This is a genomic window from Sporanaerobacter acetigenes DSM 13106 (assembly GCF_900130025.1).
GTDB classification, from domain to species: domain Bacteria; phylum Bacillota; class Clostridia; order Tissierellales; family Sporanaerobacteraceae; genus Sporanaerobacter; species Sporanaerobacter acetigenes.
The window spans coordinates 1-113,998 of the sequence record NZ_FQXR01000003.1 but is presented as its reverse complement, the minus strand read 5'-3'; the positions used below and the strand labels follow the sequence as shown (position 1 = coordinate 113,998).

The following is a 113,998-nucleotide window of genomic DNA, read 5'->3' as shown; positions in this document are numbered from 1 at the left end:
AGAGAGCAAGATATTAACAGAAGGAACTATAGATCAATCACCAATATATCCAAGAGAAATTTTAAAACAAGCACTAGGGTGCGATTGCAGCGCAATTATATTTGCTCACAATCATCCATCAGGAGTGACGAAGGCTTCTAGAGAAGATAATAGGATAACTCAAAAATTAGTTAATATATTTAAGCCTTTAGGTATTAAAGTTTTAGATCATATAATAGTCGGAAACAGAAACTATTATTCAATGGCTGAACACGGAACCATACCAGAGATAACAGGGATAGCCAATTATGATGAGATAAGACTAGATAGTATAGGTAAGGAGAATAAGTATGAGGAAGAGTTTGAATTGGAAATATGATTTCAATAATGATGGTATTTTAATTTTCTTTTCAATACCCAGCGGTACTTCCTCCTAAAAGGAGGAGGGCAGGATTCCTATTTGTCGGACTTCATCCTCCAAATAGATTAGAAATGGGGCTTTTATGGCCCCATTTCATTGTTAATACTCGGGAAGTATCCCGAGACCCTCTAAAAGAAAGGAGGTTATAAATATGTATGATAGAAAAGAATTGAATATAATTAAAACTTTAATCAAGAAGGAAATAAAAGAGCAGTACTTTAATCTAGGAATGGCAAAAACAGAATTATCGTTTTCTATAAATAATATTGAAGAAAATGGAGAAGGTCATAAACCATTTAAAAACAATATAACAACAGGAGAGTTTAAAAAAATGGCAGAGGATAAAGTTACGAAAATCAAGAATGAACTTAAGGAGCTTAGTTCATTATGTTTTAAAACCAATGAAATGCTAGGAAAAATAAATGATAGTGAAAAAACATTACAAACAGACACTAATAAGGAAGAATGGGATATGGAAATCTAGGTTAGGGATTATTCCTTACCCTTTTCCTCAATTATAAGAAGGTGAGCATTATGGAGAACAGAACTGAGAAGATAACTTTTAGAGTAACTCCAAGTGAATTAAAAATCATAGAAAATAAAGCAAAAGAATCTAATATAAAAGTAAGTGAGTATGTAAGGCAATCTTCTTTGGGTAAAGATATTATAGTAATAAGAGATCTTGAAGAACTAGTCAAAGAGGTAAATGCAATAGGACGAAATTTGAATCAACTAGCTATCTTATGTCATCAAGGTAAAATAACTTGTCTGAAATTAGATTATGTAGAAAATAAGCTTGATAAGGTATGGCAGTCGTTAAATCTATTAGTAATAAAGACAAAAAGGAAAAGGAACTAAACTATGGCATTAATTAAATTCATAAATGGAAAGAATAGAAAAATGGCAGGATTGGCAAGGGCTATAGACTATGTTGTAGATGAAAATAAAACAGAAAAATTCTTCTTTGAAGGTATAGATGAAAAAGATATTCCTAAAAATCAAACAGACAATGAAATGCTGTTTGTTGAAAAATTACTAGGAGATGAATCAAACAAAGGAGATAGAGCTATTAAATATATTACAAAAAATAGTAAAACTAATTCTAACTTAATATCAGGTGTGAATTGCAGACCATCATCTGCTTTTGATGAAATGATGGTAGTAAAAAATATGTATAATAAAACTGATGGAAGACAATTCATACATTTTGTTCAATCTTTTCACCCGAAAGAAAATATAACACCAGAACTAGCTCACAAGATTGGATTAGAATTACTAGAAGATGAAAGATTTAAAGATTTTCAAATAGTGGTAGCCACTCACATAGACAAGGAACATATTCATAATCATTTCATAATAAATACAGTAAATATAGAAACAGGAAGAAAATGGCAACAAAGCAATATAGAACTAGAACAATTAAAAGGATATTCAAATAAACTTTGTTATGAACATGGGTTAAAATATAGTTTTGTAGACACTGGGTCTGATAAATTTATAAATAGAGAAAGTTATTCTTCAGGTGAATACAGGGCGAAAAAGGAAGGTAGGTCATGGAAACATGAACTTTGGCTAACCATAAATGAATGTATGAAGATTTCTACTAGCAAAGAGGAATTTATAAAAATAATGAATGCTTTAGGATATCAAATTAGATGGGAAGATAGCCGGAAAGATATTACTTTTACACTGCAGAATGGCAGAAAGTGCAACAATGATAAATTGTATCCACCTGAAAAATATACAAAAGAAGCATTTATTAGACGTTTTGAGCTAAATAGACAGTATGAAGCTAATGTAGAAAATAGAGATTTGCAAAAAATAATTTCAGATATTTCAAGAAACATAAAAGATGATTCTAATAAAGAAAAATCATGGAAAACAGAAGCTTTTTATATAATAAATGAGTGTAAAAATATTTCTACATCCAAGGAAGAATTTATAAAAAACTTAAATGCTTTAGGTTATCAAGTTAGATGGGAAGATAATGAAGAAGATGTAGAATTTATACTTCCTGATGGACGAGAATGTAATAGCGATAAGTTTTATCCACCTAGAATTTTTTCAAAAGAATCTTTAACTAAAAGTTTTAAGCTAAATAGAGAATTTCGACAAAAAAGCAAAGAATTCAAGACAGAAAGAAAAGCTAGAAATTTACAAAATCTAATTCTAGAAACTATGAAAATGCTATCAGATAATCCAAATGAAGGAGACAAAAATTATCCTTTAACTTACCTTGAAGGACAAGCACTAAAAGAAAAAATGATAGAAAAAGCAAAAGGTGAAGGATTAGATTGGGAAAAAGAGAGATAGTTAAACGATTTCCTTTGTCCGACAAAATATAGTATAATGGAGGTGAATATATGGATTGGAGGGGATTTTGGATGGAGGTAATAGTAGCTTCGTTGATAACAGGAGTTTTTGGGGTATTAGTAGTTTTAATTACTAATATGTTTGTAGATAAAAGGGGATACGATAAGATTGATAGAAAAATTGGATATATAAACAATGAAACATTAACTAAGCAACACGAGAATATAAGTAATGATATTAGTTATAATACTAAGAAATTAGAAAAATCGCAAGATAAAGAATTCAATAGAATTTACACTAAAGTAGATAATATAGATAAAGAAATATATAGCAATAAAGAAAAATATCAAAATCTTAATCTTGACCAAAGAGAGATTAGGAATAATTTAGATAAACTTTTATTTCAATGGCAGAATCTTATTACAGAAAATAAAGAATTGAAGAAAGAAGTTGAAGTTTTAAAAGAGCAGAATAACACCTTAACTATTCAAAATACTAAAACTCAGGAAATCAATGAAAAAATGTATAAACAGCTACTAGATTTAAGTGAAGAATCTAGAAAACAGAAACAAAATCTAGATTTAGAAGTTGAAGATGATTGGGAATTAGAAATATAGAATAATTCCCTTTAGTATTATTGCAAGGACTTGGTGATAAAAATGAATGAAAATATAATTTTAAGGATAAAGAAGCTGCTGGCGTTAAGTGAAAGCTCAAATGAACATGAGGCAAAGGTAGCTATGCTAAAAGCTCAAGAATTACTTGTAAAACATAAATTATCTATTAAAGAAATAAAAGAATACAAAGAGATAAACGTGATAGAAGAAAAGACAGATATAACATTTAGACAAGCTAGGTGGAAGGGAAGATTAGCAAGTCTTATAACTGAGAATTTTGGTTGTTGTCACTATTATAAGACTAGATATAACCATACTATAGTATTTATAGGGAAGGATGAAGACGTAGAAGTATGCAAGATAGTGCTTGAATATGCAATAGATTCTATAGAGAGTGCTGTAAATAGATTGAGGTATCAATATAGAAAGGAAGGTTATTCTACTAAAGGTTTAGAAAATGATTATGCTTTAGGATTTATAGAGGGATTAGATACTGCTTTTGAAAGACAAAATGAAGAAAATCAGGAATGGGGGTTAGTATTAAAAAAAGATAAAGAAGTAGTAGATTATTATAATAATATAAACTTTACAGGAACTGTTTATACTAATACTAATTTTCAAGGATTCAATGAAGTATATTTTAAAGGTGTAGAAGATGGTGAAAATTTTAGCATATCAGATAAAATTGCAGGAGGAGAAGATGAATATTCGGAGTTAAAGGAAATATTTAGCGGTTAAAGATTCAGATATATTTAAATGTTTTTTAGGTAAGATAATAGTTTGCAGATTAAAAAAGTTAGTTGATATATTGAAATTAAATGTATTTGATGATAAACTTAGGACAAGGTAATCGGAAAAAGCAGGGTGTGGTTACCACCTCATTTCACAAAAGAAAGGAGGTGGTGCGATATGAATACATATGAAGCTATATCATTAATGATTATGTTTTCTATGTTGGTAATATCGCTAATCTCCTTAATTATCAATATTTTGAGAGATAATAAAGGGAAAAAATAATCACCCTGCCGGCCTGCAGAGTGATTAAACTTATTTAATCAGCTGTGGCAACCGCACCATTGCGGTACCGATTACCTTTAATAGTATTATACCACAATATTAACTAAAGTAAACATATATGTTGTGCGATTTTATAGTCAATAAATCTAAAAAGTAGGATAAAGCTAAGGGTTATTGAAAAAGAAATCTTTCAAAGTTTTCAGAAAATTAGACGTAAAAAGCTTTAAAAACTATTGTTATTAAGCTATTTTTAGGGTATAATGTAAGTAAGAAGATGGATGGAAGAATTGTTAAATTTACACATAAACACTATAAAGGAGGTCATGCTATGTTGACTAAAAAGCAGGAAAGAATGGTCTTGATTGTAGGTATTGCTTTAATCATAGTTTTAAGTGTAGGATTAGTTAAATTGAATCTTAAATATGCACAAGAAAATGAAGTGGCAGATAATGAAGATATAGAAGATGAATCCATTGACATAGAGGAAGAGAAAAAGGAAATTAAGGTACCACCAATTGAACCATCTAAAAAAGATAAAGATGTAGAGCCTAAATACAAAGAAGAAGTTAAAGAAATAGATGGAAACAAAGTTTTAGTTAAACCTACCCCAACACCTAAAGAAGATGAAAAACTTCCTGAAGGTATGGAAAAGCCAAAGACAGAACCAAAACCAACCAATCCACCAAAACCAGTCAATACAGAAACCGCTGATAAAAAAGACAATAAAACAACTAAAGATAAAAATAGTGACAAACCACCTACTTATAAAGAAGAAGAAAAGCCTAAAGTTGTAAACGGTGGTACAGGTGAAGATGGTGTTCTTAGAGATTTAAAGGGAAATCCTACTGGACTGAAACCTGCTACCAATGTTGAAGAAGTTAATGGTTCTGACTTAGGAGAACCAGGAGATCCAGAAATGGGCCAAGGTGATAAATTTTAATATATCTATTAAATAAATTGAAACACAAAGAACTCTTTAAACAAGGGTTCTTTTTATTTTGTCAAAAAGGAGGTTTTAAATTTGAAAAGGGCAGTTAAAGTTCTAGTTGCATTGCTTTTGTGTATAGCTCTCCTTCCCATTTCTGTTTTGGCAGATGGTGGAGGGGATGACAATGCAGGGAGTGGTGATGGTGGGACAAGTGGAAAAGTAGATGGCAAAGGTTTTTATAGAAGTGGAGAATGGATGTACAAGGTCTCTTTGTATGTAGGACTGTCAGATACAGCGTTAACCAGTACATCCTTTTATTGTGGCTACAAAGCAGTAGGAGATCCTGTGTTTGTAAAACCTAAAAGTTTTTCTTTGCCTAGTGGTGTAATCTTTGGAAAATACAATAAGGTAGAATATCTAAGAGGCAAACCATTGGTTTCTGATAACAATCCTAAAATAATAACTGATAATCCTCCTGCAATACCAATCACTAATGGAGGTAGATTATCAGCTGTTAAAAATTATTTTGGAGATTCAGGAACTTTAATTAGACTTATAAATAATGTAGCTAAACAACAAGGCACAACAAGAGAAGGATTAGTTAAGAACACTGAATTTACTATAGGTGGCAAGAAGGGAAAGCAGAATCCTAATGATATTCTTCCCTTGAAGGGATCAGATGGAAAGTATAAGAACAAAGTACCTTGGGTAATTATTTATGAACCTATTTGTATAGCTCATCTTAAAGATGGCAATACAAAATTAGCTTTTACAGCTACAGAATATGCAATGGCTCAAGAACAAGGCCTATTCAATTTCTTTTATTCTGGCAAGGATGCTCAATATATTGCAGGTATGACTCACTGCAATCTTCCTAATAGTGTTGTTCTTGAAAAAGGGTGGTTTGATTATAAGGCTTTTCCTCCTACTCAGAACAATCAAAAGTGGGACAATAGAAGAATAATGCGTGGTGGTGGCTGGGGTATGAGAATTATGTATCCTAATGGTAGCGATGTTAAGAAACCTATTGAACCACCAGAAGAAAATGGTGATTATAGAGTAGATACTGATGTAATTACATCTTTTTGGATCTATACTGATAGTAGAATAACTCCTGAAAGTCCTACTACAGTTACTTTCTATGTTGATGGAAGTATGGTTGAAATTATGGATGTAGTTCTTCCAGAGGGAGGAAGTCAGCTTGTATGGGCAAAATGGCATACACCAAAAGAACCAACAACTGTAAATGTTACTGCTGAAATAGCTGGTGGAGGATATTTTAGCAATGAGGAAAAAAGGACAAGTAAATCTTTTAAAATAGTAGACATGAATGAAAATGTTCCACCAGATCCAAGAGCAAAAGATTACAATACTGGAAAACCGGTTCAAAGACCAAATGGATGGATGGTTCCCAGAGTTCCAATAAGGGTTAACAATACTACTGCAACATGGGGAGACTGGTCGGCTTTTTGGAAGTCTAATTGGGTATGGCATGAGAATTGGGAGAAAGTAGGGACGGGAATTTTTGATGAAAAAGGTAAAGAAACATATGAATGGGTAGACAATGGAGAATGGGTAGATGAAGGCGATTGGGAATATTTCTGGAATAGCTATAGTGCCTTTTTATCTGCAAACTATAAAATTAAACCTGATGATAAGGTTCCAACAGCAAAGCAGTTCTATGATAGGTGGGAGATGAAGTCTGGGTATGGGTTAAATATAGAAGTTGATGTTGCAACTTCAACTGATGCACCAAGTTCGGCTGTTACATCAGCACAAAATGTAATAAGCTATTTCCCTGAATTTAATTATAATACGTATTGGAGATTGTCAGAGAAAACATCCAATAGGAAATTTGAACTACAAAAAAATAAGTATTCACCTAATGAGCGAAGGGTGCACTACACTCCTTTATGGTTTCCTGATGATGAAAAGTATACACCTTATTCAGAAGTAATTGACCTATGGACTCCAGCTGGTATGCTATCAGTTGGATTGGATGATTATATTGATATAAAAGGCAATGTATTTGATGATTGGAGAGTAGTACCAGCAGAACCTTAATAAAGATATGTATTAGATGTCTTTATTGATTGTGTTTTTGGAATGTTATATAATGGGAGTGAATAAAAGAATGGATGAAAAAGAAATTATGAATATTATTAGGCAGCCTTCACTGTTAGAATTAAATAATCAAAACAATCTATTAGCAAAGGAAGCTTTAATAAGGTTTACGAAAGAATTATCAAAATGTAAGCCATCTAAAAAGTATAGTTCTCCCACCTTCATTCATACATCTTACTATATTTTTTTATATCTTTTAAAAAAGGAATTAGATAATAATAATTATATACGTGCTTGTAGCGAAATAGGTAGTCTTGCTTATAGAGATGATATTTTTCAAGGGAGAGTTTTATATAATCTATCAGATGTATTAAAAAAACATTTTAGGATGTGATTCTATTGCTTTTTAAAAAGAAAAATAAAAGCAAAACTGGAAATTCTGATATTGCTTTTGGATTTAAATTTGCAATGGATTATATTGAAACAGTACTAGAATATGAAAAAACTTTAGAAGACAAAATAAATATGATTGATTTTTTTATGGAAGTTACCAGAAGAGATATTCAATATGATTTATTATCCAAATTTTTATATAGTGAAATGGACGATATTAAAATTGATTTTCCATTTGCAATGGATTATTTTATTTCAAACTCAGATTTTCCAAATAAGGCAGTATTAATAAGGAAAGATAAAACAGTAGATTTATCTCAAGATACAATAATATTATTACCTTGGGATAGATATGCATTTTCTTATACAGTGAAATCAATATTACAAAATGGTTTTAAATATATAAAATCCAATCATAGGGGTTATTATTTTTCAGATATAGATTTGTGTTATGTTTATAATGGAAATCATTCAATTGCAACAGGGATTATTAAGAAAACTGGACAAATTAGAGTAAAAGAATATGATATAAAAAACTTATTTAAAGATTTAACAACAGATGGCTTAAATTGGTATATAAATGGAGAGAAACAATTAATTAAAGTATTTGATTTTCGCATATCAATTTTATATGAATTGGCAAAAACTAAATATAATCTTACAAACAACAGCTTATAACAGGCTGTTGTTTTGTATATTTTAAATTTTTAGCAATGCTATTTTATATGTGAGAGGAGGAGTTTTTTGAAACTTATATATGTAAGTTTTCCTTTAAGTGATAACTCAAAATATAATAAGGAAAATGTAGATAAATATTGTAAATATGCATTAGAACAAAGATGTTTGCCTGTTACACCCATTGCTATTATTGAACAGCTTGAAAGAGTTTCTGATGGGAAAGATCAAATTTTTAATAAAAGGTTAGAATTGATTAAAAGATGTGATGAATTATGGTTTTTTGAGAAAGAGTACACTTCAAATATGATTAATGAAATACAAGTAGCTAAGTCTTTAAATATTGCAGTTAGGTATATAGACTTTGAAGGAAAATCAGATAAGAGTAACGTTTTAGAAAACTATCAATCTAAATATGAAAAGGCGAAAAGGGTGTATAATTATCAAAAATATCTAAAAGGTGTAAATGATCTTCTATACTCTGGTGATTTATATAAAATTGATTATAGCTTTAAGTCATATTTAGAAGGTAGAATAGAAGATGATGATATTTTATCAGAAACGCAAAAAAAATATTTAAGTAATAAATTGCACTCTTATCCATTTACGTTTGACTATTTGGATAAAGGGTATAGATATATATGGAATTTAAATAATGATATAAGAAACGATACTCTTTATGTCAGAACCATGTATTTCATTAAATTTTTAGAGTGGGGAGACAAAAAAGTTAGCTTAATGAAAAAGATGTTTAATTTTATAAGGAATGACAAAGCTATTTCAGAACACAGAAAGAGGAAAATTGTTGAAGATTTATATTATGAGATTGTAAAACAATCTGAATTAGAAAAGCATCCTAAAAATTTTATGCTGAAGGAGATATATAAATACGAAGATATACACGATTTGCTTGAAGCGTTTTTAGAGGATTAAGATAATTAGTTTATGGGGGAAATATATTATGTTATTTAAGTGGAAGAAACTATATATTCTTGCAGAAGAAAGATTAGAAAAACAAAGAGAGTATATAAGGAAAATTAAAAAAGACAAAATATCATATGATAATATAATGGATAATCTTAATTTTATTTTAGATAAATATGATGATTATAATATCAATATGTATTTATATAATGACCAGCCATATTATATTGTGGAAACGTGGGTACCAGATATATGGGAAAATGATTATACTATAGAGCTTCATACTTATAAACTTGAACAAGTTCCAGTAAGAACATCGCCTATAACTGAATTAAGTGCTAAATTGAGGTTAAATGATTTCTATGAAGAAAAAACTGCATATATAGAGTCAATTGATACAATGAAAGAATTGCGTCAGGGGCATGGAAGTCAAATATTGAAGAGGTTTATTTATATAGCTAAAAATATAGGAGTAAGTAAGATAAAAGGTAAATTATATATTGATACTCCTATAGGGATAGACAATTTAAAAAAGTTTTATATTAAGAATGGATTTACTGTTAGAAAAGAGAGCTTTTTTATAGTTCTTAAAGAACATATTTAAATTTAATATTTACAATGTATTTTTAAAAGGACAGCCAATAATAGGCTGTTTTTTTGATGCCTAAAACTTGATAATACTATAGGGTATGCCTAGCCTTCTAAAGATCCTCAAAATCCATTTTAGAAGGCTGTTTTTAGGAGGTGAAATCTAAAAATGAAAAATAGGAGGTAAATATGATTACAGTAGATGAACTTAAGGAGAATATTTTAGGACTAGAAATAGGTAGCGAATATGCAATTTTTAAAAAAGGGAAATCAAGAAATAAAAAAACAAATATTTTTAAGGGAATTTTTATAGGGGAGTCAGGAATGGATAATGATTTCTATATATTTAAATCTATCAATGGGTATTTAGAATGTTTCCTTAAAATTGATTTTCTCATTAATGAATATGGAATTAGAAAGATATAAAGAGGAGTGAAGAAATGGGTAAAAAAAGCTTTTTAAATAGGCTAAAAAGAATTTTTCTATATTTGAATCATAAGTATGATCAATTACAAAAGAGTGAAATAATATTAGGCGAGAACAAAGACTTACCAGTATATTTCTATAGAAAGCCCGATTTTGGCTGGATGCAGATGCGAGAGATTCGTTTAGGATTAGAGAAAGGGCTTGATGTCAGTCATTATGCAAAAGAAGATATAAGTGTTGAACAGATGGAGGAAATAAGATTAGGATTAGAAAAAGGTTTGGATGTATCACTTTTTAATAATACCGATTTTGATTGGATGCAGATGCGAGAGATTCGCTTAGGATTAGAGAAGGAGCTTGATGTTAGCCATTATGCAAAGAAAAATATGAGTGTTGAACAAATGGAAGAAATAAGACTAGGATTAGAAAAAGGTTTAGATGTATCACTCTTTAATAATGCTGATTTTGATTGGATGCAAATGAGAGAGATTCGTCTGGGATTAGAAAAAGATTTGGATACATCTTTTTATGATAGTCTTGAATACAATTGGCAACAGATGAGGGAAATAAGGCTTGGAATGGAACGAGGAATAAATGTTTATGAGTATATAACTCCAGAAAATAGTTGGGAAGAAATGAAAAAAAGTCGATTAGAGCAATTGAGAGAAAAATTCATGGAAACTAATTCATTAAGTTCTTATACAAATTTTTATGCAAATAAAGAGGTAGAAAAATCAAATGAACTTAAAGAAAAATCTCAAAATATAAGCAGAGTATCAGTTGAAAAAGATAAAACTAGGGATATAAAAAAGGAAGACAATCTAAAAAATAAAAGGGATATTGAAGATGAATTTAATTTATCAAAATTTGACGTTAATATGATATTTCCACAAATAAAAAAATACAATACAGAACAATTGCTTAAAGAAAATATAATGAGAAAGTATTCATCTCCTAAAGAAGCTAAAAAGACATTTAATATACAGAAAAAAAGAATTGAAAAGTTGATTGACGAAGGATATATAGAAGTAGTTGATAATAAATATTCTATTACTCAAAAAGCAATAGAAGAATCAAAAGAAATAAATGAGGAGTTTGAATTTACTTCATATGATTCTAATAAAGTTTTTGGTTATATATTAAAGGCAGGTGGAAGTTTAACTTTAAAGGAACTTAAAAATCAAATTAAAAAAGAATATACTGATGAAATATATGCTAATAAACAGTATGAATATTTGAAAAAACGTTTAGAAAATAATTTTAAAGAGGGGTATGTTATAAAAAATGAAGATGATTCTTATTCTATTTCTAAGTTAGGGATGGAAAAAGCGAAAGAGATAAAACAAAAAGAACCAAAATTAAATGAAAAACAATTGGAATTTGAGACAGAAGAAGAAATTGAAATTTAAAATAATTTTAGGAGGCTATAAAATGACTTGGAAAGTATCATATGCTTTACTATTATTGATAATACCATCATTGGGATTATTTATTTATAAAAAAATAGCAGAACCTATATCTTCATATATTGTCAATGGGAATATAAGGATTGTAGAGGATGAGTATGACTACATTTGTAGTGAAAATGAAAGATTAATAAATGAAATAAGAAAACTTCAAAAAATAAAAGAAAAGAAGGGAGATATGAAATGATTTTTTTAATGACAATAGTGCTTATTATTTTTTCACTTCTTTTCACATCTATAACAATAGAACTGATGAAAAAATATAATAATGACTATAAAACGCTAAATATAGATGAGTGGAAGAAACTAAAAGTTATTAATATGGCATTGAAAAAGAAAAAAGCAATATTAGAAAGGGAGGTTATACAGATTATTTTGCAAGAAGATGAACAAGAAGGGAGGGAAATGTTTGAGCAAACAGAAGAAATTTAAAATTGGAGTATCAATTTTAATTCTTATATTAGGAACTATTGGCAGTATATATTTTTCTGTGTATTTAGATACTTTGTTGTCTAAAGGCAAAATTGATATTCATATTTTCAAGATTCAAAAATCATTTGAGATAATAAAGAACAGTAGAAATGCTTTAAAGCTACTTGGATGTTTTGAACTGTTGCTAATAATAATGAATTTTATTTACTTTTTTTCAAATGACAGAGCTTATGAGAGTGACTTGATACAAATTACTCCAGCAATAAGTATTCCTGTACCAGCAGGTCAGAAACAACATGGCTCCGCAAGATTTATGACGGAAAAAGAGAAGGAAAAAGCTTTTACTATATTAGAAATTAAACAAGATAAAGAGATTAAGAATTTATTGAAATATGGATATGATGATTTAAAAAATATGAAGGGAGGTGATGAAAATAGAATTAGTTCAAGAAATTGTTGAGAAAACTCCATATTTTAACGAAGCAGGTATTGTACTAGGAATGTCAAAAGAAAAAGGGACAGAGAAAATATATGCTATAGGAGATGATGTTCATACTATTTGTATAGGTTCCACTAGATCAGGAAAATCTAGACATGTAGTTATACCAACTATTTGTACTCTTGGATTAGCTGGAGAAAGTATGGTTATGTCAGATCCAAAAGGAGAACTATATAATTATACAACTCCATTTCTAAAAAGATTAGGTTATGAAGTTATAGCAATAGATTTTAAAAATCCATTAAAAAGTGATAGATATAATTTTCTGCAGCCTACAATAGATGCAGTTAAAATAAATGATATTCCGGGAGCAATAGAATGTGCATGGGATATTACATCAGCTTTAGTGGGAGAAGCTAAAGGTGAAAAAATATGGACAAATGGAGAGGCTTCAACTATAGCTGGATCTATTATGAATGTGGTGTATGATAACAGAGGTAAATATAATACAAAGTATCAAAATATGACTAACACATATTTTTTTATTGCCAATATGTACAAGACTATTGATAAATCAATGCCTATTACAGATTACATGAAAGAATTAGATGCTGCTCATCCTTCTAGGGGACTTATAGCTATATCAGAAATAGCTCCTTCAAAAACACGAGGGAGTTTTTTTACTGCTGCTTTGACAACTCTTAGGTTATTTACTAATCCTAAGATATATTCTATGACTAACAAAAGTGATTTTGATCCTAAAGATTTAGGTAGAAAAAAGATGGCTCTATTTATTATTTTGCCTGATGAAACAACGACTTATTATAGTTTAGCAAGTCTCTTAGTATCACAAGTTTATGAACAGCTAGTAAAGGTTGCAGATGAAAGAGGAGGAAGACTAGAAAGGAGGGTTAATTTTATACTGGATGAATTTGGAAACTTTACACAAATTCCCGATTTTGCGACCAAACTTACAGTAGGAGGAGGAAGGGGGATTCGATTTAATTTATTTTTACAAGATTTTGCACAGCTAGATAAAAAATATGGAAAAGAAGAATCAAAGATAATTAGAGGAAACTGTCAAAATTGGATTTACCTTCAGACTAATGATACAGAAACTTTAGAGGAAATATCAAAAAGACTTGGAAATTATACAGTTTCAACATATTCTTTAAGTTCTTCTCATGGAAAATATTCAGCAGGTTCATCTTCTCAAAGTATCAATTTAACTGGTAGACCGCTTTTGACAACCAATGAAATAAAGCTTATTGAAAGACCTTATAGCTTGGTTATGTCAAGAGGAAATCCAGCTATAATGTTTGCTCCTGATTTAAGTAAATGGGAGTTTAATAATATGTTAGGACTTGGGAATGAAGAACATAACAGATTAGTTAGGGAAGCAAGAGAAAATAGACGACCTGCAAGAAAAGGAGATGAAAAAATTGCCTTATGGGAAATTTGGAAGATGTACGAATAATAGAAAAAGGTATACTAGTAAAAGTAAAATTTTTATATTTTTAATAATGTTTTCAACAATTCAAGCAAATGTTGCATTTGCAGAAAGCATTCAAAACTCTAAAATAGCAAAAGGCCTTGAGAAGATGCTCAATGACCTTGGTTCTTATCTTCCTGTTGTTGCAATTCCAGTTGGTATTGTATTTACTGCATATTTTTTCATCAGAAAAGGTGCAGCAGATGAGATGGATCAGAAAAAATGGGCTACAAGAATAAAGGTTGCAATAGGATGTACAATAGGTGCAGTTGTTTCAGGAGCCATTATAACTGTAGTTAGTGGTTATTTTAAATAAACTAAAAAGGAGGAAAATTTTATGGAAAGAGTAAAGAAATCAATAGGTAAAAGATTCATGGGGTTTCAAACAAAGATGTATAGAAAGATTAAGTGCAAACAAGGAGGAGAAGGTTATGTAGATTCAGGAATCAAAATTTTAATGGCAGTAGTGATAGGTGCTTTAGTATTGGCCGGTATATATGCCCTTTGGGGTGATACAATAATGCCAACGTTGAAGACACGAATACAAGATATGTTCAATTATAAAGGATAAAACGAGCAAGACCTTTAGCTCGTTTTTCTTGAAAAGAAAGGAGTTAGTAAATGTCTAAATTAATAATACTCCTTATTACTGAATTTCTTGAAGGATACTTAGATACTTTTGGTGATAAGCTTTTAAATGTTGTTTCTATTGCATTGTATCCTGAAAAAGTCATGTTCAGTATGAATGTAGGAGGATTTGATGATGTTTCTAAGATATTTCTGGAATTTGGAATTTCAATGATAGTATTAAAATTTTTGAAGAAGGGCTTTGAAACTTATATACTTTGGACAGATGGGGATCCTGATGCTGAACCAGTTGGGCTGCTTATTAATTTTTTTAGAGCAATGGCCATAGCTTTATGTTTTGGTGTAATGTATGGATGGTTAGCAAATATAATAATAGATGGAACAGATAGGGTATTAAATGCAATAGGGTTAAGCACTGATATTGATTTTTCTTCTTTGTTAGCTAGGATAGTTAATGGAAGAATATTCTATGCGGTGTTTACACTTGTATTTTTTATTGTCTATCTAATTCTTTACATTCAGTTTATAGGTAAAGGAATACAGATGTTGATGTTGAGAATAGGTCTTCCACTTGCTTGTGTGGGGCTAATGGATGCAGATAAAGGGGTATTTAAAACCTATATTCAAAAACTTTTGCAGGTTTCATTAACACTTTTAGTCCAAGTTGTATTAACAAAACTTGCATTTACATTTATGATGGGTGGAGATTCTTTATGGGGGCTTGCTGCTCTTATAATGGGAATTAGAACTCCGCGATTTTTGCAAGAGTTCCTAGTATTACCTGAAGGAAATGGAATAAGCAATATTTATTCAGGAGCAAGAATATTTCAGATGCTTAAATTTGCAGCGAGATAGGTGAAAAACATGGATACACTTGTAGAATTATCTAATGTTCTAATTTGGCTTGTACGGGCAGGAGTAGGTGCCCGTATAGCATATTGCTTTGTGAAGGCTACTCACAATGAAGAAATAGAAGTATATAAAAGAAGGATGAGGAATACACTTATTTTTTATATACTTGCTGAAAGTGTATGGCAGTTAAAAGATATTGCTATATACTATTTTGGGTAGGGGGAGGTTTGATTATGGAAGAAGATAAATATGATTTATATATACCTATGGGATTAAAGGAAAAAAATGAATATTGGGATGGATTTGGAAAAGATGAAGCTATAAAAACATTGATTACTGTTGGGATATCAACACTGATTGATGTTTTTATTTATTTTATTACTAAAAATATAGTGCTTTGCTCTGTTGTTTTTTTAACTTCTATTGGAGGTAGCATTATGTTTTTTGTAAAAGATACTACAAATTTATCGGCTTATAATCAAATTTGCAATATGATAAATTTTGCAAAATCCCAAAAAAAGTATGAATATAAATCTTTAGATGAATTAAAGTAGTATGTTAGCATTAAAAAACTTGATTTTTACGATAACTTTGGTATATGCAGGATATGAAGATTTAAAAAAAAGGATTATTCCTGATAAAGTTCATGTGATAATCATGATATCTTCTTTGCTTTATGATTTCAGTTTATTTCAATCTCTCATAGGTTTTTTTGTTCTTCCAATACCGTTTATAATGGCAGTTTTGTTTGATGAAAATAGTATAGGAGGAGGTGATATTAAATTAGTAGCTGCTATAGGCTTTTTTCTAGGACTGATGAAGGGAACCATAGCTTTAATCGTAGGACAGTTTCTAGCTATATTTGTAACTGTTGTTTTTAAAAGAAATAGAAAAGATACAATCCCTATGGCCCCATATTTGACCATAGGGTGTTTTATATCACTTTTGATTTGATAGGAGGATGATATTTTGGCAAAAAAATTTCTAAAAAATAGAACTGTTTTAGGAATAGCAAGTATTGTATTAGCTCTTGTAATAAGCTTTGGTATTACTCCTTTGCTGAGTAATGCTATGAAAAGTCAAGTTGAGATAGTACGAGCTGGTAAAGATATAAAGAAAGGTGAAAAGATAACTTCGGATAAAGTTATCAAGATAAAAGTAGGAGGATATAATTTACCTGGAAGTGTAATAAAAAAGTCAGATGATGTTGTTGGGAAATATGCAAAAGAGAATATATATAAAGATGATTATTTTCTATCTTCTAAAATTTCAAATGTAAAATCCAATATAGATTCATATTTATACGATCTAGGTGAAGATAAAATGGCTGTATCAATTACAATTAAAAACTTTGCAGCTGGTCTATCGGGAAAATTGAAACCAGGAGATATTGTATCTGTAATATCTACCAATGAGGATAAGAGTACTTCTATTGTTCCTGAATTAAGATATGTTGAAGTATTGGCAGTAACTACCAAAGAAGGAGCAGATAAGGAAGAAAGGGATATTGAAAAAGAAGAAGAGGAAGAACTTCCAGCTACGGTAACTCTTATCGTAGGAGATGTACAAGCTGAAAAACTTATTATGTGTGAACAAAGTGGAAATATTCACCTTGCATTAGTTTACAGGGGATTAGAAAAAGAAAAATATTTACAAATTCAAGATGAATATATTCAATCTATAAAACAGGGAGGGGAGAATAGTGGAGAAGTTGAAGAAGATGCAGATACCAAAGTTGAATTTACCCAAAATACTAATGCCGAAATTGAAGGAGAAAGGCAAGATTCAGAAGAATAGTCAATATAAAAAGGAAAATCAAATTATAGCAGTATGGGGTAGTCCTAGTAGTGGAAAGACTGTGACAAGTGTGAAAATAGCAAAGGAACTTGCAGCAAGAAAAAAGAATGTTATAGTTGTTTTTGATGATGTTTTTTGTCCTTCAATACCTGTTTTTTTCCCTACTTTAGAGAAAAAAGAACAATCTATAGGAAAGGTACTGACTTCTCCAAATATAGATCAAGAAGTTATATTGGAGAATTGCATTACGCCAATCAAGAATAATTCATATATAGCTTTTTTAGGTTATATGAAAGGAGAAAATTCTTTGACTTATGCTGAGTATACAAAAGAAAGGGTTGTAGATCTATTGATTTTAATGAGACATTTGGCAGATTATATTGTAATAGATTGTTCCAGTATAATAACAGAGAGTATATTAACAATTTGTAGCCTTGAAATAGCCGATAAGGTTATAAGGCTATCAACAGCAGATTTCAAAGGAATTTCATATTTTCAATCGGTACTACCTTTATTAATAGATCAACGATTTCAGCTTGATAATCATTTAAAGGTAGTTTCTAATGTTAAAGACTATCAAGCTCAAGATACTATAAACAGTGCAATAAAAGGAAATGGAATATATCTTCAGCATATAGATGAGATTGAGAGACAATATACTGAAGGATGCTTATTTAATGATTTGAATTCGAAGGAAGGAAAAGATTATGAAAGAATAATAAAAGAAATAATACAGGAGGTAATAAGTATTGAATAAAGCTGAATTGTTTTTTAAGTCAAATGAAAAATCTTTTCAGGAAGTACTCAAAGATGTACAAGAATATATTTCTTCAAAATATGCAGTAGTTATTTCAAAAAATAAGAAAACTCAAGAAAAGCAATTAAAAATGTACATTTCAAAGTATTTGATGGATTATAATATTTCAGTTGAAGAATATACAACAGAGCAATTGATAGAAAAACTTTATGCTGAAATGGCAGAATTCTCATTTTTAACACCATATTTATTCTCTAAAGATATTGAAGAAATTAATATAAATTCATGGGAGGATATAAAAATAACTTTTTCTAATGGAGATGAAGTTTCTCCAGAAGAGAAGTTTTTATCTCCTGGTCATGCTCTTGATGTTGTTAGGAGATTATTGCAAAATTCAGGTATGGTACTTGATTATGCAAATCCTGTTGTAAGGGGACATATTGCAGGAAATATAAGGATTACTGCTTTTTGTCCTCCTGTAATTGATGATGAGATAGGAGTCGTTGCATCCATAAGGTTAGTTAATCCTAAAAAATTAAAGATAGACGATTTTGTAAGACTTGGAACTGCTACGGAAGAAATGTTTAATATATTAGCTGATTTATCAAGATATGGTATCAGTATATGTGTTGCAGGAGCTACTACTTCTGGCAAGACAACATTGCTTGATGCTATTCTTTCTACCATCCCTGACGATAAAAGGATATATACAATAGAAAACAATGTTAGAGAGTTTAATTTAATTAGACGAGATAAATATGGGAAAATTACTAATTCTGTAGTTCATACAGTAACAAAAGAAAGTGAAAACCCAAAGGAAGTTGTTGATCAGGAAAAACTTTTAGAGTATGCGCTTACATCAAACCCAGATATAATAGTTGTAGGGGAAATGAAGTCTGCTGAAGCTTTTGCAGCTCAAGAAGCAGCTAGAACTGGTCATGGAGTGCTTTCAACAGTTCATTCAAATTCATGTGAAGCTACTTACAGAAGATTTATAACTTTATGTAAGCAAAAATATGACATGAAAGATGAAACACTTTATACATTAGTGACTGAAGCTTTTCCTATAATAGTATTCACAAGGAGACTAGAAGATAAGTCAAGAAAAATTATGGAGATAACAGAATGTGAAATATTGTCTAATGGAGATAGAAAAATTAATACATTATATAAGTATAATGTAGAAGATGTAATAGAAGTTGATGGAAAAAAGAAAGTTATTGGACAGTTTGAGAAAGTAAACAATATTTCTCTAGGGCTTCAGAAAAGGCTATTGGAAAATGGTATGCAAAAAAGTGTTTTACAAAAAATTGTATCATAGGAGGGAAGAGATTGAGTACTTTCTTGAGTATAATATCTTTTATAGCTTTCACGACAGGTGGCTTTATTCTTCTTAACCTGTCTTTTTTTGATTTTACAGATGATTTGGCTAGCTTTTTAAATAAGGAAAAGAAATTAACTATAAAAGAAAAAATAAACCAGATAAATAGTACTGAAGATAGAGGGATTAGAAAAGTTGTAAACGAAGCTAAAACAATATTAGAAATAACAGGTAGGAGTGAAAAGATGAATGTATTATGGATAGCTTCAATAATATTTTTTATTATAGGAGTAGTTTTTTCACTTTCTGTTGGGAACATATTTCTAGTCCCTGTATTAGCTATAGGACTAGCACTTTTACCTTTTTGGTATATTATTTATACTTCTCATTCTTACCAGAAGGAAACAAATGAGGAGTTGGAATCAGCACTATCTACTATAACTACTTCGTATTTGAGAAGTGAGAATATTATACAAGCTGTAGAAGAAAATATAGATTATTTAAATCCTCCGGTATCAGAAGTTTTTAGCTTTTTTCTTTCACAAACCAAGTTAATTACTTCGAATACTAAACTTGCTATAAAAAATATAAAACCTAAAATTCATAATGAAGTTTTTCAAGAATGGTGTGATGTCTTAATTTCATGTATGGATAATAAGAATTTAAAATATACATTAGTTCCTATAGTTCAGAAACTTTCTGATGAAAGAGTTGTATCAGCAGAACTTGATACTATGTTGTATGAACCTATGAAAGAATATATTACTATGGCGATTCTTCTTTTTTCAAATATTCCTATAATTAAAATGCTAAATAAAGATTGGTATAAAATACTTGTTACTACTATCTGGGGAAAGGCAGCTTTAGCTGTATGTGTTTTGGTAGTGTTTATATCTCTAGGAGGTGTTATAAAACATACAAGACCAATAGAGTATAAAGCATAGTAAAAGGAGGATTAAAATGTATACAATAATGCTTTTATCGTCTATATTTTTTGCTTTTGGATTGTACCTTTTAATTTCAGAAATTGTTAAAGTTCCAACTATACAAACATCTAAAGGAATACTTTCTTTAGGAAAAGGATCAGCCAAAGCAAAAAATATAGATATATATTTAGATGGTGTGGCTGAAAGACTATCGAAGTATATAAAATTAAATGAGTACAAAAGAAAAAAGTTACAATCTCAACTTAAAACAGCAGGTATAAATAAAACACCTGAAAAACATATTGCTTCTACTATAATAAAAGCAGGAATTCCAGTATTATTTGGGATTCCCTTTTTATTTGTTTTTCCAGTCATGTTTCCAATATTACTTGTAGTAGGATTAAGAATATATTTTAAAGAAGTACGTTTTCCAGAGGAGAAGATAAAAATAAAAAGGGAAAAGATAGAGAATGAACTGCCTAAATTTACAAGAGACATAGAGCAAAATTTGAAATCTACGAGAGACATACTTTTCATATTAGAAAATTATAAACAAAATGCAGGACAAATGCTTAAAGACGAATTGGATATAACTACTGCTGACATGAAGACAGGAAATTATGAAACAGCTTTAACGCGATTTGAAACAAGGATTCAAAGTCCTATGCTTTCTGATGTAATAAAAGGTCTTATTGCTGTGATAAGAGGGGACAATGCTGTAGTATATTTTCAGATGCTTTCTCATGATTTTAAACAATTAGAATTACAAAAACTTAAGCAAGAAGCTGCTAAAAGACCTGGGAAGATTAGAAAATATTCTCTATTGATGCTTGGATGTATGATATTGATTTATGTTGTTGTCTTTGTAGTAGCAATTTCTCAAGGAGCTAAGGGGTTGTTTTCATGAAAAGGATAATAAGAAAGATGAGAGAAAAGAGAGGAGACGGTTACATAGATGTTGCCGTTTTTGTTTTAGTTATGGTACTTGTTCTTGCCACAATAACAAAGGTAGTTCCAGCTTTTATTCTTAAAAATCAATTAAATCAATTTGCAAGTGAAGCATTAAGGCAAGCACAAATAAAAGGTGAAATTGATATAGATTGCAGTGAAATATCAAAAAATTTAGGAATTACTCCTGAAGAGGTTATATGGGAAGCAGATACTTTTTCAGAGAAAAAAATACAGTTAGATGGTGACATATTAGTGATAGCAAAGGTAAATTATGATATTGGTTTATTTGGGGATTTTGGTTCTTTTTCAATACCTCTTGTAGGTAAAGCTTCTGGAAAGTCGGAGGTGTATTGGAAATGACGAAAATATTTAAAAACAAGCTAAGAGAAAAGGAGGGAGGGATGTTTATACTAATAGTATCAATATTGTTAATAGCTTTAATTGTATTAGCTGGAGTTTCTGAATATATGAGATTACAAATTATTGCAAAAGGGGTTAGAGATGCAGTTCAATCAGCAGTAATATCTGTTAGTACGGAAAACTACGAGAATGTATATAGCTCATCAAGAGAAGCATATTCAGCAGGATATAAATATGATGAAAATGAAGAAGAATGGAAAGAGAATATTGATACAGGAGATGTATATAAGAAGCTTGATGATTTATTAGGACTAGAAAAAGATGGGGGTTATCATGTAAAAAAAATAGATTCAGAGTATGAGTATAAATTATCAAATCTTAAAGTTGAAATAATCAACTCACCTTTAAAATCTAATGATAAATTTTCAGCGGAAACATTTATCAATCTTGAAGTTCCGCTATCGTTTGGCTGGGAACACTTACCGCCAATGAAAATAAGATTAAAAGTGAAATCAGAATACATGGCAAAATTTTAAATACTTTGCAAAGAATGAGGAGGTAGTGAAATGAAAATACCGTTTGGTAAGGTGATTTTAACCTTGGTAATGGTTAGTATGATGGTCTTTGGTAGTATAGGTACTGCACAGGCTAGTGAACCTTTGTATTATTATGAAAAGTACAATCTAATAAGATATGATAATGATAGATCTGTTAATGACGGAGATTTATTAAAGAAAAATAGCAGTAATTATTCTATCTATCTTTATAGAGATTACTATTTTTCAAGTACCGAAGGCTATCAAGGCACAAATGGTGAACGGGTATTTTGGGCAGACATTAGTGGTAATTATTATTATGTGACTTCAACTAAAGTTCAAAAATATTCTTTTGCAACTAGACATAGTGATGGAGATTTTGATTATTATTACGAGACAATAAGGAAATGCGATATAATTACTCCTCGAAAAGGCTCTTTTGTTGGTACTGTTACAGGTACAATAAATCAATATCCTTCAGATGGTCTACAAGGAGACTACTGGTATGTAAGGAAAGGCTTAGTAAATAATAATCCAACTTTAACTTTAAGTAATCCAGGAGAAAATGATTATTTTGGTAAGGAAAAAGCAATAAACGTATCTGGTTCCGTAAAAGATGTTGATAATGGTGATACTTTAAGTGTAAAATATACAATTAATGGGATATCAACACATACTAATAAAACTTTACAAACAATAACAGCAAATGGAAGCAGTCAAAGTTTTTCAAATAGTATACCCATTGATAGTAGTATACCACAAGGTATATATACTTTAAAAATATGGGTTGAAGATGACAAGGGTGGAAAGTCTAATGAGATTTCAAGGACTATAAAAATAGATAAAACTTCTCCAACTATGAAAATAATAGTTGGAAAATAAACTTAACTTAACTATTGGGCGGAATTTTCCCGTCTTTTTTATATTAATAAAATTAAAGTTTAGGGAGGAATTTAAAAATGAAAAAGCTAAAAATGGCTAAAGTATTGGGATTAGCTTTAATATTAAGTATTGTGGTAATGCCCTATAATTCTATAATGGCATTAGCAGATAATGATGATGTAACTATTATAGTAAATACTGATGAACCTACAAATCAGGACATTGTTATAACGGTAGAAACAAGTGATGATTTAAGTGGCATAAAGGAAATAGTGTTGCCAGACGGGACTAAGGTAGAGAAAGAATCAACTGAATTTATAGTAAGTGAAAATGGAAACTATCAATTTAAAGTATACGATAATGCATTGAATGAAACAGTAGGTTATGTAGAGATTAAGAACATTGATAAACAAAAACCTATTTTAGAACTCGTGCCAAGCACAATTAATCCAACAAATCAAGACGTAACTATAACTATTAAAGCTACTGATGAAGGTAGCGGAATCAAAGAAATAATTTTGCCAGATGAAACTAAGATAGAAGAGGAATCAGCTGAATTTATAGTAAGTGAGAATGGTAGTTATACTTTTATAGCAAGAGATAATGCAGGAAATGAAACAGAGGAAGTAATAGAAATAACAAATATAGACAAGGTACCACCAGTGATTACGGTAGATGATTACACAAAAGAATGGACTAATAAAGATATAACAGTTAAAGTAAGTACAGATAAAGGAACATTAAATGAGACAGAATATATATTCACGGAAAATGGTAGTTTTACTTTTATCGCAACAGATGAAGCAGGAAACATAACAGAGGAAATAGTAGAGATAACTAATATAGATAAAGTAAGACCAATACTCAAGATAATTGTAGGAGAATAATTTAAAGAGAGTTGGGGCATATGCCCCAACTTATTAATTATTAAATTAGGAAAGGAGAATTATATGTCTAAACGAAAAGTAAGTATTTTATTAGTTTGTATAATATTAATAAGTATTTTAACTCCAGTATTTAGTTTTGGAGAAGGTACTATGCTAGAAAAAGATAAGAAATTTGATATAAGTATTACCCAGTCAACCCTTGTTCCTACAAATAAAGATATAATACTAACAATAATAGCCACAGATGAGGGGAGTGGAATAAAGGAAATAGTATTACCAGATGGGACTAAAGTTACAGAGGAAAGAACAACTTATATAGTAACTGAAAATGGTAGTTATAATTTTATAGCAAGAGATAATGCAGGAAATGAAACAGAAGAAACGATAGAGATAACTAATATAGATAAAGTCCCACCAGTAATTACTATAGAACCCTATGAAACTGAACCAACTAATGAAGATATAACGGTTTATGCAACAGTAGATAAAGGAACATTAAATAAGACAGAGTATACATTTACAGAGAATGGGTCATTTACTTTTATAGCCGAAGATGAAGCTGGGAATAGGGTAGAAAAGACAGTAACGATTACCAATATAGATAAAACTTTACCTACCGAAGGAGAAATTATAATAATTGCAGTTGATGAAAAAGGAAAATCTATTAAAACTATTCAAAAGAAAAATTTAGGATTAGGGGTGCAGGTTATTACAGCACCAGAAATATCAGGATGCAAATTAATAAGTACCCCAGTAGTAACAATATGGTTAAAACCTGCTGATAGTGTGAAAAAGGTTACTTTCACATACAAATTAGATATGAATTGGGGAGGATGGAAAGAAGCAGAAAAGGCGGTACAAGAAGCAGAGAAAAAGGTAAAAGTAGCTGAAGAACATCCTACTAAAGAAAATAAAGAAAAAGCACAAGCAAAAATAGACGAAGCAAGAGATTTGGTAGAAAAACTTCCAGGAAGTGAAAAAAAGGATGAACTTAATAAAAAAATTAAAGAACTACAAGATCGACTAAATAAAGTAATTATACCAAATGAAGAAAATATTAGAATAAAAGACGATATAGATAATAATAAGGAAGAAGACGAAAACAAATCTGAAACAAGTAAACCTGAATTAAAAAACATATCCTTAAATGAATTTGTGGCAAGATGGAAAGGGCACGAAGTATTATCACCCGAGCCCATATTAATCGAAAATTCTAAAGCAACATATGAACTACAAGAAGATAAAGTTTATATTATGAACGAAAAGGGACTATCTCCAAGATTTTATGAATGGAATAAAGAAAAAGAAAAATGGGTTGCATTAGCAACTAAAATAGATAAAGATAAAATAGAAACATACAAAGATGTTGAAGGATATGTAGCAGCTTTTGCTGTAAAACAGCCTAACTTTAGTGATATAAAAGGTAGTGAATGGTATGCATCGACAACAGATAGAGCAAATGGTTTAGCTATGGTTGAAGGCTATACAGATAAAGAAGGTAATACAACATTAAAGCCTAACAATACTATTTCACGTGCTGAATTATATACTATGGTAGGAAGATTATTTGGAGCAGTCCCAACAGGTCAAACCTCATTATATAAAGAACTGGACAATATAGTTGAAAATGAAGGAGCAGATTGGTACAAACCTTATCTAAAAGAATACGAAAATAAAAAAATAATAGATAAAATGTTTAATAAAGGAGAAACTAGGGAAGAAATAAATAGATTTGAAGTTGCGGAACTTCTAACTACTATGTTAGAAAGAGTTGAAGAAGTAGATTATATCAATTTAAAAGAATATAAAGATACTGCAAATTTAGATAATGTTAAAATAGCAAATATAATAGATGGATATGGAGATAAAACATTAAGGTTAAATAATAAGATAACTAGAGCTGAGGCAATAACATTAATAATAAATGCTCTAGAAAAGTTAGGTTGGTAAAAAACAATATCAATAAAAAGAGAAACTATACAAATAGTTTCTCTTTTTATTTTCCATATTCGGTAAAAGAGGGAGGAAAATAATGATATGAAAGAGCTTATTAGGCCAATTATTACTTTAATATTAACTTTATTGGGAGGAGGAAGTGTTCTTTATTTTTTAAATCATAATGCTAACTTAAAAACAAAAAAAGATAAACAAGAAAATGAAATAGTTCAGGACTTTGTGAATGTAAAGGATATAAAAGATAAATTTCTATATACAAGAGATAACAAGACAATCCTATATATTAAAGTTAGTCCAATTGATATTAATTTGCTTTCTAAAAAAGAACAGAAATCCCTTGCCAAGATACTTACATCACAAACTTCAGGAATACAGAAAGAATTAAAGTTCCTTGCAGTGTCAAGGCCTGTTGATATTTCTCCTCTTATTAGTGAGTATCAAGAGATTTTAGCAACAACAACAAATCAAAAGCAAAAAGAGTTATTGAGAAAGGAAATTTTATCAGTAAGTGATTATTCATTAAATGGTGAAGCTGTGGAGAGACAATTCTATTTTATTTTATGGGAAGATTATGAAGAGGATTCAGAAAAGGAATTGTTAAAACGAGGGAATGACCTTGTTTCAGCATTTAATACATGTGAAATAGCAGCTGAAATTTTAAGAGAAAAAGGAATCTATAGACTTTGTAATTTAGTCAATAATCCTGCTTATATAAATAGTGAGGATGAGACTTTTAATACTACGGTTCCTTTCCTTTATTAAATTAAAAATAAAAGGAGAAAAAAGATGAAGAAAAAAAGTAAAGAAACTATTTCAATTAATAATACACTTTTAAACATCATATCTCCTATAGGAATGAATTTTACGAGAAATACTTTGACTATAGGAGAGAATACAGGAAAGATGTACGGGATAGTAAAGTACCCGCAAAGTGTAAGATATGGATGGCTATCTAGAATAACTAATATTCCCAATACAATATGTTCTATTAGTTTTAAACCAATAGATAGTGGGGTTTTTTTGGAGAATTTATCAAGGAGTATAAGTAGAAATAAAGGATTAGCAAATACTACAAAAGATTCTTTAACACGTACAAGAGCAGAAAAAGCAGCTGAAGATGCAGAAAAAACATTGATTAGAATTGATCAAGAAGATGAAAGTGTTGGACTTATGGGAGTGACAATAATGCCAATTGCTACTGATGATGAAGTGTTTGAAAAGACAGACAAGAAAGTTAAAGGTACTGCTTCTGTAGCAAAATGTAGAATTAGAAATCTTGCTAATTTGCAAAAAGAAGGATTTAAACAATTGTCACCATTTTATACAACTGAGGAAAGAGTTGAAACAATAATTAATAAGGTAGTTCCTTTGTCAACTTTTATCGGCGGTTTTCCTTTTGCTAGAGTAGGATATACCGATAAAACAGGATATTATTTTGCAAAAGACAGTTTAGGAGGACTAATTATATTAGATCTTTGGAAGAGAGAAGGAGATAGGACAAATTCCAATATTACATTTATGGGCGTTCCTGGAGTAGGAAAATCTACAGCCTTAAAGCATATAGCATTATCGGAATATATGAAGGGGACTAAAGTTATTTTTATTGATCCACATAGAGAATTTAAAGAATTAACACACAAGTTAGAAGGAGACTGGATCAATTGTGGAGGTGGAAGCAAAGGAATGTTAAATCCTCTTCAAATTAGAACTTCTCCAAGAGATGATGAAAATGAAACAGAGAAGTTATATGAAGATGAAGGTCAAGGCATGGGAGATATGGCACTTTATATTAAAAATTTAGAAGTGTTCTTTAAGCTTTATATTCCATCATTGACAGATAGGCAAATGGCTATTTTGAAAAGAGAAATAATAGAGCTGTACAATGAATTCAATATATTTTGGGATACGGATATATCATTGCTTAATAATGAAGATTTTCCTATTATGAAAGATCTTCATAACCAAATATATGAAAAGTCAAAGCAGGAAAATCCTTATAAGAAAGACTATGAGGATTTAGCTCTTTTATTAAAAGATATAGCTTTTGGTAGTGATTCTTTTTTATGGAATGGCTATACAACAATTTCTGCAAATTCTAAATGCATTTGTTTAGATACAAAAGATTTACAGAATTCTCCCAAAAATATTATTACTACACAATATTTTAGTATATTACAATGGGCTTGGGAAGAAATCACAAAAGATCCTGTTGAAAAAGTAATGCTTTTTTGTGATGAAGCCTATCTAATGATTGATCCTGAGAATCCTCAATCTATTGCATTTTTAAGAAATGCAGCAAAAGGAGTTAGAAAAAGTGAGGGAAGTATTGTCGTAGCTAGTCATAGTGTAGTAGACTTTTTGGATCCAAAGGTTAAAATGTACGGACAAGCATTACTAGATTTAGCAACATATAAAATTATAATGGGTACAGACGGGAAAAATTTACAAGAAACAAAAGATTTATATAATTTAACGGAAGCAGAAGAGGAACTTATTGCAGCTAAAAAAAGAGGAACTGCTTTAATGTTTATTGGCTCAAAAAGATTATCTGTTGATTTTGAAATTCCTGAATATAAATTTGAATATATGGGAACAGCAGGAGGAAGATAAGAAAAATTTTGTGAAAAGGAGTAAAATCAATTAATTAGTTAATATTTTTATAGGCTTATAAAGAGAATGTATAGTTTTGCTTAATATTTGCTCTTTATAAGCCATTTTGTTCTGTGCCAATGCTATTGGTATATCGCCATATGTAAATGACATTATAAACGATTTTAGAAGGCCTTTTCTGGGGAGGTGTTTAAAATAAATTCATTAATAGAGGAAGAAGCAAGAGAGAGAAAAATTATTACTATGACATCGATTTTCGTTGTTAAATTTTTGATTTTCGTTACAATTTTTTATATTTTGTCTAGTCCTTTTGAAGTTATTGAACAATACTTTTCTGAAGAAGAATTAGAATATGTAAAAGATGTTCGAAATGAATATGGATATGAGCAATCAATAGATATTGAAGATGAAGATTATATTTATAGTTCTGAATTTGATTTTAGTTCTTATGAATTTCAAGATAGCTCTATAGATATAGTTTATTATAATCAAGCTGACAGTAGGTGGAAAGATATACCTTATGGGAAAACTGGTACCATTGGTAGATCTGGTTGTGGTCCAACTTCACTTGCTATGGTTGTTTCTACTTTAAGTGATAAAACTGTTAATCCTGTTGAAGTGTGCAATTGGTCTTATAAGAATGGATATTATTGTGAAGGAGCAGGTTCCTATCATAGCTTAATTCCTAATGGAGCAAAACATTTTGGATTAAAAGTGGAAGGTGCTAAAGCATCTGAAACTGAAAAAATTATAGATGCACTTTCAAATGAGAAATTGATTATTGCTATTATGGGAGAAGGACATTTCACAAGTACGGGACATTTTATTGTACTTAGAGGAATAACTCAAGAAGGTAAAATTCTAGTAGCAGATCCCATAAGCATAAAAAGAAGTGAACAAGAATGGGACTTATCAATTATTTTGAATGAAGCAAGGAAAGGAGTAGATGCAGGAGGTCCATTTTGGATTATTGGGAGATAATGAAGGAGGGAAAAGTTTGCTTTTATATTTAACTAGTAATGAGAATATAGGATTGTTTGATTTTCTTACAGAAGAAACAGGTATGCTAGTAAAAAAACTTTCAGGAGAATTTATCTTAAAAAATTTTATCATATATGATATGAAAAATTTAGATTTATATTCTTATGTAGCTATAGATTTAGCTGCTTTGAATGATGCTCCAGAAGATATCATTGAAGCAATAATAGCATTTAAAACTATGTATAATACTAGACTTATTTTGTTTGCAGAAAATGGAGATAATGGTTTGCTAAATAGGCTTATAACTGAAACGGAGTGTTATAATATAGTTACTTCTGATACAATAGATGGAATTCAAGAAGAGATAAGGATTTGTATGAGCCCTCAAGGAATGAGTAGAGATTATATTTTAAAAACCATAAATAAAGATGTGCAGGTAGAAAATTTTTCAAAGTATTCTTTTTCACAAGAAAATGTAAAAATTATGGTTGCTGGGGCTATGAATAGGGTTGGTACAACAACTACTGCTATAAATATGGCTAATTTTTTAGCAAAAATAGGAGCTAAAGTTTCTTATACAGAAGCTAATGATAGGAATCATCTTTTGCAGATACATTCATACTTTTTTCCCAATATCCCTATTGTTGACAATTACTTTTCTTATAAAGGAGTAGATTATTTTTTAGATAGTAGTGTTCCAATTGATATGGGCTATAATTTTGCTATTGTAGATATAGGGATATTGAAAGAAAAAAATCTTAAAGTTTTTGGGATTGGGGATGTTAAAGTATTGTGTGGAGGAACAAAACCTTATGAAATTACTGAATTAGTTAATTCTTTAAAGCTTGTAGATGACATAAAAATTGATGTAATAGTGCAGTTGATAGAAAAAGGAGAAATGCAAAATGTAAGAAGAATTTTATCAGGAAACAGAGGCCTATATTTTAACAAATCTTCATTAAATTTATTTGATAGCAATATTAATGAAAAAACATGGGAATCAATTTTAAGTGAATATATTGTTGAACATGAGACCTTATGATCTTATTTAAATATTAATGTAAAGTTAGAGACACCCCTTCGAGTGTCTCTTTTTGTATCCAAAAATATTGAGGGGGAATTAAGATGATGAATAGAGTTAGATATACGGTTAATGATGTTAATAATAATAGATTTTATCAAATGCCTAAATTTTTGTTTGAAGGAGAGTTTAAAAATCTTTCAAATGATGCTAGGATTTTATATTCATTATTACGTGATAGACACGAGCTCAGTATGTCTAATGGATGGATAAATGAAAAAGGTGAGGTATATTTGATATTTACAAGAGAAGATATGTCTGAATTGTTAGGTTGTAGTCAACCTACATTACGAAAAGCAATTAAGCAACTTATAGGGGCTGGTTTGATGGAAGAAGAAAGGCAAGGAGCAAATAGACCTAATCGTATATATTTGACGGTAATAAATATAAAAAATGAAAAACTCAAGAACCATAAAAAAGAGGAAGAAGGAAGTCCTGAAGTAGATGATAACAATACTAAAATGGAGTGTAAAAAAATTTCAGTCGGGAGTGAAAATAATTTACAGTCAGGAATGAAAGAATCTTTCAGTCAGGACTGTAAAGATTTTTCACCGAATGATACTGATATAAATAATACTAATATTAATGACACTGAGTATAAGTCTATCAGTCAGTCTATAAATAGTGATGAAATAAAAACAGATGGACAGATAGATAACATATCTACGCATCTAATAGAAGATTACAAAAGAACAATTATAAATTGTGAACTTCAAGGCATAGATGAAAAATATCAAGTTGCTGTTGCTCATGCAATACGTTTATTATATTTAGATATTGAAAATAAAAAAAGGATAAATATTGGTGATAGTATTATCCCTGTGGAGATGCTGAAAAAAGATATGGATAAGCTTAACTTCTTTATAATAGAACATGCTGTAAATAAATTCAAGGAAGCTAGTAGAGAGAAAGAGATTAGAAATAAGATTGGATATTTAAAAGCTTGTATTTATAACTCTATTCATGAAATGGATGTGGATATAGATAGTGAATTGAGGTATCAGGGGTTGATATAGACTATCAAAAAATATTAGCAACGTTGGTTGCTTACATGATATGGAAATAACGAGTTCTTATTGACTTTATTATCAAAAACTGTTATCCTGGAAAAAGAAGAGGTGATTTATAAATGAATGTTATAGATCTCTTTGCTGGCGCGGGAGGGTTATCGGAAGGTTTTAGAAGAGAAGAATTTAATATCGTTGCCCATGTGGAAATGGATAAATGGGCTGCTACAACATTACAAACTAGAGAGATATTTTATTATTTACTAGAAAAGGACAAGCTAGATATATATAAAGAATATTTGATGAATAATATTTCAAGAGAAGATTTAATAAAGTATATTCCTAATGAAATTTTAGACAGAGTAATATGCCAGGAAATTTCTGAAGAAACATTACAAAATATTATTGAACAAATAGATAAATTAAGGAACAATAAGCCAATACATGTTGTTATAGGAGGACCACCTTGTCAAAGCTTTTCAGTGGCTGGTAGAGCTAGAAATAAATTGAAAGTTGAGGATGATCCAAGAACTTATTTATACAAATATTATATAAAAATTCTTGAAATATATAAACCTAAAGTGTTTGTGTTTGAAAATGTAAGAGGTATTTTATCAGCAAAAAATGGTCAAATTTTCAAGCAAATAAAAAAAGAAATGTTAATGTGCGGATACAATATAGAATATAAGATACTTAATGCTAAAGATTTTGGAGTTATTCAATCTAGAGAGAGAGTAATTCTAATTGGATGGAAAAGTGATATTGAATTTTCTTATCCTATATTTACAGCTGAAGAACAGAAATGGACAATAAAAGATTTATTTGATGATCTACCCTTTATAAATGCAGGTGAAAAAATTGAAGATTATAAATATACGTCTGGAATTAATGAATGTTTGACAGAGTTGAAAATAAGGAATAAAGATGATATATTAATTCAGCATGAAGCGAGACCACATAGGGATATTGATTTGGAAATATATAAAACATGTGTAGATATATGGAATGAAGAGAAAAGAAAATTGAAATACAATGAATTACCAGAATATTTAATCAAACATAAAAATACTAAAAGTTTTCTTGATAGGTTTAAAGTTGTTCCATATAATGATATATCTCATACGATAGTTGCTCATATATCAAAAGATGGGCATTATTATATACACCCGGATATATTACAAAATAGATCTTTATCTATAAGAGAAGCAGCAAGAATTCAATCTTTTCCAGATAGTTATTATTTTGAAGGAGGTAGGACGGCAGCTTTTAGGCAGATAGGTAATGCAGTTCCACCATTAATGGCCGAGAAGATAGCAGAAAAAATAAAGGAAGCTTTGACAATCATATTTAGATAAGGTATAGATTCTAGATTTAATGATCTATACCTTATCATGGATTACCATTATTACAATAAATAAGAAATATTATTATAAATTTATTATCCCCACTCTTGATATATAAGTAGAAAGTTTATGTTTTATTTCTGTCAAGAGTAATTCTCTAAACGAAAAAAGTTTTTCTGATTGTTCTAAAATATCTTTAGATTCATTTGAAATATAGTGAAAATTAAACACCAGCTTAACAATTTTATCATTAGTTTTTATTATTGGTGTACAATATATGTCTTCGGTATTATTAATATAAGAGAAACAACTCTGATCAATCATGAGTCCCCATAATATACGTATCCTTTTAAGCTTGTCTTGAGCATAATCACAAGAAGAGGATATATCTAATTTTATTAAAGAAATATTATCTGTATTAATATTTGCATTATTTTTAAATATAGAATTAATTAATTCACCTGAAAATTCAGGGTTATCAATTTTATACAGACCTCCAGGTTTTTTAATACAATTAGAATTTACTTTTTCACATAATAATTTAGAGTTGCTATTGGCTAAAAAGACTAAATAGAGGTTGTATAATTCTTCACATAACTGTTTATCTGCACCTTCATTTATTTGGGATAAACTTCTAAATGAAGTATAATCAGAATTATTTTCTTTAATAATAAACTTTGTATTTGTTTTTGAAATTGAGTATATATTATTATCTATTTCTTTTATTATTGAAGGTTCATTAATAAAACTAAAATTATTTTCATCTATATGTTGTCCCATTATTTGATTCCATAATTCATCAGGAAGCATATGATTTAGAGAAGACATAGCATTAATAATATATTCTTTAGCTGTTTCACCTAAAGCTTTTCCAGCATTAGCTAAAGCTAAATGTTGAATTAATGTTTTAATATTATTGTCCCAAGTTTCATCAAATTCAGAAAAACTGGCAATATCATTAACTAACTTACTAGCAGATGTTCTTACTAGACTTTCCCATATGAGAAGAATATATAATGCATTAGCTTCTTTTAACTTCTCATCTAAAGTATCCATTAATTCTTCAACAGCATTTTCTTTAGTCTTAATGCGTTCTATGCTATCACTCAAGCCTACATTTTCCAATATATCAAGAATCTCTTTTTTTATTTCTATATTATTTGCAGTATTCAGCGTACTAGCTATTTCTTCATATATTTCATTTTTTTCAGATATAGTTTTCATAAATTTATTTTTTTCCATATTGACAATTAAATATGGTTGTGGAATTTCAGATTCTTTTCGAAGATCAGCCCTAAAATCTTCTAAATATTCATTGTCGTGTTTACTCCATATAAATAATATATATGGTCCATTTTCATAACTAATAGCATTTTTTAATAAATTAAAAAGATTAGTATTTATAGTGTGTGAGTCAGTGACAAATGAAAAGCGCATATCTAAGATTACTAATCTTATCCCACTTAAAGGATACTCTGGTTTAGTATCTACATTTCCATTCCAATAAATTGTAGGTATACCTTTTTTAGCTAGTGCTTGAATAACGGGTAAAACTTCTTCATATTTATCATCTATTATGAATACTTTATCAATGATATTTTCCTGCATTTTAATCCTCCTTAAAAGAAAGGGCTATTAGTGCTCCTTGTTTATACTCATTTGGTAATTGTAAATCATCAAATTCTGGAAAGAAAAGTTGCCCGCCATGTTGTTTCATTAATTCGCTAGCTAGATGAAGGCCCAATCCCATACCACTTGGTTTGTCAGTTATAAAGGGTTTTGTCACTATGTCAGTAGGTATTGTAAATCCTTTGCCATTATCAGCAATGATTATACTTATATATCCAGTAATATCACGAGTAATATCGAAAAAAATCTTTTTGTTGGGTATTTTAGCATAATTAAGCCACCATATCGAATTATCTATAATATTAATGATACTACTTATAATAAGACTTTCGTTACCTTTTATTTTAAAATCGGTTTTATTGTTTATGTACTGTTTATCAACTGTAATTTCATGAGCAGATAGTCTAAAATCTACCATAAATAATGCTTGAGTTATCATTTTCTTTAGATCAAAAATTTTTATTGATTTGGATTTAACAACTGATGCATAGCCATCAGTTAAAGTACTTAAACGCTTGACTAGGAGTTTTATATGATCTGATGTTTGTTCAGCAATGATTGCATATTCAAGTTCAGAAATAATTTTATCTATTTCATGTAAAACTACACTCATACTTAATCCTGCGCTTGAACTTTTCTGATAAACCTCAGTAATATGTTTATAATCTTTTTCAATATTATTTAAGCACCCAAAAATTTCTTTTTTTAAATTTTTATCTACAATTTTTTCTTCAACTTTTTGTTTGAGTAATGATACTTCTGCTATTACAGGTTCGGATTTTGATGTAGCTCCATAATACTTCCTTAAATATTGTTTATCTTGGGCACGATCTCGTTCAAATTTTTTTACTGCAAAAAGAACGGCTTCTTTAAATGTATTATAAGCAGCATCTTCAATAAAACCTTCTCTGTTTGTTTTTTCTTTTAAATCTGAGCTTCCATTACGATTTATATTAACGCTGCCTAGTATTAGATTATTACTTATTTTATCTCCGGGAGCATTAACACGGCTTGCTCCTAATCCTAACCAGTCATTTTCACCAGATGAATATATTCTGATATTATCACGATATACAAATATTCCTCCATTCGTATTTAAGTAAGCTTTTAAACCTTGTATATCTTTTACTCCCATTTTTAAAATAGAAGAATCTAAGTCAAAACCTAATAACTCTATTTCGATGTCTCCTATTTTATGTTTAGATAAATCTATTGGTTCTAGTTCCTTTCTTCTTTTACCATTTTTTGCGTTTCTTCTAACTTCGTTTATCATATTAATTTCAGGAACTAGATTAGGTCTTTTATCGAGTTTTGTCATTGATTTCCAGGGCATAAAATAATATTTATAATCTTTTATCTTATCACCTGATAATGTCATTTTAGCTTTAAATAAAGCATAATCCTTAATATCATCATATTCTATTAATCCTTTTAACCAATCTTTTTTATCGATATTAAAAACAACATTAAATGAGTCAAGGGATTTAAAAGGGGAGTTTAGAGAATTAATTGAACGATATAATTCCCTTACTTTTCCTCTAGTCCAAGAGGTTTTTAACTTTTCAATAATAATTTTAGTTCCTGTAGAACTATTTTTTAAAAATTGTTGTGTAGGTTTACGCTCTACTATTTCAATTGGAATGTCTTCTAGGTATTGATTGGAATTAAAAATTGTCCAATCAATTTGTAAATAAACTTCATTATTATTTTCAGAACGAGTTATTAATGTGATTTTATTTCCTAATTTGTGAACACCAAATCTTCCAATCCCTTTTTCACCCATAGGTAATCTATTTAGTTTACTTCGTACATTGTTTTCTATCATATATTTTAATTTTTTTTCTTTATTATCAGTACCTGGCTCCATCCAACAGTTTTTCACTATATCTAAAGACATTCCGTCTCCATTATCTTCTATAATAATTATGGTAGACGATGGATTATCTAAATTTTCCATAGTGATTTGAACATTTTTGGCATCAGCATCATAAGAATTTTTAATTAGTTCTAAAACTGCAATATTTTCATCTTTTATTAGCTGTTCCCCTAATTGGGACATTAATCTTGCTCTAGGCCTAAATGCTATAGATTCCTTCATTATAATTCTCCCTTCTTTTTCGTATTAGTAAATTATGAGATATCATCATTATTTATAAAGTATTCTAGTAAAAGAATAATATTATTATAAGAATATTTGTTTTAATTATCAGGTTTTTTAAACTGATTCATATTCATTAATGATATTATCTATATTAGGATAAGTTGCATCATTAAATTTCAAATAATCATAACCTAAATAACTAATTATCCAATCAACTTGACAATCTATTGCTCTTTTAGCATTACTCAATGCATTAGTTAATCCTTGCTTAGTTGAGCAATAATAATCGCCTTTTGCAAATATCAAAAAATCTTTTGAAGAGATATCAAATTTAAGTTCATCATCATAGCACCTACAATCTTCCTCAACAAAAAAATTAGTCCAATCAATTTTAAGCTTATTCAATAGTTTATTAAGTTTTATCTGTACCACCTTCTTTAAATATTTTGCAAAACTAGATTATTCCCAAATTTAAATAACACAAATACTATACAATAATACTCTGCAAAACCTTACAATCACCTCCTATAAATACTAATGTTTTTGGTAACATGATTAAAAAATATATGCCTTTCAGAATAAAATTTCAATAAATATAAACTTTTATACTACTTATAAAATCCTTTATTTTTTAATTTCACTAATAACCTTATTTACAAAATCATATTTAAAATCCTTTATGTATTTATGTTCCTTATCTTGTAGATAAATTTTTGTATAAGTATTTCCAACTTCTAAATCTATGATATCATTTTCTATATTAAATTCTTTTTTATCTGATTTAGAATCAAGAATGACAACCTTTTTATTATTATAAAATTCAATAATGGAGCCCTCCGTAAAAATTTTATTTACTAAATGCTTTTTACCATCTTTTATAAGGATAAAAGTACCCTTTGATCCAGGATGGCTTCCCACTTTAAATGTCATTATAGGTTTTGATTCTACATATTTATTTGTTTTATTTTGAGTAAATATTTCTAATTTATTGTTAAACTTTGTAATGAATTTACTAGCTGCCCTAGATATATCTTTTTTATATGCGGTATATAAACCTATGCATAAGTTTAATGATAATATAATTAAACTTATTATCCAGTATATAGTTAAAATTTTAATTACAAGTTTTTTTATGCTAAGTTTTTCTTTTTTTACTGGTATAGCTTCAACAGGTGGTTTGCAATTTTTAATTTCTATATTTTCTTCCTCTTCGCTACTTTCATCATTTGGCAGAGTGTTTTCTTTATATAATACTTTTTTAATCAGTTCAATGTCATCTTGAGACAAAGGATTAAAATTGAAACTATTTTCTTTGACAAACATATTTTTGAATTTTTGTTTTAGCAATTTTAAATCTTGCTTATTTTCTATATGTTCAATCTCATCTTTAAACAGTATAAACCGTTCGTTAATAGATTCATAAATTATGCTATTTAAAAAGTCTTCTTTAGTTATATTTGTAAAGACAACACCATATGTATAACAAAATTTAAGATTACCTTTATATAATCCATCTGATTGGCAAAGTCTTTTTTCTTTTTTTAGAAAATTTGATAAGTCATTAGTATAACCTCTTGCCTGTTCAAGTGGATTTATTTTAATTTCATTGTTGGGCTTAAAATGGTAGTTTTTAGCATTTGCACTTGATATAGTGCCTAACTTCCAAGCTTTTACTTCTAGAATTATTAAGCCTAGTTTAGGTTCCAATATTATAAAATCAGGATAATGATTTTCAACTCGAATATTCCAAAATACATAATAATTGTCTGGTAAAGCATATTTTAAAAACATATATAATTCTATTTCACTATAATTTTCATTTGTAAAACCTTTTATTGAAGGTGGAAACATTTGGGCCATGAGATCACTCCAACACAAAATATTTTTCGACATAATTCTACAATCGGTTTCCATAAACACCAACATTTTCCGCAGGAAGGACTAAAAAAATATATTCCTTGCGGAATAATACTTTTCAAGCATATATGTAAATTTATATTGCTTGTCCACTTACTTACCCTTAAGTTCACTCAATAATAACGTTTTCCTAATCTGTATACTTTTCTTTAGTCTGGCTTCGAGATTTCATCCGAAAGCTCAGTATTTTTATCTTGCATATCTTTTATTTTATATAAATCAATTAGTTTTTTTATTTCTTCTTGGCTTTGAGGAGATAGATTATGTATTTCTTCAGAGAGTTCATCTTTAATAGAGGGCTTTTTTTCTATTCTTTCACTATTATTTACACGTTTTCTAATATCTGTTCTACCCAAAAGATAATCAGTAGTGGTATTAAAAATATCAGCTATTAAACTTAATGTTTCAGCATCAGGAGTAGTTCTTCCTGTTTCATAGTTTGCAATAGCAGTTCGAACAAGTCCAAGTTTTTCAGCTAAGTTTTCTTGGGTCATTTTATATTCTTTTCTTAATGTTTTAAGCCTATATTTAAATAAAGAAATATTATTCATAATATGACCTCCCCTATTAATTTGATTATAGTAATTAAAACAATTAATATCCACTAATGTCATTAATAAAAACATTCCATGGTAAAACTATTGACATGGTCATTTAAAATGACTATAATTTAATTATAGATTTTATCTATTTTTTAGGGAGTGATTAAAATAAGGAAGAATATGATTAAGAGAAGAAAAGAATTAGGATTGACTCAAAAGGATATAGCTAAAAAGATAGGTAGAAGCCGAAGTACATATACAAGCTATGAACTAGGCATAATTACTCCATCTTTAGAAGTTAGTTTAATTTTAAAAAAGATATTAAGAACAGAAGATGATGATATTTTTTTAAACGAAATTATCATAAATAATAACTAATTAACTTTGATTTATATATGTATGAGCTTTTAATAAGCCCACATATTTAAATATATAAAAGTAGTACAAGCATTTGAACTTTGAAAAATGGATATAAGTATTTCAAGTACATTACTCTTGCTGCCTAGTAGGGAAGAGCGAAAGAGTGGACGGATATTTTTTCAATATCCATATTCAACACTCAAAATAGGTTGGTAATCTATATCGCCATGACCAGCAGGAGGGAAATAATGATACTTCCATTCAGTCCTAGGAGATCCCCTGGAGAAGTGGCTCGGATAAAATCAGAGAGTTACTAGAGTATTGGTTTCCGATGGTGACCATATTTTGGTACTATGTATCCTTTAACCAAGGATAGCTTGAAATATTATAGATTGTACATATAGTTTTTATATATATCGTCTTAGTACAACATATATATTTGACATAATTTACGTATTTAAGTATAATAATATTAACGATAGGAAACTATCAAATTTAAGTTAAGAAATTAATAATACAAGGTGTTTCGCCACAGTAAGAGCGACTTGCTTATACAGGGTGTTTCGCCACAATAAGAGCGACTTGTTTATACAGGGTGTTTCGCCACAGTAAGAGCGACTTGTAATTCTGAATACGACTAGAATTTTCTAGTCGCATTCTACTTTTTAGGGGGATGTTATGGGGAAGTTAATGTTCTATGAGGTTTCAAATCAGTACATAAATTATTTAAAATTATTTGAATCTAAAATACCAAATATAAATTATGATAAAAATAATAAATTTGTATGTGGTGTTGTGCTTTCGGTGGATGGTTTTGATTATTTTGCACCAATTTCATCATTTAGCAAGCAACAAAAAACAAATATCCTAATAAAAAATTCTAATGGAGAAACAATTAGTAGTATAAGGTTTAGTTTTATGATCCCTATTCCTAAGAATGAAATAAAAATAAAAAATTTTTCTAAAGAGGAATATAAATATAGAAGGTTGCTATTAGAAGAATGGCAATATTGCAATTCCATTAAAGATAAAATAATATCTAAAGCTAATTATATTTACAAACGATATAATTCTGGTTATGATAAAACGCTGATAAAAAATTGTTGTGATTTTAAGCTTCTAGAAGAAAAATGCTTAGAATATCAATCTTATCTACAGCCAATTGAAGAAGTAGCTGCTACAAAGAAAATAGAAGATAGGGATATTGAAAAAGAAAATAAAAATAAAAATGATTGGGAAATAGAGAGATAAAAATTATATAGAAATTATGTGCGTTATGGATAGCTTTTATAGGCTATCTTTTTTTATAGCAAAATAAATATTATTAAAATTATTTATTCGTCTAAGTCTAAACCTTGTTTTTCGCTTAATTTTAATAGTTTTACATACTCAATTACTCTTTCTTGATTTTTAGGGGATAGCTCTAAAATTAAATTTGAAAGCTGTAGACTTCTATAATAATTAAGCATATCCTCTATTCCTTCTTTGGTTTCATCTTGGTCATATACTTTTGTATTTTCACCAACAGTTATATAACCAGCTGCTATCATTAATTCATTATAGTCAATTTTATAGGCTTCACTAATTAAAGACAGTGTTTCAGGAGTGGGGTTGACAGGAGCTTTCGTATTAGGATCAATGCCTTTTTCTAAATTATTTAAATAAGAATGACTGATGCCTATTAATTTTGCTGCTTTACGAAGGCTTAGACCTAAATCTTTTCTTTTATTTATTAGTATTTCTTGCAACGTATCCATTTCATCACTCCTCAATTACTATTGTAATATAAAAAATTAAAAAAAGAAATAAAACAATAAAATCAAAGTTTATTATACTTGACATTATGTATACGAAAATATACAATATGATTATAACCAATTATTTCTTCGTTATACCAACTTTGATTTATATATGTATGAGCTTTTAAATAAGCCCACATATTTAAATATATAAAAGTAGTACAAGCATTTGAACTTTGAAAAATGGATATAAGTATTTCAAGTACATTACTCTTGCTGCCTAGTAGGGAAGAGCGAAAGAGTGGACGGATATTTTTTCAATATCCATATTCAACACTCAAAATAGGTTGGTAACCTATATCGCCATGACCAGCAGGGGGGAAATAATGATACTTCCATTCAGTCCTAGGAGATCCCCTGGAGAGTGGCTCGGATAAAATCGGAGAGTTACTAGAATATTGGTTTCCGATGGTTACCATATTTTGGTGCTATGTATCCTTTAACCAAGGATAGCTTGAAATATTATAGATTGTACATATAAAATAATAACAATTTTACATATATAGGATAGCTTTTATGAGCTATCTTTTTTATTATATAAAAAATAAAATTAAGGGGGATTTTTATGTCTTCATATGTATTGGATAATTTAGAAAAGTATCATTGTTTTACTTGCGACAAAGAGTTTATTTTGAGTGAATATCAAAGAGAAAATGCTACAGAAGAAATAATTTGTCCTTATTGTCATTCTAAAAATGTTGAAGATTATGTATTTATGGATGATGAAGATGGTTTAAATGACTTAGGATGCATGGGTATAAGTCATTACACTGATCCTAAAGAAGAATTTGAATGTTGGGCTAGAACTTGGGGAGTGATTGAAGAGATGAGGAAGAAGAAAGGAGGGAATAAAGCTTTAAAATAAGGTTGTAGCTAAAAAGAAGGATTTCCCCTTTTTTTGTCTAATTAAGCATATAGAGATAAAAAAGGGGGAAAACACTATGAAAAAGAAAAGAAAACGTAGGGTATTGATAGATAAGGAAGAAAGACAGCTTGTATTGAATAGTGTAATTATAGAAAGATATCCTAAGTTAAAGAAAGTTTTAAAGAAATATAAAAGGATTTATGAAAAAGATATTATAGGGAATAAAGATTTTGATGATGAACTAAAAAATTTAATCTTATTTGTTTTTAAAGATATTAAGAAGCAAGCAGAACAAGAGTGGTATGGAACTGGAACTATGGATATAATAGATCCACCAAACGTAAAAGATAGAGTACAGTGCTCTTTATGTGGCAGAAGGAACGTATATATATATTATATAATCAATAGGTATAATAATAAAAAATTAAATGTTGGTTCTGAGTGTATTGAAAAATTTCCAGGTATAGATGCTAAACTACCAAAAGGAATGACCCCAAAACAATATAAAAATAAAAGGATGAGAGAATATGCTGAATTAAAGTATTTAGAAGATTTTAATAAAGTATTTCCTGATGCTAGGGAAATGTTATCAAAATGGAATTTTGAATATAATAATTTACCTATAATTTTGCCTGCAAATTTACATAACAACATATTAAATATTCATAAAGAAGCAAATATAATTTTCAAAAATTATATAAAAGGGATGGGATCTGAAAAAAGTTTAGAAAGATTTGGAATTCTTATGGATGAAAGAAAAAAATTAATGATACAAGCATGGAGTTTTATTGATAAAAATAAAGGCAATAAACTCATATGCACAAAGCAAATCTACAATTGGATTATAAATCAAGATTCATATAATCAAGAGGAATTAATTAATGACATAAGAAACAATTCCTCAATTATTAGTAATCAAATAATTCCTTTGATTTATGAAAAAGATTTTATATATGGACTACTAGAAAATTTTAAAAATATGTTGACAGGAGACAGAGTATCCATATCAGGATTAGATGATAAAAATATTTATTTCAAGTTTAGAGATGATAAGCAAAGAATAGAAAGTGAATTATATTTAACTAACAAAAATTTTATGAAAATATATGGGAGGAAGCTAACAGAAAAGAATCCTACTATATGTGAAAGGGATATTATATTACAAGCAAAACTAGTTGTTAATGAAACCAATTATACTATTATTAAAAATAAGCTTGAAAAGTTATTAATGGGAACAGATTATAAAGTATATTTAGATTATGAAGATTTAAGGTATGGGTTAGAATTTATTAATGTAAATAAAAAAACATATGCGGATAAGATATCTCCACATATATTTTTTAATAATCAAAAAGCAAAAATATTACTTCAAGACGAAAATGCAAAAGAATATATTTGTAAGGTGATATCTAGAATAAACAATTGGAAACCATTAAGTGACAAAAATAAATATGATATTGGCAATATTAGTAAAAAGCCAGAAGATAAGGGAAACTAATATAAATTATGTAATTACAAAATAAGGCGGTTTTTTATGGAATTTAAAGAGGGATATGCGTATCATATTAAAGATGATTTTTTTAATAAAGTTAAAGATCCAAAGCTGATGAGAAATAAGGAAAATGGGAATGCCGTACCTGTTCATACAACAATTCAAAAAATCATAAATAATAATATGAAACAGATAAGACAACTTATTAAACTTAATATAAAAGTTGTTTTTCCGGATGTTAATAATATAGAAAAAATAATGTTATTAGAATTGCATCAAGAAACAATTAAAGAAGTAGCAGTTACTATGGATGAAAGCATAAATACTAATATTGAAGATGAAAAAGATTGGGAAATAGAAAGATAAAATTGAATAGAAATTATACATATATAGGATAGCTTTAATAGGCTATCTTTTTTTATTACTAAAAATAGATTAGCAGAATTAACTATATAAAATAATTATTTTGTTTTTGTATTCATATAAAATTAGTCTAAATACGGTAATTATACAAGCTTTTACAATCATATATTAGTAAACACATAGGGAGCTTAAAAGAAAGGGGGATAATTTTGAGTAGCAATACAAAGATAGTTGTAGAAGAAAAATTTCAAAGCCAGGATAAAAAACAAAGAGCAACTAAATTCAATGAAATATTTATAAAAATTATGAAGAAAAAAGAGTTAGAAAAAGTTATTTAATTGATTATAACCACTTATTTTGTTATACTAAAGTAGAATAAAGTAAGTGGTTATATCTCCTATTAGTTAGGTAAAAGGAGGTATAATTTAAAATTGAAAGTAGCTCTGTATTGTAGACTTTCAGAAGAAGATAAAGATAAAATCAATCCTTCAGATGTATCAGAGAGTATTCAAAATCAAAGGGCACTTTTGGAAGGTTATGCATTAGCAAATAACTGGCAGATATATGATGTTTATTCTGATGATGATTGGTCTGGGCTAGATGCAGATAGACCTGATTGGAATAGACTTTTAAAAGATGCGGAAGCTGGGAAGTTTGATACGATTATATGTAAAAGTCAATCAAGATTTACAAGAGATATGGAAGCAGTAGAAAAATATATTCATAAAAAATTCATAGAATGGGGCATTAGATTTATTGGTTTAGTTGACAATGCGGATACTTCCAACAAAGGCAACAAAAAGCAAAGGCAGATTATTGGTTTAACTAATGAATGGTATTGCGAGGATGTTTCCGACAATGTCAAAGCTGCTTTTGATGTTAAAAGAAAATCAGGTAAATTTATTGGTTCGTTTGCTGCCTTTGGATATATAAAAGATCCAAATGACAATAATAAACTTATTGTAGATGAAGAAGCTGCTAAAATTGTAAGGCAAATCTATGATTGGTATTTAGAAGGCTTTGGAATTCAACGAATAACTCATGAATTAAATAAAAGACAAATACCTAATCCTACAATTTATAAAAAACGATCAGGATCAAATTACAAAAAAACTGTTGATAATAATAGCCTTTGGAATAGAACTACGGTTAAAAGGATACTTCAAAATCCTTTATATGCTGGACATATGGCACAAGGAAAAATTAAAAAAGTAAGTTATAAATCTAAAAAGTTTGTTACGATTCCTAAAGATGAATGGATTGTTGTGAAAAACACTCATGAGCCGATTGTTAAGGAAAGTGTTTTTTTAGAGGTGCAAAGACGTTTTAAACTTAGACAAAGAAGTACATGTGAGGGTCAGGCACATATATTTGCAACTAAAGTAAAATGTTTAGATTGTAGAAGTACTATGGAAAAGGGTACAACTTCAAAAGATAAAGGAAAATATTCCTTTTTGAGGTGTAAACTTTATTTAAAAACCCCTAAAGAAAATAAAATGTGCACATCTCATTACATTAGATTAGATACTCTTGAAGAGGTTGTTACAAATAAAATAAAAGAGTATATAAATAATTATTTAGATGAAGATAATGCTGTTAATATATTAAAAATTGAAAGTGAAGCAAACAATAAAGTTAAAAGTCTTGAAAAAGAATTCGATAAGACTGACATGTACTTGGAGGAACAAACCCAGTTGTTAAAATCATTATATATTGATAAAGTAAAGGGAATAATTTCAGAGGAAATGTTTGTTAGTCTCAATTCTGAATTCAATAAAAGAAAAGAATTTTGTGAACAAAAGAAAAAAAACATTGAAAAACAAATTGAGGAAATAAGTAATAAAGCAAATGATATAGGAGAGTGGACTAAAACAGTAAAAAAATATAGGGATTTTGATAAATTAACTCATACAATGGTAAATGAACTTATAGATTTTATAGAAATTGGAGAAAAAAACAAAATAACAGGAGAACAAGTAGTTAAAATCCATTGGCTGTTTTAATGATACATTTACTCTTATAAAAGCCATATCCACCTATGACAAAAAAAAAGGCACCAGATTGGCAACTTATGCAGCTAGGTGTATAGATAATGCTATGCTGACAAAGTGCTACATAGTTATATATCAAAAATATCAATATGAAGGTCTTTTCCATCCCATTCTATACGTTTCACAATTCCTTGTATAAGGTTTCTTTTCTGTTCATAAGGTACCCCATCTATAGACTCATAAAAGCGCACTACAGCCTCTTTAAATAGTTCTAAATTTGTAATATTTGTTTCACTGTCATATTTATCTAATTTGGATTTTAATTCTTTATTTTCTTTGTCTAGTTTTTCTATTTCAGAGAAAATATATTTTGCTACAGTTTCATTTTCATTTTGTGAAAGCTGTTTCAATAAATTTTCTATAGCTTTTTCATTAGCAGTTATTTTGTCATAGACATTTTTATTTATTTTCTTTTTGTCCTCAATATTTTTTTTAGCATTATCTATATCTTTTAATATTCCAGATTCAATCATCTCTTTTAATTTTTCTATTACATACTGATCAGTATCTTCACCTTTTAGATTTTTCATATTACATCTGGAACCTCTAGAGTTGTCTTTCATACTGCATACATAGTAATAGTGCCTTTCATCACTATTTTTTTTCTTTTGGCCATATTTAACCCTCATAAAATTGCCACAATTTTTGCAATAGAGTAATCCTGAAAGCATAGCAGCAGCGGAAGTCCCTTGTCTTGGAGCAAGGCTTTTATTCTTATTCAATGTATTTTGTACCATAACCCATTCACTTCCTTCTATTATTCCTTTGTGTTTACCTATAGCTATAATCCATTCATCCATATTTTTAGTTTTGACAGATTGTCCTTTTTTAACCAAGTTTTTATTATAAGCCATAATGCCATATTTACCAGTAAATTCATTTTTGTTATTGCAAATTTGAGCTTCCCTAGAATAGAAATAGTTATACACACTTTGGTCAGCTTTAGAATATACAGGATTAGTCAATATAGTCCTTAAAGTATATTTTTGAAAGTCTCTATTATTGACTGTTCTTATATTATTTTGCAAGCAGTATGTTTCTAATTGACTTAAGGATTGAAATTCTAAATATTTTTTGTATATAAGCTTTACAACTTCTAATTCTTGTTTTACAGGAGACAACTTGTACATTTTTTTCTCTTTCATATTGCTGTCTAAGTATGTAATAGGTTCACTTTTATACCCTGTAGGAGCAATTCCTCCAAGCCATCTTCCAGAACGTGCTAGTTGTAGCATATTGTCTCTGACCCTTTCTGCAATAGTTTCCCTTTCAAGCTGTGCAAAAACACTTGCTATATAGGTCATGGCTCTTCCCATTGGTGTGGATGTATCAAATTGTTCATTTATTGAAATAAAAGCTATGTTCTTATTATTTAATTCTTCTAATGTCTGGGAGAAATCTGAAACATTACGGGAGATTCTATCTAGTCTATAGCATGCAACTGCCTGAAATTTTTTCTTTCTAACATCTTCCATCATACGTTTGTATTGGGGTCTATCTGTGTTTCCGCCAGAAAACCCTTCATCTTCGTAAATAATAAATTCGCATTGGCCAAAGTGTTTGTTGCAATACTCTTTACACATTTCTATTTGGTTTTGAATACTTTCGCCCTTGCCAGTAAATTTACTTTTCCTAGAATATATTGCTATTTTCATTGGATCACCTCATTGGTAGTTATATGTTTATTATATTGAAAAAATAGTAAAAAGAAAAGCTATTGATTTAATCATAGCTTTTTATAACGATATTATGAAATTAGAAATTAACAGGAATAAGGTTATTTGAATAAAACATTATTTCTGTACCCTCATATTTATTGTAAGCGCTATATCTCAATGAGTATTCTTTAGACTCAAAATTATATTCTTGGTATATTTCTTTAATTTTATCAACATTGTCATAAGTAACAATCCAATTATGATTTAACTCAGATACATGTCGAGCTAGGTTTCTGTGATCTTCTTCAGTATAAAAATTGGTATAAAGACCTGGTCCGTTTTCAAAATATGGAGGATCTAAAAAAATAAAAAAATTATCATGATTCAATTCGTTTAATATATTAAAGAAATCAATTGCGTCCTCATTGTAAAATTGGATTTGCTCTCTATGAGCCTTTATCAACTTGAGTTTTCTAATTATATCTTTTTTATTAAATCTACAATCAAGTTTATTAGGACCGTTCTGATCATGACCGCCAATAGGACCAGCTTTTATTATACCAGAAAAGTTAGTCCTGTTTAAAAAAAGAGTGGAAAATCCTAATTCGAATAAATCTGCATCAAATTTACTATCTTGTATTTCTTTTTGTTTGTGCCATTCATCTATTGTAATTGGAGTAGTGTCAATTTTCTCAATTAGTTCTTCATTTCTATCTAATACAGTTTTCCAAAATGCATAAATGGATCTATCAATATCATTTAGAATAATATTATTAACTATATTAGTGTGAAGTAATCCAATGGCTAATCCACATCCACCAGCGAACGGTTCAACATAAGTACAACCTACTAAATTATTATGTTCTATTAGTTTTTTTGTATATTTATATAGCTTGGTTTTACCACCTGGATATCTAAGCGGAGAAAGAGTCCTGGTCATAGCTAAAACACCCCCCTATATCCTATTATATCATGAGAATTATGCTTTGGCCAGAGGTAAATCATTAAGAACTTCATAGAGAAGTTCAAAAAACCTCTCATAATTATTCCAAGTAGTTTTTAGTCCATCTGCACTTGCTTGAGCTACTGTTGAATGAATGTAGCCATGTAATATGTCAATAGAAACTATGTTGTCATTGCTACCAATGGCCCTATTAATGTCTTTAAGTTGGTTGCTATCTAGCTTTAATTTATTGTTCAAATGGGTTTTCACTTTTTCAAGCTTGTTTTTAAGCTTATCGTTTGCTATTATATCTATTTCATCCTTGTTTTCTTCTATATAGTAGTCAATAGATAATTCCAAAAATACTCTGAATGAAGCACCGATTACATTTGGGTAATCATCAACCGATATTTCTTTTAGTTCTTTATATATATCATTGATTTTAGAATTATTAATGGTAAGATTAAAGTCCTTTGGTATTAGAGTATATCTATCTTTTGTGCTTGGCATTTCAGGTGGTTTAGGTTTGGGAATAGTTTTATTAGCTATAGTATCTTTTTTATTATCTTTTGTACTTTCCTTAGGTGCCTCCTTAGGGCTTGCTTTATCATCTGTTTTTTCTTTTAAATTTTCATACTCCTTAACAGTGGTTACTTCACAATCTTTCAAATCTTTAATATCATCCTCTGTTAAGTTATATTTTTCCTTAAAAGAATTCATGAAATTGATTCTATCAGGTTTATTACGTATTTTATTTACAGTGAAGTCTTCTGATAATAGCTCCATCAACAGGCTATTTAAGATGTTTTTTATTTTTCCGTTTGGTATAGGAAAATGTAATTCGTTTTTAGAACGTGTAATTGACAATATATTCCTAACATCGGGATCTGTTAAAAGTCTTTCTAGGTTTGTAATTTTTAAGTTTATTATATTTTTAGAAATAGATTCATCTATTAAGTCTGCACTTTCCATATATTTAAGTAATTGTATGGAAAGTGGATATTTGTCATCATCAAAACGTGATTGTTGTAAGGCAGTCCATTCAACTGTTCCGAGTCCATCGTTTTCACCAGTATGTTTTAACTTAATCCATAAATTTGCTTCTTCTTCACTTTCAAATTCGATAGCGTTAATCGTATCTGGTATATTTGCTCTATCTAATTTCATGATTTTAGATTTCAGCTTTTCAAAATCTTGATTTAATAAATCGGGATTATTTAATATCCTTAGGGCTGTTAACCTTCTATTGCCATCTAAAATTATATACTTATTGTCAGATTTTATAACTGCCGAAAGCTCAGTAGGATTCATACCATTTTCTGTGATATGTTTAGCTAAGTTATATATTTTTTCCTCATACTCACGAATCATAATTTCAAGTGCTTCTTCTTGATTATTAACCTTTTCAAACCTTGGATTTTCAGTATCAAGAAGTATATCGTTAATATTAATTTGTTTTCTTGTATAATTTTCGTTATTCACATTAATCCTCCTCAGTAAATAGTTGCAAGTATTGGCTTTTAAAATAAGTGACAATTATAAACTTAACACACACATATCAATCATCCTTTCCGTTTGATTTATTTATAAAACTAATCTAATCGGTGTGATTAACTTCGCACCGATTTTTTATTGCCTATAATACTAAAATATACTATAGGCAAAATATAAAACCATGTTGTCTATAAGTGATATAAATGGCTTGGTTGACACGTTTATAGCATTATGGTATTATATCTATAAATTAAAAATATATTGAAAATTTAAATTATATACATGAAAATAAACGGTAATATCCATTGCACAAAGAACAAACGTTTGCTATAATATATTTAAACGTACGTTCGCCACTGCGATATTTACATAAAGGGGGCAAGAGTGGTGGAAGATATAGAGTGCATAAAAAACTTAATCAAAAAAATAATCATAGAATTTACAAAGGAAGAAAGGAAAGAAGCAATAAGGTGCATAATTGATAACAAAAAAGGCAATTTACCGTTAAGTTAGTTGCCTCTTTCTTCCTTCTATAGTGCATTTTATTTAGCAATTTTTTTCTTTAGCTTAAAGATTTCTTTTTCAGTTTGAAATTCTTTATGGGTAAGGAAGTCTAGATCATCCGATACTTTATCTAATCTAGTATTAGTAGCAATATGATTAGCAGCATTTTTAGTATCTAGTTCGTGGATTTGTTCTTTAATCTCTTGGAGTTCATTTAAAACTTCCGCATGATTAATATCTACCTTTGCATTGATTTCTTTATGGTTATTGTCTATTTTTGTGTTTGTTTCATCAAATTTAGTATCTATCTTGTTAAACCTAGAACTAGTTTCATCTTTAAAATTTTTCAATTCTTTTTTAGTATCTTGTAACTCGATATATATCTTTTCTAGTAAGTCATAAATTTTTTCTTCATTATTCATGATTTCACGCTCCTTTATCCAATAATAATCTAATCCCCTTTTGTCCTCTTTTTAAATTCCTTTAATAATTTATAAGTTTCAATAAGTTCTTGTGGAGAAGTTTCGTCGAATTCTAATCCCTCTTTTTCCGCTTCTTTTTTTAATTCAAGCAGAAATTTATCTACTTCATCTAAATCTTTATCGTTGATATATGGATTTTTAACATCAGATACTCCCATTAAGTAGTCTAAGGATACATTGAAATATTTGGCTATTTTCTTTTTTATTTCATCATCAGGAGCGCTTTTGCCACTTTCGTATAGTGAAACCGTGGATTTTACAATCCCAAATAGTTTACCAAACTCTTCTTGTGTAAGCTCTTTTTCTGTTCGTAGTTCTCTAATTCTATTAGATAATGTAGACATTTTTTCACTCCTTCAAGTTTAAAATACTTAAACTAATTAAATTATATAACATAATTTTATATTTGTAACAAATGTTTATAAAAGTTCAACAAAATTAAAAATAGAGGTTGACAGTTGAAGAAATTTAAACTATAATTAGATTATAGAGTTGAAGTAACTTAAACAATAGGAGGTGTTGATATGAGTGAAATTTTAAAAAAGATACGTATAGAAAAAGGATATACTCAAGAATATATGGCTGAAAAGCTTGGCTATAAGGATAAAAGCGGATACAATCACCTTGAAAATGGAAATGTGAAACTTTCTGTTGATAGAGCAATAAAAATATCCAAAATTTTAAATGTTGATCCGAGCATTTTTTTTACTAAAGAGGTTCAAGAAACTTCAACTAACAATCGCATAGTATAGCATAAATAAATTATCACACAAAATCAGATTCAAAAAAAGGAGTAAATAATGGAAGGGGTGAAAGGGATGGATATTAAGACAAAATTCAATTTAATTATTAGTGATATGTCATTAGCTAAAATAGAAGAAATTTTTGGAATTGGAAAGCATAGTGCGATTAAATTGAAGAGAGGTGAAAGTGTCAGAGTAGAGTCTAATAAGTTAATAGAGTTTTTAAATAAGATGTAACTCTGACACTATTACAACTTTATAGGCTGATTAACTTGTATTTTTTATACTGTTTCTCAAAGTCAGTTTCGAAATTGTAAGAACCAAAGTAGTAATTATAATCCAGTAAATTATTTTTTAAATAATTTGGATCAAAGCTAGAACCATCAAATTCGTTACCGTTACATGTCCATTCAGCAAGAAGACCATATAAGATGCAGTCAAATTTAATCAATTCGTTGATGAATGGTTTGATTTCATGTTTGTTTCTAGACTCAAATAAGGTTTTAGCCTTTATTTTGTATTCGTTGAAAATGGTATAGATAGTATTTTTATATCCAACAGGATCATAAAAATATTGATTAGTAATAATACTATCTGGGCTATCCATTTCTGCCATTTCGATAATTTCACCTTTTGGACATTGATTTAAAGCATCTTGATAGGTGTTTTCCCAACCTAAAGGGATTTCATCAAGATTTAAGTCCCATAGATACTTAGCCATTAAATCACACTCCTTATATGTATTTAGAAAACATCTAAGTCATCAAAGATGTAGCTATCAAAGAATGTCTTTAAAGATATGTCTAAGCCGTAACAAATTTTTACGATAGTTTTAAGTTGGGGGTTTTTACTCTCACCATTAACAATGCTATTTAAAGTTGACTGAGTAATCCCTGATAAGTTAGCAAGTTTATTTATACTAATGTTATTTTCTTGGCATAAATCTAATATTCTTTGAGCAGTAGCCTCAGCAATAGTCAAGATTAGCACCACCTTAATATAATAACGGACAATCGTTAAATAAATTATATCAAAGAAATTTAAAAAATATTAACGATACACCGTTGACAATTCTAAAAACTCAATATATAATTAAAGATAACGACACAACGTTAATGCGAGAGGAGGAAAGTCAATGCAGCTAGGTAATAGAATTAGAACTTTAAGACTTGAACTAAAAATGAGTCAAACAGAACTTGGTAAAAGAGCTTTAATTCCACAGACTACAATATCAGATTGGGAGAATTCAAAGAGTATCCCAAACGTAGAGGAAATAAAAAGAATAGCAAAAGCCTTAGGAGTATCAGTAGTAGAATTGTTGGATGATAAACCAGCATAGTTAAATTATCACACATAAAACGATTCAAAAAAAGAAGTAAATTTTAGAAGGAGGTGCAAGAGGTGGAAAAGGGAAAATTAGAAAAAAGGATTGCCACTCTTGGAGAGTTAGTCCAAGAGCAGCTTGAATCAAAGGATGATTATAAATTAAATTGTCAAAAACCAGATTTAGAAAGACCTAGATTGAAAAAATTATTTGATGATAGTAAAAAGTTTCTTTAATTCTTCTTTAGTTTTAGGTTTTTCAGATTCTAAGTTAGTAGAGAAATACAAGGTTGCCATAACAGCATATTTCATAGCTCGATATGAAGTTTTCATTATCAAATCAAACAATGCTTCATCTTGTGACCAGCCTTCTAGAATGAGATTATTGTAGTGTTCTTGACCCTGTTTACAAGAATCTTCAATTACTAATTTTAAAATGTTTTCGTCTATTTGATTGAAAAAATCAAGAAATTCTTTTTCGGTCAATTCTATTCACCCCCTTTAGAACATTTTACCATAACGGGGATGAGTGGACAGAAAGAAAGGAGAGAGAAAAATGGCAAGGGAAAACTTTGTTGATGATCTTGAAGTACAAGATATGAATGATTTTTATTTAAGAACAGGCTTTATATCAGTAATAGAAGATGGTCATGCAGTTAGTAGTTTTAATGAGAATAAGTTTAATAAAAAAGCTTATGAAGTAATGGATGATTACGAGAAAGAGAGATATGAAAATTTGTTAGTTGTAGATATTGAATAAAAGTGAAAGGGGGACAAATGATGAACGGTTTAATCAAAGTTGAAATTGATAATAAAGGTCAACAAATTATAAGTGCAAGAGAATTGCATGGAAAATTAGGAATCAATAAAAGATTTTCGTCTTGGTGGGAAAATCAAGTAGAAAGACTTGGGTTAGAAGAAAATAAAACCTACTGTACCTCAAGGTACACTAACAATAATAATCAAGAATTCATTGATTATGTCATTCCAATTGATATAGCTAAACATTTATGTATGGTATCTGGTGGAGAAAAAGCTTGGAGAATTAGAGATTATTTTATAGAAGTAGAAAAGCAATGGAATTCGCCTGAAAGCGTTATGGCTAGAGCATTACAAATAGCTAATGTGAAAATGTTAGACTACCAGAACAAAGTCATAGAATTATCCGGGAAACTTGAAATGCTTACACATTCAAATAAATTGTATACAACTACAGAAATAGCAAAGGAACTAGGTTTTAGAAGTGCTACGGCTTTAAATAAGGAATTAGAAAAAAACAAAATACAGTACAAGGTAAATAGAACTTGGGTTTTAACTGCTAGTTATTCAGAAAGAGGATATGTAAGCATAAAACAAAACGTTCTTGAAAACGGAAAAGTTGTTTATGACAGAAAATGGACTGAAACTGGAAGACAATTTTTATTAGATATATTTCAAAAAAAAGAAATAGCTTAAAGATAAAAATATGCTGCATAGGAATAGTACAAACTAGAAAATTCATACATTCTATTGAGGTGATGATATGGCAGTTCCTGAAAGAATAATAGTCACAATTGAAGGAGTTCCATTTGAGGAACTTACAGAAGAACATAGAAGAAAGATAATAGAGAGAAATACAGATATGGCAGCTGAAATAGTTACTGGAGAAGTCATTAAAATGGCAGAGGAAGGAAAGTCAGTTGAGGAAATAAAGAGATTTTTAAGATTGGAGTGAAAAATGATGAATTACATTGAAATTGATTTTTCAAAAGTAAAAGGCTACAACCAAATGTCAGAAGCAGCTAAGAAACATTTTGAGAGAGTATACAAGGAACATAATTCAGTAGTTGGAAGCTATTATAAAGATGATTATAAACCTATCAGAGTAATAGAGTATAAGAATTTTATAGAAGTTCATTTTAAAAATGGTGACTGGTTGCACTATTACAGCAATGGAACATGGGGTTAAGGGGGTGAAATGATGGACAGTTTTATATGTAGCCCTTTGAATCCTATAATAGCTTTTGTTTTAGCAGGAATATATCTAGTGACATTAGCTATGGACATGAAGAGAGAGGAAAAAGAAGAGAGATAGGTACCTTCTTACTGGTAAGCAATATGGGGAAGGTAGAAAAGAATCAAACTTAGTTTCTTCATTAATTAAATAATATCACTGAAAGGAGTGAAAAAGAATGAAAGAAAGGTGCAGAAGTATATATCAATTAGCAAGGAATCGTGCAGAATTAACTCAAGAACAAGCAGCTGAATTACTTAATGTTGGGACAAGGACATTGGCAGGATATGAAGCATGTGATCCAATTCCTAATGGAGAAATAGTGGACAAGATGGTAGAAATATATGAAGCTAGTTGGCTGGGATATGAACACTTAAGGTTATCAACAAAGGTTGGAAGAAGGTGTTTACCTGAAATCAATATAGAAGATATAGCTAAGTCAGTATTAGTGTTACAGAAAGAATCTGGGGATGTAGAGACTATTAAACCTTCAATGATAAAAATTGCATGTGATGGAGAAGTAGAAGAACATGAAGAAAAAGAATGGAGTGAAGTTACTAAAGAAGTATTTGAAATGGCAGGTGCTGCACTATCAGTTGTATTTTCAAAGTGAAAGGGGTGAGTAAGATGGGAGAAACAGCATTTGATTTAAGATACAACATAGCAGCTTTATGCATAGCGATTCTTCGAGAAGATGTGGCAACACCAGAACAAGCCTTTGCAGTAATATCCGAGTCAGCATACAAGCTAACCGACGAAGATGTTAAGGACATGATAAAGATGAAAGAACAAGGAATGTACCGCCGAAAAATAGGAGAAATATATGGGATAAGTCCTTACAGCGTGGATTGGAGAATAGAACGCTATAAAAAAAGGATCTCTCAGACGGCAATCTGAAAAGATCCAAGAAATAAAAAATTAGATTACTTCTATTATAGCACATTTTTTAGTAGAAGATGAAAGGAGAATAAAAATGGGGAGACATAGTAGTTTTAGACTTAGATGGAGTAGGTACTACCAATACATTTTAGAGGGACAAGTATTTTTCCTGAAACAAAAGGCTTTTACAAATAATAGTGATGGATGTATAGAATGGGAATTGATTACAGAACAAACATATAAAGATGCAATGAAAAGAGGTAGCAAAGACAATGTAGTAGTTGTAGAGGAAGAAGTTTCTATTGCTCCAGTACAACCACTAACATTAATTTTTAATGAGACATATAGCATGGATGAAACTGATGTGAGACAAGCAATTATAGAAGGGCAGGAATCGGTAAGGGAATTAAGAAAACACACAAAGATTCCAAATGGATTGGAATATAGAATTTTTAAGAAAATATTAGAATTGCAAATAAAACAAGTCCAAGATTATGAGAAAGTGGCCATATAATTGAAAATGTCGAAGGAGGAATAAAAATGTCAAAGATGTATAGAAACATAAAAGTAAAATGTCCTTATTGTGGGAAAGATGTATGCATGGCAGTAGATTTTCCTAGGACGGGGAGTTATATAGCCCCAATTGTTGTGACTTGTGATGCTGATGAGGGTGGATGTGATAAAGACTTTGTAGTTAAAGCAGAATTAGAAATAAAAACACAAACTAGAAAAATTGAGGGGGAGGAATAGTAATGGAAAATTTAATGATAAATATGATTGATGAGGTTTTAGATATTCAAGAGGAAGAAAAAGAAGTTTGGAAAGTTAAAGATGATTTAGAAGCTGATTGGTGTTTGGATAAGATTAGAGAATCTAAGGCGGAATACAATAGATTTGAAATGGTAGCAAAAGCAAAGATACAACAGATAGAAGAGGCCCTAAAGAAAGAAAGAGAAAAAATGGAACAAGAAACAAGTTTCTTTGAATCAAAGCTAAGAGAATATTTTGAAGCAGATAAGCATGAGAATATGCAAGAATATATAAAAATGAAAAAAGATTTTGATTGGGCTGAATTTAAGAAGAAATTAGATATCAATGGCAATCATATAATTGATAAAGAAACTGGTGAAATAGTCGAAATAGAAGGCCTTAAACTAGAGACCAAACCAGAAGAATTTAAAGTGGAGGTGTAAGCATGACTAATAATATGAGTGAAGAAAACATGATGATGAGTTTGATTGAAAGTGTGGAAGTAAATGAGATTGTTGGTACGTTGAAAAAAATTACACAGGTACAAGCAGCAGTACAGGCATCATTAAAGGCAGGTCATGATTATGATACAATTCCAGGTACTTCAAAGCCAACACTACTTAAACCTGGTGCAGAAAAACTCTTGATGATGTTTGGTCTTACTAGTGAATATGAAATAGTTGAAAAGATAGAAGATTATGATAAAGGAATATTTGCATATACAATGAAATGTATTTTGTCAAAAGGTGGCTACAAAATAACAGAAGGAGTAGGTTCTTGTAATTCTAAAGAAAATAAATATAGGTGGAGATGGACTAAAGAAGAAGATCTTCCTATAGGAATCGATAAAGATAGTTTGAAGCAGAAGACAAATAGATGGGGTAAGACAGAATATCAGGTTGAGAATGATGAAATATATAGCCAAGCTAATACAATACTCAAAATGGCTAAGAAAAGAGCGCAGATAGACGCAACTTTAGCAGTAGCCAGCCTAAGCGAAGTATTTACTCAGGATATAGAAGATATGAAAGAATTTATACAGCAGGAAGAAGTAACGAATCTGACAGAAACAGAAGCAGAAAACCTAAGATTAGATTTTGGTAAGTTTAAAGGGAAAACATTGAAAGAAATATTAAAAGTGCAACCAGATTATTTGGAATGGCTAATAGACAAAGCGAAGGAAGAAGTAGTTAAAAAGGCAGCAAAGATGGTATTGGATGGCAATAAGCAAGCAAAGGGAAATAAAAATAAAGCACAACCAAAAGAACCAGAAGTAATTGATGGTTTTGAAGGAATAGACCCAGAAGAAGAAGCTAACCTTCCATGGAATCAAGATGGAGCAGATGAAGATATACCATTTTAGGCTAGGGGTTTTGCCCCTGGTCCTTAGAAGTAGGTGATAGCTAGATGAACTATATTAGAGAGATTAATTCCTTTATGGATTGGCTTGAAATAAACCCATTGGAAGCAAACACACAGGCTTTGTGGTTTCATATTATGGCAATTGCAAACAAGAGTGGTTGGCCAGAGTGGTTTACAATAGCCAATCTAACCTTAATGGCAAAGGTGGGAATCTCAGAAAACACTTTAAATAAACATAGAAATATCCTTATACAAAAAGGAAGAATTGAATATAAAAATCAAGGAAAACAGAAAGCTGGCAAATATAGAATAATATCTTTTACCTCAAATACTGAGGTAAAACAAGAAGATAACAACAGTGTTACCTCAAATACTGAGGTAAGAAAAGAGGATACCTCAAATATTGAGGTAAGTCATGAGGTAAGTCATGAGGTAAGTCATGAGGTAAACCCTTCAGCATTATATAAACTAAACGAAACTAAACAAAACATATGTAATAGTACTACTACAGAAATAGAAAAAGAAAGTTTTGACGAAGAATTTAAGGAACTAGCAAAACTTTATCAGAAATGTGGTTTTGATGTTAATGGTCTAACTTCTGATTGGCTTATGGATCTTAAAGATAGATATGGATTTGATTGGGTTAAAAACGCAATATTAGAAGCTGAAAAAAGAGGGAAACGGACCAAAACGTATGTAGAGGGAATACTCCAAAATTGGAAAGCTAGTGGAGGAATGAAACTATCTACGGACCAAGATAAAACACAAAATACAGTACAGGCTAAAAAGACTAAATTTCACAACTTTAAACAGCGTTCGGACAAGTATTCGGCTGATGAGCTTGAAGCTGTAGCGGAAAGAAAAAGACAAGAATATATGGAAAAGTTAAAAAAGCAAAGTGAAGCATTGTAGGCTTTATTAAGTATTTAGGAGGGATTGGGGACATAAGAAAATCGGGGACAAGCCCCGACTGGTGTGACAATTAACATCTTCCGCCAAACATATCGCAGTTACAGAAAAGAATTACTAAAAGTAGGAAAAAGAATAGTAGAGAATCATCCATACCACAATCTCCACCACCGAATATTCCACGACGGCATTGATTATCAGTCATAATAAAACGCCTCCTATTTAAAATAGATTTTTTAAAACTCAGTAATAGTTTATGTATGACTGAAGAAAGTGTGATTAAAGTTATCTAAAAAAGAAAGGAGAGTTGATAATGTGACTTATCCAGAAGAACTGATAGAAAAAGTTAAGATCATGTATTTAGCGGAGTACACAATGAGAGAGATATCGGAAATGACTGGTTTAAGCATACACCATATTTATAAGATTTTGAAGGAGCTGAACTGGAAATGAGGGTTAGAAAGCTATGGAAAAAGCTAATTAAAGGAACGTTATTAAAAACTTACATGTATAGCAAAATTTTAAGGAGCTGATACATTGAGATGGTCAAAAGAACAATATTTAGAATACATGGGACAGAAGAAACCAAAGAAGTCTAAATATAGCAACAAGAAATCAGTTGTAGATGGCATTACATTTGATAGCAAGAAGGAAGCTGAATATTACTGCAGTTTAAAGTTACTAAAACGAGCTGGAATAGTTAAAGAAATAGAACTACAACCTAAGTTTATACTTCAAGAAAAATTTAAAAAGAACGGTAAAACACATAGAGCAATAACATATATAGCAGATTTCAAAGTTACATATGCAGATGGGAAAGTAGAAATAGTTGATGTTAAAGGGATGGAAACTGATGTGTTTAAACTGAAAAAGAAGTTGTTTGAGTATCAGTATCCAGATTTAAGTTTGAAGGTGGTGAAATAATGGAATGTATCGAGCTAGGATATGCAAGGATTATAACAGGAGAAGATGGCAAGGTTGAATATGCAGAGGATATATATTATCCCGATGAAAGAGTACAATATTTTTTAGAAGAAGTAGGGTTATCTTTTTATCTAGACGACATGAAATTCAAAGAAAATAGCGAAATTTTAATTGTGTTCAAGTATGAAGAAATGGTATATACAAACTATTTTGGAACGGAATACGACGAGAATATAGATATAGTCCATGAACAAATTTTAGATGAAAATATTTGGGACGAGGAGGAATAAATAATGCTTGCTATGGAATATTGTGCCAGAGCGGTGATAAGATACCTCAATGGAGACATGGACCTTTTCAAGTCTTATACAAATAAGGCTATGAAGATATACGAACAGGAGAATTGTATAGCGGCTATAGGAGAGATGGTACCAAGACAGACAAGAGAAAAACTATATGAGATGGTGAGTTAGGAGGGGAAATATGGTTAATGAAATAACTCAACAAGAAGGTATAAGAGTAACAAAGAATAAAGAGCCCAAAGGGTTATTCTACTATAGCTTCCCCTTAGGTGATTTAGATTACTATGTAGGTATCAACAATAGCAAAGGGAAAGCTATAACTGGAATATTTAAAACAAAAGATGAGTGCATTAATTGGTTAATTGGTAAGAGCATATAGGAGGGATAAAAGTGAGTATTTATGATGAACATGAAGAAAGATATCGTTTAGAAGAGCTGGAAATTCAAGGAAGGGCTGAAACATTTTTAAGCTTTACTGACAAAGAAATAATAACACTTGCAAGGCAGGTGTTAGAGGAAGAAGAAAGCGAATACATCATAGAAGAGTACGACTTAGTAGGCAAAATATTAGATTATTATGACAAAAGCAGAAGGATTTCTGATAAACAAAGATATTGTCTTTGCAGGGCCATAGCAGAGAAAGACTATTTTTACAATGAACATTTTGACATAGAGTACTTTCGTAAAACTCATCTAGGAAATGAAGAGTAGGAGGAACAGCTATGGAGATAAATCAGCAATACAGTAGAACAAAAAAACAAAGTTTAAAAAATGAAATCATATGCTACATAGATGAAATAGTAGATACAGCTGAAAAAATGAATAGTTTAGACTTTTTCACAATAGAAATAAAAAATCATGAAGGGCAGCTGAATGCAGAGTATACACTGAAAAATAGAAAGAAGGTGTATTAAGTGGAAAATAACATAATTATAAAAATAAAAAAGCTCTTAGCATTAAGTGAAAGCTCAAATGAATATGAAGCAAAGGTGGCCATGTTAAAGGCTCAAGAATTATTGGCCAAGCATAAGCTTTCATTAAAAGAGATAGAGGAACATGAAGATATAAACGTAATGGAAGGTAAAACGAATATAACATTCAGGCAAGGAAAATGGAAAGGAAAGTTAGCAGATTTAATTGCTGAAAATTTTGGATGCTATCATTACTATGGAACTAACAGAACCCATACAATTATCTTTATGGGAAAAGATGAGGATGTAACTGTTTGTAAAATGGTGCTTGAATATGCAGTAGATAGTATAAATTCTGTAGTAAACAGATTAAGATATCAATATAGAAAAGAAGGTTATTCGACAAAAGGATTAGAAAATGATTATGCTTTAGGCTTCATAGAAGGCTTAGAGTATGCTTTCGAAGAACAGAAACAAGAAAACCAAGAGTGGGGATTAGTATTAGCGAGAGATAAAGAAGTAGTGGAAGCTTATGAGAAAAAAGAATTTATAGGCAGTATTAATACAAATACCAACTTTCAAGGGTTTAATGAAGCATATTTTAAGGGAGTAGAGGATGGTGAAAAATTTAGTATATCGGATAAGATTGTGGGGGATGAAAAGGGAACTTTGCAAATAGAAAACAGATATACTTAATGAACATAACAAATATTATATGTAATAAAATAGAGCCGCCAGCGCTAGCGACTCTTTAATGGAAGTTGGCATCAAACGGGTCCGAGTGACTCTCAAAATCCATTAATAAATTATATGCTAATAAACTAAATATAGAACTAAATAAGTCCTACTGTACCTAGACAGCGGACACTAGACCATATTGCTAACACCAGGCAAATGGTTTGGTGTCCTTTTTTATTGAGATTGAGGAGGGAAAGCATGATAGAAAAGTAGAGGTGATACTATGCAGGATCTAGTTACAGAACTAAACATCCATAGAAGCAATTTAAATAAAGCTATAAAAGAATTGAAAGAGAGAGGACAAGCAAAGGCAAAAGCAGAGAGGGATTACAGAGTAGAGTTATCCAAGGAAATATTAAAACTAAGAGCAGAAGGTATGCTAGTAACAATAATATCAGATGTATGTCGAGGTAATAAAAAAATAGCAAACTTGAAGATGGAGAGGGATATAGCAGAAAGTCTTTATGAAAGCAATATGCAATACATATACTCTACTAAAATAAATATTGAAATAGTACAAAAGCAGATAGAAGCTACTATGAGGGGAGAATAAGGAGGAAGATTAATATGGACATTAAGGTTATAGAAAATGCATTAAAGGATTATAAAAGAAAAAAATCGGTAGTAGAAACTACTTTAGCTAGGGTAGAAAACTATAAAGAAACTATTAACAATCCAGATTCGTTTGAATATGTATTTTTAGGTTCACCAAGGGAACCAGGTATGCCTAGGGGCACAGGAGGGAAAAAATCACTTGTAGAATTAGCTATAGAGGATAAAGAAGAAGCCATAGGGCTTTTAAAAGAATGGATAAAGGATGATCAATCAAGGATATATCCATATCAGATAGAATTGGAGCAACTAAATGGAGCTTTAAATGCATTGACAAGGCAAGAAAGATTTATAATAGAATGTAAATATTTTGAGAATATGTTTTGGAGAGATATAGAAATCAATTTTAACGATAAATTTAGACAGCAGAATTATATAACAGTTTCAGGAATAAGAAAAATGAATTCGGAGGCTTTAGAGCTACTGGCAAGAATACTTGAACCATACTATATGAGGTTCAAAATCAAAAAGTAACAGATTTGGGGCAGAAAAGGGGCAGTTTTGGGACAGCTTTTATATTTTATATGTGATATTATGTTATTGGGAAGAAATTTAAGCAACAGGGTTTAATAAAACAAAATATAGGACTAACGGGAGACAGTCACAGAAAAATGTGGCTGTTTTTACTTTTCAATTAGGTTTTTTAGAATACTGGAAAAAATTAAGCATATTAATAAAATCCCTCTTTTTATATACTCAACTGGAAAGGAGGGGTGAAAATGTGCGAAGTAAAAGATATTGCGGAACAAATTGAAAAAATTCGCAAAGACATGAATGAATTACTTAAAGAAAAAAGTGACTTACTTGATCCGGAAGTGGTTGCTGTAAGTCAAATGCTTGATTCTGTTTTGAATGAGTACTATAGAATACTTAATCAAAGTATGGACAAGTAAACGATAAGGGAGGGAAGAAATTCTCTCCCTTATAATATGTAAAAGAAGGTGAACTAAATGATTATAGGAGAATATCTTAAAAAGAATGATATAGATACATATAGAGAATTGAAGAATATAGGTAGAATGCAGAAGAAAAAAGACATTAAGCTTGGAGATAGACCAGAAAGACTTATGCAACATGATAGTTATAGGAAACAGGGTAGGAGAGTTAGACAAGTAAAGTGGGGATAATGTATTAAATTTAAACTTAGTGGAAAAATAATAATATATAATAAATCATCACTAAGGAGGAAATAAATTGGATAATAATACAGAAACAATAAAATCACTTAATGAATTATTACAAGGGGAATACATGGCGGTAGATAGTTTTAATAATTTCATATCTAGACTAGAAGATGAGAATGTGAAAAAGACCTTTCAAGAGGTTCAGAAGCAACATAGAGAAAACATTGATAAGTTAGCAAGTTATATACAATATATTGAAGGACAGCCAGATGAAAACCTTGGTATGAAGGGTAAAATGGGTGAAATGATGCTCAATATGGATTTAGGTACTGAAGCGGATACAAATGAAATTATTAAAAAATCTATTGAAGGAGAAACTAAAGGAGTTAATATGACTGAAAAAGTTTTAAGAGGAAAATTGGATGATAGATCTAGAGATATAGCAGGTGAGATATTAGAAAAAGATAGAAAGTCTATTGAGAAGTTGAAGAAATTATTATAGATAAGCAATAGAGCCTATAAGGCTCTTTTTTCACGTATAAAATCAAGGTAGGTGGTGATAGATGGCAAAGAAAAAGAAAGGTGGAAGACCAAGTAAATATGAAACGCATGTAGAGCCTAGACTGATGGAAATAGAAGGATGGGCTAGAGATGGGCTTATAGATGAACAAATAGCTAAAAATTTAGGAGTTGCCTATTCTACTTTTAAGGAATATAAAAAGAAGTTTTCGGACTTAACGGCTGCCTTAAAAAAGGGGAAAGAAGTAGTAGATAGAGAAGTAGAAAACGCATTGTTAAAAAGAGCATTAGGATATCGATATGAAGAAGTTACCAAAGAAAGAATAATAAAAAAAGATGTAAAAGGTGATCCTATGACAGATTTACATGGATTCCCAGTCTATGAAATGGTAACTACTAAAAAAGTTAGAAAAGAAGTCCAACCAGATACAACAGCACAGATATTCTGGTTGAAGAATAGGAAACCTGAACAGTGGAGAGATAAACAAGACATTGATGTAAGAGGAGATATGGAAGTAAATAATCCACTTAAAGATTTAACAACTGATGAACTAAAGAAGTTGATACAAGATGATTGATATGGATTTAGTAAAACTAGAAGCAAAAAAAGAACTTGCAAGACGTGAGTTCTTTTATTTTTGCAATTTATTAGCCCCTGATTTCTATAAGAAAGACAGAGAATATCTAAAAGAACTATGCGACGAAATGCAGGATTTCTATCATTCTGATGATGATGTACTAGTAATCAATATGCCTCCAAGGCATGGGAAATCCAGAACAGCAGGACAATTTGCTCAATGGGTATTTGGACAAAATAAAAATGAAAAAATAATGACTGGGTCATACAATGAAACTTTATCGACAACTTTTTCAAAGAATGTTAGAAATGGTATCCAGGAGCAAAAGGCTGATAAAGATAAAATTGTATTTAGTGATATATTCCCAGATGTAAGAATAAAACAAGGTGATGGAGCAATGAATCTATGGTCTTTGGAAGGTGGATATAATAACTATTTAGCAACTTCTCCTACAGGTACCGCCACAGGCTTTGGTTGTTCTTTAATGATTATAGATGACCTTATCAAGAATAGTGAAGAAGCCTACAATGAAAATGTACTAGAAAAGCATTGGGGCTGGTTTACTAATACAATGCTGTCCAGACTTGAGGAAGGCGGAAAAATAATAATAATAATGACTAGATGGGCCACAGGAGATTTAGCAGGAAGAGCACTAGAACATTTCGAAGGAGAAAAGAAAAAAGTAAGGCATGTGTCAATGAAAGCATTGCAAGATAATGGGACTATGCTATGTGATGAAATACTATCAAAGAAGAGCTATAACACTAAAGTTAGAGCAATGGGTGAAGATATTGCAAGTGCGAACTATCAGCAGGTACCTATAGATATCAAAGGCAAATTATACAGTTCGTTTAGGACTTATGCGGACATTCCTAGAGATGATAAGGGCAACTCACTATTTACTAGAATTGGAGCATATACAGATACAGCTGACGAAGGTTCTGACTATCTATGTTCAATAATTTATGGTGAATATAATAGAGAAGCTTATATATTAGATATTTATTATACAAAAGATCCAATGGAGATTACGGAAAGTGAAGTGGCGAGAAGGTTTTACGAGTATAGCGTAAATGTAGCTAATATAGAATCTAACAACGGTGGTAGAGGATTTGCAAGAGCAGTCGAAAGAATACTTAAAGAAAAACACAGGAGCAATAAAACCATAATTAAATGGTTCCATCAAAGCAAGAATAAGCAAGCTAGAATACTATCCAACAGTACATGGGTTATGGATCACATATATTATCCTGCAAATTGGAGAGATAAATGGCCAGAATATTATAAAGCTATGACAACTTATCAGAGAGAGGGTAAAAACAAACATGATGACGCACCTGACGCAACTACAGGGATAGCTGAAAAAATAGGCACAGGTAATGGCTTATCTATACTTAAATAAAGAAGGTGATATAAATTGATAAACTTTAGAGATTTATTTAGAAATGATATAAATATAATGACAACAGAAGAAATACTCTACAACGAAATAAAAGAATTCAACGTATCAGATAAAAGAGCTTGGATGGTAGAAGGAGACAAGTACTACAGGGTTGAGAATGACATATACGATAGGCGAATATTGAGACATACTGAAAGTGGCTCAATGGAAGATAAAACAAAGGCTAATAATAAACTAGCCCATGGCTTTGTGAAGAATCTAGTTGATGAAAAGGTAGGATATCTTCTTACAAAAGACTATGCTCTACAATGCGACAATGAATTATATATAGAAAAAGTTAAAGATGTATTAGGGAAGTATTTCCAATACACATTAACTAGACTTGGCTATGAAGCAAGTAACAAAGGAATAGCGTGGTTACAAGTTTATATTGATGATAATGGTAAATTTGGAACTATGCTAATACCATCAGAGCAATGTGTACCGCTTTGGAGAGATAATACTCATACTGAACTAGATGGAATGATTAGGTTTTATATTCAAACTGTATATGAAGGAAAAGAAAAGAAGAAAATCACTAGAGTAGAGCATTATACAGAAAATGAAGTCTATTTTTATGTTATGGATGGCGAACAGCTAATACCTGACATAGAACAACACGAAGGCGGTCCTATACTTCACTATATGAAAGGCGAAGAAGGTAGAGGATGGGGAAAAGTACCTTTTATAGGCTTTAAGAATAACCATATAGAATATCCAGATGTGAGATTCATTAAATCTCTTGTAGATAGTTACGATAAATCTAGAAGTGATATAGATAATTTCATTGAGGAAACTAAGAATCTAATTTATATCCTCAAAGGCTATGGTGGGGAAAATCTAGCAGAGTTTATAAGTGATTTAAATTATTATCGTGCTATAAAAATTGATGATCCTGAGCATGGTGGAGTAGATACTCTTAATCCTACCATAGATATTCAAGCAGCAAAAGAGCATTTTGAACAGTTAAAGAGGGACATAAATGAGTTTGGCCAAGGTGTACCTAAAGACTTAGACAAGTTTGGTAATTCTCCAAGTGGTATAAGCTTAAAATTTTTATATTCTGGATTAGATTTAAAATGCAACCATCTAGAAGTAGAGTTTAAAAGAGCGTTTGAACAGCTATTATATTTTGTAAATATATATTTGGCCGAAAATGGACAAGGTAGCTATGAAAATGAAGAAGTAGAGCTTATATTTAACAGGGATATACAGATAAATGAGACAGAAGCCATCAGCAATTGTGTGTCATCAGAAGATGTAATAAGTCAAGAAACTATAGTTGCTAATCATCCATGGGTAAATGATGTTGAAGGAGAATTGAAAAGGCTTAAAGAGGAAAGAAAAGAAAAGGCAAAGACAGCGGCCAAAGCTTTTGGAACTGATAAATTCTCCAACTTAGAAGGTGGGGAAGATGAAGAATAATAAATACTGGGCCAATAGAGCAAAGGAAAGAATGAATGATTATCATAGGAATAGTGATAAAACTATAAGGCTTATAACCAAGGCTTATGACAAGGCTATAAAAGACATAGAGAAAGAGATACAAAAGATATTCAATAAGTTTGCAAAAGATGGAGAATTGTCTCCTGAAGAAGCTAGAAAAATATTAAATGAAAAAGTAAGTAGTAAAGAGTTAGATGAAATAAGAGGGATTGTCTATACTACTGAAAATGAAGAAATAAAAAGATACCTAATAAGCAGACTTAATGGTCCAGCTTATAAAGCTAGAATGACGAGACTAGAAGCTTTAAAGGAACGTGTATATGTGGGGTGTAAAAGAATAGCGGATGTTGAAATACAAGCTAGTGAAAGACAGTATATAGATACTATTAATCAAGCTTACTATAGTAATATATTTGATATTCACAAAGGTTTAGGAATAGGATTTGATTTTGCTGCCATACCAACTAAAACTATAGAACAGATCCTTAAAAATCCTTGGAGTGGTAAACACTTTTCTAAAAGGATATGGAAGAACACTGATATATTAGCTGAAAAACTAACGGAAATAATTACAGGTGGTTTCATGAGTGGTAAAAGCTATTATAAAATGGCTAAAGAACTTGAAGAATATGCTGAATATGGCAAGTATGCAGCTATGAGAGTAGTGAGAACAGAAACAACTTATATGGCCAATATGGCAGAGATAGAAAGTTACAAAGAATGTGGAATAGGGAAATATATTTATGTTGCTACATTAGATTTAAGAACTTGTAAGACATGTCAAGAGTTAGATAGAAAAGTATTTGAAGTATCTAAAGCAGAACCAGGAAAGAATCTTCCACCTATGCATCCAAACTGCAGGTGCACTACTAGAAGTTATATAAGTGAAGAAGAATTAGCAAAGATAAAAAGAAGAGCCAGGGACCCTAAGACAGGAAAGGCTTATTTAGTTCCTGGAGATATGAACTATAAAGATTGGTATAGAAAGTATGTAGTAGATAAATATGGCCAAGACCAAGCTGAGGTAATGAAAAAGAAGATATTAAACAAAGCTAGTGATAAGAAACAGTGTGAAAAATATAAATTAATATTTGGAGATAAGATACCTTCTAACCTTGATGATTTTCAAGAATTAAAGTATAATAATGTTAAAGAATGGGAAGATGTTAAAGCCAAAAAGCAAGAAACATTAAATTCTTTAGATTATAGAGATGATTTTTTTGGTATGTTTGGCAATAAAGAAGTAAGAGAATGGTATATAGCACACTGCAATGACATACATGATTTAATAGACAATACTAAAAGTTTAGAAAATCAAGCGAGAGAATCTTATGCGCTAAGATCTAAGTATAAACTTGAAGCTAGGAAAATGATGAAAGACCAAGAAGGAAGAAAATGTTTAGATGAGACAAGACCTATTTTAACATTTGACGATTTAATAACAGATAAAATGGGTAGAAAAGATATGACAAGAGATGAAGCTATAAGGGATATAATTGGCACAGCAAAGAAAACTAATAAAGAAGTAAATAAAAAATTTAACTTAGATTAGAGGTGATTGTATGTATTATGTTAATGTATGTAATCAAACGGATAAGGATCTTTTTTATAAATGTTTAGAAAAGCTCAAGAAAACTAAAGGATTTAAAATGCAGGATAAAGTCTTGGAAGATGTTGATGGTAGTTTGTATGCTATATTTAAGTATGGAGAAGGCAAGGTAATACTAAAAAATGATGAAGAAATAGGGGCACTGTTTATTGAATCAGATAATAATATAGAAAATGTAGTATGTAAATAAGCACTTACTAAATAAAAAATAGTAGGTGCTTTTATTATGCTTGAAAATGGAGGGATTAACATGGCTACAGCTACACAGGTAACATTAACTATATGTTTAACAATTATAACTTTATATTTGATTGAGAAGAAAGGGGAGAAGTAATGCTATTGTCAAAACTACATCCTAGGTGTGATAAATGTAAAGAAAAAGATACTTGTGATGAAAAGAGAATGGTGGCTTGTGGAATAATGGTAAAGGAATATACACCTATAGCAATCTACAGGGGTGAGAATTGCACCATAGATACCAGCTTAGAAAAAATAAAGAAAAGTATAGAAGAAGATTTTTATAAAAATATAAGATGTGAATTTAATAGGACTTTATAATAGAGTCTTTTTTTATTGCTCTTTTTTAGTATTTGCAGAGCATAAAGAACAAAGAACCCAAGACTGGCACTGACCAGTATAAAAAAGTATAGGAGGTAATGAAAAATGGATTGGATTCTAAAGTTAATTGAAAAGTACACAAAAGATGGAAAGTTAGACCAAGAAGCACTAATAAAAGATGTAAACAAAGAGTTTCCTAAATATGCAGTGCCTAAAGATAAATATAATGAGGTATCAGAAGCTAAAAAACAACTGGAAACTGATATAGCAGAAAGAGATAAGCAATTAAAGGATCTAGGAGATAAAGCGAAAGGTAATGAAAATCTAGAGAATCAAATAAAAGAATTACAAGAAACTAATAAAAAAGCTAAAGAAGAATATGAAGCAAAGATTAAAAATGTTACTCTAGACAATGCTATCAAATTGACACTAAAGGACAATAAAGCCAAATATGAGGATTTGCTCATGGGTAAGTTTGACAGAGAAAATCTTAAAATCAATGATGATGGAACCATATTAGGATTGGATGAACAGATGAAAACAATCAAAGAAAACTACAAAGATCTATTTGAACAGCCATTAAAAGGAAATTCTCCAAACAATACAGGGGATTCTGGCAATGGTGATGGTCTAGACCAAGTGGCAGAAACAATAAGACAAAATTTAGGATTTTAGAAAAGGAGAGTGTTAAGTTATGGATAAAACAGGACTAAATAATTTTAAATTAAATTTACAATTTCATGCAAAACCAAATGTTTTAGAATATGCAAAGATATTTATGGAACAATTAGATAAGCAAGTAGTTGCACAAGCTACATCTGGATGGATGGAAGCTAATGCAGGGCTTGTTAAGTATAATGGTGGAGATGAAGTGAAAATTCCTATAATCTCTATGGATGGACTTGGAGATTATGACAGAACCAATGGATTTGTTGATGGTTCAGTAACATTAGAGTATGAGACAAAAAAACTAACTCAAGACAGAGGTAGAACATTCCAGTTAGACAGAATGGATGTAGATGAAACAAACTTTGTCGCAACTGCTGCAAATGTAATGGGAGAATTCCAAAGAACATTAGTTATTCCTGAAATTGACGCATATAGATATAGCTCTATTGCAAGCCAAGCTATAGCTAAAAAATCAGCAGTAGGAGGATACACAGCAGATGCAGCAACAATATTATCAAAACTAAAAGAGGATATATATACAATTTATGATGTAGCAGGAGAAATTCCTCTAGTGATTACAATGAATATGCAAATAGCAGCAATACTTGAAAATTCAACAGAACTAGCTAAACAACTATCGGTAATAGACTTTACTCAGGGAGACATCAAGACTATTGTAAGGGGAATAGACAACAACCCTATCATCAAAGTTCCTTCTATGAGAATGAAAACCAAGTATGTATTTAATGATGGTAAAACAGTAGGACAGGAAGCAGGAGGATTTAAAGCAGATGCTGCAGCAAAGAATATCAACTGGATCATCACTCCTAGAACTGCTCCTATAGCAGTATCAAAGACTGATAAGATTAGAATATTTGAACCAGACATGAACCAAAAGGCAGATGCTTGGAAGCTTGACTATAGAAAGTATCATGATTTATGGATAAAAGATAATCAATTTACTGCAATGAGGGTAAATATCAAAGAAGCATTAGCATAATAGGTGGTGATGATAAGTGTTTAAACTAGAAAGACTAAATGTAGTTAAAATAGTAGCTACAGAATATGAAAAAGAAAAATTAGAAAGCAAGGGGTTTGTTGAAGTGAAGGAAAATGAAAAACCAAAAGGGAAGGCTACTAAATAGTGGCCTTCTTTTTATTGAGTAGGTGATTATATGGAGCAGCTAGATAGATTGAAAATAAAATTAGGGGTATCTTTGGGAGATACGGACGAAGATAATTTGCTGAATTTGTACTTAGAAGATGCAGAAAATGAAATATTAGAATTAACTCATTTGGATAAAATTCCATCTAATTTATTATCAACTCAAATAGATTTAGCTATTATTATGTATAACAAACAAGGAATTGAAGGGCAAACAAGCCATAGCGAAGGTGGAATAAGCAGATCCTTTGAAGAAGGTATTCCTGAAAGCATAATGAAGAAAATTAGATCCGCAAGAAGATTGCCGAGGTGATTATATGAGACTTAGGCAAAGGGATTTAAAACCTTATACAGTAAAAAAACACGGTACCTTTAAAGACACAGATGGTACTAAATATACAGGGTATGAACCTACAGACAAAACCATCAAGGCCAATATTCAACCGGCAGGCGGCAAAATGTTAAGTGAAATATATGGGTTGAGATTAGCTTATATGCTTACTATGTATTGTCAAAGTAATGTAGATATAAAAGAAAATGATGGCGTGTGTGCCTATGTAGATAATACTAAAGATCCTGATTATAAAATAGTGGCTATTAGACGATATAACACACACACTGTAGCTGATTTAGAGAAGGTGAATCGTTAATGACTATTGAAGGATTAGACAGTCTATTGAAAAAGCTAAATAATTTGAGTATTAATGCTAATGAAGTGGTCAAGAAAGGTGTAGCAAACGCAACTAAAAAAGTACAAGGAGACGCAAAGGACTTAGCCCCAGTAAACTATGGCCAATTAAGAAATGGAATAGTAACAGATGTAAAAGAAGAAGTTGGAGAGGTAATTGGAGAAATATCAGCAACAGCAGAACATAGTGCATATGTGGAGTTTGGTACCGGACCAGTAGGGAGGGCTTCTCCAAAGGACTTACCTCCAGGAATAGAACCTCAATATAGGGAAGGAATGTGGTGGATACATGAAAGCCAAATAGATCCAGCTATAGCCGAACAGTATCACTTTATAAAGATAGAAACAAAAGATGGTGTGTTTTATGGAACTTATGGCCAAGCCGCACAACCTTATTTGTATCCAGCTATGAAACAGAATGAAGAATATATAAAAGAATCCATTGCTGCTAGTGTGAGAATGGAAATAAAGAAGGGCGATTGATGTGTATGATATAAAACCTAAGGTAAATCAATTATTAGAAGAAATAGTAGGAGAAGACAATGTATCAGATTCATACCCTGATGATTTTACTAATTTACCTAAGATATCTTTTTATGAGCAATTTAATAATGATCATTTTAAAAAAGGCCCTGAATTACTGACTGAAATAGTAATTCAAATAGATATATGGCACAACAGAAGTACAGGAGAATTGGCTAAGCAAGTAAACGAAAAGATGAATTCCATTGGATTTAGAAGAGAGTTTATGGGAGATGTACCTGACCCAAAGGTAAAACATAAAACAATGAGATTTAGAGGAATTGTAGATAAAAGAAATTTAATAGTGTACCAATAATAAAGGAGTGAAGTATAATGGCAGGAACAAGTTTCAATGAAACGAAAATTAGCTATAAAGAGGGAACAATGACAGATTACAAAGAGATTGATCTTCTAATGGAAATTCCTGAAATAGGTGGGGACCCTGAAAAAATTGACGTGACTACTCTGTCAGATAAACATAAGAAATATATCCCCGGCATATCAGATTTAGGAGATTTGAACTTTGTATTTTTACATGATAATAGTTCTGCTACATCAAACTACAGAGTATTGAAAAAAATGCAAGATGAAAACAAAATAGCTAGTTATAAAGTAGAATACCCTGATGGTAGCGGACATGAATTTGACGCTTATGTGAGTGTTAAAATAGCAGGCGGTGGGGTGAATACTGCAAAGACATTTACAGCTAGTATGTTCCTACAATCAGAAATAAAGGATATTAATCCTACAGGAGTATAAGAGACAATATGAAGCCGTCTCTTTATGCTTGAAATTTCCTCCAATGTATAGTATTCTAAAAATATCAAAGAATAACATTAGGAGGGGTTCTATGGAAGGGAAAAAGAAGAAATCAATATTTAAAAGATGGTGGTTCTGGGTTATTGTAATTATAATTATCATAGCTGCAACTAGTGGAAATGATAACGAGCCAAAACAAGCAACGACAAAACAAGAGGATCAAGCAGTGGTTGGAGAAAACAAAGAGGAAGAAAAAGAAGAAGTCGTTGAAGAAGAGCCAATTTACAACATAGGAGATTCTTTTAAAACTGGAGATTTGGGAGTTACAATTCTAGAAGTAGAAGAAAAGAAAGAATTTAAAAGTGATAATGAATTTATAGAGAATGTAACCACAGATGGGAAATTTATAGCAGTAACAGCAACATTGACTAATAATGATACTAAGCCTAGAACATTTTCATCAATGCAATTCAATATAATAGATAATCAAGGTAGAAAATTTGATACTTATACGGATGCAAAGCTAATGATGATACTAGGAGACAAAGATATATTTTTAGAAGAATGTAATCCCGGCATGAGTAGAACAGGGATATTTGTATTCGAAGTACCAGAAGATGTAAATGAATATTCATTGAAAGTTTATAGCGGAGTTGGTTTTGAAGCTAAAACATCTGCAACTGTAAAATTAAAATAATAAGGGCACTTACTTTTGTAGGTGCTTTTTCTATGTCTAAAAATAGAAAGGATGATATAAATGAGATATACAGAATTTAAAGTAGGAGATAATGAATATAAATTAAGGCTTGCAGCAAATGAAATGGTTAATATAGAAAAGAAAATAGGGGCTAATATATTAGATATATTCATGAAAGAAGGTCAAATTCCTACTATGGAAGAATTGCTGATGGTTCTCCATGGTTCACTTCAAAAGTTCCAACATAACATCACTCTAGCAGATACTTATGATATTTATGATGAATATGTAGATGATGGCGGTACTTTTGAAGATTTAATAGAAGTAATCATAGATGTATTTGAGGTAAGTGGTTTTTTCAAGAAAGAGGATCTAGAGGAGGGGAAAAAGAAGCTGGAGGAATCACAGAAGAAAAAGAGCAAATAAATAATTGCACAGAATTGTTTAAAAAACTGTATCCAATTGCTGCAGAAAATGGCGTGGATACAGTTTTTTATTGGGATATGACTTATGGAGAGATTATAGAAGCTATAGAAAGCAATCAAAGGAAAACCAAATTAGCAATGCAGTTTCAAGCCAACATAGCTTATCAATTAGGTTCCTTGATAGGAATAGCCTTTAATGATCCTAAGAAATATCCGACTAGTGCTAAAGAAGTATTTCCTAGTTTGTTTGAAGAAGAAATTGAAGAAGAACCTAAGCAGCAAGATTGGCAGATAATGAAAGAAAGAATAGAAAAGTATAACACATACCTCAAACAAAAGAGAGGTGAGACTGATTGACGATAGAGGAATTGAAAGTAGTTATTTCAGCAAAAACAGAAAAGTTGCAAGAAGGTATAAACAAGGCTACAAATAGATTAAAGGATTTTAAAAAGTCGTCTAATGATACAAGCTCTGCCATGGGCGGAAGTGTAAAAGAAATGCAGAAAAAATTAGAATCATTAAATTCTAGTTTTGAAAAAACTCAAGAAAAGATATTGGGCATAAAAGAAGAGTTAGGAAGATTAGATGCTGCACGAGACGAGATTATAGATAGCTATAAAGATTTTCCAGCTTTTTCGGGAATGACAAAAGATGAAAGTTTAGAACAAATGCTTAAATCGGATAGTTCTTTTCAAAAATTATCAGAAGAAATAGATAGACTTCAAACTAGAATGCAACCTTTAATAGATAAAAACAACCAAACTAAAAAAGAAATGGGCGAACTAGGAGAAGCTATCAATAATGCAGGTAAAAGGGCAGAAAATGCTGGAAATAAATTTAATGAAGCAGGAGAAAAAGTTCGGAGACTTGGGATTCGGTCTAGGCTGGCAGGAAAGCATATATTTGAAGCAGGCAATAAAGTAACAAGACTTGCACATGTGATTGATATGTCATTAAAAAGAGTATTGAGAAGAATTTTTATATATGCAGTAATGTACAAGGCAATAAGAGGAATGATTGACTATCTAAATGCAGCACTTAAAACTAATAAAGAATTTGTGCGTTCATTAAATGTTATCAGAACTAATTTAAGAGTAGCTTTTCAACCTATTTATGAATTTGTATTGCCGGCACTAAATGCATTAATGAGAGGAATGGCAACTGTAACAACTTATATAGCAAGTGCTGTATCGGCCTTGTTTGGAAAAACATATAAGCAGAGTCATAATGCAGCAAAAGGACTAGAAAAGACTAAAAAGAACATGGCGGGAGTAGGAGGTGCTGCTAAAAAGGCTGGCAAAGAAATTAAAGGGGCATTAGCTCCTTTTGATGAGTTAAATACATTGAATTTGGACAAAGGCTCTGATGATTCTGGTGGTGGCGGAGGTGCTGGTGATTTTGAAATGTTACCTATGGATCAAATAGATACGAGTGGGCTAGATGAATTTAAAGAGAAATTAGCTACAATATTTGAACCTTTTAAAAAAGCATGGGAAAATGAAGGTCAAGCTACTATAGATGCAATAAAGTATGCATTTGGAGAGATAAAGGAACTTATAAAGGCTATAGGAAGGTCATGGGTTGAAGTTTGGACAAATGGAACAGGCCAAGCAATACTAGAGACTACATTAAGAATACTTCAAAATATATTCAACACTATAGGGGATATGGCACAATCTTTCACTAAAGCATGGGAAGAAGCAGGGTTAGGGACTTCAATAATGCAGCATATACACAACATAATCCAACATATATTAACTCTTGCAGAAAGATTAACTGGAGCTTTTAGAGAAGTGTGGGGCGAAGTTGGAGATAAGCTTGCTAAAATATTCCTTGAAACGCTGAATAATATATTGGCTACACTGGATCATTTAGGAGAAAAGCTAGTATGGGTATGGGACAATGGCGGAGAGCATTTATTTAAAGGATTTGTAAGACTAGGAGCTAAAATAGCTGAACTTGTAATGTTTATCTTAAATGAATTTGTATTGCCTTTTGTTAACTGGTTTATAGATTTAATGGCTCCAGCAGTTGCTAAATTATGTGACTGGACAGGAAATCTCCTAGATAAATTTGTAGAACTAATAGATTGGCTAATGGGTGACGGATATCCTGTTCTAGAGACGATTGTAACAGTTTTAGGCAGCTTAGCTATAGCTTTTGGAGTAGTAAAGGCGGCCATAGCAGCCAAAACAGTAGTCTTAAATATTTACAAAACTGCAATGTCAGCAGCTTTTATAATGGGAGAATCTTTCAAAGGTGGATTAGTTGCCTTTCTTGGACCAGCAGGCATAGCTGTAGTAGCTATAGGCGGAGTAATAGCTGCAAGTACTTTAATGTATAAACATTTTAGTAAAGAAGTTATTCCGGAAGTACAGTTATTTGGGAAAGAAACGTCAGAAGCAACAAAAAAAGCAGTAGGAGGTTTTTTAGACTTAAATGATCAGGCGACTGTGGCCCTTAATCAATTGTCTTGGAGTGGTCAAACAGTAACTAAAGAAATAGCGGATAATATTTCAGGGAACTTTTTGCAAATGACCCAGCAAGTCCAAAGTGGTTTGGATAAACATCATAAAGAGTCATTGTCTAAAATGCAAAATTTTGTAGATGGTAGCACTAATCTATCTAAAGAAGAACAAGAAGAAATACTGCGAAACATGCAGGAAGGATACGAGGTCAAAAAGAGAGAAGTTGCAGAAAGTGAAGCGAGAATAAAAGAAATACTTAATACCGCCTCACAAGAAAAGCGAGAATTAACAAGGCGGGAGCAAGAAAAAATCAATTCCATCCAACGAGAAATGGTAGAAACAGGCGTACAAGTACTTTCAGAAAGTGAAGTTGAATCTAAAGCGATAATGGAAAGAATGAAAGCTCAAGCAGGAGAGATTTCCGCTAAGCAAGCAGTAGAAGTTGTACAAAATAGTTTAGAACAGAAGGATAAAGCTATACAAGCAGCAGAAGAACAATATAATGATGTGATAAAAGAAATTATTAGGCAAAGGGACGAAGCTGGTACTTTGTCAGAGGAACAAGCAGACAAACTAATACAGGAAGCTACAAGACAAAGAGAAGAAGCTATTAGTAAAGCTACTGATATGCATAACAAAGTAGTTGAACAAGCTAAATCACAGGCGGGGGAGCATGTCAATCAGGTAAATTGGGAAACCGGAGAGGTTAAAACTAAATGGCAAGTCATGAAAGAGGATGTAATAAAAAAAGCAAAAGATATAAGGGATGGCGTAAAAGATAAATGGAATGAGATGTGGCAAAGTATTAAAGATATGAAGAACGCACTAGTAGATGCAATGATGAGTCCATTTAAGATTGCAGATAAACAAATACACGGAGTAATAGGAGACGCTAGAAATTGGGGTAGAAATCTTATCCAGAACTTTATAGATGGTATAAATGCTATGATAGGCAAAGTAAAGAATGCAGTAACAAAAGTAGCTGACACCGTAGCTGACCGTTTAGGGTTCCACTCACCAGCGAAGAAAGGGCCAGGCAAAGATGCGGATAAATGGATGCCTAATCTCATGGACATGATGGCAGAAGGTATTGAAAATAATGTATACAAGATAGAAGGTTCTGTTGATATGACAGCTAGAACATTGCAAGGTGTAGAAAGCCCTGATAATTCAATAGCCAATGCAGTTGGGAATGCAGTACTGCAATCAATGCAAGCAGCACAAATGCAATCCAATAGTTCAAATAATCAATCTGGAGATATAGTACTAAAAATAGGAGAAACTGAATTCGGAAGAATAGCAATTAAGTCGATTAACACAGAGCAAAAACGTGTTGGCAAGACATTACTAATCATATAAAGGGGTGGCAGGATGATAATAAAAATAAATGGACAAGAAATAGCAGCATATCCTGCTGCTTTTCTTGTTACGACTTTAGATTTGGATGATGGAGAAACATCAGTTAGAACTGCTGATGGGATTTTAAATAGAGACAGGATAGCTGTAAAAAGAAAAATAGAAATGTCCTTTGGCGGACTTGAATGGGATAAAGTATCTGCAATATTACAATCTATTCAAGACGAATTCTTTGAAGTATATTATCCTGATCCAATGACAGGAGGATACGAAGCTAAAACCTTCTATGCTGGCGATAGACCTGCAACAATTGCTATTGCGAAGGGAGATACAATTATATGGGAAGGTTTAAAATTATCCTTGATTGAGAGGTGATAACTTGTATCCTATATCAGAAAAATTTAAAACATATTTAAAAAAAAGTGGTAGGGAATTTGAAACTAAAGTTGCTATAGATGATACAACTGTACTAGGCACGAGTTCAATAGTTGAATTTGATATAGAAGAGGCTTGCATAGATGAAGAAGAGTTTAGCCTAGGGGCTGTGATTTCCTCTAGGTTAAACATGAAACTAAAAACAAATATAGATATATCTTCTAATGCTAAAGTACAACCATATATAAGAATGAATGGAGCAGAAGGATATACAGAATGGCTACCTCTTGGTGTATATTATGTTGACTCTAGAAATGTAAAAAATGATGTAGTTTCTTTAGCTTGCTTTGACAGATTAATCCTTGCACAAAAAATATATCATTCTGGTTTAAATTATCCTACTAAAATGGAATTAGTTATGAATGAGATAGCAGTATTATTGGGAGTAGAATTAGATGAAAATTTATTTATTAATCAAGATTATATAATCGAGGAAAAACCAGATGGATATACAATAAGAGAAGTATTAAGTTTCATAGCAATATCTCATGCTGCAGCAGTGAAAATAAATAAAGAAGGAAAGCTTGAATTTATTAAATTTAGTGATAGAGAAATAAAAGAAACATTGACAACAAAAGATTATGCTACTTGTAATATTACCAATCCTACTAAGACATATTTAAGAGTTGTAGCTAATTATAACAGCGATATTGAAGAAAGCGAAATTGGAGCTGGAGAAGTAGATGAAACTTTGTTTTTCTATAATCCATACATTACAGAAACAATGTTAGAAAGTATATTTAATGATTTAAACGAAATGTCTTATACTCCTATTAATATGAATTGGAGAGGTAGACCAGATTTAGAGGCTGGAGATTGGGTTGAAATAGTACAAAGAGACGGAACAATACTAAAAGCTCCTTTGCTAAGGAATAAATTCATATATAAAGGTGGCCTTAAAGAAACTTCATCTTCTCCTTCATATACAGCTCAACAATCTGAATATGGATTTGGCGGGGGATTAAAAGACAATATAAAGCAGATAGAGAAAAGGCTTGGCGTCTATGTACTAACTACAAATGCAAAATCATTTGAAGTAAATGGGAGTTCACAAGTAAAAATGGTACTTCCGATATCGGCTATGGATGATACTTCTATAGAGTTTACTATTGTTATAGTAGGACAAGCAAGTACAGATTCTACCTTAGAAGTAGAAATGAAAAGAGATACTGGATTATTTGGTAATAGTTATAAATGTTTTGTAAGAGAAGGCTGGAACACTGTAAACATATCGTTTTTAGCTAAGGATATACCTCAGTTCGCAAATAATATTAGATTAATGCTTAGAATGGAAAAAGGAATATTCACAGTAGAACCACAGCAAGCTCAATTTTATGCTTATGGCGCAAATTTGCTTGCAAGTTCTGGTATACCTTATGCAAGTGTTGAAGATTATGTTGATATAGGAGAAATTATTAACATAAATGAAAATGCTTTTGTTACATTTACTGAAGATATTAAAGTAGAAAAAACAACTGAAAATACAGAAATGGAAATGAATATAATAAATATAACTGATAGTATAGATATTTTAATGGAAGTGGGTGAATAATTTGAAAGATAAATTAAATTTAGGCAATAATTTAGGTGTGAAAGGTAGAGTTACAGTAGAATTAAGAAACGCAAAGACTGGTGAAGTGGAATTTAAGGAAACCAAAGATAATTTCATTGGCAATGGATATAAACTTTGGGCTAAATATATTCAAAAGAAAGAAATATTGTCAAATGTATTAGGGATAAATAAAATAGTTGATTATTCAAATAACAATTATTTATATGCCCCAACCCCATTTATAATGGTGGTATTGACAAATGATGATAGTGAAAAAGACCCTGAGAATGAATTTGGATATAAAGGCGACATAATAGGATATGCTTTTAGAAATGAAACTTATTCAGGCGACGATTCGCAGAAAGGAACTATTAATACAGCTGAAACCATTAAAGATAAAAATAAAATAACACATATTTTTGATTTTCCTACACATGCAGCAAATGGCACATTTCAAAGTATAAATTTTGCTAGCGGTAAACTAGGAAGGTATGGCCAAGGGTATGCAAAGGAAACAATATCAGGATTAAAATTTAATTTTAGAGACAAAATAGCTTATAGGGATGGTTATATATGGCTGTTAATGAATAAAGAAATAAAGAAATATAATACTAAGGATAATACAGTAGAGGATTTGTTTGTTCTTAACTTTGATTCGTGTGGCATAGATTATTATAATGGGTACATTTATATAACAAATTATGTTAGTTCTAACTATGAATCTACAATTTTTAAATTTGATTTAGAAGGAAATTTGGTAGATAAAATAACTACATCTTTGCCATATTTAGTAAACCCAGTATGTGCAGAAGATGGTTTTTGGGTTTTAAGCGATAGTCCAAATACTCATAATTTAACTGGAATGCAATATGATAAGGCCATTTATAAGCTAGATTTAAATGGGAACATAGTAAATTATAAGGAATCGCCAATATATATTTCCTATAAGTCAGGTTTTGACATTAAAGGTGATACTCTTTTTCTTTCTAAAGGGAGGGAGGATAATCGTTATGATTATTTTAAGGCACTTAATCATATTAATTTGGTAAATGGTGAAGTACGAGCTTTTTATACTTATACCGACGGTTTATATTCAATTACTGCCATTGATGCAAATAAAGGAATATTATATGGGATTACCGATCTTAATGGTCCATATTGTTTAACTAAAATCCAATTGGCAGGATTATCTTCTAGGGTATTATTAACTGCACCACAAACGAAGAATAACGCGCAAACAATGAAGGTGACTTATGAATTAATGTTTGACGATTTAATATAGGGACTTAGCTTGCTAGGTTCTTTTTTTATATCAATTTATGGAGGTGCTATATGGAAAGTGAAATAATAGTGGCGTTAATAGCATTTGCAGGTACATTGATAGGGAGTTATTTTGGACAGCGAAAGAGTACAGCTCTTATAGCGTATCGATTGGAACAGTTAGAAAGCAAAGTGAGTAAACATAATTCAGTTGTAGAAAAAACATATATTTTAGAGGAAAAAATGAAAGTTGCTAACCATAGAATTGAGGATATAGAATTGAGGATTTGGAACAGGAGGTGAGAAAATGAGGATAAGATTAAATGCTGGACATGGCGCAGGTAAAGAGCATAACCGTGGTGGAGTACTATTTAATGAAGGAGACAACAACTTCCACTATTCATTAGTTTTAAAAGCTGAACTGGAAACATACGAGAATGTTAAAGTAGATTTAGTTAGAAATAAAATTACAGATAACCCATCTTTAGCTCAAAGAGCGAAAATGGGCCAAGGATATGACTTATATCTAGCAATCCATAGTAATGCAGCAAGTGATTCTAGTGTCAGAGGTACAGAGGTTTGGGATTCTGTGGAGAGGCCAAACAAGCAACTTGCTCAATTACTATGCGATACAACTGCTATATTTTTCAATCACAGAAACAGAGGGGTTAAATATAAGGAGGGGAAAACAGGTTATAACTGGTATGGAGAACTAAGATTTAATCAAGCTAAATCATCGATGATTATAGAAAATGGATTCCATACTAATAGAGAAGATAGTTTAATATTTAGAGACAAGCAAAAAGAACTTGCAGTAGTACAAGCAAGGACAATTGCAAGTTTTTATAATTTAAAGAAGAAAGCTATAAAAGAAGATAAACCTCACTGGGCGCAAAAACATTATGATAGCTTAAAGGCAAAAGGTATGGAAATACAAGAAACAAGGTTTGATGATAAAATCACCAGAGGTGAAGTATTTGCATTACTAGATAGAATTACAAATTATAAGGAGGTAAAATAATATGACAGGCGAAGAAATACTACAATATATATTGCCAGAGATAGTCATACTTATTCCTGTACTAATAATTCTAGGACAGGCCATAAAACAAATTCCAAAAGTCAAGGATTGGACTATTCCAATTATTTTGGCAGTGATTGGAATTGTTGTATCAATACTCATTCTAGGGTTTGAGAATGGGTTTACAGGATCCATAGTTTTAAATGGAGTATTGCAAGGAATACTTTGTGCTGGTATGGCGGTATATGTGCATCAACTTACTATACAGAGTACAAGGAAAAGAAAAGAAGATGAGGACCAGGACTAAAATCCTGGTCTTTTTTTATTTTTTGGCAATGAATTTTATAAATGGACAACTTGCATAAAATGGGCTTAAATATCTAGCACAGAACAAGATTTGATGTATAAAGTAATATAATTGGTACACTACATATTAAAAACACAATACAAGGCAAATATGGAACAATAGCAACCATACACAACACAATATTTATATAAATAAACATGATATTTTTTGTTTGTTTAGAATAACTCTATATATATAATGTAGAAACTAAATATAATGTTGTCTTTTAGACAGCATAGATAATGAAATACTTATGACTATTCGTGCTGATAAAAAGTCTAAAGTGGAGGTTTCTCTTCAAGAACCTATTGGAGTAGACAAGGAAGGCAATGAAATATCTCTAATTGATATATTAGGGACTGATGCGGATGAAGTTATTGACGAAGTAGATTTAAAAATACAAGTAAAAAAATTGTACTCCAAAATAAATGAAGTTTTGAAGGGAAGAGAAAAAACTATTATCGAATTGAGATATGGACTAATTGATGGTGGATGCAAAACTCAAAGAGAAATAGCAAATTTTCTAGGAATATCTAGATCCTACGTATCTAGAATTGAAAAAAGAGCTATAAAAAAACTAAACAAAGCTTTTGAAAATCAAAGCTGTTAAATAAAATAAAAATCCGGGATTCCCGGATTTTTATTTGCTAGGGGTTAACATCTATATTGGACAAAGTAGGTAGTTGAGTATTTTTTTAGCTTGATATTCCTGCTTGTCCAATATAGATGTTATAACTTTAATTTTTAGAGTACTAAAACCTTTTATGTTTTTTTATTTTACACGTTTTAAAATAAATTCCTCATGTTTAGATACTTCCTCTTCAATTTTATTTAGCTTATCTGGATTTTGTTTGTAGCCATCAAATAGAGCATTGATTTTAGGTTGTATATCATTTTCAATAGTTACATTAGTTTTTTTTACTTCATCTTTAAGATTATTTTGCCCTACTTTTAATGTAGATACATCTTTTATTAGCTCGCCTACTTGTGCAGCAATTAATTCTAACAATTCTCTATCAGTCATCTTTGTTCTTACTCTCCTTATATATCATTATTTACTTTTTATTTCATAATATTTTATATTTTTATTTTATAATGTTCTTTATTATCAAAAGTGTTTTATATTTTATTACATATTATTATATATTATATTGTTTCTAAAATAAACATTCAGATGATATTTTTTAAAATTCGTGTATTTGTCAAGTGAAAAATGGTTCTTTCCAATGTTAGTTGATTTAATGCATAAATTTTAGTATAATACCTCCATATTAACATATGGAGGTATTTAAATTGGATGCTTTAATTAAGTTATTAGATGAAAACTTAGAATATATATCCCATGAAATAATAGAAGATACCATTTATATACACATAAAATCAAATAAAATAGTGGCTTGCTGTCCTCATTGTAATACTCCTTCTGAGAGGATACATTCTCATTACACAAGAAGCTTTCAAGATCTTCCCATATCAGGAAAGAAAACAGTTTTAATTTTAAATAATAGAAAGTTCTTTTGTGATAATGAGGATTGTAATAGAAAAACTTTCGCTGAAAAATTTGATTTTATCGAACATAAAGCTAAAAAAACCAAAAGATTAGAAGCCGAAATAATAAATCTATCAAAAAACATGAGTTTAATATCAGCATCTAAATTATTAGGAAAAAGTGTTGCAACTGTAAGTAAAAGCACAGTATGCAATATTTTTAAAAAAAGAAACACAAATATTAGATAAAGATAAAATTAAAAAGGTTTGTATTGACGATTTTGCTATTAAAAAAAGAAATAAATATGCAACGGTTATGATAGATATAGAAACCAGAAAGATTGTAGATATATTAGAATCAAGAGATTATGAAGAAGTAAAAAGATGGTTAAGTTCATTTCCAAATCTGGAATTAATATCAAGAGATGGTTCAATAGTATATAATAAGGCTATAAAAGATGCACATCCAAAGTCAATTCAAGTTTCAGATAGATTTCATATATTAAAAAACCTGACAGATTACTGTAAACAATATATTAAAAGAATATTTAAAAATAAAATCGAGATAGGGAAATTAGAAAACATTAATTCTGGAGAAACATTACATTTGAAAGAAAAATATAAATTTAAAACAAAATGGGATTTGATACTTAAGGTTAAGGAACTACGAGATTTAAAATACAAAGTTAATGATATAGCTTCTATTTTAGGTATGAGTAATAAAACTGTGATAGCATATTCAAAAATATCTAATGAAGATAAAGAAAAATACGATAAAATAACAAATGCTGAAGCTAAGTCCTCAGATATATCAAAGAGTAAAGAATACTTAATTAATAAAGTTAAAGAATTAAGTAGCGAGGGGAAATCCATGAGAAAAATAGCTGAAGAAATGGTTCTTGATAGAAAGACTGTAAAAAAGTATTTAGAATCTGATGAAAATTGGAACCATACATCAAAGGGAGTCAAGAAAAAAAGTAAACTTGATAATTACAAAAATTTAGTTAAAAAATTTTATATAGATGGAATTAGTTCTAAAGAAATATACAAAAAAATTAAAGCCAAAGGCTATACGGGTAGTGAATCTCTTATAAGAAAATTTATTACTGATTTTAGATCTGAAACTATTGAAGAAAATGAGGCAGTAGATATAAGATATGTAGAAACGAATGATTTAATTAGCTTATTATATAAACCTATAGAAAAGGTGGAAACTATTACATTAGAGGAGTTTGAGGTAGTATTAGATAGATATGAAAAATATAAGATAATCTTTAATATAGTAGAGGAATTCAAAGAAATATTATTTGGTAAGGATAGCACAAAATTAAATACATGGATAACAAAATCTAAGGCCCTAGGTATTAAGGAATTAAACAGCTTTATTACTGGTATTACAAGGGATATTGAGGCAGTAGAAAATGCCATTAACTATGAATATAGCAATGGTTTAGCCGAGGGGAAAATAAACAAAATAAAGGTAATAAAAAGAATAATGTATGGCAGATGTACTTTTGAGATATTAAGAAATAGGGTGTTGCAGATAGAGTATAATACTTAGTTCAACTAAGGCTGGAAAGAACCTAAAAATTGTACAATTTTTAGAATTAATTATTACTACTTTTTTTGCTTTCTAATAAATCCATTTTTCCTTTTAACCTATGTTTATCAATCGGCAAATAGCCTATTTCATCAATAATTAACAACTTGTATTTAGAAAAATGTTTTAACTTGGTTTCTAATCTGTTTTCTGCATGAGCCTTATTTAATTGCATTATCAAGTTATGACAGGATATAAAGTATGTTAGGTATCTCTTTTTAACTGCAGCGATTCCTAATTTTACAGCGCCAGAAGTTCCAAAAAACAGTATATTCTCTTTATTTTCAATAAATCTTAAACTTTCTAAGTCGAAAAGCTGAGTTTTAGTCATTGAAGGCTGAAAATCAAAGTCTTTTGCTGTTAAAATAGATAAAAATCCGGAAATTTCCGGATTTTTATTTGCTAGGGGTTATCCTTCTGAGCATTTCTTGAATTTCATCAGTAAATCCAGTTATAGGTTTTCCATTACGTATATCCCTTGCCATATTGCTAATTCTTTTATATAAATCTGCATCCGCTGTAACTGTGACATTGTTTATATTTTTGTCGGTGTTTCTTACAGAACTTTCAACTTTTCTCTTTAAATCATTAGTCATATTGCCTTCTATATTATCTTTCATATCAATGCCGACTAAAGCTGTGTTCCCAGTTATTACACAAGTTGCACTATTTACTTCTTTTAATTTTGCAACATTTCTTGCTATTTTTTCAGCCCTATCAGTCATATTTAGATTTCTGTCAGTTCTAACCATATCTTTGTTTCTTGCATCATTGTTTAAGTTAGAATCAATTTTGTTGTTATCTATAGCATTATTGTTGCCAACTCTATTTTGGTTCGTATTTCTCCTCTGATTGGTTCCAACTCTATTTTCTATTCTTTCATTTCCCATATTTGGACGTTGAGGCGTTTTTGTCTGACATCCTGTAGCTGTAAAAACAAAAGCTAAAACTATTGTAAGAAAAATAGCTATTTTGTTATTCTTCAAATTCTTCACCTCCTAATTAATATTGTCTCATTTTATATTTTTTTTATGAAGGAATTTTAAGGGAAAACATATCATAATAAATCTTATCATAAATGATATGTTAAAAAAACAACAGAAGTGATATACTAATGATAAATAAATTTATAGGAGTGAGAAAATGAATATAAACTGGAATACTGAATTATACTGTTTAATAGGAGATCCAATTGAAAAAAGTTTGTCGCCTGAAATTCACAATTATATTTTTAATATAAATAATATGAATTGTAATTATATGTGTTTTAATGTTGAGGATAATAATTTAAAGCAAGTATTAGATACTTTTAAGATTTTAGGCATCAAAGGTTTTAATGTCACAATTCCCCATAAAATTCACATTATGAAATATTTAGATGATATTGATGAGGAAGCAAAATTGTTAGGTGCTGTAAATACTGTAAAGTATGTAAATGGGAAACTTATGGGATACAATACCGATGGAGCTGGATTTGTTAAATCTCTTGTAGATAGTGGAATTAGTATAAAGGGGAAAAAAATTTTGATTTTAGGTGCAGGTGGAGGAAGTCATGCTGTTTCTGTAAAATTGGCACAGAGTGGAGTAAAAAAGATTATAATTTTAAATAGAACTATAGAAAAAAGTAAACAATTGGCTTATAATATATCTAATAAATTTAAAAATATAGCAGTAGAATATGACGATTTGAAAAGTTTTTCCAAATATACAGATGTTGATATAGTTGTAAATTGTACTTCTATAGGAATGTATCCAGATATGGATGAGGTTCCTGTTGATATTTCGACTTTTTCTAATGAAACTGTAGTTTGCGATATCGTATATAAGCCAATTAAAACAAAATTTTTGCAAAGTGCAGAAGCAAATAACATGGAGATAGTTAGTGGTATAGATATGCTTATCAATCAAGCTATATTAAGTCAAAAAATATGGTTTTCTGTTGATGAAAATATGTTTCTAAATATTGATGAAATAAAAGGAATTTTATATGATAGTGTAGAATTAAAATAAAAATAGATTAAAAAAAGGTGAATTTTATGAGAATGAACAATATGAAATTGGGAGATCTTTTATTATATGCAAATAAAATTGACGACAAGCAATTAGAATTGGCACTAAATGAACAGAAAAAGAGCAATAGAAGACTTGGAGAAATAATGGTAGAAATGGGATTTGTCACAGAAAATGATATAATAGAAGTGCTGGAGTTTCAGTTGGGTATACCTCATGTAGATTTGGAAAAATATATAGTCAATCCTAAAATAGCTAAAATAATACCTGAAAATTTGGCAAGAAGATATGACTTGATTGCTATAGATAAAAAGAACGGGTATTTAATTGTAGCCATGGCTGATCCTTTAAATATTTTTGCTATAGATGATGTTAAACTTTCAACAGGATATGATATTCAGCCGGTCATATCTTCAAAATCTCATATTTTAAATGCTATTGAAAAGTATTATGAAGAAGAAGCGGCTAAAAAATTGCTAGAAGAATTTGAAGAATCTTATGAACCAACTTCAATTGAAGATATAGATAAAGAAGAACTTGTGGATGTGAACAGTGCTCCAGTTGTTAAGCTTGTAAATTCTATTATTGGACAAGCTATAAGGATGAGAGCCAGTGATATACATATAGAACCTTTTTCTGAAGAAGTAAGAGTTAGATTTAGGGTAGATGGGGATTTAGAAGAGATAATGATATTATCTAAAAACAGTTTATCTGCCATAACTACTAGAATAAAAATCATGGGCAAAATGGATATAGCAGAAAAGAGGATTCCTCAAGATGGTAGAGTTGAAACTAACCTTGAGGGAAAAGAAATAGATATGCGTATTTCTACTTTGCCTACGGTTTATGGAGAAAAAGTAGTTATAAGATTACTAGACAGAAGTAATTTTATGTTTACAAAAAGTCAATTGGGATTTAGAAAAAGAGATTTAGATACTTTTGATAAAATATTGGCTCAACCCTATGGTATTATATTGGTTACAGGTCCAACGGGAAGTGGGAAGACAACCACTTTATATACTGTATTGAAAGAACTCAATAGCATAGAAAAAAATATTATTACTGTTGAAGATCCAGTTGAATATAAATTGGAAGGTGTAAATCAAGTTCAAGTCAACAATAAAGCAGGACTTACTTTTGCCAGTGGTTTGAGATCTATTCTTAGACAAGACCCGGATATAATCATGGTTGGAGAGATAAGAGACTCTGAGACAGCAGAAATTGCAGTTAGGGCAGCTATTACAGGTCACTTGGTACTATCAACTCTTCATACCAATGATACTGCTTCAAGTATTGCTAGACTTGTAGATATGGGAATTGAACCTTATTTGATATCTTCTGCAGTCATAGGAATTATTTCTCAAAGACTTGTTAAGAAACTTTGTGACAAGTGCAAAGTACCTTATGAGGGCAGTGATATTGAGAAGGAAATTTTGGGTATAGATATAAGCGAAAACATTACTTTATATAAACCTAGTGGTTGCAATATATGTAACAACGGATTTAAGGGAAGAACTGCTGTCCATGAGGTAATGAATATAGATGAAGAAATAAGAAATCTTATAGATAAAAAGATGACTACAGATGATATTAGAAATTCTGCTGTAGGTAAGGGCATGAATACCCTATTTGAAAATACTAAAAAGCTTGCATTAGAAGGCACAACTACTATAGATGAAGTGTTGAGAGTAGGATATACTCTAGGATAGGAGGGCTTTGATGGAACTATTAGATTTAATAAAAATTGGAACGGAAAAAAATGCTTCTGATATTCACTTAACAGTTGGAGTACCACCTATATTTAGAATAAATGGATCATTGATAAAATATGGGGAAGAAACACTAAAACCTGAAGATACAAAAAAACTAGTTCAAGAGATATTAAATGAAAGACAGTTTGAAGAGCTAGATAAAAATGGTGAAATAGATACTTCTTTTTCTAACCCTGGAGTTGGAAGGTTTCGTGTTAATGCTTACAAACAAAGAGGTAGTTATGGAGCAGCACTTAGGATTATTTCACTTAAAATTCCTACTATGGAAGAATTAAGGCTCCCCAAATCAGCCAGTGATTTAGCTAGACAACCAAGAGGACTTGTTCTTGTTACAGGTCCAACGGGAAGTGGAAAATCTACTACATTAGCTTCTATGATAGATCTCATAAATCATGAAAGAAGCTGTCATATTTTGACACTTGAAGATCCAATCGAATATTTACATAAACACGACAAAAGTATTGTCAATCAAAGAGAAATTGGTTCTGATTCCCATAGTTTTTCAAATGCACTTAGGGCGGCTTTGAGACAAGATCCAGATGTGATATTAGTGGGAGAGATGAGGGATTTAGAGACAATAGGTATAGCTCTTACAGCTGCTGAAACAGGTCATTTGGTTTTTTCAACCCTTCATACTTTAGGAGCAGCTAAAACTATTGACAGGATTATAGATGTATTTCCACCTCATCAACAGCAACAAATTAGAATTCAATTTGCTTCTACTATACAGGGAATCATTTCTCAACAATTGTTGCAAAAAACTGATGGAAGCGGTAGAGTTGCTGCTTTTGAAGTGATGATTGCAACACCAGCTATAAGAAATTTGATTAGAGAGGAAAAATCTTATCAGATAGATACAGCTATTCAAACTGGTGCAAAGTATGGAATGGAAACTATGGACAATTCTATATTAGAATACTATAAAAAAGGGATGATATCAAGAGAAACAGCTTTAAATCAAGCATTTAATGTAGAACTCATGAAAAGATATGTGATTTAGGGTGGTGATGATTTGATTTATAAATATAGGGCTGTTTCAGATACAGGTCAAATCACAGAGGGAACCTTTGAAGGTCAAAGTACAGAAGATGTAGTATATATGCTTAGGGGAAAGAAATTTCATCCTATTTCTATTGAAGAAGCTGAAGTTTCAGATCCTAAAAGGGCAATTTCACTAAATTCTAAAGTGGGTAAAAAAGATATTGCTGTATTTTGCAGGCAGTTTTATACTATGCTCAATGCTGGAATAAGTATTGTAAGTTGTCTTGACATACTTGAAAAGCAAACTGAAAATAAAATTCTGAAGAATGCTATAAAAGAAAGTTATGAAGATGTACAAAAAGGTATGACTTTGTCTGAAGCAATGAAAAAGTATGAAAAAGCATTTCCAATGCTTTTGATAAACATGGTGGAAGCTGGAGAAGTGAGTGGTACTCTGGATGTCATCATGGATAGAATGGCTACTCACTATGAAAAGGAAAACAAAATTGATAATAAAGTCAAAAGTGCCTTTGTGTATCCAGTCATACTCATCATTGTATCCGTAGTAGTAGTTGTATTTTTGCTAGTCAATGTCATGCCTACTTTTATAGGTATGTTTGAAAGCAGTGGTGTAGCACTGCCAGGTCCAACTAGAGCACTATTAAATATGAGTGATAGACTTGAGAACTATTGGTATATAGACATTTCCATTATATTTTTGATAGTTGTAGGAATCAAGTTTTATAGTCATACAAATTCAGGAAGACTTTTGTTTGATACCATAAAACTCAAATTTCCTGGTATAAAAAGAACCAATATAAAGATCATCACATCCAGATTTACGAGAACTTTATCAACTCTTTTGTCCAGTGGTATACCTCTCATTCAAGCACTGGAGGTAGTGAGTAGAGTTGTTGGAAATGTAGTTGTAGTAAATGGGCTTGAAGAAGCTATAAAAGATATAAGAAAGGGAGTACCTCTGTCAAGTACCATAAGGGATATTGATGTCTTTCCTCCAATGGTATATTCTATGATTAAAGTAGGAGAAGAATCAGGTTCTCTTGATGAAATACTCCAAAAAACTGCAGATTTTTATGATGATGAAGTAGAAGTATCTCTTCAAAAAATGACAACAGCATTAGAACCTATACTTATAGTCGTTATGGCACTTATCATTGGATTTATAGTCATAGCTATGGCAATGCCAATGTTTGATATGGTGAACACAGTACAGTAGGTTTCAGGGCAAAACTATCGAAAGGTAGTGACGCAAAGCCAGAGTCTAAAGCTATCCTTGATAGCATGACCGTTCGGCTGCATAAATATATAAAAGTTTAATTTATGCAGCCTTTTTTATACATAAAATGAAAAACAAAAAATAATGTCAATTTGAGGAGGTGATTTAAAAGATAAATAAATGTCATTATTTATAAAAATTACAAATTAAGGGGGAAGAAAAATGTTTGAATACTTTGTAAAGAAATTAAGTAAAGACAACAGAGGATTTACATTGATTGAATTAGTAGTTGTAATAGCTATATTAGGAATATTGTCAGCAATAGCTGTACCAAGATTGAACAAATCCAGACAGACTGCAGCAGTGACAGCACATAATACAAACGTGAGAACATTAGAAAGTGCAGCAAACATGTATATCGCAGATAAGGGAATACCTAGTGATAAATCAGTAGTTTGGACAGGAGCAACGGATGAAGAATCAAAAAATTATGTTCAAGAATGGCCAATAGTGCCAAATGGCGTAAATATTGATGGTGAAACAATCAAAGCAGAAAAACCATATTCAGTAACTATAGGTACTGATGGTAAAATAACAGTTGAACCAGGTAGAGCAAAGATAGATGACACTGGTAAAATAGTAAAGCAAACACAGGAATAACACAAGGGAGCAACACAAGGGGACGGTTCTCCTGTGTTCCACTAGTCATAGAGCTGGTTTCATAAATCAAAAATCATCATAGGAGGCTACATATGCAGATATTTATATTCATCATAGGCACAATCATAGGTTCATTTTTGAATGTATGTATATATAGAATACCAAGAGAAGAATCTATTGTTTTTCCATCTTCTCATTGTCCAAATTGTAGCACTCCTTTAAAGTGGTACGAGCTTATACCGGTATTGAGTTTTACTTTTCAAAAGGGAAAATGTAGATACTGTGGAGAGCCTATTTCTCCACAGTATCCCCTTGTGGAACTTTTAAATGGATTTTTGTACTTGATTTTATTTAAACATTTTGGGGGAAGTTTAAGCTTCATATTTTATGCGATCATATTCAGTATTTTAATAGTCATAAGTATCATAGATTTTGAGTTTCAAATCATTCCAGATTCATTAAGCATTTCTATATTTATTTCAGCAATTGCATATAAAATTCTACAATATATATTGTATAGCATTTCACCCCAAATCCTCAATAGTACATTAGCACTAATTATTTCCAGTGGGCTATTTTTACTCATAGCTATATTATCAAAAGGCGGAATGGGTGGAGGAGATATAAAACTCATAGGAGCATTGGGATTTATATTGGGAATTAAATTGTCACTACTCAATATATTCCTATCATTCATACTTGGCGCAATCATATCTATATTTTTATTATTATTTAAAATAAAAGAAAAAAAAGACCCCATTCCCTTCGGTCCATTTATATGCATAGCCTTTATGATAGTAACGTTGTGGGGACAAAAAATTATAAGTTGGTATTTAATTCTTATGTAGTGTTTTTTAATATGGAGGAGTTTTAAGTGAAAATAAATTGTAAAAATAATAGAGGAATGTCATTAGTTGAAGTGATAATATCTATTGCCCTCATAGGAATCATAGCCATATCAATATTGCCTATGTTTGTTTTTTCATCTAAGTCAAATAAGAAAAATGAGATAAAAATGAATGCAATGAATATAGCATATAGTCAAATGGAATGGATAAAAGGGCTAAAATATGAGGATATTGGATATAAACCGAATGGAATAATTGAAAAAAATAAGTATATGAATGAAAAAGAGATAATTATAATAAATGGTATAGAATATACAATAAAAACAATTATATCATGGGAAAAAGCTAATTCACTTCTTCAAGGTGAATTGGGAAAGGCTATAAAGAAAGTAGAAGTTACAGTGTATTTAAAAAATAAAAAAATTGAATGTGCCACTTTAGATACATTAATTACATATGAACATGAGGGAGAACCTCAAGAACCTGGTAATTTATATGTATATGTTTTTATGAAAAGTAACGATACTCCAGTAGATGGTATTAAAATTAAACTAAAAAACTCTAATATAGGAGAAGAAATATGCACGGATAGAGAAGGACTAGCTACTTTTGGAGATTTGAGTGATGGTGAGTACACAATTATTCCAGAAGCAAATGGAAATATAATGTTTGAACCAACAGAAGTCGTAGATAACAATTATTTTACAAGTAGAATAGTTAATATAAATAAAAATAGCAAAGAAGAAAAATTTTATGGAGAATATCCAGTATTTTTAGAAGTAGATGTAAACAATTTATGTGATATGGATGATTTATGTATTTGTTTGCGGCCAGATGAGCATTCAGTCATACCTCCTGAAGACACCGATTTAAATGAATATATGGAAATCAAAAAATCTTTAAAAAGTATTGCTAATACAAAGTTGTGGTGGAAATGGACATATAAGTATGAAGTTTTTCAACAGGATACTGAAAATAAATATTTTTTAATAGATAAAAAATCAGATGAATTATGGAATGGTACATTTGAAGAGCCAGATGATAGGAACAATAAGAAAGAAGTTTATCTTGGTGTAGGTCTAAATCCTGAAAGTAATGTAGAAATGTATAATGAAAATGGAGAAATAAGAATAGAACTAAAATTTTCTGCTCCTCTAGGTGGATTTGAGAATATGGAGTTAAAGTTTAATGATAATATTAATATTATAGATAATTCTAAATATAAAGTAACAAAGTTAAATGAAATCAATGGTTTTTCAAAAGATATAATCATTGAAATAGATAATAAAGAAAATAATTTTACAATAGATAATGACAGTACAATAGATAATGACAGTACAATAGAAATAATAAATCCTGGAGATTTAATTGACGAGCATGGTATAAAGCTTGCACAAAAATTAAATAAATCAGTTTTAAAAATTGAAAATGGGGAGTAGTTCAATTTGAAAAAGCTACTTAAGAATAAAAAAGGTATAACCCTTGTGGAACTCTTAGTTACAATTGCATTAATAGGAATAGTTTTATCAATTATTTATAATATGTTTTTTATTTCAGCTAAAAATTATGAAAACATGTCAAACAAAGTTGAATTAAATAGAGATATCCGTTATTTTTTGATTAAAATTCAAAAAGAAATAAGTCAAGCTAGAAAAGCTAATGACAGCTACATTGATGAAAATGAATCAAAGGGAAAAGAGGGGCCAATATTCATTAAAGCTCAAAAATTTTGTATATATGTAGATTTAGACAGTGATGGAAAACCTGAATTGGTACAATATTATTTAGAAAATGGCAATTTGATGCGAAAACAAGTTAAATCAACTGATGAAAAATATCCCTATCTTAATTTTATTAATTTTACTGAGTCTAAGGTAGTATTGAAAAATTTAGATGAAGGACAAAAAATAGAAGATATATTTAAAGATATAAAAATCATTGATAAAGAATCTAAAAATAGACAGGAATATGAAGAGACGAGAAAAAGTGTAAACCTGAATTTTAAGATAAAAGGAAATGCTTATGAATACTATTTTTTCACGAAAAGTAAAGTTGAATTTGAGTAGGTGAATGAATATGAAAAAACATTATAAAAATGAGAAAGGTATAGTTCTTCCTATTGTAGTTATTGTTTTCTCTATAATGCTGATTTTAGGATTTTCTCTAATGAATACAACTGATAGTGAAACCAAGATAAATAAAAGAGATGAAGAATCCAAAAGAGCACTTCAATATGCTGAGGCAGGATATAATGCATATCTTTGGCATTTAAATGATGATGTAAATTTTTATAGTATTGAGCCTGAAAAATTAGATAAAGATACAAGAAAGCTTGTGAATGGTGAAGCTATAAAATTTAAAGGTGGTTTTTATAAAGTGAAAGTTGAAAAACCATCAGATACAGATAGGTATGTGAAGATTACTTCTACTGGATGGACTAAATCAAATCTATCCAATAAACGTACTATTGTAGCTAAAATAAGGAAAAAGCAATTTGTACATCAGGTTTATGTAAGTGAGAATGATGGTTCTAATATTTGGTGGACTTCAGGAGATGAATGCCATGGTCCATATCATACAAATGGAGTATTAAGGGTTCAAAAAACACCTAAATTTTATGATACTGTAACATATTCGGGTGGTATTGATGACCAAGTTAGAACTAGTAATAAAGAGCATGTATATTTAGCAGGTGAACCTAAAAAAGTTGAAAAATTAGGTTTTCCAAAGAACAATGAGGATTTGAAAAAATGGGCTGAAAAAGATAATATGGTTTTTAACGGTAGGACATGTATATATTTAGATGGGGATAATGTGAAAATTAGAAATGGAAATTCTAAAGAAATTAAATCATACAGTATTTCTCAAAATATAAAAAATTGTGTTATTTATGTTGAGGGAAATCAAAAAAATGAATATAGGAATTTTTACGATAAGTTTGACTTAAATGCTGCAAATGTCTTTGTATCTGGAACTTTAAATGGAAAATTGACAATAGCTGCAGAAAACAATATATATATTACAGCTATTGATCCTACAATTTGGGATATGCCAGAGTATTTTACAGACAAAGGTATTGAATACTATGGAACAAAATTTAATGGAAAAAAAGATGGAACAGGAACAGGCAGTGAAGAGATGTCAGCTTTGGATAGTGAAAAAAATATTTATACTAGATACGCTTTAAAGAAAAATGGTGGAGACGGGAAAGATATGTTGGGATTAGTTGCAAACAACGACGTAATGATAATGCACTATGGATGGTTTAAGTACAAAAATGAAAATGATCTTGATGATGAATCTTATCAGTATGATTGGGTTAAAGAACACTATTTGTTTTGGTATAGATGGGTTAAAGTGCCTAAAAAAATTGATGTAGCTCCCAAAGATATTATTATTGATTCAGCTATATTTGCAGTAAATGGCGGATTTGGATTTGAAGATTATGATATAGGAGGTTCAAAAGGTCATATAGTACTATGGGGAAATATAACTCAGAACAAAAGAAAAGAGGTGGGTACATTTAACAGTAATAATGGTGAAAATATAACTGGTTACAAGAAAAAATATGCCCATGATCCACGCATGTTTTATGATTATCCTCCACATATACTTGAGCCAACCAATGTTGGCTGGGAAGTCATAGAGTGGAAAGAAATAGATGCTCATCTACACTAGAAAGGGGGAGAACTAATTGCAATTGCCAACTTTTATGCCTAATAAAAAAGTGGTATCCATAGACATAGGTTCCTATGAAACCAAAGTAGTTGAAGGAAAAATGACGAATAAAGGTATAGTCATAGATAAATATTTTTCCTTCTTGACTCCAGAAGGAGCCTATGAAAATGGATATATAATAGACAAAGAACTGCTGTATTATATGCTAAAAGAAGAGTTAAAAAACAACAAAATTTCATCGGATATAGCCTATATGACTATAAAAAGTACAGCAATTATCACTAGAGAAGTGATTATTCCCTATGTGGAAGAAGAAGAAATTGACGGAATACTGAAATTCCAATTAGATGACTATTTGCCCATGGATCCAGAAAGATATATTGTTCAGCATAAGACCATTGGAGTATTAGAAGAAGACAATGTAAACAAATTGAACGTACTTTTAATTGCCATACCTAAAGAAATAGTAGAAAGTCATTTTGCACTACTTAAAGAATTGGAATTGAAACCTACAGTACTGGATTTTCAATCCAATGGAATATGTAAAATGCTAAAATACAATTCTCTAATAAATGGTCGATATGATACTCAGGAGATAACTTTTGTAGCCATTGATTTAGGTTTTCACAATACCAATGTGACTATAACAAAAAACAATATATTGCAAGTAAGTCGTATAATAGAAATTGGTGGATACGAAATGGATATGGGCATACTTAATTTTTTCGAATACACCGAAGATGAAGTGGAAGAGGCCAAAAGACAAATACAGGATGTAAATAGAATTGATGATGAGTATTTAGATGATGATAGAATATTGAGTATTATAAGATCTAGTTTAGAAGATATAATGGACAAAATAGATCTTATATTTAGGTATTATGATTCCAGGGAAACAGGGAACAATGTTCAAGTCATATTACTTTATGGTGGTCTTTCAAATATAAATGGCATAAGCAATTTGTTCTCAAATTATTTTGGTATTCCTTCAATAGTTGTATCTAGATTTGACAAAGTTTTCTTTAGTGAGGATTTGAACAAATATTTAAACTGTATTAGTTCGATAATTAGAATTGAGGAGCTAAAAAAATGAAAGATTTAAATTTTTTTGAACCATATATTGAGAAAAAAGAATTTAAAATAGATAAGGAATTGATATTTTATGGCACAATGGTTTTAATTGTACTGTGCATGATATTTTATGGAATTATAAATCAAATAAAAATTGTTAAATTGAATAGAGAAGTAGCAAAACTTAAACTAGAGGCTGAAGATGAAAGTGTACAAAAGAGAATAGAAGAGCTCAAATTTCAAGAAGAAGAAATAGCTGATATCAAAGGAAAGGTCGAACAATTGAAAACTGTAGATGAATACATAGAAGATAGAGACATCATCAATGAATATTTACTTCAAAGTATAAATTCTAGAACACCAGAGGAGGTCTTTTTGAAATCTATGAGTATAGATACTGCTTCTATGCAAATTGAAGGGATATCAAAAGATAAATACTCTATTGCAGAATTTGAACATAGTTTGAAAAATAACATTGACTTTGAAGAATCTTTTATATCTAATATATCTTTTGAAGATGGATATTACAATTTTTCTTTAAATATTAAATTAAAGGATGAGGATGAGTATGACAATGGAGACGAAAATAGAGTCCAAGAAGACGAAAATGAAACTGAAGAAAATGAATCTATCGAAGAATGAAAAATATTTACTTGTCTTGTTGGGAGTAGTTGTAGTTTTTTGGATATTTAATAGATTTATATTTACATCCCAAAGAAATAATCTTCAAAGTTTCAAAGATAAAAAGATTGAATATGAAGAAAAAGCAGTAGAAAACAGTGGTATATTAGCTAGAGAAAAAGGGATAAATGAAGATTTTATTTCTTTAAATAGAGAAAAAGATACATTGCTACTTGAATATTTCCCAAAATTGGATCAATCCCAAATAATTTTTTTGTTAAATGAAATATTGGATGATTCCAATTTAGAAATATCAAATCTCAATTTTAGCGAACCACAAATAGAAGAGATAAGGGGAATACCTATAAATACTATGGATATATCTATTCCCTATAAGGGGAAATATGGGGATTTGCTAAAGCTGATGAATAAAATTGAGAAAAGTCCCAGAAAGCTTTTGATTACCAATCTCATCATAGATCAAGATGAAGAAAATTTAATAGGAGAATTGAGATTGAAAGCCTATAGTTCAGAAACTATTTTTGAAAAAGATGAGGATTTTGTAGCCATAGATACAGTTTTAAATACTGAAAAAGAAAATCCATTTAAACCTTTTGTTGAGTATGAAGAAGTAAAAGATGAAGATATAGTTGATATGAATGAAGAAAAGGGAAGTAGCGAATTTGAAAGTTCAGGGAGTTTTTTACCTTCAGGAGAAAGTCAAGAAAAGCTCAATAAAACTTTAGTGGAGAGTTTTGATGAAGGTAAGATATATTTTGTACCTTCTCATTTGAATACAAAGGGAAATGTGTATAGATCAAGAAAAGCTAAAGAAGGAAAATATTCTTTGAGATTTGAGTACAATATATTAGCTGTTGAGGAAGAAAATAGGGCGTATTTGGATTTTAGAGAGAAAAATATAAATTTCAAATATCCGCCAGATACTATAGGATTTTGGATGTATTCATATGGATATTCACCTGCTACATTGGGGATTAGATTTGAAGGCCAAATGGGAGAAAAAATTGATGTGGAAGTTTTGAAGGGTATAAACTGGATTGGTTGGAGATACATAAAGGCAAAGCTACCAGAAGATTTGAATATATATCCTTTAAAATTGGACAAGATGTATTTAGAATTGGTAAATGGCAGAGAAGACTTTGGAGTTATACTTTTAGATGGAATGGAGTGTGTATATCCACAAGTTGAAGAAGATAGCGCTTATAAAGGTAGCTATACTTTTTATATTGTTAAAGAAGGAGACACTATTGAATCCATATCAATGAAATACTATGGAAGGACTTCAAAGAAAAAGCTCATAATGAATGCAAATGATCTTTCAGGAAACAAAGATTTAAGACCTGGTAGGATATTGGTTATACCTAAATAAGAGAAAAAGGTGATGAAAATGAAAAAACTTAGTTTGTTTCTAGCTTTAAGTATACTTTTATCTTTTGCATTTTCTATGCCTATATATGCAGATGAAAAAGATAAATATGACAAAGTATATGAAGAGGTAAGAGAGACAGGATATAATCATGGGAATATAGCAGGCTATTTAGATAAAAACAAAGAGCTTACTAGTGATTACAATAGAGATATGCCTAAGGATTCAGAAATAGAGGGTATGTACAAAGAATACAAGGATGACAAGTTTGTCATGTCAAATATAGTGGCCAATTACAAGGCTGGATATATAAGAGGATATTTAGAAGGATATACCTCTGGGAACATAAGTCAAAACACAGATAAAAAACAAGAAAAAAATGAAAAGACAAATTATGGACAAAGCTTTGGTCTTTTGCTAGGACAAGTATATGGACAAAGAGATTTTTTTGAAGGCAAAAAAAACAACTGGTCCAAGGTCAAACCGACAGATAAAGTTATCATAAATATGTTCAATTTAGATCTGGAGACAATTGGATATAGAAATAGTTTTTTGAAAGATTTTAAAGAAAACTTTCAAAAATCCTATGAAGAATCTTATAGAGAGGCAAATTTAGAACCTCAAAAAATTTCTTATGAGGAAGGCCTAAAAGATGGTGAAGTTTTTGGTGAAATGTTTGGAAAAATCAATGGAAGAAAAGATTATTCTGAGGGGAAAATAAGTAATTGGAATAGAGACTTTCCTTCTGAAGCAGAAATTCGAAGGGAGTTTGTATTAAATAGAGATTCTGAAAAATATGTAGATGGATTTTTCACAGGATTTAAAAAGGCCTATGAAAAAGCTTACAATGAGGGCTTTAGAGAGGGAAATGTTGATTTAAATAAATTGAAAAGCGAGACTGCTTATGAAGATGGAAAAGAAGTAGGAACTAAAATAGGAGAACAAGCAGCACAAAACGACTATTTCTCGAAACAAAAAAATGATATATCCAGACATTTCAAATTAAATTCAGAACTTATTTATGAATATGATCTATATTTAGATAATGAAAGGTATAGAGATGGGTTCATAAGCGGATATAGAGATGGATTTGAAGAAGCTTATATAAAGACTTATCAAAAATTAAACAAAGAAGAAGCTTTAATCCTAGCTGAGACTGTAGTAGTACCTACTAGTGGTGGTGAAGTAGAAGCTCAAGATAAAAAGCTTAAAATAGCTATTCCAAGTGGAACTTATTTCAATGATGTATTGCTTAAATTGTACAATGATGGCAAAAATGAAAATGGTAAATCTAACAAGAATTTAATTGTTGCTTCAGAAGTTTACAATATAAAAATTTTAAATAGTATAAAAGAATTCAACAAAGATAAAAAAATAGAATTATCTTTTGAATACTATGGACCTAACATTGGTGGCATATATAAATTTATCAACGGAGAATGGCTTTATATGCCAAGTACCATTGAAGAAAATAGAATCAAAACCTATATTGTGCCAAATTCCATAAAAGAAGAAGGTTCTATTTATGCTGTATTCATAGATAAAACTTATGTTAAATATCATGACATAAGAGGCCATTGGGCAAAGGATGAGATAGACACTTATATTAGAAGAAAATATATTTCTGGCTATAAAGATAAGAAATTTAGACCTGATAGTTATATGACAAAAGGTCAGTTTCTCATGGTTTTGAACAAAGTCTATAAATGGGATTTGCCAGAAGAAGCAATTAGAGCTAAGACATATAAAGATTATAGTGAATATAAAAATTATGAAAAAGTAGTTGAATATAGCTTAAATAAAGGATATATAAGTGGAAATAAAGAAAATGTTTTAAATTTAAACTTACCTATGACTTATCGAGAAGTTGAAGATATAATGAAAAAAGTGACTGAAAGTAAAACCTTTAAATGGAGCAATACTTCTAACAAGATGCTATATCAAAAGGGGATACGCTCTAAAAGTTTTGCAAATTATGACAACAAAATAACTAGAGGAGAAACAATTTATATGTTATATCTTTTAAATGAGTGGAAAAATTAGCAAAAAAGAAGGATATTTTATTTTTATGTAGAATTATATCTAAAACCAAATTAGAGATGATGAAAATGAGGTCTAGGGGGACTACATTAATAGAAATTGTCATAACTCTTGCTATTTTGTCCATTGTTCTGGCTATTGCAGCACCAAGGGATGAATTCTTAATTAATACTAAAGAAAGAAAGGAACTACTGGAATTTAAAAATGATATTATTTTTGCCAGAAATATGGCTATAATTGATGTCAGAAGGTATAGTGTGGAAATTTACCCCAAAGAAAATTATTATACTATATATAAATATGACAAAGAACGAAGTATGATAAAAAAGAAATCTATGGAAAGTGGACTGAAACTAATAGATACAACTTTCGCAAATTCCCCAAATCCTAATCACGGTAGTATATGTTTTACTCCTACAGGAGCACCTTCAAAGGCGGGAACGGTAAATATGAAGAGTAGAAAAGGAAAGAAAATTGAATTAACAGTGGAAGTTGCAACTGGAAAAGTCAATATTTATATTGATGGAGATGAAGTCAAATGAATCGTAGGGGATTCATACTATTGGAAGTATTGCTGGGGATGTTTCTATTGGGGATTATATCAGTGACCTTTCTTCCACTCATAAGCTCGGCACAAAAAAACTTATGTCTGTTAGAAACTAAAAATAATATGAAATATTTTGCTGAAACTATTTTAGAAAGAATAAAGGCTTTTGAATTTGATAGTGAAAATGATGAATATATATTGGATATGAAGTTAGAGTTTTTAATGGAAAGATTTTGTAGAGAAGCTACAGCAGAAGTAGAATTGCCAATATTCGATAATGGAGAATATGAGTACTTAGTCAGGATAAATAAATTAAATCAAAATGAAAATTTATGGAAAATAACAGTTAGTATTACATCAAAAGAAAATAGCGAGAGGATAAAAGATGTGGTTCTTGAAGCTTATGTTCCAAAACCTAAAAAAAAATGATAAGAAAGGTTTTACATTGATTGAACTTGTTGTAGGATTAGCTGCTAGTTCTATTTTGGCTTTAGCTTTTTATGCTGTATTTGATTATTGTGTAAATATAAATTTAATTGAAGAAGAAAGAAATGATTTATCTCTAAATGGTAGATATGCCATTGAATACATGAAGCGAGAAATAAAAACTGCAGATGAAATCCTATCTACAGATAATTTCAAAGGTCTAAATGATAAATTCAAAAATAATGTTGGGTTTGTTTTGAAGACATTGGAGAAGAAACTTAGTGATGACAAATACATATATAAATATATACTTTACTATAAAGATGGGAATAGCCTTAAAAGAGTTACAGCAGAAGGTCCAAATATAAATGCCATAAGGATTTCTTCTTTTATTGGAGTTAATACTATTGCTTCAAATGTAAAATCTATTGAGGGAACTTATATAGATTTTGAAAATAAAAAAATAGTACTAAATATTTTATTGTCAGGGCACATAGGAAGAAAGATGAGATTCAATACAGAAATATATATAAGATGCCCTGTAAGCTACTAGTAGAGGTGTTTATATGACACAAAATGATGGCTCAATAATCATATTAGCAGTACTTATTTGGTGCTTTGTACTGATTGTAGCTAATTTTTTTATGTATTCTGTTTATTTGGATAGCAGAATAGTAAGTACAAGCTTGAAAAGCACTCAATCATCTTACAGAGCCGAAGACAAGATATATATATGTTTTAATGAAGATAAATATTACAGAGAAGAATTAATTCCAATGTTGAAATATTATATTAAATATGGGCATGAGGGAAACATTGGAGACAAAGGTAAAATATTTTTAAAGGATATTTCCTTTAGTTCGGGTGATACAAATTATGTAAAAGTGACAAATATACATAGAGAAAATGGTATATTGAAAGGTGAAATTGTATCTACGGGTATTTATGATTCAATAGAAAAAACTGCTACTGGAATGTTCAATATCATAAATTTTAAATACATAAACAATGGGTCAATAATATCGAAGAACAATGTAGAAGATGAAGAGTTTTTTAAAGATATATTTGATGATTTTAAATTGTATGATTTTGAGAATAAAATTCAATGTATTGAGTCTTCTAATTTTGACAAAGTAAATATATGTATTCTAGGAGAAGGTAAAATTAGAATTGATTATTACCGTTATGAAAAGGATATTCCTGTGCATCAAGATTTTTTAGACAAAAATGAAGTTTTTATTATAGTCAACAAACCTGATGGAGATAAATGCCAAATATCTATTATAAATGAGAACAAATTTGACAATGGGGATTTAAATGGAATAATATATGTAAAGGGTGATTTAAACATATTTGATGCTATTGCTTTCAATGGTATAATTTTAATTGATGATGGAGAATTAGAAGTTTTTTCCGAAGACAAACCTGAGATAAACGGACTTGTCATTTTGAACAATTATAGAGGAAATGAAAAATCAATTGAAAGTCAGACTAGATTAGAATATAAAGTAGATGTAATAGAAAAATATGGCATATATCTATCTAAATTTGTTGAACCTGAAATTTATGCCATCAAAGAAAATTCTACTATGCAATGAGAGGTGATAAAAATGAAATTATACAATATTATGGAAGATGAAGTTAGATATGCTATAGATAAGATACTAAAAACAAGAAAAAATATCTGTGATTGTGAAAAATGCAGATTGGACATAGCAGCAATAGCACTAAATCATTTGCCACCTAAATATGTTGTAACTGAAAAAGGTGAGCTATATGAGAGAGCAAATAATTTGAATTTACAATTTGAAGCTGATGTTGTGAAGGAAGTTGCCAAGGCTATTGAAAAAGTAAATAGGAAGCCTCAACATTCTTAATATTTCTATAGGTGACAATATGAAAAATATAGTTTTAATAGGCCCTAGTGGTATAGGAAAGACAACAATAGGTAAATACATATCAAAAAAATTAAATATTGTTCAAATTGATACTGATGATTTGATAGAAGAAAAAACAAATATGTCAATAAAAGATACCTTTGACATTTATGGAGAAGATTTTTTTAGAACTATTGAAGTTCAAGTTGTCAAAGAAATAGCTGATAATAAAAATGTTTTAATTTCTACTGGTGGAGGAATAGTCTTAAGAGAAGAGAATATTCATGCACTTAGGAGTAATGGTATAATTTTTTTCTTGAATGGGAAAATAGAAACGATTGTTAGAAACTTAAATTCATCAGATGTAGATAGGCCTTTGCTTATGAATGAAGAAGATATGTATGAAAAAATAAAAAAGCTTTTTTTAGAGAGAAAAAAACTATATTACAGTTCTTGTGATTATCTAATAGATGTAGATGACAAATCTGTTGAAAGTATAGGAGATGAAATAATTTTTTATTATGATAAACATTAGTCTTGTAGTAATATGAAAGGATTGCTATAATAAAAATGGAAAAGAAGAATAGAGAAGGGCATAAAATGAAGATACTAGTCATTCATGGTCCAAACCTAAATATTTTAGGTTATAGAAGTAAAAAGCATTATGGAGATAAAACCCTAGATGAACTAAATTCCATGATTGTAAATAAAGCCCATGAACTTAAATATGAAGTGGATATATTTCAATCAGATTATGAAGGAGATATATTGGGGAAACTCCATGTAGCTTTGCGTGGAGAATATGATGGTGTTATAATAAATGCAGGTGCTTATACTCACTATAGTATAGCTATAAGAGATGCTATAGAAGCTCTTGAAGTTCCTGTCATTGAAGTACATTTATCAAATATATATGGAAGAGAGGATTTCAGGAAAACATCTGTTATTGCTCCAGTTTGTTCTGGGCAGATAACAGGATTTGGACCATATAGTTATATTTTAGCCTTAGAAGTATTTAAAAATTTAAAGTAGAAATATTTTTTAGTAGGAGGTTTTTTGAATGATTTCAGCAAGTGATTTTAGAAAAGGTGTAACTTTTGAAATGGATGGAGATGTATATCAAATAATTGATTTCCAACACGTTAAACCTGGAAAAGGAGCGGCATTTGTAAGGGCCAAAATAAAAAATGTAATTAGTGGTGCAACAAAAGAAACAACTTTCAATCCAAATGATAAATATCCAAAGGCTCATATTGAGACAAAAGAGATGCAGTATTTATATAATGATGGAGAATTGTATTACTTCATGGACAATGAAACTTATGAACAATTGCCATTGGCTAAAGAGGATGTGGAAGAAGCTATAATCTATATCAAAGAAAATGATACAGCTATCATTAGATTTTATCAAGGCAAGGCTTTTGAAGTTGTGCCACCAAATTTCGTTGAACTTGTCATAACACATACGGAACCTGGTGTTAAAGGTGATACAGCTACTGGAGCTACAAAGCCAGCTACTGTTGAGACTGGTGCTGTTATTAATGTTCCACTATTCATCAATGAAGGTGACAAGATAAAGATTGATACTAGAACTGGTGAGTATTTGTCAAGAGTTTAGGGAATAATTAAAATAAAACTTAAGGAGGGATTAGAATGGATGAATTGTTTCAACAAGTTTCTTATTTGAGGGGTTTGGCTGATGGACTAGGAATAGAAGAATCTACCAAGGAAGGTAAATTACTTCTACATATTATCGATGTTCTTGATGATTTTGCCAACGCTTTGGGTGAAGTAGATGAAAAAATAGATGATGTTGACGAATATGTCAGCTATATGGATGAGGATTTAGCAGATGTAGAAGAAGAAGTATTTGGATTTTCAGATGAATATGATGACATGTATTTTGATGATGATGACTTTGATTACATGGAAGATGAAGATTTTTGTGAATGTGATGAAGGGTGTTTAAACCATTCACCAGAAGATATAGAAATTGAATAAAAATTGTTTAAGGTCTGAAACACAATTGTGTTTCAGACCTTATTTTTTAAAAATACAAGCATATTCTTTAACTTTGGACATACTATATATTAGAAAGGAGGACATGTTATGAAGAACAATGAAATAGCGATATTTAATTACTTGTTAGAATATTTAGACCCAGAAATCAGTCGTATATTATATAAAATTCCAGATAATAAAAAAGCAAATGTAGAAGAGATAAGAATTAGAAATCAAAAACCCTTAATGATTTTAGGAGAAGGCAAGGACTATTATGTTTCAAGTGAGGGTCAATTGTTAAAGGATGAACAAGAAGGCTTTGTTGTAAAAGTAGAACAGCTAAACAAAACTTTTCAAATTATCAGCAATTATTCTATCTATGCTTTTGAAGAAGAAATAAGAAACGGATTTATAACTTTAAGAGGAGGTCATAGAGTAGGGATTGCAGGCAAGACAGTATACAATTCTAGAGGAGTTGAAACTATAAGGAATATTTCATCGCTAAATATTAGAATTGCTAGAGAAAAATTAGGTATATCTAATAGAATAATGAAATATATAATAAAATACTCCAATTCAATTTACAACACATTGATAGTGTCTCCACCACAGTGTGGAAAGACCACTCTCTTAAGAGATATAATCAGGAATATTAGTGATGGTATTCCTGAATTAAATATTAGAGGAATGAAGGTTGGAGTTGTAGATGAAAGATCAGAAATAGCAGGAGTATATAATGGAATACCACAGAAAAAAGTAGGAATACGAACTGATATACTGGATGCTTGTCTTAAAAGTGATGGCATAATCATGCTTATCCGTTCTATGTCTCCAGAAGTTATTGCTACAGATGAACTTGGTGGATATGAGGATATAAAAGCTATAAATGAAGCACTAAAGGCTGGGATAAAACTTATTTCTACTGTTCATGGGGAAGATTTAGAAGATATATTGACTAAAAATGGTCTTGGAGAAATAATAGAAAGAAAAATATTTGAAAGAATCATCATTATGGATAATTCTCAAGGAGTAGGAACAATTTGTGACATAATAGATGGATACACGTTTAAATCAATTTTGTATTGAAAGAGGTAATAATATGCTTATATTAAAATTGACAGGTAGTTTACTTGTAATATTTTCTACTAGCTTGATGGGATATATATATGGGAAAAGTTATAGAGAAAGATTAGAAAACCTTATATATTTAGAAAATTGTATCAAGCTATTGGAAACTGAAGTGATATATGGAGCCAATCCCTTGCCTGAAGCACTTATGAATGTTTACAATAAGGGAAATAAAAAAGTGTCCTATATATTTAGATTGATAATAGAAAGATTAAATAAAGATAGAGAATGTACAGTTTTTGATTCCTTTTTATCAGTTGAAGATGCAATGAAAAATGATCTCAATTTTAAGAAGGAAGATATAGAAATGTTTATGACCCTTGGGAGAACCATAGGTTCCTCAGATAGAACAGATCAAGAAAAAAATTTCAAATTGATTCTTACTCAAATAAAAAACTTAGAAGATGAGGCTAGAATTGAGAAAGATAAAAATGAGAAGATGTTTAAAAGCTTAGGCTTCTTGGCAGGATTGGCTATAGTCGTTATTTTAATATAAGGGAGAGAAAAGCATGAATGTAGATTTAATTTTTAAAATTGCCAGTATTGGTATATTGACTGCAGTTTTGCACATGGTACTTGACAAGGCAGGCAAAGAGGAATTTGCATTTATAACAACTCTTTTAGGAGTGGTACTAGTACTTGGAATAGTTCTAAAATATATAAGCCAATTGTTTAGTGATATAAAGGCATTGTTCCAATTGTACTAGATAGGAAGTGATGAAATGGAAGTATTGCAAATAGTAGTCATAGGTATAATAGCTACAGTTATGATTATGTTGCTTAAAGATGAGAAACCTGAATTTGCTATATTGATCAGTATAGCTACCAGTATAGTTATATTTTATATTGTAGCAGATAAGCTTAAAATTGTTGTACAAGTACTAACAGATATGGCTAAAAATGCAGATGTAGATTTTATATTTTTCACTACAATATTAAAGATAATTGGAATTGCATATATTGTTGAATTTGGTGCTCAAATATCGAGAGATGCAGGAGAAGAATCTATTGCATCTAAAATTGAATTAGGTGGCAAAGTGGTTATCATGGTATTGGCTATACCAATATTTATGGCTTTGATGGATTTGATTTTTAAAATTTTGCCTTAAAGGTGAATAAGATGAAAAATAAAAGAACAGTCATTTTTATAATGCTTTTAGTTATTTTTTTACCCATTCATGGATATGGGGATGAAATTCAATCCAAAGATGAAAATCTTGGATTTATTATGGAGCAGTTTGAAAGTTTAAATTTAAAGGAGCTTGAGGAGACAATTGCGGATCTAGAAAATGAGTCTTTCAAATATTTTCCTGAGATTAATCTTAAAGAATTTATTAGTTCAACTATTAAAGGTGAAAGAACTATAAATAGCACTGATATATTGAAGGGAATAGGAAAACTGTTTTTTAATGAAGTAATTGACAACTTGTCATTACTTATACAAATATTAGCAATAACTATTATGTGTGCAGTATTGACTAATTTACAGACTTCCTTTGAAAAAGATACTGTTGGAGAGCTGGCCTATTATATATGTTATATACTTATAACAACTATAGTTATTAAGAGCTTTGCAACAATTATGGTCCTCGGACAAAGTACTGTAGATAAAATGGTTAATTTTATGGAAATAATATTGCCTATTTTATTAACTATGTTAGTTGCTGTGGGAGGAACAACTACCAATGCTCTTTTTCATCCAATGGTATTGGGAACTGTAAATATAATTGGAATACTTATAAAAGATGTAATATTTCCATTGATATTTTTTTCGTTCATTGTAGGAATTATAAGTAGAATTTCTGAAAAAGTTCAATTTACAAAATTGTCTGAGCTTATGAGACAAATAGTTGTTACAATCCTTGGAGTGGCATTAACGATTTTTATAGGAATTATGTCTGTATATGGTGTAGCCTCAAAAGTTGATGGTGTTACAGCTAGAACAGCAAAATTTGCAGTGGATAAATTCATACCTGTTGTAGGAAAATTTTTATCAGATGCTATGGATACTGTAGTGGGGTGTTCTCTAATACTAAAAAATGCCGTTGGGGGGATAGGATTATTTACACTCTTTTTAATATGTATCATTCCAACAATTCAAATAGTTGCACTAATATTTATATATAAAGTTCTCATTGTACTTATAGAACCTATTTCTACTATGAGAATTGGAGATAGTTTAAATGAGGTAAGTAAATCACTGGTATTGATACTTGTTAGTATTATTTCAGTTTCAATGATGTTTTTCATAACTATCACTATAATAGTTGAGGCTGGAAATATTTCTATGATGTTGAGGTAGGTGATGAGATTGTGGCAATAGAATTTATAAAAGATTGGATAGTAGATATAGTTTATATGTCTATATTTATATCATTTTTAGAAATAGTACTACCAAGAGGAAATATGAAACGATTTATAGATATGATAATTGGTTTTTTAATCATTATAGTAGTGATAAATCCATTCATAAAATTTATAAATAAAGATATAGATATAGAAAGAAATATTTTTACAAATATGAATAGATTTAATATTGAATACACAGAAAATGATAGTATAGAGGACTTACAGCAAAATCAGATAACTAGTGTATATATAAATAAGCTAAAGGAAGATATAAAAGATCAAGTAGAGTACAATTTTGGCTATAAAGTAATTGATTTAAATGTTTTAATTGTTGAGGACATGGAGGATAAAGATTATGGACAAATCAGAAAAATAGAATTAATTTTAGAAGATAGAAAAGATGAAAACATAAAAGATGAAAATATAATTAAAGTAGATAATACAAAAGAAGTATGGGTAAAATGGAACAATAACAATACATCAGATAGAGAGAAACTAAAGAATAGCGAAAAAATAGTAAATATTATTTCTAAACAGTACAATTTGCCTAAAGATAGAATTTCAGTCTACTTAAATAGAAAAATGGTAGGTGAATGAAATGAACTTTAAAGAAAAATATAAGAAAATTTCAGATAAAATTATAAATAAAAAATTTATGAATAATCTTTTGATAATACTCATTATTGGAGCTATGTTGCTGATCGCAGCAAGTGCGCTTAAGGGTGAGAAATCACAAGAGGAAGTGTTTAAGAAAGATGAAAAAAAAGAAAAAGTTATAGAAAACAATTATATGGAAGACTATGCTATGCTTCTTGAAAGGAAATTAGAAAACATATTAGGTGAAATAAAGGGAGTTGGAAAAGTAAAAGTGATGATAACCTTAGAAGAAACTACCGAAAAAATACCAGCCATGAATACAACTCAAAATCAAGAAAAGACAAGTGAAAAAGATTCACAAGGGGGTGTTAGAGAAATAATCAGAGAGGATTCTTCTATTCAAGTTGTTACTAGAGGAAGTGAAGGAAATATAATAGTGTTAAAAGAGATAAAACCTGAAGTTAAAGGGGTTATAGTTGTAGCAGAAGGTGCAGAAAATATAGAAGTAAAAGAAAAATTGTATCAAGCAGTTAAAACGGCTTTAGGTATATCTGGAAATAGAGTGGAAGTGTATTCTAGCAATTAGGGGGAATGTTTATGTTTAGTATGAAAAAGCCAGCTATAATAGCAATTTTAGTTTGTCTATTGGTATTGACTGGATATGTCAATCATCAACTTACTCAAAAATCCATGTCAAAAGTTGCCAGGGAATATCAAAAACATGAGGAAATTGAGATGGAAAAGGCAGCAAGCAATGAAGAAAAATCAACTATAGAAGCTATATCTGGAAGTGAAGAAAGTGAAGTAGAAATTGTAGAGGGAAATGATGAGGAAAATATATCTCAATTGACAGAAGACATAAATTCCAGCATAGAAGAAACTTTGAGTAGAGAGGAAAATTTAAAAAACAATAACTATTTTATAGAATATAGATTGGCAAGAGATAAGATGAGGGGGAATTTAGTTGAAAGATTGAAAGAAATTGTGGAAGACGAAAAAAGTAGTAGTGAAATGATTACAAAGGCTCAAAATGAAATAATAAGATTGGGAAATTTATCAGAAAAGGAATTATATATAGAAGGACTTGTTAAAGCAAAAGGATTTGAAGAAGCTTTGGTATTTTTAAAAGAGGACGGAGTGAAAGTTGTAGTGTCTGCAGATGAGCTAACAGAGCAAGATGTAGTTAAAATATTGGAAATCGTAAAGAATGAAACAAACTTTGATTCTGCCAATATAAAAATAATGAAAAAACTTTAAATAAATTTATATTTTAGTTTTCATACCCAAAATTAAGCTAAAAAGGCTTGAACCTCAAAAAAATGATGAGGATTTCAGGCCTTTTGTTACATTGTTTTGTTTTATCTTATTCGCTAATACTTTCATAAATAGATTTAATGAAATCCCAGGTTTTTAGAAATATATTAATTTGTTGGGAAGAAGTGTTTTTTAAATCATAGATACTTTGTTTAAGTTCGGGATTATTGTTTAAAATTTGAATTATTTCATAATCTTTTATATTACATTTTGCATTGCAACAATAGATATTGTCAGATTCCCCCAATAAATATGACATATCTGTATTTAATTTATTAGCGATTGTTTGTAAGGTTTGAAGGGATGGATTAGTTCTTCCTTTTTCAATATCACTAATATAAGAATGAGATAAGTTGCATATTTGTCCAAACTGTCTTAGACTATATCCATTTTTTTTTCTTAAGCATTTAATTCTTGTACCTAATTCATCCATTGTCAAATTCACCTTTCTATTTGTCGTCAATAACGTACAAATATAATATATCATATTGAAATATTAAAGTATATATTAATAACAAAAAACATTGTGAGGATATAATAAAAACTAAATGTATGTTTATATAATACAAAATTTTAAGTAAATAGAAGAAAAAGAAAGATATAAAGAGATAAAATAGGAAAAGTGGAATATATATACGTACACCTTTCTTGCAATATGTACGTATATAATCTCGTCTTTGACAGTTAAAAGAAATAAAAAGCTTGGATACCCTTGTAAATAGTGGGTTTCAAGCTTTTTACTATATCTATAAAAATGCGTACTTTTTTTATTTTTTTGTAGCCTTAAAAATATTTTTCATCTGTTGTGTAGACACGATTTGATAATCAGTTCGGAAACCAAATGCTTCATGCAAATCATCTGTTAAATCATTACGAGTATAAGTTGGAATATAACCTTCTCCTTTAACTTGATAAAAATTCATTTCTCTGAGCTGTGTAAGAATTTCATGGCATGTGTATTTTTCTCCAAGTTTTTTCTCAAGAATGCGATATATAATTAGTGAAATAAAACAGGTAGTAAAATGAGCTTCTATTCTGTCATCACGGCTTAAATATACAGGTCTTGCTTTAAA

The 113,998-nt window shown here is 30.1% G+C and carries 152 protein-coding genes, 1 pseudogene and 1 riboswitch (1 of these 154 cut by a window edge); of the genes and pseudogenes, 133 read left to right on the top strand and 20 right to left on the bottom strand.

Translation table 11 applies throughout. The annotated features are described in order from the left end of the window. The 41 genes from BUA21_RS02860 to BUA21_RS02660 all read left to right on the top strand — a co-directional run. A protein-coding gene (locus BUA21_RS02860) for a JAB domain-containing protein (protein ID WP_072743164.1) crosses the window boundary here: on the top strand, window positions 1–358 show its 3' portion. It extends 341 nt beyond the left edge of the window; 358 of the gene's 699 nt are visible here — the last part of the coding sequence; the start codon falls outside the window, past its left edge; its stop codon occupies window positions 356–358. A 193-nt stretch (window positions 359–551) separates the two neighbouring features. Further along, window positions 552–884, top strand: coding sequence for a hypothetical protein (locus tag BUA21_RS02855; RefSeq protein ID WP_072743163.1), 333 nt, complete (start codon window positions 552–554; stop codon window positions 882–884). A gap of 50 nt (window positions 885–934) precedes the next feature. Continuing rightward, window positions 935–1,258, top strand: a complete 324-nt coding sequence (locus BUA21_RS02850; RefSeq protein WP_072743162.1) for a plasmid mobilization protein — start codon at window positions 935–937, stop codon at window positions 1,256–1,258. 3 nt (window positions 1,259–1,261) lie between these two features. Beyond that, a complete protein-coding gene (locus BUA21_RS02845) occupies window positions 1,262–2,713 on the top strand; it encodes a relaxase/mobilization nuclease domain-containing protein (protein ID WP_072743161.1) in 1,452 nt (483 codons plus the stop codon). A 50-nt stretch (window positions 2,714–2,763) separates the two neighbouring features. Then, a complete protein-coding gene (locus tag BUA21_RS02840; protein WP_072743160.1) occupies window positions 2,764–3,330 on the top strand; it encodes a hypothetical protein in 567 nt (188 codons plus the stop codon). Between the two features lie 42 nt (window positions 3,331–3,372). Then, a complete protein-coding gene (locus tag BUA21_RS02835) occupies window positions 3,373–4,068 on the top strand; it encodes a DUF2786 domain-containing protein (RefSeq protein WP_072743159.1) in 696 nt (231 codons plus the stop codon). Between the two features lie 171 nt (window positions 4,069–4,239). Then, window positions 4,240–4,347: a putative holin-like toxin gene (locus BUA21_RS15315; RefSeq protein WP_072743158.1), complete on the top strand. Its 108-nt coding sequence runs from the start codon at window positions 4,240–4,242 to the stop codon at window positions 4,345–4,347. A 328-nt stretch (window positions 4,348–4,675) separates the two neighbouring features. Further along, window positions 4,676–5,287 carry a hypothetical protein gene (locus tag BUA21_RS02825; RefSeq protein WP_072743157.1) on the top strand — a complete coding sequence of 204 codons (612 nt, stop codon included), beginning with the start codon at window positions 4,676–4,678 and terminating at the stop codon, window positions 5,285–5,287. Window positions 5,288–5,368: 81 nt separating this feature from the next. Beyond that, window positions 5,369–7,339: a hypothetical protein gene (locus BUA21_RS02820; protein ID WP_072743156.1), complete on the top strand. Its 1,971-nt coding sequence runs from the start codon at window positions 5,369–5,371 to the stop codon at window positions 7,337–7,339. Between the two features lie 70 nt (window positions 7,340–7,409). Then, a complete protein-coding gene (locus BUA21_RS02815) occupies window positions 7,410–7,733 on the top strand; it encodes a hypothetical protein (RefSeq protein ID WP_072743155.1) in 324 nt (107 codons plus the stop codon). 5 nt (window positions 7,734–7,738) lie between these two features. Then, window positions 7,739–8,410, top strand: a complete 672-nt coding sequence (locus BUA21_RS02810; protein WP_084604114.1) for a DUF6710 family protein — start codon at window positions 7,739–7,741, stop codon at window positions 8,408–8,410. A 66-nt stretch (window positions 8,411–8,476) separates the two neighbouring features. Next, on the top strand, window positions 8,477–9,340 hold the full coding sequence (locus BUA21_RS02805) for a DUF7768 domain-containing protein (RefSeq protein ID WP_072743154.1): 864 nt from the start codon (window positions 8,477–8,479) through the stop codon (window positions 9,338–9,340). Between the two features lie 28 nt (window positions 9,341–9,368). Next, window positions 9,369–9,935, top strand: a complete 567-nt coding sequence (locus BUA21_RS02800) for a GNAT family N-acetyltransferase (protein WP_072743153.1) — start codon at window positions 9,369–9,371, stop codon at window positions 9,933–9,935. 173 nt (window positions 9,936–10,108) lie between these two features. After that, window positions 10,109–10,345, top strand: coding sequence for a hypothetical protein (locus tag BUA21_RS02795; RefSeq protein WP_072743152.1), 237 nt, complete (start codon window positions 10,109–10,111; stop codon window positions 10,343–10,345). Window positions 10,346–10,359: 14 nt separating this feature from the next. After that, window positions 10,360–11,754 (top strand): hypothetical protein, encoded by a 1,395-nt coding sequence (locus BUA21_RS14515; protein ID WP_072743151.1) that lies wholly within the window; start codon window positions 10,360–10,362, stop codon window positions 11,752–11,754. 22 nt (window positions 11,755–11,776) lie between these two features. Continuing rightward, window positions 11,777–11,998 carry a hypothetical protein gene (locus BUA21_RS02785; protein ID WP_072743150.1) on the top strand — a complete coding sequence of 74 codons (222 nt, stop codon included), beginning with the start codon at window positions 11,777–11,779 and terminating at the stop codon, window positions 11,996–11,998. Beyond that, the gene (locus BUA21_RS02780) at window positions 11,995–12,243 is read left to right on the top strand and encodes a hypothetical protein (protein WP_072743149.1); all 249 of its coding nucleotides are present in this window, start codon (window positions 11,995–11,997) and stop codon (window positions 12,241–12,243) included. Before BUA21_RS02785 ends, BUA21_RS02780 begins: the two co-directional genes overlap by 4 nt. Then, window positions 12,221–12,703 (top strand): hypothetical protein, encoded by a 483-nt coding sequence (locus BUA21_RS14865; protein WP_072743148.1) that lies wholly within the window; start codon window positions 12,221–12,223, stop codon window positions 12,701–12,703. The genes BUA21_RS02780 and BUA21_RS14865 overlap by 23 nt, the downstream gene beginning before the upstream one ends. Beyond that, window positions 12,672–14,159, top strand: a complete 1,488-nt coding sequence (locus BUA21_RS02770; RefSeq protein ID WP_072743147.1) for a VirD4-like conjugal transfer protein, CD1115 family — start codon at window positions 12,672–12,674, stop codon at window positions 14,157–14,159. The genes BUA21_RS14865 and BUA21_RS02770 overlap by 32 nt, the downstream gene beginning before the upstream one ends. 46 nt (window positions 14,160–14,205) lie before the next feature. Continuing rightward, window positions 14,206–14,490 (top strand): hypothetical protein, encoded by a 285-nt coding sequence (locus BUA21_RS02765; RefSeq protein ID WP_143147120.1) that lies wholly within the window; start codon window positions 14,206–14,208, stop codon window positions 14,488–14,490. A 21-nt stretch (window positions 14,491–14,511) separates the two neighbouring features. Beyond that, entirely contained in the window at window positions 14,512–14,745 is a 234-nt protein-coding gene (locus BUA21_RS02760; protein ID WP_072743145.1) for a DUF6133 family protein, read from the top strand. A 50-nt stretch (window positions 14,746–14,795) separates the two neighbouring features. After that, complete coding sequence (locus BUA21_RS02755) at window positions 14,796–15,617, top strand: conjugal transfer protein TrbL family protein (protein WP_072743144.1); 822 nt, start codon at window positions 14,796–14,798, stop codon at window positions 15,615–15,617. Between the two features lie 9 nt (window positions 15,618–15,626). After that, window positions 15,627–15,833, top strand: a complete 207-nt coding sequence (locus BUA21_RS02750; RefSeq protein WP_072743143.1) for a mercury transporter — start codon at window positions 15,627–15,629, stop codon at window positions 15,831–15,833. Window positions 15,834–15,847: 14 nt separating this feature from the next. Then, a complete protein-coding gene (locus tag BUA21_RS02745) occupies window positions 15,848–16,168 on the top strand; it encodes a hypothetical protein (protein ID WP_072743142.1) in 321 nt (106 codons plus the stop codon). A gap of 1 nt (window position 16,169) precedes the next feature. Then, window positions 16,170–16,568 (top strand): prepilin peptidase, encoded by a 399-nt coding sequence (locus BUA21_RS02740; RefSeq protein ID WP_072743141.1) that lies wholly within the window; start codon window positions 16,170–16,172, stop codon window positions 16,566–16,568. 15 nt (window positions 16,569–16,583) lie between these two features. Next, window positions 16,584–17,411, top strand: a complete 828-nt coding sequence (cpaB, locus tag BUA21_RS02735) for a Flp pilus assembly protein CpaB (protein ID WP_072743140.1) — start codon at window positions 16,584–16,586, stop codon at window positions 17,409–17,411. Then, window positions 17,317–18,168 (top strand): AAA family ATPase, encoded by an 852-nt coding sequence (locus BUA21_RS02730; RefSeq protein ID WP_200796497.1) that lies wholly within the window; start codon window positions 17,317–17,319, stop codon window positions 18,166–18,168. The genes cpaB and BUA21_RS02730 overlap by 95 nt, the downstream gene beginning before the upstream one ends. Further along, complete coding sequence (locus BUA21_RS02725) at window positions 18,161–19,489, top strand: ATPase, T2SS/T4P/T4SS family (protein WP_072743139.1); 1,329 nt, start codon at window positions 18,161–18,163, stop codon at window positions 19,487–19,489. Before BUA21_RS02730 ends, BUA21_RS02725 begins: the two co-directional genes overlap by 8 nt. Before the next feature lie 11 nt (window positions 19,490–19,500). Then, complete coding sequence (locus BUA21_RS02720) at window positions 19,501–20,433, top strand: type II secretion system F family protein (RefSeq protein ID WP_072743138.1); 933 nt, start codon at window positions 19,501–19,503, stop codon at window positions 20,431–20,433. A 16-nt stretch (window positions 20,434–20,449) separates the two neighbouring features. Beyond that, the gene (locus BUA21_RS02715; RefSeq protein WP_072743137.1) at window positions 20,450–21,322 is read left to right on the top strand and encodes a secretion protein F; all 873 of its coding nucleotides are present in this window, start codon (window positions 20,450–20,452) and stop codon (window positions 21,320–21,322) included. Beyond that, window positions 21,319–21,726 (top strand): DUF4320 family protein, encoded by a 408-nt coding sequence (locus BUA21_RS02710; RefSeq protein ID WP_084604112.1) that lies wholly within the window; start codon window positions 21,319–21,321, stop codon window positions 21,724–21,726. Before BUA21_RS02715 ends, BUA21_RS02710 begins: the two co-directional genes overlap by 4 nt. Continuing rightward, window positions 21,723–22,262 carry a hypothetical protein gene (locus tag BUA21_RS02705; protein WP_084604111.1) on the top strand — a complete coding sequence of 180 codons (540 nt, stop codon included), beginning with the start codon at window positions 21,723–21,725 and terminating at the stop codon, window positions 22,260–22,262. Before BUA21_RS02710 ends, BUA21_RS02705 begins: the two co-directional genes overlap by 4 nt. Window positions 22,263–22,292: 30 nt before the next feature. Then, window positions 22,293–23,144 (top strand): hypothetical protein, encoded by an 852-nt coding sequence (locus tag BUA21_RS02700; protein ID WP_072743135.1) that lies wholly within the window; start codon window positions 22,293–22,295, stop codon window positions 23,142–23,144. Window positions 23,145–23,221: 77 nt separating this feature from the next. Then, the gene (locus BUA21_RS02695; RefSeq protein ID WP_072743134.1) at window positions 23,222–24,031 is read left to right on the top strand and encodes a hypothetical protein; all 810 of its coding nucleotides are present in this window, start codon (window positions 23,222–23,224) and stop codon (window positions 24,029–24,031) included. 63 nt (window positions 24,032–24,094) lie between these two features. Continuing rightward, window positions 24,095–25,981, top strand: a complete 1,887-nt coding sequence (locus tag BUA21_RS02690) for an S-layer homology domain-containing protein (protein WP_072743133.1) — start codon at window positions 24,095–24,097, stop codon at window positions 25,979–25,981. An 87-nt stretch (window positions 25,982–26,068) separates the two neighbouring features. Then, a complete protein-coding gene (locus tag BUA21_RS02685) occupies window positions 26,069–26,749 on the top strand; it encodes a lipocalin/fatty acid-binding family protein (protein ID WP_072743132.1) in 681 nt (226 codons plus the stop codon). A gap of 24 nt (window positions 26,750–26,773) precedes the next feature. Then, entirely contained in the window at window positions 26,774–28,597 is a 1,824-nt protein-coding gene (locus BUA21_RS02680; protein WP_072743131.1) for a VirB4 family type IV secretion system protein, read from the top strand. A gap of 186 nt (window positions 28,598–28,783) precedes the next feature. Beyond that, window positions 28,784–29,578: a C39 family peptidase gene (locus BUA21_RS02675; RefSeq protein ID WP_072743130.1), complete on the top strand. Its 795-nt coding sequence runs from the start codon at window positions 28,784–28,786 to the stop codon at window positions 29,576–29,578. Between the two features lie 16 nt (window positions 29,579–29,594). Continuing rightward, on the top strand, window positions 29,595–30,620 hold the full coding sequence (locus BUA21_RS02670) for a hypothetical protein (protein WP_072743427.1): 1,026 nt from the start codon (window positions 29,595–29,597) through the stop codon (window positions 30,618–30,620). Between the two features lie 83 nt (window positions 30,621–30,703). Then, window positions 30,704–31,675 carry a replication initiator protein A gene (locus BUA21_RS02665; protein WP_072743129.1) on the top strand — a complete coding sequence of 324 codons (972 nt, stop codon included), beginning with the start codon at window positions 30,704–30,706 and terminating at the stop codon, window positions 31,673–31,675. Between the two features lie 113 nt (window positions 31,676–31,788). Beyond that, the gene (locus BUA21_RS02660) at window positions 31,789–33,021 is read left to right on the top strand and encodes a DNA cytosine methyltransferase (protein ID WP_072743128.1); all 1,233 of its coding nucleotides are present in this window, start codon (window positions 31,789–31,791) and stop codon (window positions 33,019–33,021) included. A gap of 72 nt (window positions 33,022–33,093) precedes the next feature. On the opposite strand, the gene BUA21_RS02655 is transcribed toward BUA21_RS02660, so the two are convergent. The 5 genes from BUA21_RS02655 to BUA21_RS02635 all read right to left on the bottom strand — a co-directional run bounded on the left by BUA21_RS02655 (window position 33,094) and on the right by BUA21_RS02635 (window position 39,207). Then, entirely contained in the window at window positions 33,094–34,617 is a 1,524-nt protein-coding gene (locus tag BUA21_RS02655) for a YggN family protein (RefSeq protein ID WP_072743127.1), read from the bottom strand. 1 nt (window position 34,618) lies between these two features. Further along, window positions 34,619–36,736: an ATP-binding protein gene (locus BUA21_RS02650; protein WP_072743126.1), complete on the bottom strand. Its 2,118-nt coding sequence runs from the start codon at window positions 36,734–36,736 to the stop codon at window positions 34,619–34,621. 117 nt (window positions 36,737–36,853) lie between these two features. Continuing rightward, on the bottom strand, window positions 36,854–37,144 hold the full coding sequence (locus tag BUA21_RS02645; RefSeq protein WP_072743125.1) for a hypothetical protein: 291 nt from the start codon (window positions 37,142–37,144) through the stop codon (window positions 36,854–36,856). Between the two features lie 219 nt (window positions 37,145–37,363). Then, entirely contained in the window at window positions 37,364–38,599 is a 1,236-nt protein-coding gene (locus BUA21_RS02640) for a nuclease-related domain-containing protein (protein WP_072743124.1), read from the bottom strand. A 206-nt stretch (window positions 38,600–38,805) separates the two neighbouring features. After that, window positions 38,806–39,207 carry a helix-turn-helix domain-containing protein gene (locus BUA21_RS02635; RefSeq protein ID WP_072743123.1) on the bottom strand — a complete coding sequence of 134 codons (402 nt, stop codon included), beginning with the start codon at window positions 39,205–39,207 and terminating at the stop codon, window positions 38,806–38,808. A gap of 150 nt (window positions 39,208–39,357) precedes the next feature. Here BUA21_RS02635 and BUA21_RS02630 point away from each other — a divergent pair, with 150 nt between their 5' ends. Beyond that, window positions 39,358–39,576: a helix-turn-helix transcriptional regulator gene (locus tag BUA21_RS02630; protein ID WP_327198028.1), complete on the top strand. Its 219-nt coding sequence runs from the start codon at window positions 39,358–39,360 to the stop codon at window positions 39,574–39,576. Window positions 39,577–40,236: 660 nt separating this feature from the next. Then, entirely contained in the window at window positions 40,237–40,809 is a 573-nt protein-coding gene (locus BUA21_RS02625; RefSeq protein WP_072743122.1) for a type III toxin-antitoxin system ToxN/AbiQ family toxin, read from the top strand. Between the two features lie 83 nt (window positions 40,810–40,892). Here BUA21_RS02625 and BUA21_RS02620 read toward each other — a convergent pair whose 3' ends face one another. Then, entirely contained in the window at window positions 40,893–41,315 is a 423-nt protein-coding gene (locus tag BUA21_RS02620) for a helix-turn-helix domain-containing protein (protein WP_072743121.1), read from the bottom strand. 607 nt (window positions 41,316–41,922) lie between these two features. Between BUA21_RS02620 and BUA21_RS02615 the strand changes: the two genes are divergently transcribed. The 5 genes from BUA21_RS02615 (at window position 41,923) to BUA21_RS02600 (ending at window position 46,080) form a co-directional block, all read left to right on the top strand. Then, on the top strand, window positions 41,923–42,222 hold the full coding sequence (locus tag BUA21_RS02615) for a hypothetical protein (RefSeq protein ID WP_072743120.1): 300 nt from the start codon (window positions 41,923–41,925) through the stop codon (window positions 42,220–42,222). 76 nt (window positions 42,223–42,298) lie between these two features. After that, window positions 42,299–43,720: a hypothetical protein gene (locus BUA21_RS02610; RefSeq protein WP_072743119.1), complete on the top strand. Its 1,422-nt coding sequence runs from the start codon at window positions 42,299–42,301 to the stop codon at window positions 43,718–43,720. 36 nt (window positions 43,721–43,756) lie between these two features. Next, window positions 43,757–44,080 carry a hypothetical protein gene (locus BUA21_RS02605; protein ID WP_072743118.1) on the top strand — a complete coding sequence of 108 codons (324 nt, stop codon included), beginning with the start codon at window positions 43,757–43,759 and terminating at the stop codon, window positions 44,078–44,080. Between the two features lie 206 nt (window positions 44,081–44,286). Beyond that, a complete protein-coding gene (locus tag BUA21_RS15185; protein ID WP_268801876.1) occupies window positions 44,287–44,415 on the top strand; it encodes a hypothetical protein in 129 nt (42 codons plus the stop codon). Between the two features lie 93 nt (window positions 44,416–44,508). After that, window positions 44,509–46,080 (top strand): recombinase family protein, encoded by a 1,572-nt coding sequence (locus BUA21_RS02600; protein WP_072743117.1) that lies wholly within the window; start codon window positions 44,509–44,511, stop codon window positions 46,078–46,080. Between the two features lie 116 nt (window positions 46,081–46,196). On the opposite strand, the gene BUA21_RS02595 is transcribed toward BUA21_RS02600, so the two are convergent. The 3 genes from BUA21_RS02595 to BUA21_RS02585 all read right to left on the bottom strand — a co-directional run bounded on the left by BUA21_RS02595 (window position 46,197) and on the right by BUA21_RS02585 (window position 50,211). Then, window positions 46,197–47,783 (bottom strand): recombinase family protein, encoded by a 1,587-nt coding sequence (locus BUA21_RS02595; RefSeq protein WP_072743116.1) that lies wholly within the window; start codon window positions 47,781–47,783, stop codon window positions 46,197–46,199. Window positions 47,784–47,883: 100 nt separating this feature from the next. Next, window positions 47,884–48,726, bottom strand: a complete 843-nt coding sequence (locus tag BUA21_RS02590; protein ID WP_072743115.1) for a DNA adenine methylase — start codon at window positions 48,724–48,726, stop codon at window positions 47,884–47,886. 39 nt (window positions 48,727–48,765) lie between these two features. Then, window positions 48,766–50,211 carry a hypothetical protein gene (locus tag BUA21_RS02585; protein WP_072743114.1) on the bottom strand — a complete coding sequence of 482 codons (1,446 nt, stop codon included), beginning with the start codon at window positions 50,209–50,211 and terminating at the stop codon, window positions 48,766–48,768. A gap of 399 nt (window positions 50,212–50,610) precedes the next feature. On the opposite strand from BUA21_RS02585, the gene BUA21_RS15180 reads away from it, so the two are divergent. Then, window positions 50,611–50,736, top strand: coding sequence for a hypothetical protein (locus tag BUA21_RS15180; protein ID WP_268801875.1), 126 nt, complete (start codon window positions 50,611–50,613; stop codon window positions 50,734–50,736). Window positions 50,737–50,765: 29 nt separating this feature from the next. Here the strand turns inward: BUA21_RS15180 and BUA21_RS02580 are convergent, their stop codons facing one another. Then, the gene (locus BUA21_RS02580) at window positions 50,766–51,149 is read right to left on the bottom strand and encodes a hypothetical protein (protein WP_072743113.1); all 384 of its coding nucleotides are present in this window, start codon (window positions 51,147–51,149) and stop codon (window positions 50,766–50,768) included. A 29-nt stretch (window positions 51,150–51,178) separates the two neighbouring features. After that, a complete protein-coding gene (locus BUA21_RS02575; protein WP_072743112.1) occupies window positions 51,179–51,553 on the bottom strand; it encodes a helix-turn-helix domain-containing protein in 375 nt (124 codons plus the stop codon). Between the two features lie 180 nt (window positions 51,554–51,733). On the opposite strand from BUA21_RS02575, the gene BUA21_RS02570 reads away from it, so the two are divergent. Both BUA21_RS02570 and BUA21_RS14645 read left to right on the top strand, forming a co-directional pair. Then, window positions 51,734–51,961, top strand: coding sequence for a helix-turn-helix domain-containing protein (locus BUA21_RS02570; RefSeq protein ID WP_072743111.1), 228 nt, complete (start codon window positions 51,734–51,736; stop codon window positions 51,959–51,961). Window positions 51,962–52,027: 66 nt separating this feature from the next. After that, window positions 52,028–52,189 (top strand): hypothetical protein, encoded by a 162-nt coding sequence (locus BUA21_RS14645; RefSeq protein ID WP_159429086.1) that lies wholly within the window; start codon window positions 52,028–52,030, stop codon window positions 52,187–52,189. 19 nt (window positions 52,190–52,208) lie between these two features. Here the strand turns inward: BUA21_RS14645 and BUA21_RS02560 are convergent, their stop codons facing one another. Then, window positions 52,209–52,673: a hypothetical protein gene (locus BUA21_RS02560; RefSeq protein WP_072743109.1), complete on the bottom strand. Its 465-nt coding sequence runs from the start codon at window positions 52,671–52,673 to the stop codon at window positions 52,209–52,211. A 23-nt stretch (window positions 52,674–52,696) separates the two neighbouring features. Next, window positions 52,697–52,933, bottom strand: a complete 237-nt coding sequence (locus BUA21_RS02555; RefSeq protein ID WP_072743108.1) for a helix-turn-helix domain-containing protein — start codon at window positions 52,931–52,933, stop codon at window positions 52,697–52,699. 154 nt (window positions 52,934–53,087) lie between these two features. On the opposite strand from BUA21_RS02555, the gene BUA21_RS02550 reads away from it, so the two are divergent. Both BUA21_RS02550 and BUA21_RS14640 read left to right on the top strand, forming a co-directional pair. After that, the gene (locus BUA21_RS02550) at window positions 53,088–53,291 is read left to right on the top strand and encodes a helix-turn-helix domain-containing protein (protein WP_072743107.1); all 204 of its coding nucleotides are present in this window, start codon (window positions 53,088–53,090) and stop codon (window positions 53,289–53,291) included. Between the two features lie 62 nt (window positions 53,292–53,353). Further along, window positions 53,354–53,512 carry a hypothetical protein gene (locus BUA21_RS14640; RefSeq protein ID WP_159429085.1) on the top strand — a complete coding sequence of 53 codons (159 nt, stop codon included), beginning with the start codon at window positions 53,354–53,356 and terminating at the stop codon, window positions 53,510–53,512. Here BUA21_RS14640 and BUA21_RS02545 read toward each other — a convergent pair. Further along, complete coding sequence (locus BUA21_RS02545) at window positions 53,483–53,761, bottom strand: hypothetical protein (RefSeq protein ID WP_072743106.1); 279 nt, start codon at window positions 53,759–53,761, stop codon at window positions 53,483–53,485. The two genes, BUA21_RS14640 and BUA21_RS02545, sit on opposite strands and share 30 nt — an antisense overlap. A gap of 70 nt (window positions 53,762–53,831) precedes the next feature. On the opposite strand from BUA21_RS02545, the gene BUA21_RS02540 reads away from it, so the two are divergent. The 11 genes from BUA21_RS02540 to BUA21_RS02490 all read left to right on the top strand — a co-directional run bounded on the left by BUA21_RS02540 (window position 53,832) and on the right by BUA21_RS02490 (window position 59,171). After that, a complete protein-coding gene (locus tag BUA21_RS02540) occupies window positions 53,832–54,035 on the top strand; it encodes a hypothetical protein (protein ID WP_072743105.1) in 204 nt (67 codons plus the stop codon). Window positions 54,036–54,055: 20 nt separating this feature from the next. Beyond that, complete coding sequence (locus BUA21_RS02535) at window positions 54,056–54,730, top strand: antA/AntB antirepressor family protein (protein WP_072743104.1); 675 nt, start codon at window positions 54,056–54,058, stop codon at window positions 54,728–54,730. Between the two features lie 67 nt (window positions 54,731–54,797). Then, on the top strand, window positions 54,798–54,989 hold the full coding sequence (locus BUA21_RS02530) for a hypothetical protein (protein WP_072743103.1): 192 nt from the start codon (window positions 54,798–54,800) through the stop codon (window positions 54,987–54,989). A gap of 6 nt (window positions 54,990–54,995) precedes the next feature. Then, window positions 54,996–55,223, top strand: coding sequence for a hypothetical protein (locus BUA21_RS02525; protein ID WP_072743102.1), 228 nt, complete (start codon window positions 54,996–54,998; stop codon window positions 55,221–55,223). A gap of 223 nt (window positions 55,224–55,446) precedes the next feature. After that, a complete protein-coding gene (locus tag BUA21_RS02520) occupies window positions 55,447–55,881 on the top strand; it encodes a helix-turn-helix domain-containing protein (protein ID WP_072743101.1) in 435 nt (144 codons plus the stop codon). 14 nt (window positions 55,882–55,895) lie between these two features. Beyond that, on the top strand, window positions 55,896–56,165 hold the full coding sequence (locus BUA21_RS02515; protein ID WP_072743100.1) for a hypothetical protein: 270 nt from the start codon (window positions 55,896–55,898) through the stop codon (window positions 56,163–56,165). Window positions 56,166–56,241: 76 nt separating this feature from the next. Next, window positions 56,242–56,661 carry a hypothetical protein gene (locus BUA21_RS02510; protein ID WP_072743099.1) on the top strand — a complete coding sequence of 140 codons (420 nt, stop codon included), beginning with the start codon at window positions 56,242–56,244 and terminating at the stop codon, window positions 56,659–56,661. Between the two features lie 26 nt (window positions 56,662–56,687). Continuing rightward, complete coding sequence (locus BUA21_RS02505) at window positions 56,688–56,897, top strand: hypothetical protein (RefSeq protein ID WP_072743098.1); 210 nt, start codon at window positions 56,688–56,690, stop codon at window positions 56,895–56,897. Window positions 56,898–56,899: 2 nt separating this feature from the next. Then, on the top strand, window positions 56,900–57,340 hold the full coding sequence (locus BUA21_RS02500) for a host-nuclease inhibitor Gam family protein (RefSeq protein ID WP_072743097.1): 441 nt from the start codon (window positions 56,900–56,902) through the stop codon (window positions 57,338–57,340). A 2-nt stretch (window positions 57,341–57,342) separates the two neighbouring features. Beyond that, on the top strand, window positions 57,343–58,260 hold the full coding sequence (locus BUA21_RS02495; protein WP_072743096.1) for an exodeoxyribonuclease X C-terminal domain-containing protein: 918 nt from the start codon (window positions 57,343–57,345) through the stop codon (window positions 58,258–58,260). Window positions 58,261–58,304: 44 nt separating this feature from the next. Continuing rightward, window positions 58,305–59,171, top strand: coding sequence for a helix-turn-helix domain-containing protein (locus BUA21_RS02490; RefSeq protein ID WP_072743095.1), 867 nt, complete (start codon window positions 58,305–58,307; stop codon window positions 59,169–59,171). Between the two features lie 70 nt (window positions 59,172–59,241). Here BUA21_RS02490 and BUA21_RS15175 read toward each other — a convergent pair whose 3' ends face one another. Beyond that, on the bottom strand, window positions 59,242–59,373 hold the full coding sequence (locus tag BUA21_RS15175; protein WP_268801874.1) for a hypothetical protein: 132 nt from the start codon (window positions 59,371–59,373) through the stop codon (window positions 59,242–59,244). A 332-nt stretch (window positions 59,374–59,705) separates the two neighbouring features. On the opposite strand from BUA21_RS15175, the gene BUA21_RS02485 reads away from it, so the two are divergent. From BUA21_RS02485 to BUA21_RS02315, 37 genes are all read left to right on the top strand, one after another. Then, entirely contained in the window at window positions 59,706–60,092 is a 387-nt protein-coding gene (locus BUA21_RS02485) for a DUF1064 domain-containing protein (protein WP_327198027.1), read from the top strand. After that, window positions 60,092–60,382 carry a hypothetical protein gene (locus tag BUA21_RS02480; RefSeq protein ID WP_072743094.1) on the top strand — a complete coding sequence of 97 codons (291 nt, stop codon included), beginning with the start codon at window positions 60,092–60,094 and terminating at the stop codon, window positions 60,380–60,382. The genes BUA21_RS02485 and BUA21_RS02480 overlap by 1 nt, the downstream gene beginning before the upstream one ends. Window positions 60,383–60,385: 3 nt before the next feature. Further along, window positions 60,386–60,565 carry a hypothetical protein gene (locus tag BUA21_RS02475; RefSeq protein ID WP_072743092.1) on the top strand — a complete coding sequence of 60 codons (180 nt, stop codon included), beginning with the start codon at window positions 60,386–60,388 and terminating at the stop codon, window positions 60,563–60,565. Window positions 60,566–60,575: 10 nt separating this feature from the next. Next, entirely contained in the window at window positions 60,576–60,773 is a 198-nt protein-coding gene (locus BUA21_RS02470) for a hypothetical protein (protein ID WP_072743089.1), read from the top strand. A gap of 11 nt (window positions 60,774–60,784) precedes the next feature. Beyond that, window positions 60,785–61,105: a hypothetical protein gene (locus tag BUA21_RS02465; protein WP_072743087.1), complete on the top strand. Its 321-nt coding sequence runs from the start codon at window positions 60,785–60,787 to the stop codon at window positions 61,103–61,105. Between the two features lie 11 nt (window positions 61,106–61,116). Beyond that, complete coding sequence (locus tag BUA21_RS02460; RefSeq protein ID WP_072743085.1) at window positions 61,117–61,308, top strand: hypothetical protein; 192 nt, start codon at window positions 61,117–61,119, stop codon at window positions 61,306–61,308. Next, a complete protein-coding gene (locus BUA21_RS02455) occupies window positions 61,309–62,001 on the top strand; it encodes a DUF2786 domain-containing protein (protein ID WP_072743083.1) in 693 nt (230 codons plus the stop codon). Window positions 62,002–62,266: 265 nt separating this feature from the next. Beyond that, window positions 62,267–62,596, top strand: coding sequence for a hypothetical protein (locus BUA21_RS02450; protein WP_072743080.1), 330 nt, complete (start codon window positions 62,267–62,269; stop codon window positions 62,594–62,596). Between the two features lie 14 nt (window positions 62,597–62,610). Then, window positions 62,611–63,129, top strand: coding sequence for a hypothetical protein (locus tag BUA21_RS02445; protein WP_200796495.1), 519 nt, complete (start codon window positions 62,611–62,613; stop codon window positions 63,127–63,129). A gap of 245 nt (window positions 63,130–63,374) precedes the next feature. After that, on the top strand, window positions 63,375–63,548 hold the full coding sequence (locus BUA21_RS02440) for an aspartyl-phosphate phosphatase Spo0E family protein (protein WP_072743078.1): 174 nt from the start codon (window positions 63,375–63,377) through the stop codon (window positions 63,546–63,548). Window positions 63,549–63,605: 57 nt separating this feature from the next. Then, the gene (locus BUA21_RS14635; protein WP_158281639.1) at window positions 63,606–63,782 is read left to right on the top strand and encodes a hypothetical protein; all 177 of its coding nucleotides are present in this window, start codon (window positions 63,606–63,608) and stop codon (window positions 63,780–63,782) included. 67 nt (window positions 63,783–63,849) lie between these two features. Then, a complete protein-coding gene (locus tag BUA21_RS02435; protein WP_072743076.1) occupies window positions 63,850–64,281 on the top strand; it encodes a DUF2383 domain-containing protein in 432 nt (143 codons plus the stop codon). Between the two features lie 61 nt (window positions 64,282–64,342). Beyond that, window positions 64,343–64,876 carry a transposase gene (locus tag BUA21_RS02430; protein ID WP_072743074.1) on the top strand — a complete coding sequence of 178 codons (534 nt, stop codon included), beginning with the start codon at window positions 64,343–64,345 and terminating at the stop codon, window positions 64,874–64,876. 1 nt (window position 64,877) lies between these two features. Continuing rightward, complete coding sequence (terL, locus tag BUA21_RS02425; RefSeq protein WP_200796494.1) at window positions 64,878–66,278, top strand: phage terminase large subunit; 1,401 nt, start codon at window positions 64,878–64,880, stop codon at window positions 66,276–66,278. Between the two features lie 15 nt (window positions 66,279–66,293). Then, window positions 66,294–67,742, top strand: a complete 1,449-nt coding sequence (locus tag BUA21_RS02420) for a phage portal protein (protein ID WP_072743072.1) — start codon at window positions 66,294–66,296, stop codon at window positions 67,740–67,742. Next, complete coding sequence (locus tag BUA21_RS02415) at window positions 67,732–69,315, top strand: minor capsid protein (RefSeq protein ID WP_200796493.1); 1,584 nt, start codon at window positions 67,732–67,734, stop codon at window positions 69,313–69,315. Before BUA21_RS02420 ends, BUA21_RS02415 begins: the two co-directional genes overlap by 11 nt. Window positions 69,316–69,325: 10 nt before the next feature. Beyond that, on the top strand, window positions 69,326–69,562 hold the full coding sequence (locus BUA21_RS02410; protein WP_072743070.1) for a hypothetical protein: 237 nt from the start codon (window positions 69,326–69,328) through the stop codon (window positions 69,560–69,562). Window positions 69,563–69,705: 143 nt separating this feature from the next. Further along, window positions 69,706–69,930 carry a hypothetical protein gene (locus tag BUA21_RS02405; protein WP_072743067.1) on the top strand — a complete coding sequence of 75 codons (225 nt, stop codon included), beginning with the start codon at window positions 69,706–69,708 and terminating at the stop codon, window positions 69,928–69,930. A gap of 105 nt (window positions 69,931–70,035) precedes the next feature. Beyond that, window positions 70,036–70,605 carry a phage scaffolding protein gene (locus BUA21_RS02400; protein ID WP_072743065.1) on the top strand — a complete coding sequence of 190 codons (570 nt, stop codon included), beginning with the start codon at window positions 70,036–70,038 and terminating at the stop codon, window positions 70,603–70,605. Between the two features lie 19 nt (window positions 70,606–70,624). Then, entirely contained in the window at window positions 70,625–71,599 is a 975-nt protein-coding gene (locus BUA21_RS02395; RefSeq protein WP_072743063.1) for a hypothetical protein, read from the top strand. A 16-nt stretch (window positions 71,600–71,615) separates the two neighbouring features. Then, window positions 71,616–71,744: a M18 family aminopeptidase gene (locus BUA21_RS15170; protein ID WP_143147119.1), complete on the top strand. Its 129-nt coding sequence runs from the start codon at window positions 71,616–71,618 to the stop codon at window positions 71,742–71,744. A gap of 30 nt (window positions 71,745–71,774) precedes the next feature. Further along, window positions 71,775–72,077 (top strand): phage head-tail connector protein, encoded by a 303-nt coding sequence (locus BUA21_RS02390; RefSeq protein ID WP_072743061.1) that lies wholly within the window; start codon window positions 71,775–71,777, stop codon window positions 72,075–72,077. 4 nt (window positions 72,078–72,081) lie between these two features. Continuing rightward, the gene (locus BUA21_RS02385; protein WP_072743059.1) at window positions 72,082–72,414 is read left to right on the top strand and encodes a hypothetical protein; all 333 of its coding nucleotides are present in this window, start codon (window positions 72,082–72,084) and stop codon (window positions 72,412–72,414) included. Continuing rightward, the gene (locus tag BUA21_RS02380) at window positions 72,414–72,935 is read left to right on the top strand and encodes an HK97-gp10 family putative phage morphogenesis protein (protein ID WP_072743058.1); all 522 of its coding nucleotides are present in this window, start codon (window positions 72,414–72,416) and stop codon (window positions 72,933–72,935) included. Before BUA21_RS02385 ends, BUA21_RS02380 begins: the two co-directional genes overlap by 1 nt. A gap of 1 nt (window position 72,936) precedes the next feature. Then, the gene (locus tag BUA21_RS02375) at window positions 72,937–73,290 is read left to right on the top strand and encodes a hypothetical protein (protein WP_072743057.1); all 354 of its coding nucleotides are present in this window, start codon (window positions 72,937–72,939) and stop codon (window positions 73,288–73,290) included. Window positions 73,291–73,307: 17 nt separating this feature from the next. Further along, the gene (locus BUA21_RS02370; RefSeq protein ID WP_072743055.1) at window positions 73,308–73,733 is read left to right on the top strand and encodes a phage tail tube protein; all 426 of its coding nucleotides are present in this window, start codon (window positions 73,308–73,310) and stop codon (window positions 73,731–73,733) included. 91 nt (window positions 73,734–73,824) lie between these two features. Next, complete coding sequence (locus BUA21_RS02365) at window positions 73,825–74,430, top strand: DUF4352 domain-containing protein (protein WP_072743053.1); 606 nt, start codon at window positions 73,825–73,827, stop codon at window positions 74,428–74,430. Between the two features lie 60 nt (window positions 74,431–74,490). After that, the gene (locus BUA21_RS02360) at window positions 74,491–74,856 is read left to right on the top strand and encodes a DUF6096 family protein (RefSeq protein WP_072743051.1); all 366 of its coding nucleotides are present in this window, start codon (window positions 74,491–74,493) and stop codon (window positions 74,854–74,856) included. 14 nt (window positions 74,857–74,870) lie between these two features. Beyond that, on the top strand, window positions 74,871–75,212 hold the full coding sequence (locus tag BUA21_RS02355) for a hypothetical protein (protein ID WP_072743049.1): 342 nt from the start codon (window positions 74,871–74,873) through the stop codon (window positions 75,210–75,212). After that, the gene (locus BUA21_RS02350; protein WP_072743047.1) at window positions 75,209–78,682 is read left to right on the top strand and encodes a hypothetical protein; all 3,474 of its coding nucleotides are present in this window, start codon (window positions 75,209–75,211) and stop codon (window positions 78,680–78,682) included. The genes BUA21_RS02355 and BUA21_RS02350 overlap by 4 nt, the downstream gene beginning before the upstream one ends. A gap of 12 nt (window positions 78,683–78,694) precedes the next feature. Beyond that, a complete protein-coding gene (locus tag BUA21_RS02345) occupies window positions 78,695–79,054 on the top strand; it encodes a DUF6711 family protein (protein WP_072743045.1) in 360 nt (119 codons plus the stop codon). Between the two features lie 4 nt (window positions 79,055–79,058). Beyond that, window positions 79,059–80,666: a hypothetical protein gene (locus tag BUA21_RS02340; RefSeq protein ID WP_072743042.1), complete on the top strand. Its 1,608-nt coding sequence runs from the start codon at window positions 79,059–79,061 to the stop codon at window positions 80,664–80,666. Window position 80,667: 1 nt separating this feature from the next. Then, entirely contained in the window at window positions 80,668–81,948 is a 1,281-nt protein-coding gene (locus BUA21_RS02335) for a hypothetical protein (RefSeq protein ID WP_072743041.1), read from the top strand. A gap of 50 nt (window positions 81,949–81,998) precedes the next feature. Next, complete coding sequence (locus tag BUA21_RS02330; protein ID WP_072743038.1) at window positions 81,999–82,229, top strand: hypothetical protein; 231 nt, start codon at window positions 81,999–82,001, stop codon at window positions 82,227–82,229. A 4-nt stretch (window positions 82,230–82,233) separates the two neighbouring features. After that, window positions 82,234–82,947, top strand: coding sequence for an N-acetylmuramoyl-L-alanine amidase family protein (locus BUA21_RS02325; RefSeq protein WP_072743036.1), 714 nt, complete (start codon window positions 82,234–82,236; stop codon window positions 82,945–82,947). Between the two features lies 1 nt (window position 82,948). Beyond that, complete coding sequence (locus tag BUA21_RS02320; RefSeq protein ID WP_072743035.1) at window positions 82,949–83,254, top strand: phage holin family protein; 306 nt, start codon at window positions 82,949–82,951, stop codon at window positions 83,252–83,254. A 274-nt stretch (window positions 83,255–83,528) separates the two neighbouring features. Next, complete coding sequence (locus tag BUA21_RS02315; protein WP_327198033.1) at window positions 83,529–83,903, top strand: sigma-70 family RNA polymerase sigma factor; 375 nt, start codon at window positions 83,529–83,531, stop codon at window positions 83,901–83,903. A gap of 162 nt (window positions 83,904–84,065) precedes the next feature. On the opposite strand, the gene BUA21_RS02310 is transcribed toward BUA21_RS02315, so the two are convergent. Beyond that, window positions 84,066–84,317, bottom strand: a complete 252-nt coding sequence (locus BUA21_RS02310) for a hypothetical protein (RefSeq protein WP_072743031.1) — start codon at window positions 84,315–84,317, stop codon at window positions 84,066–84,068. 269 nt (window positions 84,318–84,586) lie between these two features. Here BUA21_RS02310 and BUA21_RS15065 point away from each other — a divergent pair, with 269 nt between their 5' ends. Both BUA21_RS15065 and BUA21_RS02300 read left to right on the top strand, forming a co-directional pair. Continuing rightward, entirely contained in the window at window positions 84,587–85,030 is a 444-nt protein-coding gene (locus tag BUA21_RS15065; protein ID WP_072743029.1) for a transposase family protein, read from the top strand. Further along, window positions 84,996–86,342, top strand: a complete 1,347-nt coding sequence (locus BUA21_RS02300; protein ID WP_327198032.1) for an ISL3 family transposase — start codon at window positions 84,996–84,998, stop codon at window positions 86,340–86,342. The genes BUA21_RS15065 and BUA21_RS02300 overlap by 35 nt, the downstream gene beginning before the upstream one ends. 46 nt (window positions 86,343–86,388) lie before the next feature. Here BUA21_RS02300 and BUA21_RS02295 read toward each other — a convergent pair whose 3' ends face one another. Then, entirely contained in the window at window positions 86,389–86,748 is a 360-nt protein-coding gene (locus BUA21_RS02295; RefSeq protein ID WP_269844715.1) for an ATP-binding protein, read from the bottom strand. 28 nt (window positions 86,749–86,776) lie between these two features. After that, complete coding sequence (locus BUA21_RS02290) at window positions 86,777–87,367, bottom strand: YhcN/YlaJ family sporulation lipoprotein (RefSeq protein WP_072743026.1); 591 nt, start codon at window positions 87,365–87,367, stop codon at window positions 86,777–86,779. A 157-nt stretch (window positions 87,368–87,524) separates the two neighbouring features. Here BUA21_RS02290 and aroE point away from each other — a divergent pair, with 157 nt between their 5' ends. From aroE to BUA21_RS02140, 30 genes are all read left to right on the top strand, one after another. Next, window positions 87,525–88,391 (top strand): shikimate dehydrogenase, encoded by an 867-nt coding sequence (gene aroE / locus BUA21_RS02285; protein ID WP_072743025.1) that lies wholly within the window; start codon window positions 87,525–87,527, stop codon window positions 88,389–88,391. Between the two features lie 26 nt (window positions 88,392–88,417). After that, complete coding sequence (locus BUA21_RS02280) at window positions 88,418–90,100, top strand: GspE/PulE family protein (RefSeq protein ID WP_199229041.1); 1,683 nt, start codon at window positions 88,418–88,420, stop codon at window positions 90,098–90,100. A gap of 10 nt (window positions 90,101–90,110) precedes the next feature. Continuing rightward, entirely contained in the window at window positions 90,111–91,163 is a 1,053-nt protein-coding gene (locus tag BUA21_RS02275; RefSeq protein WP_072743023.1) for a type IV pilus twitching motility protein PilT, read from the top strand. Between the two features lie 12 nt (window positions 91,164–91,175). Then, a complete protein-coding gene (locus tag BUA21_RS02270) occupies window positions 91,176–92,381 on the top strand; it encodes a type II secretion system F family protein (protein ID WP_072743020.1) in 1,206 nt (401 codons plus the stop codon). Continuing rightward, a riboswitch (cyclic di-GMP riboswitch) is annotated at window positions 92,379–92,466 on the top strand. It overlaps the preceding gene by 3 nt. 137 nt (window positions 92,467–92,603) lie before the next feature. Next, window positions 92,604–93,041, top strand: coding sequence for a type II secretion system protein (locus BUA21_RS15165; RefSeq protein ID WP_072743018.1), 438 nt, complete (start codon window positions 92,604–92,606; stop codon window positions 93,039–93,041). 92 nt (window positions 93,042–93,133) lie between these two features. Then, window positions 93,134–93,889 carry a prepilin peptidase gene (locus BUA21_RS02260; protein ID WP_072743016.1) on the top strand — a complete coding sequence of 252 codons (756 nt, stop codon included), beginning with the start codon at window positions 93,134–93,136 and terminating at the stop codon, window positions 93,887–93,889. A 26-nt stretch (window positions 93,890–93,915) separates the two neighbouring features. Then, window positions 93,916–95,328: a prepilin-type N-terminal cleavage/methylation domain-containing protein gene (locus BUA21_RS02255; RefSeq protein ID WP_072743014.1), complete on the top strand. Its 1,413-nt coding sequence runs from the start codon at window positions 93,916–93,918 to the stop codon at window positions 95,326–95,328. A gap of 6 nt (window positions 95,329–95,334) precedes the next feature. After that, window positions 95,335–95,955: a PulJ/GspJ family protein gene (locus BUA21_RS02250; protein ID WP_072743013.1), complete on the top strand. Its 621-nt coding sequence runs from the start codon at window positions 95,335–95,337 to the stop codon at window positions 95,953–95,955. Window positions 95,956–95,965: 10 nt separating this feature from the next. Then, window positions 95,966–97,567: a pilus assembly PilX N-terminal domain-containing protein gene (locus tag BUA21_RS02245; protein ID WP_072743011.1), complete on the top strand. Its 1,602-nt coding sequence runs from the start codon at window positions 95,966–95,968 to the stop codon at window positions 97,565–97,567. 16 nt (window positions 97,568–97,583) lie between these two features. Next, window positions 97,584–98,660, top strand: coding sequence for a pilus assembly protein PilM (gene pilM / locus BUA21_RS02240; protein WP_072743009.1), 1,077 nt, complete (start codon window positions 97,584–97,586; stop codon window positions 98,658–98,660). Next, the gene (locus BUA21_RS02235) at window positions 98,657–99,280 is read left to right on the top strand and encodes a PilN domain-containing protein (protein ID WP_072743007.1); all 624 of its coding nucleotides are present in this window, start codon (window positions 98,657–98,659) and stop codon (window positions 99,278–99,280) included. Before pilM ends, BUA21_RS02235 begins: the two co-directional genes overlap by 4 nt. Next, the gene (locus BUA21_RS02230) at window positions 99,246–100,649 is read left to right on the top strand and encodes a LysM peptidoglycan-binding domain-containing protein (RefSeq protein ID WP_072743005.1); all 1,404 of its coding nucleotides are present in this window, start codon (window positions 99,246–99,248) and stop codon (window positions 100,647–100,649) included. Before BUA21_RS02235 ends, BUA21_RS02230 begins: the two co-directional genes overlap by 35 nt. A gap of 12 nt (window positions 100,650–100,661) precedes the next feature. Next, window positions 100,662–102,689 (top strand): S-layer homology domain-containing protein, encoded by a 2,028-nt coding sequence (locus tag BUA21_RS02225; RefSeq protein WP_084604103.1) that lies wholly within the window; start codon window positions 100,662–100,664, stop codon window positions 102,687–102,689. After that, entirely contained in the window at window positions 102,677–103,228 is a 552-nt protein-coding gene (locus BUA21_RS02220; protein WP_072743002.1) for a pilus assembly FimT family protein, read from the top strand. The genes BUA21_RS02225 and BUA21_RS02220 overlap by 13 nt, the downstream gene beginning before the upstream one ends. Further along, entirely contained in the window at window positions 103,225–103,662 is a 438-nt protein-coding gene (locus tag BUA21_RS02215) for a type II secretion system protein (protein ID WP_072743000.1), read from the top strand. Before BUA21_RS02220 ends, BUA21_RS02215 begins: the two co-directional genes overlap by 4 nt. Next, on the top strand, window positions 103,619–104,212 hold the full coding sequence (locus BUA21_RS02210; protein ID WP_084604102.1) for a PilW family protein: 594 nt from the start codon (window positions 103,619–103,621) through the stop codon (window positions 104,210–104,212). The genes BUA21_RS02215 and BUA21_RS02210 overlap by 44 nt, the downstream gene beginning before the upstream one ends. A gap of 13 nt (window positions 104,213–104,225) precedes the next feature. After that, the gene (locus BUA21_RS02205) at window positions 104,226–105,257 is read left to right on the top strand and encodes a hypothetical protein (RefSeq protein WP_072742997.1); all 1,032 of its coding nucleotides are present in this window, start codon (window positions 104,226–104,228) and stop codon (window positions 105,255–105,257) included. Window positions 105,258–105,269: 12 nt separating this feature from the next. Next, window positions 105,270–105,536: a late competence development ComFB family protein gene (locus tag BUA21_RS02200; protein ID WP_072742996.1), complete on the top strand. Its 267-nt coding sequence runs from the start codon at window positions 105,270–105,272 to the stop codon at window positions 105,534–105,536. Window positions 105,537–105,555: 19 nt separating this feature from the next. Further along, on the top strand, window positions 105,556–106,071 hold the full coding sequence (locus BUA21_RS02195) for a shikimate kinase (RefSeq protein ID WP_072742993.1): 516 nt from the start codon (window positions 105,556–105,558) through the stop codon (window positions 106,069–106,071). Between the two features lie 35 nt (window positions 106,072–106,106). Further along, window positions 106,107–106,568, top strand: coding sequence for a type II 3-dehydroquinate dehydratase (aroQ, locus tag BUA21_RS02190; protein WP_234973667.1), 462 nt, complete (start codon window positions 106,107–106,109; stop codon window positions 106,566–106,568). Between the two features lie 28 nt (window positions 106,569–106,596). Further along, window positions 106,597–107,154: an elongation factor P gene (gene efp / locus BUA21_RS02185; protein WP_072742991.1), complete on the top strand. Its 558-nt coding sequence runs from the start codon at window positions 106,597–106,599 to the stop codon at window positions 107,152–107,154. Between the two features lie 35 nt (window positions 107,155–107,189). Beyond that, window positions 107,190–107,537 (top strand): CD1247 N-terminal domain-containing protein, encoded by a 348-nt coding sequence (locus tag BUA21_RS02180; RefSeq protein WP_072742989.1) that lies wholly within the window; start codon window positions 107,190–107,192, stop codon window positions 107,535–107,537. 108 nt (window positions 107,538–107,645) lie between these two features. Next, a complete protein-coding gene (gene spoIIIAA, locus BUA21_RS02175; protein ID WP_072742987.1) occupies window positions 107,646–108,623 on the top strand; it encodes a stage III sporulation protein AA in 978 nt (325 codons plus the stop codon). Between the two features lie 13 nt (window positions 108,624–108,636). Next, window positions 108,637–109,161, top strand: a complete 525-nt coding sequence (locus tag BUA21_RS02170) for a stage III sporulation protein AB (RefSeq protein WP_072743415.1) — start codon at window positions 108,637–108,639, stop codon at window positions 109,159–109,161. A 13-nt stretch (window positions 109,162–109,174) separates the two neighbouring features. After that, window positions 109,175–109,372, top strand: a complete 198-nt coding sequence (spoIIIAC, locus tag BUA21_RS02165; RefSeq protein WP_072742985.1) for a stage III sporulation protein AC — start codon at window positions 109,175–109,177, stop codon at window positions 109,370–109,372. Window positions 109,373–109,387: 15 nt separating this feature from the next. Continuing rightward, entirely contained in the window at window positions 109,388–109,774 is a 387-nt protein-coding gene (gene spoIIIAD, locus BUA21_RS02160; protein WP_072742982.1) for a stage III sporulation protein AD, read from the top strand. Window positions 109,775–109,785: 11 nt separating this feature from the next. Continuing rightward, a complete protein-coding gene (spoIIIAE, locus tag BUA21_RS02155) occupies window positions 109,786–110,967 on the top strand; it encodes a stage III sporulation protein AE (RefSeq protein ID WP_072742980.1) in 1,182 nt (393 codons plus the stop codon). An 11-nt stretch (window positions 110,968–110,978) separates the two neighbouring features. Beyond that, window positions 110,979–111,611: a stage III sporulation protein AF gene (gene spoIIIAF, locus BUA21_RS02150; RefSeq protein WP_072742978.1), complete on the top strand. Its 633-nt coding sequence runs from the start codon at window positions 110,979–110,981 to the stop codon at window positions 111,609–111,611. Between the two features lies 1 nt (window position 111,612). Next, the gene (locus BUA21_RS02145) at window positions 111,613–112,197 is read left to right on the top strand and encodes a sporulation stage III protein AG (RefSeq protein ID WP_072742976.1); all 585 of its coding nucleotides are present in this window, start codon (window positions 111,613–111,615) and stop codon (window positions 112,195–112,197) included. A gap of 11 nt (window positions 112,198–112,208) precedes the next feature. Continuing rightward, on the top strand, window positions 112,209–112,868 hold the full coding sequence (locus BUA21_RS02140; protein ID WP_233242606.1) for a SpoIIIAH-like family protein: 660 nt from the start codon (window positions 112,209–112,211) through the stop codon (window positions 112,866–112,868). A 106-nt stretch (window positions 112,869–112,974) separates the two neighbouring features. On the opposite strand, the gene BUA21_RS02135 is transcribed toward BUA21_RS02140, so the two are convergent. Then, window positions 112,975–113,370 (bottom strand): helix-turn-helix domain-containing protein, encoded by a 396-nt coding sequence (locus tag BUA21_RS02135; RefSeq protein WP_159429084.1) that lies wholly within the window; start codon window positions 113,368–113,370, stop codon window positions 112,975–112,977. 322 nt (window positions 113,371–113,692) lie between these two features. Continuing rightward, window positions 113,693–113,998, bottom strand: a pseudogene (locus BUA21_RS02130) (IS1634 family transposase); the annotation flags it as partial.

What these genes read in the sequence shown, in the direction of transcription:
- BUA21_RS02415 (WP_200796493.1), top strand. Translation starts at nt 67,732, where the DNA reads ATGAAGAATAATAAATACTGGGCCAATAGAGCAAAGGAAAGAATGAAT.
- BUA21_RS15165 (WP_072743018.1), top strand. Translation starts at nt 92,604, where the DNA reads ATGTTTGAATACTTTGTAAAGAAATTAAGTAAAGACAACAGAGGATTT.
- BUA21_RS02385 (WP_072743059.1), top strand. Translation starts at nt 72,082, where the DNA reads ATGAGACTTAGGCAAAGGGATTTAAAACCTTATACAGTAAAAAAACAC.
- BUA21_RS15315 (WP_072743158.1), top strand. Translation starts at nt 4,240, where the DNA reads ATGAATACATATGAAGCTATATCATTAATGATTATGTTTTCTATGTTG.
- BUA21_RS02525 (WP_072743102.1), top strand. Translation starts at nt 54,996, where the DNA reads ATGAATTACATTGAAATTGATTTTTCAAAAGTAAAAGGCTACAACCAA.
- BUA21_RS02410 (WP_072743070.1), top strand. Translation starts at nt 69,326, where the DNA reads ATGTATTATGTTAATGTATGTAATCAAACGGATAAGGATCTTTTTTAT.
- BUA21_RS02145 (WP_072742976.1), top strand. Translation starts at nt 111,613, where the DNA reads ATGAACTTTAAAGAAAAATATAAGAAAATTTCAGATAAAATTATAAAT.
- BUA21_RS02610 (WP_072743119.1), top strand. Translation starts at nt 42,299, where the DNA reads ATGAAAAAGAAAAGAAAACGTAGGGTATTGATAGATAAGGAAGAAAGA.
- BUA21_RS02765 (WP_143147120.1), top strand. Translation starts at nt 14,206, where the DNA reads ATGTTTTCAACAATTCAAGCAAATGTTGCATTTGCAGAAAGCATTCAA.
- BUA21_RS02740 (WP_072743141.1), top strand. Translation starts at nt 16,170, where the DNA reads ATGTTAGCATTAAAAAACTTGATTTTTACGATAACTTTGGTATATGCA.
- BUA21_RS02235 (WP_072743007.1), top strand. Translation starts at nt 98,657, where the DNA reads ATGAAAGATTTAAATTTTTTTGAACCATATATTGAGAAAAAAGAATTT.
- BUA21_RS02230 (WP_072743005.1), top strand. Translation starts at nt 99,246, where the DNA reads ATGAAACTGAAGAAAATGAATCTATCGAAGAATGAAAAATATTTACTT.
- BUA21_RS02450 (WP_072743080.1), top strand. Translation starts at nt 62,267, where the DNA reads ATGCAGGATCTAGTTACAGAACTAAACATCCATAGAAGCAATTTAAAT.
- BUA21_RS02325 (WP_072743036.1), top strand. Translation starts at nt 82,234, where the DNA reads ATGAGGATAAGATTAAATGCTGGACATGGCGCAGGTAAAGAGCATAAC.
- BUA21_RS02280 (WP_199229041.1), top strand. Translation starts at nt 88,418, where the DNA reads ATGAGAATGAACAATATGAAATTGGGAGATCTTTTATTATATGCAAAT.
- BUA21_RS02700 (WP_072743135.1), top strand. Translation starts at nt 22,293, where the DNA reads ATGAAAATACCGTTTGGTAAGGTGATTTTAACCTTGGTAATGGTTAGT.
- BUA21_RS02770 (WP_072743147.1), top strand. Translation starts at nt 12,672, where the DNA reads ATGAAAATAGAATTAGTTCAAGAAATTGTTGAGAAAACTCCATATTTT.
- BUA21_RS02655 (WP_072743127.1), bottom strand. Translation starts at nt 34,617, where the DNA reads ATGCAGGAAAATATCATTGATAAAGTATTCATAATAGATGATAAATAT.
- BUA21_RS02590 (WP_072743115.1), bottom strand. Translation starts at nt 48,726, where the DNA reads ATGACCAGGACTCTTTCTCCGCTTAGATATCCAGGTGGTAAAACCAAG.
- BUA21_RS02780 (WP_072743149.1), top strand. Translation starts at nt 11,995, where the DNA reads ATGATTTTTTTAATGACAATAGTGCTTATTATTTTTTCACTTCTTTTC.
- BUA21_RS02650 (WP_072743126.1), bottom strand. Translation starts at nt 36,736, where the DNA reads ATGAAGGAATCTATAGCATTTAGGCCTAGAGCAAGATTAATGTCCCAA.
- BUA21_RS02695 (WP_072743134.1), top strand. Translation starts at nt 23,222, where the DNA reads ATGAAAAAGCTAAAAATGGCTAAAGTATTGGGATTAGCTTTAATATTA.
- BUA21_RS15175 (WP_268801874.1), bottom strand. Translation starts at nt 59,373, where the DNA reads ATGACTGATAATCAATGCCGTCGTGGAATATTCGGTGGTGGAGATTGT.
- BUA21_RS02800 (WP_072743153.1), top strand. Translation starts at nt 9,369, where the DNA reads ATGTTATTTAAGTGGAAGAAACTATATATTCTTGCAGAAGAAAGATTA.
- BUA21_RS02535 (WP_072743104.1), top strand. Translation starts at nt 54,056, where the DNA reads ATGAACGGTTTAATCAAAGTTGAAATTGATAATAAAGGTCAACAAATT.
- BUA21_RS02245 (WP_072743011.1), top strand. Translation starts at nt 95,966, where the DNA reads ATGAAAAAACATTATAAAAATGAGAAAGGTATAGTTCTTCCTATTGTA.
- BUA21_RS02320 (WP_072743035.1), top strand. Translation starts at nt 82,949, where the DNA reads ATGACAGGCGAAGAAATACTACAATATATATTGCCAGAGATAGTCATA.
- BUA21_RS02495 (WP_072743096.1), top strand. Translation starts at nt 57,343, where the DNA reads ATGACTAATAATATGAGTGAAGAAAACATGATGATGAGTTTGATTGAA.
- efp (WP_072742991.1), top strand. Translation starts at nt 106,597, where the DNA reads ATGATTTCAGCAAGTGATTTTAGAAAAGGTGTAACTTTTGAAATGGAT.
- BUA21_RS02330 (WP_072743038.1), top strand. Translation starts at nt 81,999, where the DNA reads ATGGAAAGTGAAATAATAGTGGCGTTAATAGCATTTGCAGGTACATTG.
- BUA21_RS02850 (WP_072743162.1), top strand. Translation starts at nt 935, where the DNA reads ATGGAGAACAGAACTGAGAAGATAACTTTTAGAGTAACTCCAAGTGAA.
- BUA21_RS02520 (WP_072743101.1), top strand. Translation starts at nt 55,447, where the DNA reads ATGAAAGAAAGGTGCAGAAGTATATATCAATTAGCAAGGAATCGTGCA.
- BUA21_RS02345 (WP_072743045.1), top strand. Translation starts at nt 78,695, where the DNA reads ATGATAATAAAAATAAATGGACAAGAAATAGCAGCATATCCTGCTGCT.
- BUA21_RS02845 (WP_072743161.1), top strand. Translation starts at nt 1,262, where the DNA reads ATGGCATTAATTAAATTCATAAATGGAAAGAATAGAAAAATGGCAGGA.
- spoIIIAE (WP_072742980.1), top strand. Translation starts at nt 109,786, where the DNA reads ATGAAAAATAAAAGAACAGTCATTTTTATAATGCTTTTAGTTATTTTT.
- BUA21_RS02515 (WP_072743100.1), top strand. Translation starts at nt 55,896, where the DNA reads ATGGGAGAAACAGCATTTGATTTAAGATACAACATAGCAGCTTTATGC.
- BUA21_RS02395 (WP_072743063.1), top strand. Translation starts at nt 70,625, where the DNA reads ATGGATAAAACAGGACTAAATAATTTTAAATTAAATTTACAATTTCAT.
- BUA21_RS02575 (WP_072743112.1), bottom strand. Translation starts at nt 51,553, where the DNA reads ATGTCTACATTATCTAATAGAATTAGAGAACTACGAACAGAAAAAGAG.
- BUA21_RS02370 (WP_072743055.1), top strand. Translation starts at nt 73,308, where the DNA reads ATGGCAGGAACAAGTTTCAATGAAACGAAAATTAGCTATAAAGAGGGA.
- BUA21_RS02210 (WP_084604102.1), top strand. Translation starts at nt 103,619, where the DNA reads ATGTGGTTCTTGAAGCTTATGTTCCAAAACCTAAAAAAAAATGATAAG.
- BUA21_RS02500 (WP_072743097.1), top strand. Translation starts at nt 56,900, where the DNA reads ATGGAAAATTTAATGATAAATATGATTGATGAGGTTTTAGATATTCAA.
- BUA21_RS14515 (WP_072743151.1), top strand. Translation starts at nt 10,360, where the DNA reads ATGGGTAAAAAAAGCTTTTTAAATAGGCTAAAAAGAATTTTTCTATAT.
- BUA21_RS02815 (WP_072743155.1), top strand. Translation starts at nt 7,410, where the DNA reads ATGGATGAAAAAGAAATTATGAATATTATTAGGCAGCCTTCACTGTTA.
- BUA21_RS02595 (WP_072743116.1), bottom strand. Translation starts at nt 47,783, where the DNA reads ATGAAAATAGCAATATATTCTAGGAAAAGTAAATTTACTGGCAAGGGC.
- BUA21_RS02275 (WP_072743023.1), top strand. Translation starts at nt 90,111, where the DNA reads ATGGAACTATTAGATTTAATAAAAATTGGAACGGAAAAAAATGCTTCT.
- BUA21_RS02530 (WP_072743103.1), top strand. Translation starts at nt 54,798, where the DNA reads ATGGCAGTTCCTGAAAGAATAATAGTCACAATTGAAGGAGTTCCATTT.
- BUA21_RS02205 (WP_072742997.1), top strand. Translation starts at nt 104,226, where the DNA reads ATGACACAAAATGATGGCTCAATAATCATATTAGCAGTACTTATTTGG.
- BUA21_RS02445 (WP_200796495.1), top strand. Translation starts at nt 62,611, where the DNA reads ATGGACATTAAGGTTATAGAAAATGCATTAAAGGATTATAAAAGAAAA.
- BUA21_RS02365 (WP_072743053.1), top strand. Translation starts at nt 73,825, where the DNA reads ATGGAAGGGAAAAAGAAGAAATCAATATTTAAAAGATGGTGGTTCTGG.
- BUA21_RS02480 (WP_072743094.1), top strand. Translation starts at nt 60,092, where the DNA reads ATGGAATGTATCGAGCTAGGATATGCAAGGATTATAACAGGAGAAGAT.
- BUA21_RS02400 (WP_072743065.1), top strand. Translation starts at nt 70,036, where the DNA reads ATGGATTGGATTCTAAAGTTAATTGAAAAGTACACAAAAGATGGAAAG.
- BUA21_RS02390 (WP_072743061.1), top strand. Translation starts at nt 71,775, where the DNA reads ATGGAGCAGCTAGATAGATTGAAAATAAAATTAGGGGTATCTTTGGGA.
- BUA21_RS02825 (WP_072743157.1), top strand. Translation starts at nt 4,676, where the DNA reads ATGTTGACTAAAAAGCAGGAAAGAATGGTCTTGATTGTAGGTATTGCT.
- BUA21_RS02710 (WP_084604112.1), top strand. Translation starts at nt 21,319, where the DNA reads ATGAAAAGGATAATAAGAAAGATGAGAGAAAAGAGAGGAGACGGTTAC.
- BUA21_RS02685 (WP_072743132.1), top strand. Translation starts at nt 26,069, where the DNA reads ATGAAAGAGCTTATTAGGCCAATTATTACTTTAATATTAACTTTATTG.
- BUA21_RS02665 (WP_072743129.1), top strand. Translation starts at nt 30,704, where the DNA reads ATGATGAATAGAGTTAGATATACGGTTAATGATGTTAATAATAATAGA.
- BUA21_RS02470 (WP_072743089.1), top strand. Translation starts at nt 60,576, where the DNA reads ATGGTTAATGAAATAACTCAACAAGAAGGTATAAGAGTAACAAAGAAT.
- BUA21_RS02755 (WP_072743144.1), top strand. Translation starts at nt 14,796, where the DNA reads ATGTCTAAATTAATAATACTCCTTATTACTGAATTTCTTGAAGGATAC.
- BUA21_RS02380 (WP_072743058.1), top strand. Translation starts at nt 72,414, where the DNA reads ATGACTATTGAAGGATTAGACAGTCTATTGAAAAAGCTAAATAATTTG.
- BUA21_RS02215 (WP_072743000.1), top strand. Translation starts at nt 103,225, where the DNA reads ATGAATCGTAGGGGATTCATACTATTGGAAGTATTGCTGGGGATGTTT.
- BUA21_RS02430 (WP_072743074.1), top strand. Translation starts at nt 64,343, where the DNA reads ATGGCAAAGAAAAAGAAAGGTGGAAGACCAAGTAAATATGAAACGCAT.
- BUA21_RS02840 (WP_072743160.1), top strand. Translation starts at nt 2,764, where the DNA reads ATGGATTGGAGGGGATTTTGGATGGAGGTAATAGTAGCTTCGTTGATA.
- BUA21_RS02715 (WP_072743137.1), top strand. Translation starts at nt 20,450, where the DNA reads ATGTATACAATAATGCTTTTATCGTCTATATTTTTTGCTTTTGGATTG.
- BUA21_RS02680 (WP_072743131.1), top strand. Translation starts at nt 26,774, where the DNA reads ATGAAGAAAAAAAGTAAAGAAACTATTTCAATTAATAATACACTTTTA.
- BUA21_RS02625 (WP_072743122.1), top strand. Translation starts at nt 40,237, where the DNA reads ATGGGGAAGTTAATGTTCTATGAGGTTTCAAATCAGTACATAAATTAT.
- BUA21_RS02560 (WP_072743109.1), bottom strand. Translation starts at nt 52,673, where the DNA reads ATGGCTAAGTATCTATGGGACTTAAATCTTGATGAAATCCCTTTAGGT.
- aroE (WP_072743025.1), top strand. Translation starts at nt 87,525, where the DNA reads ATGAATATAAACTGGAATACTGAATTATACTGTTTAATAGGAGATCCA.
- BUA21_RS02785 (WP_072743150.1), top strand. Translation starts at nt 11,777, where the DNA reads ATGACTTGGAAAGTATCATATGCTTTACTATTATTGATAATACCATCA.
- BUA21_RS02510 (WP_072743099.1), top strand. Translation starts at nt 56,242, where the DNA reads ATGGGGAGACATAGTAGTTTTAGACTTAGATGGAGTAGGTACTACCAA.
- BUA21_RS02750 (WP_072743143.1), top strand. Translation starts at nt 15,627, where the DNA reads ATGGATACACTTGTAGAATTATCTAATGTTCTAATTTGGCTTGTACGG.
- BUA21_RS02260 (WP_072743016.1), top strand. Translation starts at nt 93,134, where the DNA reads ATGCAGATATTTATATTCATCATAGGCACAATCATAGGTTCATTTTTG.
- BUA21_RS02440 (WP_072743078.1), top strand. Translation starts at nt 63,375, where the DNA reads ATGTGCGAAGTAAAAGATATTGCGGAACAAATTGAAAAAATTCGCAAA.
- BUA21_RS02620 (WP_072743121.1), bottom strand. Translation starts at nt 41,315, where the DNA reads ATGGATACGTTGCAAGAAATACTAATAAATAAAAGAAAAGATTTAGGT.
- BUA21_RS02760 (WP_072743145.1), top strand. Translation starts at nt 14,512, where the DNA reads ATGGAAAGAGTAAAGAAATCAATAGGTAAAAGATTCATGGGGTTTCAA.
- BUA21_RS02200 (WP_072742996.1), top strand. Translation starts at nt 105,270, where the DNA reads ATGAAATTATACAATATTATGGAAGATGAAGTTAGATATGCTATAGAT.
- BUA21_RS02855 (WP_072743163.1), top strand. Translation starts at nt 552, where the DNA reads ATGTATGATAGAAAAGAATTGAATATAATTAAAACTTTAATCAAGAAG.
- BUA21_RS02460 (WP_072743085.1), top strand. Translation starts at nt 61,117, where the DNA reads ATGGAGATAAATCAGCAATACAGTAGAACAAAAAAACAAAGTTTAAAA.
- terL (WP_200796494.1), top strand. Translation starts at nt 64,878, where the DNA reads ATGGATTTAGTAAAACTAGAAGCAAAAAAAGAACTTGCAAGACGTGAG.
- spoIIIAC (WP_072742985.1), top strand. Translation starts at nt 109,175, where the DNA reads ATGAATGTAGATTTAATTTTTAAAATTGCCAGTATTGGTATATTGACT.
- BUA21_RS14645 (WP_159429086.1), top strand. Translation starts at nt 52,028, where the DNA reads ATGGATATTAAGACAAAATTCAATTTAATTATTAGTGATATGTCATTA.
- BUA21_RS02795 (WP_072743152.1), top strand. Translation starts at nt 10,109, where the DNA reads ATGATTACAGTAGATGAACTTAAGGAGAATATTTTAGGACTAGAAATA.
- BUA21_RS02705 (WP_084604111.1), top strand. Translation starts at nt 21,723, where the DNA reads ATGACGAAAATATTTAAAAACAAGCTAAGAGAAAAGGAGGGAGGGATG.
- BUA21_RS02170 (WP_072743415.1), top strand. Translation starts at nt 108,637, where the DNA reads ATGCTTATATTAAAATTGACAGGTAGTTTACTTGTAATATTTTCTACT.
- BUA21_RS02360 (WP_072743051.1), top strand. Translation starts at nt 74,491, where the DNA reads ATGAGATATACAGAATTTAAAGTAGGAGATAATGAATATAAATTAAGG.
- BUA21_RS02580 (WP_072743113.1), bottom strand. Translation starts at nt 51,149, where the DNA reads ATGAATAATGAAGAAAAAATTTATGACTTACTAGAAAAGATATATATC.
- BUA21_RS02540 (WP_072743105.1), top strand. Translation starts at nt 53,832, where the DNA reads ATGGCAAGGGAAAACTTTGTTGATGATCTTGAAGTACAAGATATGAAT.
- BUA21_RS02310 (WP_072743031.1), bottom strand. Translation starts at nt 84,317, where the DNA reads ATGACTGATAGAGAATTGTTAGAATTAATTGCTGCACAAGTAGGCGAG.
- BUA21_RS02835 (WP_072743159.1), top strand. Translation starts at nt 3,373, where the DNA reads ATGAATGAAAATATAATTTTAAGGATAAAGAAGCTGCTGGCGTTAAGT.
- spoIIIAD (WP_072742982.1), top strand. Translation starts at nt 109,388, where the DNA reads ATGGAAGTATTGCAAATAGTAGTCATAGGTATAATAGCTACAGTTATG.
- BUA21_RS02195 (WP_072742993.1), top strand. Translation starts at nt 105,556, where the DNA reads ATGAAAAATATAGTTTTAATAGGCCCTAGTGGTATAGGAAAGACAACA.
- spoIIIAA (WP_072742987.1), top strand. Translation starts at nt 107,646, where the DNA reads ATGAAGAACAATGAAATAGCGATATTTAATTACTTGTTAGAATATTTA.
- BUA21_RS02660 (WP_072743128.1), top strand. Translation starts at nt 31,789, where the DNA reads ATGAATGTTATAGATCTCTTTGCTGGCGCGGGAGGGTTATCGGAAGGT.
- aroQ (WP_234973667.1), top strand. Translation starts at nt 106,107, where the DNA reads ATGGAAAAGAAGAATAGAGAAGGGCATAAAATGAAGATACTAGTCATT.
- BUA21_RS02505 (WP_072743098.1), top strand. Translation starts at nt 56,688, where the DNA reads ATGTCAAAGATGTATAGAAACATAAAAGTAAAATGTCCTTATTGTGGG.
- BUA21_RS14635 (WP_158281639.1), top strand. Translation starts at nt 63,606, where the DNA reads ATGATTATAGGAGAATATCTTAAAAAGAATGATATAGATACATATAGA.
- BUA21_RS02180 (WP_072742989.1), top strand. Translation starts at nt 107,190, where the DNA reads ATGGATGAATTGTTTCAACAAGTTTCTTATTTGAGGGGTTTGGCTGAT.
- BUA21_RS02640 (WP_072743124.1), bottom strand. Translation starts at nt 38,599, where the DNA reads ATGGCCCAAATGTTTCCACCTTCAATAAAAGGTTTTACAAATGAAAAT.
- BUA21_RS02405 (WP_072743067.1), top strand. Translation starts at nt 69,706, where the DNA reads ATGCTATTGTCAAAACTACATCCTAGGTGTGATAAATGTAAAGAAAAA.
- BUA21_RS02690 (WP_072743133.1), top strand. Translation starts at nt 24,095, where the DNA reads ATGTCTAAACGAAAAGTAAGTATTTTATTAGTTTGTATAATATTAATA.
- BUA21_RS02745 (WP_072743142.1), top strand. Translation starts at nt 15,848, where the DNA reads ATGGAAGAAGATAAATATGATTTATATATACCTATGGGATTAAAGGAA.
- BUA21_RS02140 (WP_233242606.1), top strand. Translation starts at nt 112,209, where the DNA reads ATGTTTAGTATGAAAAAGCCAGCTATAATAGCAATTTTAGTTTGTCTA.
- BUA21_RS02605 (WP_072743118.1), top strand. Translation starts at nt 43,757, where the DNA reads ATGGAATTTAAAGAGGGATATGCGTATCATATTAAAGATGATTTTTTT.
- BUA21_RS02615 (WP_072743120.1), top strand. Translation starts at nt 41,923, where the DNA reads ATGTCTTCATATGTATTGGATAATTTAGAAAAGTATCATTGTTTTACT.
- BUA21_RS02225 (WP_084604103.1), top strand. Translation starts at nt 100,662, where the DNA reads ATGAAAATGAAAAAACTTAGTTTGTTTCTAGCTTTAAGTATACTTTTA.
- BUA21_RS02475 (WP_072743092.1), top strand. Translation starts at nt 60,386, where the DNA reads ATGCTTGCTATGGAATATTGTGCCAGAGCGGTGATAAGATACCTCAAT.
- BUA21_RS02550 (WP_072743107.1), top strand. Translation starts at nt 53,088, where the DNA reads ATGCAGCTAGGTAATAGAATTAGAACTTTAAGACTTGAACTAAAAATG.
- BUA21_RS02570 (WP_072743111.1), top strand. Translation starts at nt 51,734, where the DNA reads ATGAGTGAAATTTTAAAAAAGATACGTATAGAAAAAGGATATACTCAA.
- BUA21_RS02635 (WP_072743123.1), bottom strand. Translation starts at nt 39,207, where the DNA reads ATGAATAATATTTCTTTATTTAAATATAGGCTTAAAACATTAAGAAAA.
- BUA21_RS02490 (WP_072743095.1), top strand. Translation starts at nt 58,305, where the DNA reads ATGAACTATATTAGAGAGATTAATTCCTTTATGGATTGGCTTGAAATA.